The organism is Pseudomonas sp. p50(2008) (assembly GCF_015351605.1).
GTDB lineage: Bacteria > Pseudomonadota > Gammaproteobacteria > Pseudomonadales > Pseudomonadaceae > Aquipseudomonas.
The window spans coordinates 56,512-170,497 of the sequence record NZ_JACMYF010000008.1 but is presented as its reverse complement, the minus strand read 5'-3'; the positions used below and the strand labels follow the sequence as shown (position 1 = coordinate 170,497).

The 113,986-nt window shown below is 58.9% G+C and carries 105 protein-coding genes (2 of these 105 running past the window's edge); 62 read left to right on the top strand and 43 right to left on the bottom strand.

Annotation, left to right across the window (positions count from 1 at the left end; all coding sequences use genetic code 11):
- On the bottom strand, positions 1–488 hold the 5' portion of the coding sequence (locus tag H7698_RS22380; RefSeq protein ID WP_194692849.1) for a hydroxymethylpyrimidine/phosphomethylpyrimidine kinase. 310 nt of this gene lie to the left of the window's left edge; only the first 488 of its 798 coding nucleotides appear in the window; the start codon lies at positions 486–488; its stop codon lies beyond the left edge, outside the window.
- A gap of 435 nt (positions 489–923) precedes the next feature.
- Between H7698_RS22380 and H7698_RS22375 the strand changes: the two genes are divergently transcribed.
- From H7698_RS22375 to H7698_RS22360, 4 genes are all read left to right on the top strand, one after another.
- The gene (locus tag H7698_RS22375) at positions 924–3,299 is read left to right on the top strand and encodes a hybrid sensor histidine kinase/response regulator (RefSeq protein WP_194692848.1); all 2,376 of its coding nucleotides are present in this window, start codon (positions 924–926) and stop codon (positions 3,297–3,299) included.
- Between the two features lie 74 nt (positions 3,300–3,373).
- Positions 3,374–5,023, top strand: coding sequence for an acyl-CoA dehydrogenase family protein (locus H7698_RS22370; RefSeq protein WP_194692847.1), 1,650 nt, complete (start codon positions 3,374–3,376; stop codon positions 5,021–5,023).
- A 173-nt stretch (positions 5,024–5,196) separates the two neighbouring features.
- The gene (amn, locus tag H7698_RS22365; RefSeq protein ID WP_178114332.1) at positions 5,197–6,696 is read left to right on the top strand and encodes an AMP nucleosidase; all 1,500 of its coding nucleotides are present in this window, start codon (positions 5,197–5,199) and stop codon (positions 6,694–6,696) included.
- A 70-nt stretch (positions 6,697–6,766) separates the two neighbouring features.
- Positions 6,767–7,408 carry a pseudouridine synthase gene (locus H7698_RS22360; protein WP_235992918.1) on the top strand — a complete coding sequence of 214 codons (642 nt, stop codon included), beginning with the start codon at positions 6,767–6,769 and terminating at the stop codon, positions 7,406–7,408.
- Here H7698_RS22360 and H7698_RS22355 read toward each other — a convergent pair.
- Together H7698_RS22355 and H7698_RS22350 are read right to left on the bottom strand one after the other, a co-directional pair.
- Positions 7,403–7,612: a DUF2788 domain-containing protein gene (locus tag H7698_RS22355; protein ID WP_026077819.1), complete on the bottom strand. Its 210-nt coding sequence runs from the start codon at positions 7,610–7,612 to the stop codon at positions 7,403–7,405. The genes H7698_RS22360 and H7698_RS22355 overlap by 6 nt on opposite strands.
- A 201-nt stretch (positions 7,613–7,813) precedes the next feature.
- The gene (locus tag H7698_RS22350) at positions 7,814–8,293 is read right to left on the bottom strand and encodes an Lrp/AsnC family transcriptional regulator (RefSeq protein ID WP_007937367.1); all 480 of its coding nucleotides are present in this window, start codon (positions 8,291–8,293) and stop codon (positions 7,814–7,816) included.
- A gap of 436 nt (positions 8,294–8,729) precedes the next feature.
- Here H7698_RS22350 and H7698_RS22345 point away from each other — a divergent pair, with 436 nt between their 5' ends.
- Positions 8,730–9,815 (top strand): DUF6515 family protein, encoded by a 1,086-nt coding sequence (locus tag H7698_RS22345; protein ID WP_194692846.1) that lies wholly within the window; start codon positions 8,730–8,732, stop codon positions 9,813–9,815.
- On the opposite strand, the gene H7698_RS22340 is transcribed toward H7698_RS22345, so the two are convergent.
- Together H7698_RS22340 and H7698_RS22335 are read right to left on the bottom strand one after the other, a co-directional pair.
- Positions 9,797–10,705, bottom strand: a complete 909-nt coding sequence (locus tag H7698_RS22340; protein WP_194692845.1) for a cation diffusion facilitator family transporter — start codon at positions 10,703–10,705, stop codon at positions 9,797–9,799. The two genes, H7698_RS22345 and H7698_RS22340, sit on opposite strands and share 19 nt — an antisense overlap.
- Before the next feature lie 30 nt (positions 10,706–10,735).
- The gene (locus H7698_RS22335) at positions 10,736–11,155 is read right to left on the bottom strand and encodes a polyribonucleotide nucleotidyltransferase (RefSeq protein WP_194692844.1); all 420 of its coding nucleotides are present in this window, start codon (positions 11,153–11,155) and stop codon (positions 10,736–10,738) included.
- Positions 11,156–11,265: 110 nt separating this feature from the next.
- On the opposite strand from H7698_RS22335, the gene hrpB reads away from it, so the two are divergent.
- Positions 11,266–13,785, top strand: coding sequence for an ATP-dependent helicase HrpB (gene hrpB / locus H7698_RS22330; protein ID WP_194692843.1), 2,520 nt, complete (start codon positions 11,266–11,268; stop codon positions 13,783–13,785).
- Between the two features lie 50 nt (positions 13,786–13,835).
- Here hrpB and H7698_RS22325 read toward each other — a convergent pair whose 3' ends face one another.
- Positions 13,836–14,750, bottom strand: coding sequence for a LysR substrate-binding domain-containing protein (locus H7698_RS22325; protein ID WP_194692842.1), 915 nt, complete (start codon positions 14,748–14,750; stop codon positions 13,836–13,838).
- 226 nt (positions 14,751–14,976) lie between these two features.
- On the opposite strand from H7698_RS22325, the gene H7698_RS22320 reads away from it, so the two are divergent.
- The 5 genes from H7698_RS22320 to H7698_RS22300 all read left to right on the top strand — a co-directional run bounded on the left by H7698_RS22320 (position 14,977) and on the right by H7698_RS22300 (position 20,888).
- The gene (locus H7698_RS22320) at positions 14,977–16,467 is read left to right on the top strand and encodes an aldehyde dehydrogenase (RefSeq protein WP_194692841.1); all 1,491 of its coding nucleotides are present in this window, start codon (positions 14,977–14,979) and stop codon (positions 16,465–16,467) included.
- Between the two features lie 34 nt (positions 16,468–16,501).
- Positions 16,502–17,872, top strand: coding sequence for an aspartate aminotransferase family protein (locus H7698_RS22315; protein WP_194692840.1), 1,371 nt, complete (start codon positions 16,502–16,504; stop codon positions 17,870–17,872).
- A 392-nt stretch (positions 17,873–18,264) separates the two neighbouring features.
- Positions 18,265–19,251, top strand: coding sequence for an ABC transporter substrate-binding protein (locus H7698_RS22310; RefSeq protein ID WP_194692839.1), 987 nt, complete (start codon positions 18,265–18,267; stop codon positions 19,249–19,251).
- Between the two features lie 9 nt (positions 19,252–19,260).
- Positions 19,261–20,064 carry an ABC transporter permease gene (locus H7698_RS22305; RefSeq protein WP_162439577.1) on the top strand — a complete coding sequence of 268 codons (804 nt, stop codon included), beginning with the start codon at positions 19,261–19,263 and terminating at the stop codon, positions 20,062–20,064.
- Positions 20,052–20,888: an ABC transporter ATP-binding protein gene (locus H7698_RS22300; protein ID WP_194692838.1), complete on the top strand. Its 837-nt coding sequence runs from the start codon at positions 20,052–20,054 to the stop codon at positions 20,886–20,888. The genes H7698_RS22305 and H7698_RS22300 overlap by 13 nt, the downstream gene beginning before the upstream one ends.
- Positions 20,889–21,026: 138 nt before the next feature.
- Here the strand turns inward: H7698_RS22300 and H7698_RS22295 are convergent, their stop codons facing one another.
- Positions 21,027–22,106, bottom strand: coding sequence for an endonuclease/exonuclease/phosphatase family protein (locus tag H7698_RS22295; protein ID WP_194692837.1), 1,080 nt, complete (start codon positions 22,104–22,106; stop codon positions 21,027–21,029).
- 291 nt (positions 22,107–22,397) lie between these two features.
- Positions 22,398–23,072, bottom strand: coding sequence for a YciC family protein (locus H7698_RS22290; protein WP_194692836.1), 675 nt, complete (start codon positions 23,070–23,072; stop codon positions 22,398–22,400).
- A gap of 177 nt (positions 23,073–23,249) precedes the next feature.
- Between H7698_RS22290 and H7698_RS22285 the strand changes: the two genes are divergently transcribed.
- The 5 genes from H7698_RS22285 to H7698_RS22265 all read left to right on the top strand — a co-directional run bounded on the left by H7698_RS22285 (position 23,250) and on the right by H7698_RS22265 (position 27,742).
- Positions 23,250–24,005 (top strand): DUF2076 domain-containing protein, encoded by a 756-nt coding sequence (locus tag H7698_RS22285; protein ID WP_194692835.1) that lies wholly within the window; start codon positions 23,250–23,252, stop codon positions 24,003–24,005.
- 141 nt (positions 24,006–24,146) lie between these two features.
- Positions 24,147–24,626 (top strand): LabA-like NYN domain-containing protein, encoded by a 480-nt coding sequence (locus tag H7698_RS22280; RefSeq protein WP_054616703.1) that lies wholly within the window; start codon positions 24,147–24,149, stop codon positions 24,624–24,626.
- Positions 24,627–24,648: 22 nt separating this feature from the next.
- Positions 24,649–25,260 (top strand): 3'-5' exonuclease, encoded by a 612-nt coding sequence (locus tag H7698_RS22275; protein WP_194692834.1) that lies wholly within the window; start codon positions 24,649–24,651, stop codon positions 25,258–25,260.
- Positions 25,261–25,428: 168 nt separating this feature from the next.
- Complete coding sequence (gene yedA / locus H7698_RS22270; RefSeq protein WP_162439571.1) at positions 25,429–26,355, top strand: drug/metabolite exporter YedA; 927 nt, start codon at positions 25,429–25,431, stop codon at positions 26,353–26,355.
- Positions 26,356–26,407: 52 nt separating this feature from the next.
- Entirely contained in the window at positions 26,408–27,742 is a 1,335-nt protein-coding gene (locus tag H7698_RS22265; RefSeq protein WP_194692833.1) for a DEAD/DEAH box helicase, read from the top strand.
- A 43-nt stretch (positions 27,743–27,785) separates the two neighbouring features.
- Here the strand turns inward: H7698_RS22265 and H7698_RS22260 are convergent, their stop codons facing one another.
- Both H7698_RS22260 and H7698_RS22255 read right to left on the bottom strand, forming a co-directional pair.
- Positions 27,786–29,042: a TIGR03862 family flavoprotein gene (locus tag H7698_RS22260; protein ID WP_194692921.1), complete on the bottom strand. Its 1,257-nt coding sequence runs from the start codon at positions 29,040–29,042 to the stop codon at positions 27,786–27,788.
- A gap of 281 nt (positions 29,043–29,323) precedes the next feature.
- Complete coding sequence (locus H7698_RS22255; RefSeq protein WP_194692832.1) at positions 29,324–30,244, bottom strand: histone deacetylase family protein; 921 nt, start codon at positions 30,242–30,244, stop codon at positions 29,324–29,326.
- Positions 30,245–30,328: 84 nt separating this feature from the next.
- On the opposite strand from H7698_RS22255, the gene H7698_RS22250 reads away from it, so the two are divergent.
- From H7698_RS22250 to H7698_RS22240, 3 genes are all read left to right on the top strand, one after another.
- On the top strand, positions 30,329–30,898 hold the full coding sequence (locus H7698_RS22250) for a GNAT family N-acetyltransferase (protein WP_194692831.1): 570 nt from the start codon (positions 30,329–30,331) through the stop codon (positions 30,896–30,898).
- 106 nt (positions 30,899–31,004) lie between these two features.
- Positions 31,005–31,874, top strand: a complete 870-nt coding sequence (gene tesB, locus H7698_RS22245) for an acyl-CoA thioesterase II (protein WP_162439566.1) — start codon at positions 31,005–31,007, stop codon at positions 31,872–31,874.
- The gene (locus H7698_RS22240) at positions 31,871–32,464 is read left to right on the top strand and encodes an HAD family hydrolase (protein WP_162439565.1); all 594 of its coding nucleotides are present in this window, start codon (positions 31,871–31,873) and stop codon (positions 32,462–32,464) included. The genes tesB and H7698_RS22240 overlap by 4 nt, the downstream gene beginning before the upstream one ends.
- Before the next feature lie 153 nt (positions 32,465–32,617).
- On the opposite strand, the gene H7698_RS22235 is transcribed toward H7698_RS22240, so the two are convergent.
- The 3 genes from H7698_RS22235 to ypfJ (H7698_RS22225) all read right to left on the bottom strand — a co-directional run bounded on the left by H7698_RS22235 (position 32,618) and on the right by ypfJ (H7698_RS22225) (position 35,464).
- Complete coding sequence (locus H7698_RS22235) at positions 32,618–33,577, bottom strand: alpha/beta hydrolase (protein WP_194692830.1); 960 nt, start codon at positions 33,575–33,577, stop codon at positions 32,618–32,620.
- Positions 33,578–34,471 (bottom strand): KPN_02809 family neutral zinc metallopeptidase, encoded by an 894-nt coding sequence (gene ypfJ / locus H7698_RS22230; protein ID WP_162439563.1) that lies wholly within the window; start codon positions 34,469–34,471, stop codon positions 33,578–33,580. It abuts the gene before it with no gap.
- Between the two features lie 150 nt (positions 34,472–34,621).
- On the bottom strand, positions 34,622–35,464 hold the full coding sequence (gene ypfJ, locus H7698_RS22225) for a KPN_02809 family neutral zinc metallopeptidase (protein ID WP_194692829.1): 843 nt from the start codon (positions 35,462–35,464) through the stop codon (positions 34,622–34,624).
- A 354-nt stretch (positions 35,465–35,818) separates the two neighbouring features.
- Here ypfJ (H7698_RS22225) and H7698_RS22220 point away from each other — a divergent pair, with 354 nt between their 5' ends.
- Positions 35,819–36,595: an IclR family transcriptional regulator gene (locus tag H7698_RS22220; protein ID WP_194692828.1), complete on the top strand. Its 777-nt coding sequence runs from the start codon at positions 35,819–35,821 to the stop codon at positions 36,593–36,595.
- Between the two features lie 162 nt (positions 36,596–36,757).
- Complete coding sequence (locus H7698_RS22215; protein WP_162439560.1) at positions 36,758–37,636, top strand: DMT family transporter; 879 nt, start codon at positions 36,758–36,760, stop codon at positions 37,634–37,636.
- A gap of 45 nt (positions 37,637–37,681) precedes the next feature.
- Here the strand turns inward: H7698_RS22215 and H7698_RS22210 are convergent, their stop codons facing one another.
- Entirely contained in the window at positions 37,682–38,998 is a 1,317-nt protein-coding gene (locus H7698_RS22210) for an MFS transporter (protein WP_442966317.1), read from the bottom strand.
- A 479-nt stretch (positions 38,999–39,477) separates the two neighbouring features.
- Between H7698_RS22210 and quiC the strand changes: the two genes are divergently transcribed.
- Both quiC and H7698_RS22200 read left to right on the top strand, forming a co-directional pair.
- Positions 39,478–41,379, top strand: coding sequence for a 3-dehydroshikimate dehydratase QuiC (gene quiC / locus H7698_RS22205; RefSeq protein ID WP_194692826.1), 1,902 nt, complete (start codon positions 39,478–39,480; stop codon positions 41,377–41,379).
- 102 nt (positions 41,380–41,481) lie between these two features.
- Positions 41,482–42,159 (top strand): TetR/AcrR family transcriptional regulator, encoded by a 678-nt coding sequence (locus tag H7698_RS22200; RefSeq protein ID WP_162439557.1) that lies wholly within the window; start codon positions 41,482–41,484, stop codon positions 42,157–42,159.
- A gap of 57 nt (positions 42,160–42,216) precedes the next feature.
- Here H7698_RS22200 and H7698_RS22195 read toward each other — a convergent pair whose 3' ends face one another.
- The 4 genes from H7698_RS22195 to H7698_RS22180 all read right to left on the bottom strand — a co-directional run bounded on the left by H7698_RS22195 (position 42,217) and on the right by H7698_RS22180 (position 46,118).
- Positions 42,217–43,071 (bottom strand): shikimate dehydrogenase, encoded by an 855-nt coding sequence (locus H7698_RS22195; protein ID WP_194692825.1) that lies wholly within the window; start codon positions 43,069–43,071, stop codon positions 42,217–42,219.
- Between the two features lie 5 nt (positions 43,072–43,076).
- Positions 43,077–43,517 carry a type II 3-dehydroquinate dehydratase gene (gene aroQ / locus H7698_RS22190; RefSeq protein WP_194692824.1) on the bottom strand — a complete coding sequence of 147 codons (441 nt, stop codon included), beginning with the start codon at positions 43,515–43,517 and terminating at the stop codon, positions 43,077–43,079.
- Positions 43,518–43,746: 229 nt separating this feature from the next.
- The gene (gene trmA / locus H7698_RS22185) at positions 43,747–44,826 is read right to left on the bottom strand and encodes a tRNA (uridine(54)-C5)-methyltransferase TrmA (RefSeq protein WP_162439554.1); all 1,080 of its coding nucleotides are present in this window, start codon (positions 44,824–44,826) and stop codon (positions 43,747–43,749) included.
- Positions 44,823–46,118, bottom strand: coding sequence for an NCS2 family permease (locus tag H7698_RS22180; protein ID WP_162439553.1), 1,296 nt, complete (start codon positions 46,116–46,118; stop codon positions 44,823–44,825). Before H7698_RS22180 ends, trmA begins: the two co-directional genes overlap by 4 nt.
- 223 nt (positions 46,119–46,341) lie before the next feature.
- On the opposite strand from H7698_RS22180, the gene H7698_RS22175 reads away from it, so the two are divergent.
- From H7698_RS22175 to H7698_RS22155, 5 genes are all read left to right on the top strand, one after another.
- Positions 46,342–46,788 carry a DUF4879 domain-containing protein gene (locus H7698_RS22175; protein ID WP_162439552.1) on the top strand — a complete coding sequence of 149 codons (447 nt, stop codon included), beginning with the start codon at positions 46,342–46,344 and terminating at the stop codon, positions 46,786–46,788.
- Between the two features lie 67 nt (positions 46,789–46,855).
- Entirely contained in the window at positions 46,856–47,407 is a 552-nt protein-coding gene (locus tag H7698_RS22170; RefSeq protein WP_194692823.1) for a DJ-1 family glyoxalase III, read from the top strand.
- 169 nt (positions 47,408–47,576) lie between these two features.
- Entirely contained in the window at positions 47,577–48,110 is a 534-nt protein-coding gene (locus H7698_RS22165; RefSeq protein WP_194692822.1) for a (2Fe-2S)-binding protein, read from the top strand.
- Complete coding sequence (locus H7698_RS22160) at positions 48,107–49,093, top strand: FAD binding domain-containing protein (protein ID WP_194692821.1); 987 nt, start codon at positions 48,107–48,109, stop codon at positions 49,091–49,093. The genes H7698_RS22165 and H7698_RS22160 overlap by 4 nt, the downstream gene beginning before the upstream one ends.
- Positions 49,093–51,294 (top strand): xanthine dehydrogenase family protein molybdopterin-binding subunit, encoded by a 2,202-nt coding sequence (locus H7698_RS22155; RefSeq protein ID WP_194692820.1) that lies wholly within the window; start codon positions 49,093–49,095, stop codon positions 51,292–51,294. The genes H7698_RS22160 and H7698_RS22155 overlap by 1 nt, the downstream gene beginning before the upstream one ends.
- Here H7698_RS22155 and H7698_RS22150 read toward each other — a convergent pair.
- Positions 51,291–52,529 (bottom strand): MFS transporter, encoded by a 1,239-nt coding sequence (locus H7698_RS22150; protein WP_194692819.1) that lies wholly within the window; start codon positions 52,527–52,529, stop codon positions 51,291–51,293. The genes H7698_RS22155 and H7698_RS22150 overlap by 4 nt on opposite strands.
- 571 nt (positions 52,530–53,100) lie before the next feature.
- Between H7698_RS22150 and H7698_RS22145 the strand changes: the two genes are divergently transcribed.
- From H7698_RS22145 to H7698_RS22135, 3 genes are all read left to right on the top strand, one after another.
- Positions 53,101–54,540 (top strand): cytochrome ubiquinol oxidase subunit I, encoded by a 1,440-nt coding sequence (locus H7698_RS22145; protein WP_194692818.1) that lies wholly within the window; start codon positions 53,101–53,103, stop codon positions 54,538–54,540.
- 3 nt (positions 54,541–54,543) lie between these two features.
- Positions 54,544–55,551, top strand: coding sequence for a cytochrome d ubiquinol oxidase subunit II (cydB, locus tag H7698_RS22140; protein WP_162439545.1), 1,008 nt, complete (start codon positions 54,544–54,546; stop codon positions 55,549–55,551).
- Positions 55,552–55,632: 81 nt separating this feature from the next.
- Entirely contained in the window at positions 55,633–55,800 is a 168-nt protein-coding gene (locus tag H7698_RS22135; protein WP_162439544.1) for a DUF2474 domain-containing protein, read from the top strand.
- Positions 55,801–55,859: 59 nt separating this feature from the next.
- Here the strand turns inward: H7698_RS22135 and H7698_RS22130 are convergent, their stop codons facing one another.
- Both H7698_RS22130 and H7698_RS22125 read right to left on the bottom strand, forming a co-directional pair.
- The gene (locus H7698_RS22130; RefSeq protein ID WP_194692817.1) at positions 55,860–56,984 is read right to left on the bottom strand and encodes a methyltransferase; all 1,125 of its coding nucleotides are present in this window, start codon (positions 56,982–56,984) and stop codon (positions 55,860–55,862) included.
- Positions 56,985–57,141: 157 nt separating this feature from the next.
- Entirely contained in the window at positions 57,142–57,873 is a 732-nt protein-coding gene (locus H7698_RS22125; RefSeq protein ID WP_194692816.1) for an autoinducer binding domain-containing protein, read from the bottom strand.
- A gap of 319 nt (positions 57,874–58,192) precedes the next feature.
- Here H7698_RS22125 and H7698_RS22120 point away from each other — a divergent pair, with 319 nt between their 5' ends.
- Positions 58,193–58,969, top strand: coding sequence for a ferredoxin--NADP reductase (locus H7698_RS22120; protein WP_194692815.1), 777 nt, complete (start codon positions 58,193–58,195; stop codon positions 58,967–58,969).
- Positions 58,970–59,004: 35 nt separating this feature from the next.
- Here H7698_RS22120 and mscL read toward each other — a convergent pair whose 3' ends face one another.
- Positions 59,005–59,430 carry a large-conductance mechanosensitive channel protein MscL gene (gene mscL / locus H7698_RS22115; RefSeq protein ID WP_162439540.1) on the bottom strand — a complete coding sequence of 142 codons (426 nt, stop codon included), beginning with the start codon at positions 59,428–59,430 and terminating at the stop codon, positions 59,005–59,007.
- A gap of 595 nt (positions 59,431–60,025) precedes the next feature.
- Between mscL and radA the strand changes: the two genes are divergently transcribed.
- The gene (gene radA / locus H7698_RS22110; RefSeq protein WP_162439539.1) at positions 60,026–61,393 is read left to right on the top strand and encodes a DNA repair protein RadA; all 1,368 of its coding nucleotides are present in this window, start codon (positions 60,026–60,028) and stop codon (positions 61,391–61,393) included.
- 105 nt (positions 61,394–61,498) lie between these two features.
- Here radA and H7698_RS22105 read toward each other — a convergent pair whose 3' ends face one another.
- Positions 61,499–61,867: a PilZ domain-containing protein gene (locus tag H7698_RS22105; protein WP_194692814.1), complete on the bottom strand. Its 369-nt coding sequence runs from the start codon at positions 61,865–61,867 to the stop codon at positions 61,499–61,501.
- Positions 61,868–62,026: 159 nt separating this feature from the next.
- Between H7698_RS22105 and H7698_RS22100 the strand changes: the two genes are divergently transcribed.
- The 3 genes from H7698_RS22100 to yjiA all read left to right on the top strand — a co-directional run bounded on the left by H7698_RS22100 (position 62,027) and on the right by yjiA (position 65,442).
- The gene (locus H7698_RS22100) at positions 62,027–64,093 is read left to right on the top strand and encodes a carbon starvation CstA family protein (RefSeq protein WP_194692813.1); all 2,067 of its coding nucleotides are present in this window, start codon (positions 62,027–62,029) and stop codon (positions 64,091–64,093) included.
- A gap of 15 nt (positions 64,094–64,108) precedes the next feature.
- Positions 64,109–64,306 (top strand): YbdD/YjiX family protein, encoded by a 198-nt coding sequence (locus tag H7698_RS22095; RefSeq protein ID WP_007895266.1) that lies wholly within the window; start codon positions 64,109–64,111, stop codon positions 64,304–64,306.
- A 161-nt stretch (positions 64,307–64,467) separates the two neighbouring features.
- Positions 64,468–65,442: a GTPase gene (yjiA, locus tag H7698_RS22090; protein WP_162439536.1), complete on the top strand. Its 975-nt coding sequence runs from the start codon at positions 64,468–64,470 to the stop codon at positions 65,440–65,442.
- A gap of 130 nt (positions 65,443–65,572) precedes the next feature.
- Here the strand turns inward: yjiA and H7698_RS22085 are convergent, their stop codons facing one another.
- Genes H7698_RS22085 through H7698_RS22075 form a run of 3 tightly spaced genes read right to left on the bottom strand, consistent with a single transcriptional unit; the run spans position 65,573 to position 68,363 of the window.
- Positions 65,573–66,262, bottom strand: coding sequence for a GntR family transcriptional regulator (locus H7698_RS22085; protein WP_194692812.1), 690 nt, complete (start codon positions 66,260–66,262; stop codon positions 65,573–65,575).
- A 28-nt stretch (positions 66,263–66,290) separates the two neighbouring features.
- Positions 66,291–66,995, bottom strand: a complete 705-nt coding sequence (locus H7698_RS22080; protein WP_194692811.1) for a FadR/GntR family transcriptional regulator — start codon at positions 66,993–66,995, stop codon at positions 66,291–66,293.
- Between the two features lie 54 nt (positions 66,996–67,049).
- Positions 67,050–68,363: a C4-dicarboxylate transporter DctA gene (locus tag H7698_RS22075; protein WP_194692810.1), complete on the bottom strand. Its 1,314-nt coding sequence runs from the start codon at positions 68,361–68,363 to the stop codon at positions 67,050–67,052.
- Between the two features lie 123 nt (positions 68,364–68,486).
- Between H7698_RS22075 and H7698_RS22070 the strand changes: the two genes are divergently transcribed.
- Positions 68,487–68,636: a hypothetical protein gene (locus H7698_RS22070; protein WP_194692925.1), complete on the top strand. Its 150-nt coding sequence runs from the start codon at positions 68,487–68,489 to the stop codon at positions 68,634–68,636.
- An 8-nt stretch (positions 68,637–68,644) separates the two neighbouring features.
- Here H7698_RS22070 and glyA read toward each other — a convergent pair whose 3' ends face one another.
- Entirely contained in the window at positions 68,645–69,898 is a 1,254-nt protein-coding gene (glyA, locus tag H7698_RS22065; protein WP_162437764.1) for a serine hydroxymethyltransferase, read from the bottom strand.
- A gap of 249 nt (positions 69,899–70,147) precedes the next feature.
- Positions 70,148–73,996, bottom strand: coding sequence for a sensor domain-containing protein (locus tag H7698_RS22060; protein ID WP_194692809.1), 3,849 nt, complete (start codon positions 73,994–73,996; stop codon positions 70,148–70,150).
- 285 nt (positions 73,997–74,281) lie between these two features.
- On the opposite strand from H7698_RS22060, the gene ettA reads away from it, so the two are divergent.
- Positions 74,282–75,946 (top strand): energy-dependent translational throttle protein EttA, encoded by a 1,665-nt coding sequence (gene ettA / locus H7698_RS22055; protein ID WP_162437766.1) that lies wholly within the window; start codon positions 74,282–74,284, stop codon positions 75,944–75,946.
- 346 nt (positions 75,947–76,292) lie between these two features.
- Positions 76,293–77,630: an NADP-specific glutamate dehydrogenase gene (gdhA, locus tag H7698_RS22050; RefSeq protein WP_194692808.1), complete on the top strand. Its 1,338-nt coding sequence runs from the start codon at positions 76,293–76,295 to the stop codon at positions 77,628–77,630.
- On the opposite strand, the gene H7698_RS22045 is transcribed toward gdhA, so the two are convergent.
- The 4 genes from H7698_RS22045 to H7698_RS22030 all read right to left on the bottom strand — a co-directional run bounded on the left by H7698_RS22045 (position 77,627) and on the right by H7698_RS22030 (position 81,189).
- A complete protein-coding gene (locus tag H7698_RS22045; RefSeq protein WP_194692807.1) occupies positions 77,627–78,121 on the bottom strand; it encodes a GreA/GreB family elongation factor in 495 nt (164 codons plus the stop codon). The two genes, gdhA and H7698_RS22045, sit on opposite strands and share 4 nt — an antisense overlap.
- A gap of 70 nt (positions 78,122–78,191) precedes the next feature.
- A complete protein-coding gene (locus H7698_RS22040; RefSeq protein WP_162437769.1) occupies positions 78,192–78,548 on the bottom strand; it encodes a hypothetical protein in 357 nt (118 codons plus the stop codon).
- A 193-nt stretch (positions 78,549–78,741) separates the two neighbouring features.
- Complete coding sequence (locus H7698_RS22035) at positions 78,742–80,595, bottom strand: Lnb N-terminal periplasmic domain-containing protein (protein WP_194692806.1); 1,854 nt, start codon at positions 80,593–80,595, stop codon at positions 78,742–78,744.
- Positions 80,596–80,700: 105 nt separating this feature from the next.
- Positions 80,701–81,189, bottom strand: a complete 489-nt coding sequence (locus H7698_RS22030; protein WP_162437771.1) for a DUF3015 domain-containing protein — start codon at positions 81,187–81,189, stop codon at positions 80,701–80,703.
- A gap of 274 nt (positions 81,190–81,463) precedes the next feature.
- Between H7698_RS22030 and H7698_RS22025 the strand changes: the two genes are divergently transcribed.
- Together H7698_RS22025 and H7698_RS22020 are read left to right on the top strand one after the other, a co-directional pair.
- Positions 81,464–83,902 (top strand): Lon protease family protein, encoded by a 2,439-nt coding sequence (locus H7698_RS22025; RefSeq protein ID WP_162437772.1) that lies wholly within the window; start codon positions 81,464–81,466, stop codon positions 83,900–83,902.
- Between the two features lie 290 nt (positions 83,903–84,192).
- Positions 84,193–84,534 carry a PA4575 family protein gene (locus H7698_RS22020; protein WP_162437773.1) on the top strand — a complete coding sequence of 114 codons (342 nt, stop codon included), beginning with the start codon at positions 84,193–84,195 and terminating at the stop codon, positions 84,532–84,534.
- Positions 84,535–84,552: 18 nt separating this feature from the next.
- Here the strand turns inward: H7698_RS22020 and H7698_RS22015 are convergent, their stop codons facing one another.
- Positions 84,553–86,382 (bottom strand): hypothetical protein, encoded by a 1,830-nt coding sequence (locus tag H7698_RS22015; protein WP_194692805.1) that lies wholly within the window; start codon positions 86,380–86,382, stop codon positions 84,553–84,555.
- A gap of 159 nt (positions 86,383–86,541) precedes the next feature.
- On the opposite strand from H7698_RS22015, the gene H7698_RS22010 reads away from it, so the two are divergent.
- From H7698_RS22010 to H7698_RS22000, 3 genes are all read left to right on the top strand, one after another.
- A complete protein-coding gene (locus H7698_RS22010; RefSeq protein ID WP_033054284.1) occupies positions 86,542–87,030 on the top strand; it encodes a TIGR00645 family protein in 489 nt (162 codons plus the stop codon).
- Between the two features lie 204 nt (positions 87,031–87,234).
- A complete protein-coding gene (locus H7698_RS22005; RefSeq protein WP_194692804.1) occupies positions 87,235–87,546 on the top strand; it encodes a DUF6482 family protein in 312 nt (103 codons plus the stop codon).
- 121 nt (positions 87,547–87,667) lie between these two features.
- A complete protein-coding gene (locus H7698_RS22000; protein WP_162437776.1) occupies positions 87,668–88,285 on the top strand; it encodes an FKBP-type peptidyl-prolyl cis-trans isomerase in 618 nt (205 codons plus the stop codon).
- Between the two features lie 118 nt (positions 88,286–88,403).
- Here the strand turns inward: H7698_RS22000 and H7698_RS21995 are convergent, their stop codons facing one another.
- The 3 genes from H7698_RS21995 to H7698_RS21985 form a co-directional block, all read right to left on the bottom strand.
- A complete protein-coding gene (locus H7698_RS21995; protein WP_194692803.1) occupies positions 88,404–88,661 on the bottom strand; it encodes a PA4570 family protein in 258 nt (85 codons plus the stop codon).
- A gap of 208 nt (positions 88,662–88,869) precedes the next feature.
- Positions 88,870–89,211 carry a zinc ribbon domain-containing protein YjdM gene (locus tag H7698_RS21990; RefSeq protein ID WP_162437778.1) on the bottom strand — a complete coding sequence of 114 codons (342 nt, stop codon included), beginning with the start codon at positions 89,209–89,211 and terminating at the stop codon, positions 88,870–88,872.
- Positions 89,212–89,365: 154 nt separating this feature from the next.
- The gene (locus H7698_RS21985) at positions 89,366–90,334 is read right to left on the bottom strand and encodes a polyprenyl synthetase family protein (protein WP_162437779.1); all 969 of its coding nucleotides are present in this window, start codon (positions 90,332–90,334) and stop codon (positions 89,366–89,368) included.
- 240 nt (positions 90,335–90,574) lie between these two features.
- On the opposite strand from H7698_RS21985, the gene rplU reads away from it, so the two are divergent.
- From rplU to H7698_RS21960, 5 genes are all read left to right on the top strand, one after another.
- Positions 90,575–90,889 carry a 50S ribosomal protein L21 gene (gene rplU / locus H7698_RS21980; RefSeq protein WP_003176051.1) on the top strand — a complete coding sequence of 105 codons (315 nt, stop codon included), beginning with the start codon at positions 90,575–90,577 and terminating at the stop codon, positions 90,887–90,889.
- A 34-nt stretch (positions 90,890–90,923) separates the two neighbouring features.
- Positions 90,924–91,181: a 50S ribosomal protein L27 gene (rpmA, locus tag H7698_RS21975; protein ID WP_003176049.1), complete on the top strand. Its 258-nt coding sequence runs from the start codon at positions 90,924–90,926 to the stop codon at positions 91,179–91,181.
- 193 nt (positions 91,182–91,374) lie between these two features.
- A complete protein-coding gene (gene cgtA, locus H7698_RS21970; protein ID WP_162437780.1) occupies positions 91,375–92,598 on the top strand; it encodes an Obg family GTPase CgtA in 1,224 nt (407 codons plus the stop codon).
- Between the two features lie 137 nt (positions 92,599–92,735).
- Positions 92,736–93,854, top strand: a complete 1,119-nt coding sequence (gene proB / locus H7698_RS21965; RefSeq protein WP_162437843.1) for a glutamate 5-kinase — start codon at positions 92,736–92,738, stop codon at positions 93,852–93,854.
- Positions 93,855–93,866: 12 nt separating this feature from the next.
- Positions 93,867–94,331, top strand: a complete 465-nt coding sequence (locus H7698_RS21960; protein ID WP_194692802.1) for a CreA family protein — start codon at positions 93,867–93,869, stop codon at positions 94,329–94,331.
- Positions 94,332–94,516: 185 nt separating this feature from the next.
- Here H7698_RS21960 and rpsT read toward each other — a convergent pair whose 3' ends face one another.
- Positions 94,517–94,795 carry a 30S ribosomal protein S20 gene (gene rpsT / locus H7698_RS21955; protein ID WP_008154937.1) on the bottom strand — a complete coding sequence of 93 codons (279 nt, stop codon included), beginning with the start codon at positions 94,793–94,795 and terminating at the stop codon, positions 94,517–94,519.
- Positions 94,796–95,047: 252 nt separating this feature from the next.
- Between rpsT and murJ the strand changes: the two genes are divergently transcribed.
- Entirely contained in the window at positions 95,048–96,586 is a 1,539-nt protein-coding gene (murJ, locus tag H7698_RS21950) for a murein biosynthesis integral membrane protein MurJ (RefSeq protein WP_162437781.1), read from the top strand.
- A 3-nt stretch (positions 96,587–96,589) separates the two neighbouring features.
- Here the strand turns inward: murJ and H7698_RS21945 are convergent, their stop codons facing one another.
- Positions 96,590–96,808, bottom strand: a complete 219-nt coding sequence (locus H7698_RS21945; protein WP_162437760.1) for a hypothetical protein — start codon at positions 96,806–96,808, stop codon at positions 96,590–96,592.
- On the opposite strand from H7698_RS21945, the gene ribF reads away from it, so the two are divergent.
- The 5 genes from ribF to ispH all read left to right on the top strand — a co-directional run bounded on the left by ribF (position 96,716) and on the right by ispH (position 102,630).
- Entirely contained in the window at positions 96,716–97,666 is a 951-nt protein-coding gene (gene ribF / locus H7698_RS21940) for a bifunctional riboflavin kinase/FAD synthetase (protein ID WP_162437782.1), read from the top strand. The genes H7698_RS21945 and ribF overlap by 93 nt on opposite strands.
- A complete protein-coding gene (gene ileS / locus H7698_RS21935) occupies positions 97,667–100,498 on the top strand; it encodes an isoleucine--tRNA ligase (RefSeq protein ID WP_194692801.1) in 2,832 nt (943 codons plus the stop codon).
- A complete protein-coding gene (gene lspA / locus H7698_RS21930; RefSeq protein WP_194692800.1) occupies positions 100,491–101,003 on the top strand; it encodes a signal peptidase II in 513 nt (170 codons plus the stop codon). Before ileS ends, lspA begins: the two co-directional genes overlap by 8 nt.
- Positions 100,996–101,448 (top strand): FKBP-type peptidyl-prolyl cis-trans isomerase, encoded by a 453-nt coding sequence (gene fkpB, locus H7698_RS21925; protein ID WP_442966316.1) that lies wholly within the window; start codon positions 100,996–100,998, stop codon positions 101,446–101,448. The genes lspA and fkpB overlap by 8 nt, the downstream gene beginning before the upstream one ends.
- Before the next feature lie 234 nt (positions 101,449–101,682).
- Positions 101,683–102,630, top strand: coding sequence for a 4-hydroxy-3-methylbut-2-enyl diphosphate reductase (ispH, locus tag H7698_RS21920; RefSeq protein WP_162437786.1), 948 nt, complete (start codon positions 101,683–101,685; stop codon positions 102,628–102,630).
- Here ispH and H7698_RS21915 read toward each other — a convergent pair.
- Positions 102,607–103,149, bottom strand: coding sequence for a GspH/FimT family pseudopilin (locus H7698_RS21915; RefSeq protein WP_194692799.1), 543 nt, complete (start codon positions 103,147–103,149; stop codon positions 102,607–102,609). The two genes, ispH and H7698_RS21915, sit on opposite strands and share 24 nt — an antisense overlap.
- Before the next feature lie 130 nt (positions 103,150–103,279).
- Here H7698_RS21915 and H7698_RS21910 point away from each other — a divergent pair, with 130 nt between their 5' ends.
- Genes H7698_RS21910 through thiO form a run of 7 tightly spaced genes read left to right on the top strand, consistent with a single transcriptional unit; the run spans position 103,280 to position 110,048 of the window.
- A complete protein-coding gene (locus tag H7698_RS21910; RefSeq protein WP_194692798.1) occupies positions 103,280–103,753 on the top strand; it encodes a GspH/FimT family pseudopilin in 474 nt (157 codons plus the stop codon).
- A complete protein-coding gene (gene pilV / locus H7698_RS21905; protein ID WP_162437789.1) occupies positions 103,750–104,199 on the top strand; it encodes a type IV pilus modification protein PilV in 450 nt (149 codons plus the stop codon). The genes H7698_RS21910 and pilV overlap by 4 nt, the downstream gene beginning before the upstream one ends.
- Positions 104,196–104,909 carry a PilW family protein gene (locus H7698_RS21900; RefSeq protein WP_194692797.1) on the top strand — a complete coding sequence of 238 codons (714 nt, stop codon included), beginning with the start codon at positions 104,196–104,198 and terminating at the stop codon, positions 104,907–104,909. Before pilV ends, H7698_RS21900 begins: the two co-directional genes overlap by 4 nt.
- An 11-nt stretch (positions 104,910–104,920) precedes the next feature.
- The gene (locus H7698_RS21895) at positions 104,921–105,403 is read left to right on the top strand and encodes a pilus assembly PilX family protein (protein ID WP_194692796.1); all 483 of its coding nucleotides are present in this window, start codon (positions 104,921–104,923) and stop codon (positions 105,401–105,403) included.
- Positions 105,390–108,470: a pilus assembly protein gene (locus tag H7698_RS21890; RefSeq protein ID WP_194692795.1), complete on the top strand. Its 3,081-nt coding sequence runs from the start codon at positions 105,390–105,392 to the stop codon at positions 108,468–108,470. Before H7698_RS21895 ends, H7698_RS21890 begins: the two co-directional genes overlap by 14 nt.
- A 14-nt stretch (positions 108,471–108,484) precedes the next feature.
- Positions 108,485–108,892, top strand: a complete 408-nt coding sequence (locus H7698_RS21885) for a type IV pilin protein (RefSeq protein ID WP_162437793.1) — start codon at positions 108,485–108,487, stop codon at positions 108,890–108,892.
- Positions 108,893–108,947: 55 nt separating this feature from the next.
- Positions 108,948–110,048 carry a glycine oxidase ThiO gene (gene thiO, locus H7698_RS21880; protein WP_194692794.1) on the top strand — a complete coding sequence of 367 codons (1,101 nt, stop codon included), beginning with the start codon at positions 108,948–108,950 and terminating at the stop codon, positions 110,046–110,048.
- Positions 110,049–110,140: 92 nt separating this feature from the next.
- Here the strand turns inward: thiO and H7698_RS21875 are convergent, their stop codons facing one another.
- The 4 genes from H7698_RS21875 to H7698_RS21860 form a co-directional block, all read right to left on the bottom strand.
- Positions 110,141–111,481: a sigma-54-dependent transcriptional regulator gene (locus H7698_RS21875; protein WP_162437795.1), complete on the bottom strand. Its 1,341-nt coding sequence runs from the start codon at positions 111,479–111,481 to the stop codon at positions 110,141–110,143.
- Between the two features lie 2 nt (positions 111,482–111,483).
- Entirely contained in the window at positions 111,484–113,073 is a 1,590-nt protein-coding gene (locus tag H7698_RS21870; protein WP_194692919.1) for a sensor histidine kinase, read from the bottom strand.
- Entirely contained in the window at positions 113,063–113,296 is a 234-nt protein-coding gene (locus tag H7698_RS21865) for a PP0621 family protein (protein ID WP_162437797.1), read from the bottom strand. The genes H7698_RS21870 and H7698_RS21865 overlap by 11 nt, the downstream gene beginning before the upstream one ends.
- Before the next feature lie 136 nt (positions 113,297–113,432).
- Positions 113,433–113,986, bottom strand: the 3' portion of a protein-coding gene (locus tag H7698_RS21860) for an outer membrane protein assembly factor BamD (RefSeq protein WP_162437798.1). 469 nt of this gene lie beyond the right edge of the window; 554 of the gene's 1,023 nt are visible here — the last part of the coding sequence; its start codon lies beyond the right edge, outside the window; it ends in the stop codon at positions 113,433–113,435.

Below are 113,986 nucleotides of genomic sequence, written 5' to 3'. Positions count from 1 at the left end.
TCAGCGCACTCGTCTGCAGTGCCTTCCGGCAGTTCGGCGAGGATGCGGGCTTCGGGAAGGTTAGGGGTGGCAATGATTGCCAGCGGCAGCAAGCGCTCGCGCATGGCGTAACCGACTTCATCCTTGCCCAGTCGTCCTCCGCCACCTGCGCGCAGCACCGGGTCACAGACCATCGGCAAATGCGGGTGCGCCTGAAGCAGTTCGACGACGGTGTCGACCATTTCCAGAGAACCGAGCATGCCCAGTTTAACGGCGGCGACTTCGGAATCGTCGAGCACGGCATTGGCCTGGGCCAACACCCACTCGCGGTCGAGGACGCGGAAGTCAGTGACGTTGACCGTGTTTTGCACGGTCAGGGCGGTGACGGCCGGAGCCGCATGACAACCCTGCGCGAGCAAGGCTTCGATATCTGCCTGCAAGCCGGCGCCACCACTGGGGTCGTGGCCGGAGAGACAGAGGACAACGGGGCGAGAGCTGAAGATATTCATGGTGCGCGAGCTTACCACCAGTCGACCCATCAGTCATGAAGGTCCATTTGCTCCAGACGACACCTGCGTCAACCACCGTCCTGGAGCAGCTGGCGAAGCCTGCGTTCGACTGCGTAGCAGTTGCCTATACGTCACCCGCGATCTAACCGAAACACTGTGGAGGGCGGTATTTCGACTGCTGCGTAGTCGAACGCAGGCTTCGCCAGCTGCTACAGGGGGCCAGGGCGTATGGCCTGGCAAACAGGTATTTTTCGATGTTTTTCGCTGAAACGCCCGTGCTAGAGCCGTTGTACGAATTTTTACAATGGTGTTCAAAGGCCATCAACGCCATGCTAGAGTGGATCCAAACCAATAACAGGTAATACCGGTTTTACGTCTACTCAAAAGGAATGAGGGGCTTCCTTGGATAACCGGAGCGGCCACGCTGGGGCTTAAATGCGCTATTTGCTGATGTTGCTGCTTTGCTTGCCCCTTTTGGCGAGCGCAGTCGAGTTCGACGAGTCCACCCAAAGCCTGCCATTGGGTCGCGCCTTGCAAGTGTTCGAAGACCCGAGTGGTCAGGCGACCATTGCCGACGTACGTGCGCAAGCGGCGGCCGGGAACTTCAAACCCCACGATAAAGACACCTTGAACGCCGGTTATTCGCGTTCGGTGTTCTGGCTCAAAATCGACCTGCATTACCGTCCGCATGATCCGGCTGCGCAACGGACCTGGTTACTCGAACTGGCCTATCCACCTCTCGATCACCTTGATCTGTACTTGCCCGATGCTGCCGGCACCTACCAGTTGGCCCGACAGACGGGTGACGCATTACCGTTCGACAGTCGCGAAATTCGCCAGAACAACTATTTGTTTGATCTGAACTTCACCCCGGACCAAGTGCAAACCCTGTACCTGCGTCTGCAAAGTGAAGGCTCCATTCAGGCCCCTGTCACGTTGTGGTCGAGCACTGCGTTCCTCGAAGAACAGCCTTTGCGCCTTTATGTGCTTGGGTTGATCTATGGCGTATTGCTCGGGATGCTGGTCTACAACCTGTTCATCTATCTCAGCGTGCGCGACACCAGCTACCTCTATTACATTTTCTACATCGCCTCGTTCGGCCTGTATCAGCTGTCGGTGAACGGTGCGGCGGTACAGTACTTCTGGCCGAACAACCCCTGGTGGGCCAACGCTTCGACACCGTTCTTCATTGGATGTGCCGGCCTGTTTGGCAGTCAGTTCGCCCGCAGCTTCCTGCAGACGGCGGTGCACAGTCGCTGGCTCGACCGCTTGCTGTTGGCACTGGTGATGTTTGGGGCGGTGGTGGTCGGGCTCTCATTGATGACCAGTTACGCCCTGGCCCTGCGGTTGGCGACGACGCTGGCGCTGACCTTCACCGTGGTGATTTTCGCGGCCGGTATTTTCGCCTGGGTCCGCGGACTGCGCGTCGCGCGTTATTTCATCATCGCCTGGTCGGCTTTTTTGCTCGGGGGCATCATCAACACCTTGATGGTGCTGGGTTACCTGCCGAATGTTTTCCTGACCATGTATTCCAGCCAGATCGGTTCGGCCATCGAAGTGGCGCTGCTGTCCCTGGCCCTGGCTGACCGCATCAATTCCATGCGCGAGCAGCAGGCACAGACCCTGTTCGATGCCGGTCAAAAGCTCGAAGTACTGAACCAGCAACTGGCGCACAGCAACCAGCTCAAGGATGAATTCCTCGCCACCCTGACCCATGAACTGCGCACGCCAATGAATGGTGTCATCGGTTCGCTGGAGTTGATGCAGACCGTCGAGATGGATCAGGAGCTGGCGCAGTATCAGCAGACAGCCGCCGGGTCTGCGCGCGACATGATGCGCATGGTCAACGGCATCCTTACCCTGACTGAATTGCAGGCCGGCAAACTGAAGGCCACTGCGTCGTCATTCAGCCTGCGCAGCGTGGTTGAAGCCCTGCGCGTGCAGTTCGAAGGCAACGCGTTGAGCAAGTCTCTGGATTTCAAAGTGGATATCGCAACCGGATTGCCAGACCGGTTGCACGGCGACAGCGCCAAATTGACCCAATGCCTGGAATGCCTGCTGGACAACGCGATCAAATTCACCCGGATTGGCGGGCTGGCACTGCGAGTGACAGGCAAACCTGCAGAGCCGGGTCGATTGGCGCTCTCGTTCGCCGTGATCGATACCGGCATCGGCTTCACCGATTTGGGCGAAGCAACGATGTACCAGCGGTTTTTCCAGCTCGACGGCTCGATGACGCGCGAACACGGCGGTCTGGGTGTGGGGCTGGCGATTTGTCGGCAACTGGTCGAATTGCTCGGTGGACGGCTCACTCATCGTTCCGAACCAGGGCGCGGAAGTCGCTTCCAGCTCGACGTCGAGTTCGAACTGCCGGAAATAGAGCCGCCAATGCAGGACCGTCATTTCCCACGCCTGCGTTTGCCTCGCGATTGCACGGTGTTGGTGGTGGATGACAACAGCATCAACCAGCTGGTGATGCGCGGCATGTTGCTCAAACTCGGGTTCCAGGTGCGTACCGCCGACAATGAAGCTGCAGCGATCGATTACCTGCAGCGTGAAACTTTTGATGCGGTGCTGCTGGATTGTCAGTTACCTGCCTCTGACGGTATCTCTGTCTGCTGCCAGATTCGGTCCTTGCCAGGCTGTGCGCAATTGCCCGTCTTCATGCTGGCGCTGAGCAATGATCGGGAGCGCTGCCCAGCGGGCGATTTGATCGATTATCTGAGCAAACCGGTGAAATTCGAGGTGTTGCAAGCAGCCCTCTATCGTCGTGTGCTCAGTCCGCAACAAGGCGAAAGCGCCGGCAGTTAGGCGGATATGACACTTTGATCGGCCATGGGGCGGTGCTTAACTAAACCCCTTGGCTGACCCAAAGGAGCCCCGTCATGAACTTGCATCAGTTCGCCGAAACCCACGAAGTCACCAACCAGCCCCCGTCGCTGGACGGTACCAACCTGTACCGCATCGACCTGCCGTTGCAGGAGTGGTCGCGGCGGTTTGGCGCGGGTTGGGCCGAGTCGCGAATTGACGCGTATGGCGCATTGGCCGGCGGGCCGCTGATGGAAGCAGGGTTTCTGGCCAATCAGAACAAACCGGTGTTTGTCAGTCATGACCGTTACGGCCATCGCATCGACCTGGTGGAGTTTCACCCGGCCTATCACGAGTTGATGCGCACAGCAGTCGAACACGGATTGACCTCATTGCCTTGGGCGCATCCTCAGGCCGGTGCCCACGTTGCTCGCGCGTCGATGACCTATCTGCACAGCCAGGCCGAAGCCGGCAGCGGTTGCCCGCTCACCATGACCTTCGCCAGCGTTCCGGCGATGCGTCTGCAGCCGGACCTGGCGGATCAATGGCTGCCTAAAATCCTCGCCACCGAATATGACCCGCGCAACGTCGGCATGGCCCACAAGGCGGGTGTCACCATTGGCATGGCCATGACCGAGAAGCAGGGCGGCACGGATGTTCGGGCGAACACCACCAAGGCTTATCCGGTCGGCGCGAGCGGTCCGGGCCAGGCCTATGAACTGGTGGGGCACAAGTGGTTCTGCTCGGCGCCCATGTGTGATGCATTCCTGACGCTGGCTCAGACCGACAAGGGACTGACCTGCTTTCTGCTGCCACGGCATCGTCCGGACGACACGCGAAACCAGTTCTACATACAGCGCCTGAAGAACAAGCTCGGCAATTGTTCCAACGCGTCCAGCGAAGTGGAGTTTCGGGGGGCGCTGGCCTGGATGGTCGGCGAAGAGGGGCGCGGCGTGCCGACCATTATCGAAATGGTCGCCATGACCCGTTTCGATTGCATGGTCGGTTCCAGCTCATTGATGCGTCAGGCCCTGACCCAGGCCAGCCATCACTGCGCTCACCGCAGTGTCGGTGGCAAACTGCTCAGCGAGCAGCCCTTGATGCAGAACGTCCTGGCCGACCTGGCCCTGGAAAGCGAAGCGGCCCTGGCCTTGAGTCTGCGCATGGGGCGCGCGCTGGACCATCTGGACGACGGTCATGAAGCGAAATTCGCCCGACTGGTGACCGCGGTGGGCAAGTACTGGATCTGCAAACGCGCGCCGGCGATGATCAACGAAGCGGCCGAATGCATGGGCGGCGCGGGTTATGTCGAGGAAAGCATCCTGCCGCGGCTGTACCGTGAGGCGCCCGTGAATTCGACGTGGGAAGGCTCCGGCAACGTGCAATGCCTTGACGTGCTGCGCGCCTTGTCGAAAGAACCGGGCGTGCTTGATGTGCTGTTCAGCGAGTTGGGTGACGGCCATGGCGACAAGCGTCTGACCGCGCACATCAACCAATTGCAGGCGGCGTTCAAGGACACTGGCGACATTCAATACCGTGCGCGGCAGCTCACCGAGGACATTGCGTTGGGGTTGCAGGCCAAGCTGTTGCTGGAGGCCGGCAATGCCGCGGTCAGTGACGCATTCATCGCCAGCCGCCTGGGTTCGGCGGGGCGGGTGTACGGTGCGTTACCGCGGGGTCTGGATGTGGAAGCGATTGTGGCGCGTTCGACTCCGCAAAGGTTCTGACCACCAAAAACCTATTGTAGGAGTGAGCCTGCTCGCGATATCGGTGTGTCAGTCAACACAATTGTTGGCTGACACGCCGCTATCGCGAGCAGGCTCACTCCCACAATGGATCTGCGCTGGACTTGGCATTTGTGTTGAGGCCACTGTTCCCGTGAAGCACCGATACAGGCAAGATGAAGCTCTGCAAGTCAGAACACAGGATGCTGATCGTGACCGAAGCTTTTATTGTCGTTCAAACCGCCGAGCAAGCCGTGGACCGGCTTGCGCTCTTGCACAATCGTGCAACCACCGCGCTGAACCAGGCGCTCAAGCGTTACCTCAAGGATCGTGTTGAGCCGGATGCCGAACAGCGTGCGATGTTTCGTTATCCTGAGCTGCGCCTGACCTATCACTGTCAGGGCGAAGTCCCGCAAACCACTCGCGCCTACGCCAAGGTTCAACTGCCAGGGACCTACAGCGTCACCGTGACTCATCCGGCCGCCTTCCGTAAGTACTTGCTGGAACAACTCGTTCCCCTGATGCACGACTTTACCGTGACCGTGGAAGTCGGCGTCAGTCAGCAGAACATTCCTTATCCGTATGTCGTTGAACAGGGCGATGAGCTGGCCGGCTCCGGTGTGACAGCCGCCGTGCTGGCGCGCGTGTTCCCGAGTACCGACCTGTCCGCCGCTACCGATGGCATTGCCGATGGTTTGTACGATTGGGAAAACACCGATCCGTTGCCCCTGGCGCTGTTCGATGCGGCACGGGTGGATTTCTCCCTGCGTCGCCTGGTGCATTACACCGGCAGCGACTGGCGTCATGTGCAGCCGTGGATTCTGCTGACCAACTACCACCGTTATGTCGACCAGTTCATCGTCCATGGCCTGGAACAGTTGCGCAGTGACCCGCGCTTCGTACGTATGGTCCTGCCGGGCAATGTGATCATCGAAAAGAGCATGGACCACGGCGAAGCCTCGGCGATTGCCGCAGGCGTTGTCTGGCATCGTTACCAGATGCCGGCCTATCACCTGATCGCCAGCGATGGCCATGGCGTGACGCTGGTGAACATCGGCGTCGGCCCGTCCAACGCCAAGAACATCACCGATCACCTGGCCGTACTGCGCCCGCATTGCTGGTTGATGATCGGCCACTGCGGCGGCTTGCGTCAGTCCCAGACCATCGGCGACTACGTCCTGGCTCACGCCTATATGCGCCGCGACGGGATTCTTGACCGGGTCGTGCCGCCCAACATCCCGATTCCCGCCCTCGCCGAAGTGCAGATGGCCCTGCAGCAAGCGGCGGCGAACATCACCGGTGAGAAGGGCGACGAGCTGAAAAAGCGTCTGCGCACCGGCACCGTGTTGACCTACGACGACCGTAACTGGGAACTGCGCTGGGCTCAGGAGCGTCCGCTGATCAACCTGTCTCGCGCCGTGGCGGTGGACATGGAAAGCGGCACCATCGCCGCCCAGGGTTATCGTTTGCGGGTGCCCTATGGCACGTTGCTGTGCGTCTCGGACAAACCGCTGCACAGCGAAATCAAGTTGCCGGGATCGGCCAACGCTTTCTACGAGCGCGCAGTCAGTCAGCACTTGAAGATCGGCATCGAGGCGGTGGATTTGTTGCGCACCGAACTCAACTCGCTGCACTCACGCAAACTGCGCAGCTTCGACGAGCCGCCGTTCCGCTGATTTGCCGATGGTTATTTAACGGTCGGGCTACTAGCATTAGCAGCCCTGACCGTTAGATGTTCATTTCGCCATGCCCCGTCCACCTCGTCCTGTTTCACACCGCCCTGGCGTGAAGCCTGCACCATCCTCCTCAGCCCCTCGCCGGGTTGCCAAAGCGCCGCCTGCCGAGCCGAAACTGATTCTGTTCAACAAACCTTTTGATGTGCTGACGCAATTCAGCGACGCAGAAGGGCGCGCGACGCTCAAGGATTACATCGATGTTCCCGGGATTTATCCGGCAGGACGCCTGGACCGTGACAGTGAAGGCTTGTTGTTGCTGACCAACGACGGACAGCTTCAGGCACGCATCGCCGATCCGAAACACAAACTGGCCAAGACCTACTGGGTGCAAGTGGAAGGCGAGCCGAGCCCCGAGCAGTTGCAGCGTTTACGCGATGGCGTTGAACTGAACGACGGCATGACGTTGCCCGCCGAGGCACGGCTACTTGAAGAGCCAGAATTGTGGCCTCGCAACCCGCCCGTACGCTTTCGTAAAAGCGTGCCGACGAGTTGGCTGGAGTTGGTCATCCGCGAGGGGCGCAACCGCCAGGTGCGGCGCATGACTGCGGCCGTCGGCTTGCCGACATTGCGGCTGGTGCGGGTCAGGATCGGTAACTGGACGATCGAAGGGCTCGATCAGGGCCAGTGGAAGGAAGTGCCCGCGCGCTTATAAGGCGCCGGATTCAATCAGGCCGATCACGACGCTTTTGATGATGAACGCAGCCACGCCCAGGCCCAGCACGAAGAACAGAATCATCGAGCCGAAGCGTCCGGCCTTGGACTTCTTCGCCAGATCCCAAACGATGAAACCCATGAAAATGATCAGGATGGAGACCAGGCCGGTCATCATCCACTCTTCGAATACTGCAGGATCCATCGAACATCTCCAGCGCGGGCGGGGCTAATAAGGGCGGGGGCGAGTATACGCCAGGGGGATTGGCGGAGCATTGTGTGGCGAGGGGATTTATCCCCGTTGGGTTGCGCAGCGACCCCAGGATTGTCTGCCAGCGCTACGCATTGGAACGAAGTGGTGCGGCATTCCGATAAATCCCCTCGCCACAGAAAACACACACACCAATCAGCTGCGCAGATGAGTCAACGGCAACTCAGTGCTGTTCAACACCTGATTCAACACAAAACTCGACCGCACGCTCGTCACGCCTTCAATCCGCGTCAGATGCCCCAGCAGCAATTTCTGATAGTGGTCCATGTCCGGCACAACGACCTTCAGCTGATAGTCGGCATCCATCCCGGTCACCAGACTGCATTCAAGTACCTGGGGCAAGGTGCGAATCGCGGCTTCAAAGTTTTCGAACCGCTCAGGCGTGTGGCGATCCATGCCGATCAGCACGTACGCGGTCAGGCTCAGGCCCAGCATCTTGCGATCCAGCAAAGCGACCTGGCGCGAGATGTAGCCGTCGTCTTCCAGTTGCTTGACCCGACGGGAACAGGGCGAAGGCGACAGGCCGATGCGTTCGGCCAGCTCCTGATTGGAGATGCGCGCGTCACGCTGCAATTCCGCCAAAATGCTCAAGTCGTATCTGTCGAGTTTGCTCATCAGTCAGGCCTTTGTCATAACTATTGCGGCGGATTATCTATCCAGGGTTAAAAATTGCGCAAGTGATGTTTAATTCAGCAATCTTCGCAATCCTCTGCCGGCGTCACGAGCCTATTCTTATCACCAGAATCACTGCTCGGACAAACAGTCCAGTGCGGCTCGCCCAATCAGGTCAGCTGCGGTCGCCACCCCCACAGGGGATGTGCCGGCCCCCGAGCTACACAATGTCCAGAAGACGGCGTGAGGTGAGCCGACGTCAAAAGCGTCGAGCACGGACGAAGTTCTCAAAGGGAGGCCGACGGGTCTCCCTTTTCTTTTGCCCGCTATTTATCGCCAGGCCCTCAATAAATAAGTTGCGTGACTGATAACCTGTCGCAGAACCGGCCTGTGCTTTCCCAGTCTTATGTACAAGCCCTAACTCGCAGTGAGGAAAAGCATGAAGTCGCGCATCTGGCAGTTGGCCGGTGTTGGTTTGCTGTGTATGAGTGTCACTGCGCAATCGCTGGCCGATGACCCGCCAAACCACGGCCCCGATGGCGGGCAACGCGGGGGGGATGGTCGTCAGGGCAACAATCAGGGGCATGGTGGCAACAATAACCAGCAGCGCCCGCAGAACAATCCTCAACAGAATAATCAGCCGCATGGGCAGAACGCTCCGCAGCAGAATCAACCGCGCCCGCAAAACAACGAGATCATTCGTGGCGACAACAGCCGTCAATTCGAACAGAACGGCCAGCATCAGAACGGGCAAAACCGTCCGCAACCCGACTACAACAGCCGGGTTCGATCGCCACCTCCGCCGCCTCAGCTGCCAGCCAATGACCTGCCGATACAGGGCCGGCCCGACAGCGTGCGCCAGACTCAGCAGCCGCAGCGTGGTTACTACCAGGATGTTCCACAGCGCAACAATAACAACCAGCACTGGCAGGCGGGCGGTCCGGGATCACGTCCCGATGACCATCGCTGGCCGGGTCGTCCGGATGGCCACGGCAACGGTTGGGGCCCAGGACCACAGTATCGTCCAGGTCACGTGATCGACCGCTTCCCGGACCGTGATTATCGAGTGCCTTACGGTGGTCGGGATTACTTTTATTCCGGTGGCTACTGGTATCGCCCGCAGGGACCGCGTTATGTGGTGGTGCAGCCACCGCGTGGCATTCGCGTCAGTTACCTGCCCGACTACGCACGGGAAGTGTGGATTGGCGGTTCGTTGCTGTTCCTGGCGGCAGGTTCGTACTACGCCTATCAGGAGAACACTCAGGATTACGTCGTGGTCGAGCCTGCGGGCCAGCCGCTGCCGCAATCGGCCAGCAACAGTTACGACGTGGAAGCGTATCCGGCGAATGGGCAGCCACCAGAAGTGGTCAATCAGGATGGCTACGAGTGTTATCGATTCGCCGTCGAGCAGAGCGGCTTTGATCCCCGGGCCGACACCTATCAGCCAGACCCGTCGGCCGTGCAAGCGTACCGACAGGCCCAGGGCAACTGCCTGAGCAGTCGCGGTTACCGGGTAACGTTCTGAGCCCGGGCGGCCTGTACCACTTCCTGCGGGTCGGCGTGCACCAGCACTTCGGCTTTGGGGTAGACGGCATGAATGGCATCGGCGGCCTGGTCGCTGATGCCGTGGGCGACTGACAGGGTCAGGTCCCCCGGCAACTCCAGGTGCAGTTGCACAAACCACTGGTTGCCGGAGACCCGCGTGCGCAAGTCATGCGCACCCAGAACGCCCGGCACGTTGCAGGCCAGTTCGAGCATGTGCTGGCTGACATCCGCCGGCAGCTCTTCGTCCATCAGCACGGTAAAGCTTTGCCGGGCGATCTGAATCGCGCTCCAGAGTATGTAGACGGCGATGCCCAAGCCAAACCACGCATCCACCTGATGCCAGCCAAATCCTGCCAGTATCAGTGCCACCAGAATGCTGCCGTTGAGCAGCATGTCCGAGCGGTAATGCAGCGAGTCGGCGTGCACGGCATTGGAGCCGGTCGCCTTGACGACCCGGTGCTGAAGAGTCAGTAGCGCCAGGGTCAGCCCCAGAGAGAAGATAATCACTCCGATGCTGATCCAGGGCGCTCCCACCGGCTCCGGATTTTTTAACCGCTCAAACGCCTGCAGGGCGATCAGCACCGCACTGCCGCCAATGAACAGCGCCTGAGCCATGCCCGCCAGTGATTCAGCCTTGCCATGCCCGTAACGGTGATCGTCATCCGCCGGGCGCAGGGCGTAATGGACCGCCAGCAGATTGAGCAACGACGTCACACCGTCGAGTGCCGAGTCGGTCAGGCCGGCGAGCATGCTCACCGAACCACTCAGCCACCAGGCAATCGCTTTGGCGACGATCAGCGTGCACGCCACCGCCACCGAGGCTCGGGTCGCCAGCCGCAACAGGCGGGCGTGTTCTGCGCTGGAGATCATGAGTCCGGCGATTCCTTTCAATACAGGTTCTTAGGCGGTAGGTTGCAGACCGAACATGGCCAGTTGCTGGGTGCTGCCCTTGTGCTGGATCAGGCGTGGATCGTCCAGCGGGAAGCTGCGGCCCAGTTCGGTTTCCAGAATAGTCTGCAATTTGCGGTTATCGACCTTGCCATCAGCGCCGATGGCTTCCTGAAGTTTTTCCGGTGCCACCTGGGCCGTCTTGCCCGGTTCGAAGTAAATCGCGCCGGTGGCGAAGTCGACGGCAAATGCGATCAGCCCGGGAATGACATAGAACAGCAAACCGACGGCATCGAGCACAGCAATGGCCGGGTCGATCTTGCCGTCGATCTGCCCGCGGCGATCGGGGTAGAAGATCGATCCGCACGCGGTGACTTGTGTCAGCAGAGTCGCCACCAAAACACCGCCAATCAGGCGAAAGGGAACACGCATGGGAAACCTCCTTGGGTCATCTGGAAACGAAGCGTCGTCGGTATGAATTAGGACCGTGATAAACGCGATGCAGTTCGCCGTTATACTCGCCGCTCTGTTTTGGAGCCAGCATGATTTCTTTACCGATCGATGATGTTTTACCCGCCCTGCGTGAAGCCCTGGCTACACGCCACGAAGCTGTGCTCGAAGCACCGCCCGGCGCGGGTAAGACGACTCGCGTTCCCTTGGCCTTGCTCAACGAGCCATGGCTGGCCGGGCAGACCATTCTGATGCTTGAACCGCGTCGTCTGGCGGCGCGGGCAGCGGCGGAGCGTCTGGCCAGCGAGCTGGGCGAGAAGGTCGGCGAAACCGTGGGTTATCGTATTCGGCTGGACAGCAAGGTAGGCCCCAACACCCGCATCGAAGTGGTCACCGAAGGCATTCTGACCCGGCGCCTGCAGGACGATCCTGCACTGGAAGGCGTAGGCCTGCTGATCTTCGATGAATTCCACGAACGCAGCCTCGACGCTGATCTGGCATTGGCCCTGAGCCTGAACGGCCGGGAGCTGTTCCGCGATGATCAACCGCTGAAAATCCTGTTGATGTCGGCAACTCTGGAAGGCGAGCGTCTGGCCGGATTGCTCGATGACGCACCGATCCTGCGCAGCGAAGGCCGCATGTACCCGGTGGCGATGCGTTGGGGGCGGCCGTTCCAGCCCGGTGAATTCATCGAGCCGCGGGTGGTGCAAACCATTCTCGAAGCATTGAACGATGAAACCGGCAGTGTGCTGGTGTTCTTGCCGGGGCAGGCGGAAATCCGTCGGGTGCACCAGCAGTTGATCGACGCGCTGGGTGATCACACGCCGGTACTGCTTTGCCCGTTACACGGTGAGCTGGACCTGGCTGCGCAGCGCGCTGCCATTGACCCCGCGCCTGCGGGCAAGCGCAAAGTGGTCCTGGCAACCAACATCGCCGAAACCAGCCTGACCATCGACGGCGTGCGCGTGGTGATCGATGCAGGGCTGGCACGGGTGCCGCGCTTCGATCCCGGCAGCGGCATGACTCGCCTCGATACTCAACGCATCTCCCGCGCCAGTGCCACTCAACGCGCGGGCCGGGCCGGGCGACTGGAGCCGGGTGTGTGTTATCGCCTGTGGTCCCAGGATCAGCACGAACAGCTGGCGGCATACGCCAGCGCGGAAATTCTTTCAGCGGACCTTGCCGGATTGGCCTTGCAACTCGGGCGCTGGGGTGTGGTACCGACGCAACTGGTTTGGCTCGACGTACCGCCAGCTGCAGCCTATGCACAAGCGCAGGACCTGCTCGGCCGCCTGGGTGCCTTGGAGGGTGAGGCGTTGACCCGTCACGGCCAGGCCATGGCCGAGCTGCCGGCGCATCCGCGTATCGCGCATTTGTTATTGCGTGGCCAGGCGCTGGGCTTGGCGGACATGGCGTGCGATGTCGCGGCACTGCTCGGTGAGCGGGACATCTTGCGCGGTGCCGGGGCGGATCTGCACAGTCGGCTGGTGCTGTTGTCCGGCGAAGAACGCGCCGCTCGTGGTGCTCAGGGCGGCGTGCAGCGTGCCCGGCAACTGGCGCGGCAGTATCGCGGTTATCTGCGGGGCAAAGCGTCGGAACCGGTCAGCAATCCGGATCACCCGCGCTGGCTGGGCGCACTGCTGGCGCTGGCCTATCCCGACCGCGTCGCCCAGCAGCGGCGTGCCGGGGGCGCCGAGTATCGTCTGGCCAATGGTCGCGCCGCGTTGTTTGCCGAGGCCGACAGTCTGATGAAGCAACCCTGGCTGGTGATCGCCGACCTCGGCAGTCGACAAGGGCAGCGTGAGGAGCGGATTTATCTGGCGGCGGATTTCGATCCGGCGCTGTTCGATTCCGTGCTGGCCGAACAAGTGCGGGTGGTCGATCAGCTGGATTGGGATGAGCGCGAAGGCGTGCTGCGCGCCGAGCGGCAACGCAAGGTCGGGGAGTTGATCCTCAGCCGTGAACCACTGACCGGTCTGGATGAAACCGCGCGCAGTCAGGCGCTGGTCAATCTGGTGCGACGCAAGGGGCTGGAGCTGTTGCCCTGGACCCCGGAGCTGCGCCAGTGGCAGGCGCGTGTGGCGCTCCTGCGCCAACTGGATCTGGGTAGCAAAGGCGAGAGTGAATGGCCGGATGTCAGCGACGGGGCGTTGAATAAAAACCTCGAACACTGGCTGATGCCGTATCTGGGAAAGGTCTCGCGCCTCAGTCACTTCGCCAATCTGGACCTGTCGAGCATCGTCCATAACCTGCTGCCCTGGCCACTCCCGCAACGGCTGGACGAACTGGCACCCCATCACTTGTCCGTGCCATCGGGCTCGTCGATTCGTCTGGATTACAGCGAGCATCCGCCGATTCTGGCGGTGCGGTTGCAGGAACTGTTTGGCCTGTCCGACACCCCGCGTATCGCCGGTGGTCGCCAAGTAGTGAAGCTGCATTTATTGTCCCCGGCGCGTCGTCCGGTGCAAGTGACCCAGGACCTGGCGAACTTCTGGCGCAGCACGTATGCCGAGGTGAAGAAGGATTTGAAGGGGCGGTATCCGAAGCACTACTGGCCGGATGATCCACTGGTGGCCGAGGCTACTGCGCGGATCAAGCCTCGTAAAACCTGAAGCTTTGATCGTTCCCACGCGGAGCATGGGAACGATCATAAGCACCAGGTTCAGGCGCCGGCCTTCACGGTGAGCTGCTCCCGACAATAATCGGCAAACATCTGCGCCGGCTTGGTCAACTGCCCGCGCTTGAGCCACGCCGCCACCAACCCCGACCCCGTGACATCCTCAACGATGTCCACGCACACCACTTTCTTGCCGTCATACGTGCATTCCGAGTGCGGCCGCGTGACCAGGATCGAGAAACCAAACCCTTGCCCGACCATGCCCCGGACCATCTCGATCGACGGTGAGCTGAACGCGATATGCGGGGTCAGGCCCAACTCTTCAAACAGGCTGACGAAGTAGGTCCGGCTCGGTTGCACGTCCAGCAGAATCATCGGCTCCAGGCACAAATCCCGCAGCGACACTTGCTTGAGCTGGGCGAAGCGATGGTCCGCCGGCAGTAACGCATAGGGTCGTTGCGCCGGCATCAACGGCTCGGTTTCGATGGTGGCGTCCAGATCGTGTTCATACAGGATGGCCAGGTCGAAGGCGCCCGATGTCAGGCCTTGCACCAGCTCTTGTTGCTCACCGTCGCGGATGCGGATCTTCACCCCGGGGTATAGCGCCGAAAACCCGGCGATCAGCTGCGGCAAGTACAACGGCGCGACCGTTTCAAAGCAGCCGATATCGATTTGTCCGGACACCACATCGTTGTCGGCCAGGGCGTTCTGTTCGAACTCCTTGGCCATGCGCAGCAGTTCCTGGGCCTTGCGATAAAAGCGCGCGCCGCTGGGCGTCAGCGACACACCTTGAGCGTGGTGCCGGATCAGCAGTTGCACACCGAAGCTGTCCTCCAGGCCTTTGATTGCCGTGGAGATCGCCGGCTGGGCGATGTACAGCTTGCGCGAAGCCTCGGCGACGCTGCCGCACTCGACGGTGGTGATGAAGTATTTCAGTTGACGCAGGTTGTAGGCAGCCACGGCAAACCTCGGGGTGGATGATGTCGACATCCAAGCAAATTGCGAGCCGCCTGCATCCGTTCTGACGACGGTGTTTTTGTTGCTTGAACAATAACCACAAGCAACCCGGCTGGGGAGAATGACTACCCCGTTTTTTTATCGTCTGCGAAGACATTTTTACTATTTTTGCTGGACTCGTACCTGAGCCAACATCCAGGGCACAAGAAAGCCTTTGGAGCGTCTGAACGTGTTCGAGCTTGCATATTGGCAAAATAAAGCCGCTGCCCTGCGGTTTCCCGATCAGGCCGTCATCGACGGTAAACACGGTACGGCACAGACAGGGCAGACCTTTGCGGCAATCAATCCGGCCACCGGCCAGTGCCTGGCGAACGTGACCGCGTGCGGCGAAGCAGAGGTAGACGCGGCGGTGCGTAATGCACGGCAGGTGTTCGAGGCCGGCACGTGGTCGTGCCGATCACCGGCTGAGCGCAAGCAAGTGCTGCTGCGTTTGGCTGACCTGCTCATGACCTATCGTGAAGAACTGGCACTGCTGGATTCGCTGAACATGGGCAAGCCGGTAATGGATGCCTACAACATTGACGTCCCCGGCGCCGCCGGAGTGTTCCGCTGGTACGCCGAGAGCCTCGACAAACTCTACGATCAGATCGCCCCCAGCGCGCAAAACGTCCTCGCCACGATCACCCGTGAAGCGTTGGGCGTGGTCGCGGCCGTCGTGCCGTGGAACTTCCCGCTGGACATGGCGGCATGGAAACTGGCGCCGGCGCTGGCGGCGGGTAATTCGGTGATCCTCAAACCCGCTGAACAATCACCCTTTTCTGCCCTGCGTCTGGCCGAACTGGCGCTGGAAGCCGGCTTGCCAGCAGGCGTGCTCAACGTGTTGCCCGGGCTTGGCGAGCAGACCGGTAAAGCCCTCGGCTTGCACCCGGACGTCGATTGCCTGGTGTTCACCGGGTCCACGGAAGTCGGCAAATACTTCATGCAGTATTCCGCGCAATCGAACCTGAAACAGGTGTGGCTGGAGTGCGGCGGCAAGAGCGCCAACCTGGTGTTCGCCGATTGCCAGGACCTTGATCTGGCCGCCGAGAAAGCCGCGTTCGGGATCTTCTTCAATCAGGGCGAAGTATGCTCGGCCAACTCGCGGTTGTTAGTCGAGCGCTCGATTCACGACGCCTTTGTCGAGCGCCTCAAAGCCCAGGCTGAACGCTGGCTACCGGGGGATCCACTGGACCCGTCGAGCAGCGCCGGAGCGATCGTCGACAGCCGCCAGACCGCGCGCATCATGACGTTTATCGAACAGGCCGGACGCCAGGGCGCGACGAAGGTGTGTGGCGGTCGCCAGTCGATCTTCAACGGTTCCGACAACTTCATTCAACCGACGATCTTCACCGGTGTGCGCCCGGACATGCCGCTGTTTCGCGATGAAGTGTTCGGCCCGGTGCTGGCGGTGACGGCGTTCGATGACGAGGCACAGGCCTTGCAACTGGCCAACGACAGCGTCTACGGTCTGGCGGCTTCGCTGTGGACCGACGACCTCAACCGCGCCCACCGCGTGGCGCGACAATTGCGAGCGGGCACGGTGTCGGTCAACAGCGTTGATGCGCTGGACGTGACGGTGCCTTTTGGTGGCGGCAAACAGTCGGGATTCGGCCGTGACCTGTCGCTGCACTCATTCGATAAATACACCCAGCTGAAGACCACCTGGTTTCAGCTGCGCTGATAACAGCCGCTCACAACAAAACGGAGAACTGGCGATGACCACACCACGTGAAACCCGCGACTATCAGGCCGCCGACGCTGCGCACCACATCCACGCCTTCGTCGATCAAAAAGCCCTGAACGACGAAGGACCGCGCGTGATGGTCCGCGGTGAGCGTCTGCATCTGTGGGACAACGATGGTCGGCGTTACCTGGATGGCATGTCTGGGTTGTGGTGCACCAATCTCGGTTACGGGCGCAAGGATCTGGCTGCGGCGGCGACCCGGCAGCTTGAGCAATTGCCGTACTACAACATGTTTTTCCACACCACCCACCCGCAGGTGATCGAGCTCTCGGAGCTGCTGTTCAGCCTGTTGCCGGGGCACTACAGCCACGCGATCTACACCAACTCCGGGTCTGAGGCCAACGAGGTGCTGATCCGCACCGTGCGCCGTTACTGGCAGGTGCTCGGCAAACCCGAGAAGAAAATCATGATCGGTCGCTGGAACGGCTACCACGGTTCTACCCTGGCCGCGACGGCGCTGGGCGGGATGAAATTCATGCATGAAATGGGCGGCATGATCCCGGACATCGAACACATCGACGAGCCGTATTTCTTCGCCCATGAGGGCAATCTCACGCCGGCGGAATTCGGCCTGCGAGCGGCGCAGCAACTGGAAGCGAAGATTCTCGAACTGGGAGCGGACAAGGTCGCGGGCTTCATCGCCGAACCGTTCCAGGGAGCGGGCGGCATGATCTTTCCACCGGAAAGTTACTGGCCGGAAATCCAGCGCATCTGCCGCCAATACGACGTGCTGTTGTGTGCTGATGAAGTGATCGGCGGCTTCGGTCGTACCGGCGAATGGTTCGCCCATGAGTACTTCGGTTTTGAACCGGACACCTTGTCCATCGCCAAGGGTTTGACCTCCGGCTACATCCCCATGGGCGGGTTGATCCTGTCGAAGAAAATGGCCCAGGTGCTGGTGGAACAGGGCGGGGTGTTTGCCCACGGCCTGACCTATTCCGGACACCCGGTGGCGGCGGCGGTGGCGATTGCCAATCTCAAGGCATTGCGCGATGAAGGCGTGGTCACGCGCGTCAAGGATGACATCGGCCCGTACCTGCAACAGTGCTTGCGCGAGGTGTTCGGCAATCACCCGTTGGTGGGTGATATTCAAGGCGTGGGCATGGTCGCGGCGTTGCAACTGGCCGAGGACAAGACCAGCCGCAAGCGCTTCGCCAATGAGAACGACATTGCCTGGCGTTGCCGCACGATTGGCTTTGAAGAAGGGGTGATCATTCGCTCGACGTTGGGGCGGATGATCATGGCGCCGGCGTTGATTGCCAGTCGTGAGGAAATTGATGAATTGGTGGGCAAGACCTTGAAAGCGCTCGATCGTACGGCGCAGGAATACGGCCGGCTCTGATCTTTTATCGCTCTTGCGGACCTCAATCGCGGGCAAGCCCGCTCCCACAGATTTGTGTAAGTGCCGGATTTTGAGGCCAACACGCACACTGTGGGAGCGGGCTTGCCCGCGATAGCTATTGGCGATTCACACCCTATCTAATCTTTTGCACCCACCCCGTGCACCCCCTCCAACACCGCCCTTTTACCGGGCACGCTACCCAGTTTTTTCATCACTCCCGGCGACATATTTCCTAATTTTCCTTCTCCCCGCACTGGGCCAACATCGACTTCGCCAGTCAGCCCGATGCTGCCCACCGCAAGGTCCATCAGAGACCCGAGGTGACAGCTGATGTCCAGAGCCGCTGGCCGTACTGCCCATCAAAACTAAATCAACAGCTTTGGGAGTGCTCCATGATCAAGTCCTTGCTTACCCGTCTCGCCCATCCACTGGCGCTCACCGCCATTGCCGCCACGGTCGCCACCAGCGCCCAGGCCGGCACCCTGTCTATCGGTCACACCACCTGGGTGGGCTACGGCACGCTCTACCTGGCCCGGGACCTGGGTTACTTCAAGGAAAACGGCCTGACCGTCGAATTGCCCGTCGTCGAAGAAGCCTCCATGTACATGGCCGCGCAGGCTTCCGGCGAGTTGTCGGGATCGGCGTCGACCATCGACGAAGTGCTGAAATACCGTCCGCAATTTTGCTTCAAGGCCGTGGCTGCACTGGACGACAGCCATGGTGGCGACGGCGTGCTGGTGGGCAAGGACGTCAAGAGTCTGCAGGAGCTCAAAGGCAAAGCGGTGGCAGTGAACGAAGGGTCGACGTCCCAGTTCTGGTTGTCTTATCTGCTGAAGAAACACGGCATGACCATGAGCGACATCACCGTGCAGAACATGACGGCTGACGATGCCGCCACCGCGTTCATCGCCGGGCGCGTGCCGGCTGCCGTGACGTGGGAACCGCATCTGTCGATGGTGCGCAGCAAACAGCAAGGCAAGGTGCTGATCGACAGCAGCAGCACTCCGGGTGTGATCGTCGACGTGGTGGCGCTCAACTGTTCGGTCATCGAGAAGCAGCCGGAAGACGTCAAGGCGCTGGTCGCTGGTTTGTACAAGGCCGTCCAGTACACCAAGGATAATCCGGAAGAAGCCTACAAGATCATGGCCAAGGGCGTCGGTGGTTACCTGGCCGATCCAAAGGAACTGGCCGCCGCCGCGAAAGGCGTGCGGTTCTACGATCAAGCGATGAGCGAGAAACTCCTGGGCGCGCCGGGTGCGCCGGGCGACAGCGAAGCGTTGATCAAACTGGCCAACGAAACCGCCAGTGAATTGCAGGGCAAACCCTACAACGTCAGCAATGACGATCTGATCGACAACCGCTTCGTCACCCCGCTGTAGGAGGTTCGCATGTTCAAGCGCAATTCATGGCTGAGCCGCTGCATCACGCCCAAGACCGGTCTGCCGGTGCAGGTGATCTGGAGCGCCAGTGGGCTGGCCTGGGTGTTGTTGGTGGGCTTGTGGGCCGGCTTGTCTTACGGCGGTGTGGTACCGGGGATGTTCCTGCCGACACCGGGTGCGGTGGTTGAAGCCGCCGTGCGCCTGAGCCGCGACGGCACCCTCGGTCTGCATGTGTGGGCCAGTCTCGAAGTGGTGATGGTCGGGTTTATTATCTCGTCGCTGGTGGCCGTGCCGCTGGGGTTGCTGATGGGCAGCTTCCGCATCGTTCAAGCGTTCCTCGAACCGATGGTCAATTTCATTCGCTACCTGCCGGTGACGTCGTTCGTGCCGCTGTTCATTCTGTGGATCGGCATCGGCCTGGAGCAACGGGTTTCGGTGATCATCTTCGGCGTGTTCTTCCAGCAACTGGTGATGATCGCTGACGTGTCGAAAGGCATCTCCAAGGACCTGATCAACGCGTCCTACACCCTCGGTTCAAATCGCCGCGATGCGGTGCTCCACGTGATCGCGCCAGCGTCGTTGCCCGGTGTCCTCGACACCTTGCGCGTGACCATGGGCTGGGCCTGGACTTACCTGGTGGTCGCCGAGCTGGTGGCGGCGTCCAGTGGCCTGGGTTACCTGAGTCTCAAAGCCATGCGCGGCTTTCAGGTTGACGTGATCTTCCTGGCTATCGCGATCATCGGCCTGCTGGGCCTGTTCACCGATCAACTGTTCCGCTTCCTACGTCTGAGGATCGCCGCATGGGCTCAGTAACCGCAGTCAACCCTCGTTTCGTCACGTCCCAGTCGGCTCCGGTACAGGCCGCGCCACGGTTGCAAGTGGACAAGGTCAGTCTGCGCTACCAGAAGCCCGACGGCGGGATGTTTACCGCGCTGGAGAAGGTGTCGTTCGAGGTGCCCGATCAACAATTCGCGGTGCTGGTCGGGCCGTCAGGCTGTGGCAAGTCGAGCCTGTTGTACCTCACCGCCGGGCTCAACGAACCCACCGAAGGCGAGATCTACGTGGGCGGCCAGCAAGTGCAGGGGCCGGGTGCGGACCGCGGCATGGTGTTCCAGAGCTACACCCTGTTCCCCTGGCTGACCGTGCGCCAGAACGTCGAATTCGGTCTCAAACGGCGTGGTATGGCGACCGCGCAGCGCAAGGAAATCGTCGACTACTACGTCAATGAAGTGGGCCTGACCGGCTTTGCCGACAACTACGCCAAGCAGCTGTCCGGCGGCATGATGCAACGTGTGGCGATTGCTCGGGCGCTGGCCAACGATCCGCAGATTCTGCTGATGGACGAACCTTTCGGCGCCCTTGATAGCCAAACGCGCCTGCAAATGCAGCAGCTGTTATTGCGGGTCTGGGGCAACAGCAAAAAAACCGTGCTGTTCGTGACTCACGATATCGACGAGGCGATTCTGTTGGGGGATCGGGTCTATGTGATGGGCGCGCGGCCGGGGCGCATCAAGCAGATTCTGGATGTACCGATCGAACGCCCACGCCACCTGGACATGGTCATGGAACGCTCGTTTATCGAGATGAAACGCGAGATTTTCGGGTTGCTGCATGATGAGCTGGAGGAGGCGCATTGAACCGAACCGGTTGTGCACAATTCCCCCTGTAGGAGTGAGCCTGCTCGCGATGGCTTTTTTCCAGGCGATGTATAGGGTGCCTGATCCACCGCTATCGCGAGCAGGCTCACTCCTACAGGTTTTGTGTTTAGCCAGAGCTTACGGTGCTGCGGGCAACAGAAACCGCGCAATCACTGGCAAGTGATCGGAAATGCGCAACGTATCGTCCTGCCTCACCATGGCCTCGACCCGTTTGATTCGCGGGCTGTAGAACAGGTAATCAACCGTCCGGTCCGGGCCGTTCAAGCCCGGATCGTTCGGGTAATGCGTCAGCCACAGCGCCCGGTCGGCACCGCTGGCTTCGTTGTTGGTGGGGATCATCGGGTATTTGTCCCACAGCAGATGCAGCGCGCTGTCGGCGGAGTAGGGCGTGCGTTGTTCGTTGGGCAGGCGTTGGAATTGACCCAACGGCAACAGATTGAAATCACCGCCAATCAGCCATGGGGTGCCTCGGCTTTCGTATCGGTCGAGCACCTTGCCCACGGCGGTCACCTGGTCTTGCAGCCTTTCATCCGGTTGGGTGGCGCGGTCCAGATGCGTATTGAGCGCGGCGATCTGGCCGCCATCGCTTAGCGGCAGATACGTGACCAGCAGAGCGTTTTTCGGTTTGAACTGACGGCTGATGAAGTTGGCGGGCTCGATGGGCAATTGCAGGCGTTCGGCGTGTTCGATCTGGTAGCGGCTGAGGGTGGCGAGTTGCCGGCCGACGGCGCCAAAGATGCGGGGCTCGGGAACGAATTCGGCCTTCCAGTCAAATGCGTGGGCGCTGCAGGGGTAAAGGTCGGCGAGCCGTTCCTGGAGCAGTTTGAGCTGGTTCTGGTAGTCGCTGGCTTTGGCCCCGTCATCCAGCTCCTGCAACAGCACAATGTCCGGCTGCTCGTCACGGATCACCCGCGCCACTTCATCGAGGCTGAATGCCATGTCTTCGGGCGTGGGATTTTCGTCATTGCCTTGGGCCAGGTCGTTCCAGAACACATAGCGCTTGCCTGCCAGGTACTGGACGTTCCAGGTCATTATCTTCAGCGCTTGGCCAGGCACCAGCGTGGGGGCCTGTGCGTTGCAACTGACGGGCAACATTTCCTTGGCCTCGGGGCGCCAGGTCAGGTTGTAGATCAGCAGGGCGACCAGGGCGATCGCGATCAGCAGGCCCAGCAAGGTGTAGCGCAGTAGACGGGTCATGACTCGGCTTTTATCGCGTTACAAAAGATGAGCCCGAGCATAACCGAGCGTCGGGCGTAATCCCAAGGATGTCTACGCAAATAGCGTTCCCCCCTGTAGCAGCTAACGAAACCCGTTGTGGCGAGGGGATTTATCCCCGTTGGGTCGCGCAGCGGCCCCAAAATCTTTACGACTGCTGCGCAGCCGAACGGGGCGGTGCGACGTTCGCTAAATCCCCTCGCCACATCTCAATCGGACGCCAGCTGCTCCAGGTGGCGCGGTGTCAGTCAACGCAGAGGGCTGCGGCGTCAGTTACAGCGGCCCATCGGTTTTGGCCGGTTGTTCGCTGATCAACATGAACAAACGGAACAGCACCACGCTGGTGAACAGTTGCAGGAAGCTGTGGGCGCTGTCGATCAGCAGTGAAATGACAGGGTTTTGCGGGTCCGGGTAGATCGTCAGTGTCGCGCCCTTGAGTACCCACAACGGGCCCATCACACACAGGATGCACACCAGGATTCTCAGGAAATGTCCCCGTGTCAGGCGCAGGCTTTCCTTCATGGCGGCAAGCGGGGCCAATCCACGCAGCACCAGCAGGTATTCGCCGAAGGCCAGGGTCACCATCAGCCAGATGCCTGGCAGGAAATACAGCGACAAGCCGAGCAGGATCAGCAGCGTGTTAAGGGCCGTCAGCAGGGCGAAACGCGGCCACAGTGTCGCAGACATTGCCAGCAGGTCACGGGTGCGCGGCGATTCGCCACGACTGCGGGCGTCGAGAAACAGGATCAGTGCGGCGGTGTAGAGCGGGTAGATCAACAAACCGACGATCACGCTGATGCCAGGAAAGCTGTCCGGCTCAGTGGAGTAGTCAACGACTTGTTGCAACAGCGCCTCGAAGATCACCAGCGGCAGGCACAGCCGCACGATCTGGCCCAGATTGCGCTTGAAGAAATACAGAGAGTCACGCAGTACATCGAAGGAATTCATCAGTCGGTATCGCAGGTTGAAAGCAGTGGCTCACTTTAACCGATGATGCGCTGGGGGGCGCAAACGTAAACGTTCGGTAAAGGTCATTGAAACATCCTGTATCAGCCTCCATTACCAGTGAGCAGCTTATCCACAGTGGATGAGACGACGAAATTCCCGGCAATCTACGAGGTCGCCATGAACAGCGAAGAACAAACCCTGATCGATGGACTGTTTTCCCGGCTGCAGCAGGCCGAAACGGATTCAGCCCCGCGTGACGCTCAGGCCGAGGCGCGGATCAAGGAACACCTGACTCGCCAGCCCGCAGCAGGCTATTTCATGACCCAGGCGATTCTGGTGCAAGAGGCAGCCCTCAAGAGCCTCGACCAGCAGAACAAGCAACTCACCCAGCAAGTCCAGCAATTGCAGGCCGAGCTGCAGCAAGCCAAAGCACAGCCCTCAGCACCGGCGAGTGGTGGCTTCCTGTCGAGCATCTTTGGCGGTGGTTCCCGTGATACGCAGCCAGCGCCCACTCAATCGGCACCGGTTTCGAGCAGTGGAGGCTGGCGTGAGCCGGCGCGTCCTTCGTTCAATTCGCAGCCCGCTCAGCAAAACTTCGGTGCTGCACCCCCTCAGCAGAATTACGCCGCGCAGCAGCCGGCGGGTGGCAGTTTTCTTGGCGGCGCCCTGAAAACGGCAGCCGGCGTGGCGGGTGGCGTGATGCTGGCACAAGGCATCAGCAGCCTGTTCAATCACAATAAGCAGCCCGAAGTGGTTGAAGTGATCAAGGAAGAACCGGCTCAGGTCAACGATCAGAGCGGCGGCGACAATGGTTGGGGCGATGACCAGCGTGTCGCTGACAACAGCGCCAGTGATCAGGGCGGTTATGCCGATGCTGATTACAGTGACGACAGTTCGTCATTCTTTGGCGCAGATGACGACTCCTTCGTCTGATTCCGTTGCGGCGAGGGGGCAACCTCCCTCGCCGCATGGCTGATTATTCGCGGAACATTCCTTCGTGCTGGCATACTGGGCTCCCTTTCGGGCCTGGTGCCTGATCCAGCCTGCGCGTCTGCGCGCGAACGAGGATGAACGGTGAAAAAAATCGCAGTGTTCGCCGATGTCCAGAACCTCTATTACACCGTGCGTCAGGCTTATGGTTGCCACTTCAACTACGCCGCGCTGTGGGCTGATATCAGCAAGCAGGGCGAGATTGTCGAGGCCTATGCCTACGCGATCGATCGTGGCGACAGCAAACAGCAGCAGTTCCAGCAGATCCTGCGCAACCTGGGCTTCGTCGTGAAGCTGAAACCCTACATCCAGCGCAGCGACGGCTCGGCCAAGGGTGATTGGGACGTGGGCATCACCCTCGATATCATGGACGCCGCCGATCACGTCGACGAAGTCGTTTTGGCTTCCGGCGACGGTGATTTCGACATGCTGCTCGAGCGCATCATCAGCAAGCATGGCGTGCAAGCCGTGGCTTACGGCGTGCCTGGCCTGACCGCCAACTCGCTGATCCGCGCCGCCAGCCGCTATGTGCCGATCGAAGGCGCATTGCTGCTCAAGAATTGATTTTTACGGAGTTGAAACAGGTTTGGAACGCATAGCAGTCATCGACTTTGAAACCACCGGGATCTCACCGAGCAGCAGTTGCCGGGCCACGGAAATCGCCGTGGTGATCCTTGAACAGGGGCGCATCGTCGAGCGTTACCAGAGCCTGATGAACGCCGGCGTGCGCGTGCCGGGATTCATCGAACAACTCACCGGCATCAGCAACGCCATGTTGCGCACCGCACCCTCGGCCGAGAAAGTGATGAATGAAGTCAACGAGTTCGTTGGCATCACGCCTCTGTTAGCGCACAACGCGGCGTTCGACCAGAAGTTCTGGGATTTCGAGATGGGGCGCATCAAGCGCACCCGCTTGCAGAACTTTGCCTGTTCACTGCTGCTCGCCCGTCGTCTGATGCCCGCGGCGCCGAACCATAAACTCGGCACCCTCACCACCTTCGCGCAACTGCCCCACACGGGGGAGGCTCACCGGGCCATGGCTGATGCCGAAATGGCGGCCAACCTGACGGCGCACCTGGCCCAGGAATTACGGCAGAAGCATGGGCTGCGGGAGTTGTCTCATGATTTGCTGTGCAGTTTGCAGAAAGTGCCGGCGGCGAAGATCAATGAGCATTTGAAGCGGCATCGCGGGTTCTGACGGGAACACCGTAAATATGCTGAACGCTTGATCCCTCGAATTCTCGAACTCCTGACTCCTACACGTATTTTCAAAGTGTACCGGTGCGAAAAACCGGTTTTGTAACTTATTTTTACCCATTGGCCTTTCTAGAATAACCGTTCTTTTGTCTTGCCTTCGAGCTGCCCCATGCCTGGCTTACGTCGCTTCCCTTTACCATTGATCGCCGCCTTTTTCGCGCTGTACGTGATTTGGGGTTCGACCTACCTGGTGATTCGAATCGGCGTGGAATACTGGCCGCCGCTGCTGCTCGCCGGTATTCGCTTCGTGATTGCGGGCACGCTGATGTACGCGTTCCTGCGCTGGCGCGGGGCACCTGCACCGACGTGGGCGCAGTGGAAAGCGGCGGGCATCATCGGAATATTGCTGCTGAGCTGTGGTAACGGTGCGGTCAGTATTGCCGAACATACAGGCGTTGCTTCGGGTGTTGCCGCGTTGGCAGTGGCGACGGTGCCCTTGTTTACCTTGCTCTGCGGATACTTCTGGGGCGCGCGAAATACCCGTCTCGAATGGGCCGGGATTGTGCTCGGGTTGATCGGCATTGGCATGTTGAACCTCGGCTCCAACCTGCAATCGAGCCCGACGGGCGCAGCGTTGCTGGTCTTCGCCGCAGCGGCCTGGGCTTTTGGGTCGGTCTGGAGCAGACACCTGCCGTTGCCTCAGGGCGCGATGGCCAGCGCGGTGGAAATGCTGGTGGGCGGCGTTGTGTTGTTGATCGGCAGCGCCGTGAGCGGCGAACGCCTGGAAAGCCTGCCACCGGTTGAAGGTTGGGTGGCCCTGGCTTATCTGATCTTCTTCGGCTCGATCATCGCGTTCAACGCGTACATGTACCTGTTGAAAAACGTGCGGCCAGCGGCGGCTACAAGCTATGCCTACGTGAACCCGGCGGTCGCGGTATTGCTCGGGATTGTGTTTGTCGGTGAGACCATCGGAATTGAAGAAGCGTTGGCCATGGCCGTGATCATCAGCGCCGTGGTCCTGATCGGGTTGCCGCAGTGGCGACGGGCTCCGGTCAAACCCGCTGCAGCGGTGCCGACAGAATCCCGCGTGAATTAGGGTAAACTGCGCGGCATTGCACAACCGCGCTGAATTTTCCTACGGTAATCCCATGACTTTCGCCACCCTTGGCCTGATCGAACCCTTGCTGCGCTCTCTTGATACGCTCGGCTACCAGACCCCGACGCCGGTTCAGGCGCAAGCCATTCCAGCGGTGCTGGCCGGTCGCGACCTGATGGCCGCCGCCCAGACGGGGACAGGCAAGACCGCCGGTTTCGCGCTGCCACTCCTGCAATTGCTGGCCATGGAAGGGCCGAAAGTGGCGTCAAACTCGGTGCGCGCGCTGATCCTGGTGCCGACTCGTGAATTGGCGGAACAGGTTCACGAAGCCGTGCGTCAGTACGCCGAGAATCTGCCGTTGAGCACTTACGCGGTATACGGCGGCGTCAGCATCAACCCGCAGATGATGAAGCTGCGCAAAGGTGTCGACGTGCTGGTGGCGACCCCGGGTCGTTTGCTCGACCTGTATCGCCAGAAGGCCCTCAAGTTCAATCAGCTGCAAACCCTGATTCTTGACGAAGCTGACCGCATGCTCGATCTGGGTTTTTCGGAAGAGCTGGGGAATATTTACCGCGTGCTGCCGAAACAACGTCAGACGCTGTTGTTTTCCGCGACCTTCTCCGACGCCATCCGTTTGTTGGCCGGGCAAATGCTCAACGACCCTCTGACCATCGAGGTCAGCCCGCGCAACGTTGCCGCCAACACGGTCAAGCAGTGGGTGGTGACGGTCGACAAAAAGCGCAAGCCGGAACTGTTCATCCATTTGCTGCGCAAGGGCAAGTGGAAGCAGGTCCTGGTGTTCGCGAAAACCCGTAACGGCGTGGACGCGCTGGTGGAAAAACTCCAGGGCCTGGGCATCAACGCCGACGGCATCCACGGGGATAAACCACAGGCGACGCGCCAGCGCGCACTGGACCGTTTCAAGGCCAGTGAAGTACAGATCCTGGTGGCCACCGACGTGGCGGCCCGCGGTCTGGATATCGAAGATTTGCCGTTGGTGGTCAACTTCGACCTGCCGATCGTGGCGGAAGACTACATTCACCGCATTGGTCGTACCGGTCGTGCGGGTGCAACCGGGCAGGCGATTTCGCTGGTCTGCGCGGATGAAGTGAATCTGCTGTCGGCCATTGAAACGCTGACGCGTCAGACATTGCCTCGGCAGGTGGAGCACGATTTCGAACCTGAACACCGCGTGCCGGACACTGATGCCAGCGGTCAGGTCGTGAAGAAACCGAAAAAGCCGAAGAAGCCAAAAACCTCCGGCGGCGGCAAGCGCAACCTGGGCAAGTGGGTCGAGAGTGGGGATGCTTCGGCGCCGGAACCTTCGATCAAGCCTGTGCGAAAAGTGCCGGTGTTCAATACCGGGCCGCGTAAGAAGAAGCCTTAATTCGCTGTTTGAGTGATCGTTCCCACGCTCTGCGTGGGAACGATCAAAACGCAGCAGGCTTGCCGCTGCCCTTGAGCCAGTCCACCATCCCCAACCCCGCCGCACGCCCACTGGCGAAACACGCCGTCAGCAGATAGCCCCCGGTCGGCGCCTCCCAATCGAGCATTTCCCCCGCGCAAAACACGCCAGGCACTTGCTTGAGCATCAAGCGTTCATCCATCGCTTCGAACAACACACCACCCGCACTGCTGATGGCCTCGTCCAGTGGGCGGGTTTTCACCAGGGTCAGTGGCAGCGCTTTGATCGCTTTGGCCAGCAGCGCCATATCGGCAAACGTCTCAGTCGGTGTGAGTTCTCGCAACAGCGCCGCTTTTACGCCATCAATCCCGAGCTGACTGTGCAGGTGTTTGGACAGGGAGCGTGAGCCCCGTGGTTTATCCAGTGCAGCCTGGACTTTATCCACAGGCCGGCCCGGCAACAGGTCCAGGTGAAGGGTCGCTGAGCCGTGCTGATTGATGGCTTCACGGGTCGGAGCCGACAGGGCATAGATCAAGCTGCCTTCAATCCCGGTCGCGGTAATCACGCATTCGCCAAGCCGCGGGACGTCGTCATTGAGGCCAATGGCGATATTTTTCAGCGGCGCGCCAGCGAATTTACTGACCATCAAATCACTCCAGGCCTGCACCTCGAAGCCACAATTACTCGGCTGCAGAGGCGCCAGACCGACAGCGCGCTGTTCAAGTGGCAGCATCCACGCACCATCGGAACCCAAGCGCGACCAGCTGCCACCGCCCAGTGCCAGCAAGGTGGCGTCGGGTTTAATGGTTTTTTCGCCTTCGGGGCTGTCGATGCGCAAGCTGCCGCTGTTGTCCCAGCCCAACCAGCGGTGGCGGGTGTGGATAACTACGCCAGCCTCGCGCAAGCGCTTGAGCCAGGCGCGCAGCAGGGGAGCGGCTTTCATGTCGGTAGGAAACACGCGGCCCGAACTGCCGACAAAGGTTTCGATGCCCAGATCATGAATCCACTGGCACAGGGCATCAGCACCGAATGAGCGCAGCAGTGGGGCGATTTGCGGAGCGCGTTCGGCATAACGGGAGAGAAACGCCGGGTAAGCTTCGGAATGGGTGATGTTCATGCCGCCGACCCCGGCCAACAGGAATTTTCGCCCTACCGAAGGCATGCCGTCGTACAGGTCGACCTTGATCCCGGCCTGGCTCAGTACTTCGGCCGCCATCAGCCCAGCGGGGCCGCCGCCGATGATGGCGACATGAGAGGAAGAGGAGGGCGATGGTTTGGTCATGGCGAGCGCTGCGGTGTGGCGGAATAAGGCGCGCATTCTATCAGCACATATTCCCTGTGGGAGCTGGCTTGCCAGCGATAGCAGTCTGCCGGTTATCGAAGATGCTGGATGTGCAACTTTCATCGCTGGCAAGCCAGCTCCCACAGGGAATGGGGTTGTTCTGAAAGCTGATCAAAAAACAACCACTACTTTGCAGGCTATACACATCAAGGCCTGCAGTCCCTTTCACTCAGGTTATCCACAGGCAGCTCCACAGGCATTGTGGGTAAAGCATCCACAGCTCAATGACACCCTGATGACAGCCAGACCCGTTGCGCGCTGTGGTGCAGAATCCCGTGTCGACGCGCCAGGGCCTTGCGGTCTTTGCTGTAGCCGCCGCCGATTACCCCGACCACCGGAATATCCCTGCCGAGGCAATGCCGCATCACGCTTTCGTCCCGTGCGGCGACGCCTTCGTCTGTCAGCTTCAGGTAGCCGAGCGCGTCATCCTTATGCACATCGACGCCGGCGTCGTACAACACCAGGTCGGGTTGGTACAGCGGCAGTAAATAGTTGAGCGCATCGTCGACGACTTTCAGGTAATCAGCGTCGCCCATGCCCATTGGCAAGGGAATGTCCCAGTCGCTTTCAGCTTTGCGTGCAGGAAAGTTCTTCTCGCAGTGCAGGGAAACGGTGACCGCTTCAGGGGTGTTGTGCAGGATCCGCGCCGTCCCGTCGCCCTGATGCACATCGCAATCGAAGATCAACACCCGGTTCACCCGACCGCTTTGTAGTAGGAAATGGCTGATGACGGCCAGGTCATTGAAGATGCAGAAACCGGCAGGGTGATCGTAATGCGCATGGTGTGTGCCGCCCGCCAGGTGGCAGGCCAATCCGTGTTCCAGCGCCTGCTCGGCCGCCAGCAGTGAACCGCCAACCGCCCGTATCGTCCGTCGGGCCAAGGCTTCGCTCCAGGGCAGGCCGAGACGCCGCTGGTCTTCACGGGACAACTCGCCACCCATGTAGCGTTCGATATACGCAGGGTCATGAGCGAGGGCGAGAATCTCTGGCGGGCAGAGTTCCGGACGCAACAGGTCGGCGTCCCGGGTCAACCCGCTGTCTACCAGGTGATCGCGCAGCAGGCGAAATTTATCCATGGGAAAGCGGTGATCCGCCGGGAACTCGGGACTGTAGTCTTCGTGGTAGATCAACGGCAGGGGCATGGCTGATTTATCTTGGACGCGTGTAGGAATGAATGAAGGATCCTACCAGCGATGTAAACTTGAGGCATCGAAAGGGGGAGCACGATGGAGCCGATACTGGAACTCGAGAGCGCACGTCTGCTGTTGCGACAATGGCGCGATGAGGATTTGCCGGGATTTGCGGCGATGTGCGCCGACCCACAAGTGATGCGTTATTTTCCAGCGCCCTTGAGTCGGCTGGAAAGCGCCTCGTTGATCGGTCGCATTCGTGGACATTTTGCCGAGCATGGTTTCGGCCTCTGGGCGCTGCAGCGCAAGGACACGGGTGCTTTTATCGGTTTTACCGGGCTGGGCGTGGTCGGGTTCGACGCGCCTTTCACGCCAGCTATCGAGATCGGCTGGCGCCTGGCGCGTGAACACTGGGGGCTGGGTTATGCCAGTGAAGCGGCCTGGACCGCTCTGCGCTGCGGGTTTGACCGATTGGCACTGAAAGAAGTCGTGGCCTTCACCGCGCAATCCAATCTGCCGTCGGAGAAAGTCATGCAGGCCATCGGCATGCACCATGATTCAGCCGATGACTTTGAGCATCCCAAGCTCGCCGTCGGCCATCCGCTGCGTCACCATATGCTGTACCGCATCACCCGTGAACAATGGCTGCAAACCTTGCATGGCTAAGCCGGCCGGGATGTTTACAATGGCTCCCATAATGGCGCTGGCCAGAAATTGAATCGACCGCCGCAGCCAAGACTGCGCGGCATTGCGTTGTGTTAGGAGAGTCTGAATGAGCCAAGTGTTGGATGATCTGGTCGACCTGCTGACCCTGGAGCCGATCGAGGAAAACCTGTTCCGTGGCCGCAGTCAGGATTTGGGCTTTCGCCAGTTGTTCGGCGGTCAGGTCATCGGTCAGTCGCTGTCGGCGGCCAGTCAGACGGTAGAAGAAGCGCGCCATGTGCATTCGATGCACGGCTATTTTCTGCGTCCGGGGGATTCCGCGCTGCCAGTGGTTTACCAGGTGGACCGGGTGCGTGACGGTGGCAGTTTCAGTACGCGCCGGGTGACGGCGATTCAGAAGGGCAACCCGATTTTCACCTGCAGCGCGTCGTTTCAATATGACGAAGAAGGCTTCCAGCACCAGGCCGAGATGCCGGTCGTGGTCGGCCCGGAAAACTTGCCTTCAGAACTCGAATTGGCCCAGCAGCGTGCGCACCTGATCCCGGAACACATGCGCGAAAAACTGTTGTGCCCCAAGCCCATCGAATTCCGGCCGATTACCGAGAAAGACCCCTACAACCCGACACCGTCGGATCCGATCAAGTACGTCTGGTTTCGCGCCGACGGTGCCTTGGCCGATTCGCCGGCATTGCATAAATACCTGTTGGCCTACGCGTCGGATTTCGGCTTGTTGACCACCTCGATGCAGCCCCATGGCAAATCGGTCTGGCACAAGGACATGCAGGTCGCCAGCCTGGACCACGCGCTGTGGTTCCACGCGGATCTGCGCGCCGATGACTGGTTGCTTTACGCGATGGACAGCCCGTGGGCCGGTAATTCCCGTGGATTTACCCGTGGCAGCGTGTTCAACCGCGCCGGGCAACTGGTGGCGTCGGTCACGCAGGAAGGCCTGATTCGCTACCGCAAGGATTGGGCATGAGTCTGGGCGAGGTGCGGAACTGGGTGTTCGACATGGACGGCACCCTGACCGTGGCCGTGCACGACTTCGCGGCGATTCGTGTGGCGCTGTCGATCCCGGCCGAGGACGACATCCTGACCCACCTTGCCGCGCTGCCGGCTGAGGAAGCGGCCACGAAACATGCGTGGCTGCTGGAGCACGAACGTGATCTGGCGCTAGGTTCAACACCAGCGCCGGGCGCGGTGGAACTGGTGCGTGAACTGGCAGGACGCGGCTACCGTCTGGGTATCCTTACGCGTAACGCGCGGGAACTGGCGCACGTAACGCTGGAGGCCATCGGCCTGGCGGACTGTTTCGCGGTGGAGGATGTGCTGGGGCGCGATGAAGCGCCACCGAAACCTCATCCCGGCGGGTTGCTGAAACTGGCTGAAGCCTGGAACGTGCCGGCCAGCGAGATGGTGATGGTGGGCGATTACCGCTTTGATCTGGATTGCGGCCGGGCTGCGGGGGCGCGGACGGTGTTGGTGAACCTGCCGGACAATCCGTGGCCGGAGTTGACGGACTGGCATGCGGCGGATTGTGTTGAACTCAGGCAGATGCTTTCAGTTTAAGTGATGGGTCGTCGCTGCCACCGCTTTCGCGGGCAAGCCCGCTCCCACATTGACTGGGTCAACCTCAGGTCTGTCATTCAACACAGAACCCTGTGGGAGCTACGGTGCGACGATTCGACCTGCTAGCGATGGCGTCAACCTGGGCGCCATTGTTTATTGACCAAACAACACCTTCAGCCCCTCCGGTGACGTAAACATCCCATCCCCATCATGCCCACCCCCGGGCACCTCGATCAGCTGCTGGTTCAGCCCCTCAGGATGCTCGCGCTTCAAGTACTCGAAATAATTGCGCCCGCGCATCAGCCGATTCGGGCCCTGAGCTTTCGCCTCACACCCCTTGTCCAGCGCCGGATGATTCGGATCAGTGTCCTGCTGGCCCAACAGGTAAACGATGTCTCGTTTGGCGTATTGCTGCGCAAGCGTCGCGGGGGTTTGTGTTTGTGCGTAAGCAGGCAAATCCGCGAGCCCATACTTCCAGCGATTGAAACCCGGGCAGCCCGCGTGGTTGAACGCCACGGGCCGTCGCTCATCGAAATACGCATAGGAAGAAGGATTGGCGATCACGTAACGCACGTGCACGCCGGCCGCTTCCAGGTCCGGTTGATCGCTGCTCAGCAAGGCATACCGTTGCACCACCTGAGCACCGCCGGAGTGCCCGGCAATAATGATTTCCTTCACGTCTGGGAACTGTCGACGGTCGGCAAACCGGCCGATGATTTGGTCGAGCGCTGCGTAGGAACCGAGAGGAAACGGCGCGGTGGATAAACCGCCCGCCATCCACTCATTGCCCTGCCAACGCAACACGGTGTCGGGCAATGGGTGCAGGGCGAGGTCTGTTTCGTTGAGGAACTGGGGGGCGACCACGAGCGTGGTGGACGTTTGTCCGGCCAGTTCGGCTGCGTGTTCGCCGCTCTGGCGATAGGTTTCAGCATTGCGTAACCGACCATGCAGGATGATCAGCACGCGTTCAATCTTCGCGGGCGCCGGGCCAATGCCGACGGCCATCTCACCCTCTTTCAACAACAATCGCCCGGGGCTGATTTCTTTCACGCCATGCTCGGCGGCCAGGGTACTTGCGCAGGTAAACAACAGCATCAACAGCCAATTTTTCATTTACAGATTTTTCGCCGCAAAGGTATCGCACTGGCCAACCTGGCCTTGTGCAAATCCAGTTTTAAACCAGCGCACCCTTTGCGCTGACGTGCCATGGGTAAACGAGTCCGGCACCACGCGACCCTGGCCTTGCTGTTGCAAGCGGTCGTCGCCGATGGCGTTGGCGGCGTTCAAGGCTTCTTCGATATCACCTGGCTCGAGCCAGTTAAGGCGGTTCTGTGCATTGTTCGCCCAGACACCGGCCAGGCAATCGGCCTGAAGCTCCTGACGGACCAATAAGCCGCCGTCACCTTCCATCTGTCGACCTTGCTGGCGCGCAGCCTGAATTTTCGCCGACACCCCGAGCAACGTCTGAACGTGGTGCCCGACTTCGTGAGCGATCACATAAGCCTGAGCAAAGTCGCCGGCTGCGGAAAAGCGTTGGGACATTTCCTGGAAGAAGCTCATGTCCAGGTAAACCTTCTGGTCTGCCGGGCAATAAAACGGGCCGGTCGCCGACGTCGCCAAACCACACGCCGAGTTGACGCGGTTGCTGAACAATACCAGCGTCGGGTTTTTATACTGCCGTCCCGCCTGCTGAAAAATCTGGCCCCACGTATCTTCGGTATCACCCAGAATCGAGCGCACGAACTCGGCACTCTCATCATTGGCCGGTGGCGCCTTGCGCGTCTGGGTGGTCGCCGGTGCCGATTGCTCACTCATCTGCCCGGTCAGTTGCCCGAGTATCTGCAAGGGATCCTGCCCCGTGATCCAGCCGATGCCGACAATCAAGATGATTGCCGTCAGGCTCAAACCTTTGCCGCCACCAAAGCGCATCCCACCGCCACCACCGCCGACATTATCTCCACGGGCATCTACCACGTTGTCGCTGCGTCGGCCTTTTTTCCATAGCATGTGGGAACCCTCTTTCCTTGCGTGATGAAGAAGCGTGGTGATGAGTGTTGCTGGTGAGCAGGTGCCGCGCCAGTCCGGTCGTCTGACAGCCTTATGGCGCGGCGGTTCTGTGCCTGGGGTGATATCAGCGATTTGAGCTGACGAAGGGGATTACAGGGTCTCGGCAGTAAAGGTGTCGCAGGCGTCTATGGCACCCACGGTAAAACCTTGGGTGAACCAGTGCTGGCGCTGCTGCGAGGTGCCGTGGCTGAACGTCTCAGGCAACACGTTGCCTTTACGCAGCGCCTGCAGGTAGTCGTCGCCGAAGGTTGACGCGGCGTTCAGCGCGACGTCGATATCCCCCGGTTCCAGCCACTCGTGCCGTTTTTGTGCATGGTGCGCCCAGACTCCTGCCAGGCAGTCGGCTTGCAGTTCGCCGCGAACCTCGAGGCCGCCGTCACCTATCACGGGCCGGTCTTCGTTGAGGGCTTTCTCCAAGGGCTCGGACAGGCCCAGCTCAAGCTGCACATGATGACCAACCTCGTGAGCGATGATGTAGGCCTGGGCAAAATCGCCCGCCACCGAATAGCGTTCGGCCATAATTCGGAAAAATTCGAGATCGAGGTAAACCTGTTTGTTTGTGGGGCAATAAAACGGGCCGCCCCCGGAACCGACGTAACCGCATCCCGAATTCACGCCGTTGCCGAACAGGGTCAATGTCGGTTCGGGGTAGAGTTTCCCTTTTTGGGCAAAGAGGTCCTTCCAGGTATCTTCGGTATCGCCCAGCACGGCCTGAACGAACGTCAATTGCGGGTCGACGGCGGGTACGGGGAACCTCGAGGTGTTTTGCTCGGATGGCGTTTCTTGTGTTGGACTCAGCGCCGTGTACACGCCGGCGCCTGTGAGTGCGAACGCCAGTCCTGCGCCGAGTACTAACCCTGTAGGTTTACGGGCATCCTTGCCCTCGCGAGTGTCGTTAACGTTGGTGCTGCGTCTTGCCTTGTTCCATAACATGGTTGTGGTCTCTCATGGATTGATGAAGGCGGGTAATCGCCCTGTCCATGAATAACCGCATCGGCCCGGGCGTGCGGGCTGAATGTGTAAGGGGACGAAACACGTTCTCTGTAGGAGCTGGCGAAGCCTGCGTTCGGCGGCGAAGCAGTCGTAAAACCTGACCGCGAAATTTTCCTGAAACACCGCATCGCCTGATTTCACGACGGCTTCGCCGCCGAACGCAGGCTTCGCCAGCTGCTACAAGGTGCTTTTCAGGACTACCAACATTTGGAAGTCAGCGGAAACTGGTTCCAGATTTCGCATTCACCCCATTGTCTTTTAGAATCAGCGAAATCTTTTCGTTGGACCCCCCCCATGGCCGGCAGTCAGATCGAACGAGTTTTCAGCGTCCTGGAGAGCCTCACCAGTGACCCCCGCGGCGTACCCCTGCAGCTGCTCGCGGAGCAATTGGACATCCCGAAAAGTGCGACGCACCGCTTGCTCGCCGAACTGATTCGATTGGGTTACGTCCGGCAAAACCCGGAGAACCTGCGCTATCAGCTGTCGACCAAACTGGTGGCGATGGGGTTTCGTTATCTGTCGAGCAGCGGTGCCGATATCGTCCAGCCTGTGCTCGATCGCCTCGCCCAGGAGACCGGTGAACTGGTGCGCCTGGGCGTGATCGAAGGCGAGCGCCAGACCTGGATTGCCAAAGCCCAGGGCGCTCGGTCCGGGCTGCGCTATGACCCCGACATGGGCCGTGATGCGCCGCTGTTTTACACGGCTTCCGGGCATGCGTGGCTGGCGTGCATGAGCGATGCCGAAGCCTTGTCACTGGTCGAGCGTCAAGGCGCGGAACAACCCAAGGATCTCGGTCCGAACGCACCGCGTTCCAACATTGAACTGCTGGAGCGCTTGCGTCTGGCGCGGGAACAAGGGTATGCGTGGGTCGAGGAAAGCTCGGCCGTGGGCACGTCGGCGATTGCGGCGGTGGTGCGCCATCCCGGTGATGGGCGAGTCATTGGTGTATTGAGCATCGCCGGTCCCAGCGCGCGGATGCCGGGAGCGCGGTTGCATGAATTGGCGCCGGTCTTGCTGAGATTTACAGAGGAGTTGTCGGCGGCGAGTCTGGCCTCCGAGTTGTTTAGCTAGACTGATGCGAGGAAAAACCTGTGCGTTGTTCGCACAGTTTCGTCGTACGTCCATGAAAGAAAATGGAATCAGGTTCTAAATTGTCGAGATGGATCTATCCTGACGATAATCACGAGAGGACGATACGGCGATGTTTTTGATTTCAGGACGTAAGGGATATTCATGACCGTCAGCACACCGCTCTCCGGCGTTAACCATCCCTTGAAAGGGATTTTGCTGATCGTCATCGCCACCTTTCTCTTCTCGAGCCATGACGCCTTGTCGAAGTACCTGTCGGGTTTCTATCCGATCGTCATGGTGGTCTGGGCCCGCTATGTGGTTCATACCTTGTTGATGGCGGGTATTTTCCTGCCGCAATCGGGGTTGCGTGTCCTGCGTACCAAGCGACCGATGCTGCAGCTGGTCAGGGCGTTGTGCCTGCTGGGCACCAGTCTGTTTTTCACCACCGGCTTGCAATACATCCCCTTGGCCGAAGCCACGGCTGTCAACTTTCTCGCCCCGGTGCTGGTGACTGCGCTGTCGGTGCCGTTGTTGAAAGAGCATGTGACCCGTGGCCAATGGATCGCGGTCATCTGCGGGTTCATCGGTGTATTGATCATTGTCCATCCCGGTGGGGAGTTGTTCACGCCGGCGGTGTTGCTGCCTTTGTGTTCGGCGCTGTTCTTCTGCTTCTATCAATTGCTCACGCGCAAGCTCAGTGAAATCGACAGCCCGACGACCAGCAACTTTTTCGCCGGTCTGTGCAACACCTTGGTGATGAGCGCGCTGGTACCGTTTTTCTGGCAGGTGCCCACGTTGTTTCATGGGTGTTTGATGGTGGCGCTCGGGGCCTGCGGGATGACGGCTCACCTGTTGCTGACCCAGGCATTCCGATACGCCGCACCGGCCTTGTTGGCACCTTTCGGCTATTGCCAGATCGTCTTTGCAGGCTTGTTGGGATGGCTGCTGTTTTCTCACACGCCGACCCTGACCACGGTGGTCGGGATCGCGGTGATCTGCTGCAGCGGGTTGGCCGCGGTGTGGCAGCAGCGCAAGCGGTGACGTAGAACAGCGGGCCTGGAATCAGGCCCGCAAGAGGAAGGAATATCAGTCAGTGACAGTCGGAATCTTGCGCGGTGCCATGAAGTACATCCAGATCAGCGCGATGAAGTACATCGCCGGGATCATGGTAAACAGCACGGTGTAGTTGTTGTTCGTCACCGTCAGGATATGGCCCACCAACTGGGTCATGAACATCCCGCCAATGGCTGCGCACATCCCACCAAAGCCGAACACGGTGCTCATCATGTGCTTGGGCGTGTAGTCCATTACCAGGCTCCAGATGTTCGCGGTCCAGGCTTGATGCGCACCGATAGCCAACGAGATCGCGAACACGGCGACCCACAGATTGCTGGACCCCGCCGCCATGATCACGCCGACGATGCAGCAGGCGAACAGGAACATGGACAACAGGCGTGCCTTGATGGAATTCATGCCGCGACCGATCAGGAACGAGGACAGGATCCCGCCACCCACGCTGCCGAAGTCAGCGGTCACGTAGATGATGATCAACGGGATACCCATCTGGGTGACGTTGATTCCCAGGTTGTATTGCTGGTTGAGGAAGGGCGGCAGCCAGTAAAGGTAAAACCAGAACACCGGCGCGGTCATCGAATAAGCGAGGGCAAATGCCCACGTGCCGCGCATACGCAGGATTTTCGAAAAAGGTACGCGGGTTTGTTCCGGCTCGACTTCATTCTGGATGTAGTCGAGTTCCGTTTGTTTAACGCTCGGATGATCTTCCGGGTTGAAATACTTCAAACCCCAGAACAACAGCCAGATCCCGCCCAATGCCGACATGCACAGGAACGCGGCCTGCCATCCCCACACGTGGAGGATCAGCGGCAGCAGCATGGGGGTGAACATCGCGCCGACGTTGGTACCTGCGTTGAAAATGCCCGTGGCCACAGCGCGTTCGCCGGCCGGAAACCACAGCCGCGTGGTTTTGACACAGGCCGGGTAGTTGGCGGCTTCGGTCAGTCCGAGAATGAACCGGCAGACCATGAAGCCGACCGCCGAAGTGGCCAGACCATGAGCGCCGGTGGCCAGGCTCCAGAGCAACACCGCGCAGAAGAACACGCGCTTAACACCGACTTTGTCGATCAATCGACCTTGCAGCACGAAGCCGATGGCGTAACCGACCTGGAACCAGAAATTGATATTGGCGTAATCCATCGCCGTCCAGCTCATTTCCTTGGCCAGGATCGGCTGCATCACGCCCAGTGCGGCACGGTCGATGTAGTTCAGGGTGGTGGCGAAAAACACCAGCGCCAGCATGCCCCAGCGGGTCTTGCCGACCGCCATGGCACCGCGGATCTTGTCGCCGACACCACTGCTGGCAGGGGTCATGGAGGGACGCTCCATGGAAGAGCTCTGAGAAGGAATCATGTAGGCCACCGATTGTTTTTATAGGGTGTGCTGTGTCGTTGGTTACCGAGCCCGGTGGTTCATGACCGGACTCAATGTGCAGTTGATGTTGCGCAGTGGACAAAAAATCGTCAATTCACCAACGGCCATAGTGTTCGATAATCGAACGAAAAACTAACCGGGTAGTACACTTTGAATTGCTGTGTGGAGGTGCTCGGCCAATAATTCACCCAGCGTCAAATCATCACTCGTTGCTCAACGCAACCTCGGTAGCAGCTGGCGAAGCCTGTGGTGAGGGGATTTATCCCCGTCCGACTGCGAAGCAGTCGTAAAAGCTGAATGTAAGGTTTTCCTGATACAGCGCTTCGGCTCATTTCACGACTGCTTCGCAGCCGGACGCAGGCTTCGCCAGCTGCTACAAATGCGGTTACCGCGATGTCGATAACAAGATTGTCTCCACCACCGGGAGTCTGAATATGCAGCGTTCCATTGCCACCGTTTCCTTGAGCGGTACCCTGCCGGAAAAACTCGAAGCCATTGCCGCCGCCGGCTTTGACGGGGTGGAGATTTTCGAAAATGACCTGCTCTACTACGACGGTAGTCCACGGGAAATCAAACAGATGTGCGCCGATCTCGGGATCGCGATCACCCTGTTTCAGCCTTTCCGGGATTTCGAGGGCTGCCGCCGCGATCGCTTGCCACGCAACCTGGAACGGGCCGAACGCAAGTTTGACCTGATGCAGGAACTGGGGACTGACCTCGTGCTGGTGTGCAGCAATGCCTCTGCCGATTCCATCGGTGACGAACAGATTCTGGTCGACGATTTGCGCCTGCTCGCCGAGCACGCCGGGGCGCGTGGCCTGCGTATCGGTTATGAAGCGCTGGCGTGGGGCCGGCATGTCAACACGTGGCAACAGGTGTGGAACATCGTCCGCCAGGCTGATCACCCGAGTCTCGGCGTGCTGCTGGACAGTTTTCACACCCTGTCGCTCAAGGGCGATCCCAGCGCAATCGCCGATATTCCCGGCGACAAGATTTTCTTCGTCCAAATGGCTGACGCTCCGATCCTGGCCATGGACGTGCTGGAGTGGAGCCGGCACTTCCGCTGTTTCCCGGGGCAGGGCGAATTCGATCTGGCCGGTTTCCTCGCACCCATCATCAAGAGCGGTTACACCGGACCGCTGTCGCTGGAGATCTTCAACGATGGCTTCCGCGCCGCACCGCCTCGAGCCAACGCCGCTGACGGGTTGCGTTCGCTGCTGTACCTGGAAGAGAAAACCCGCGAGCGGCTGGCGCAGGAAGCCAAGCCAGCGGTTAATCCCGAGATTCTGTTCGAGACCCCCAAGGCCAGCGAGTACAACGGGATCGAGTTTCTCGAATTCGCGGTGGACGAAAGCCTGGGCGCGAAGCTTTCCAACTGGCTGGAACGCCTCGGGTTCGTCAAGGCGGGGCAACATCGCTCCAAGAGCGTGAGCTTGCTGCGACAGGGTGATATCAACCTGATCCTCAATTGCGAGCCTTACTCCTTCGCCAACAGCTTTTTCGAAGCTCACGGTCCTTCACTGTGCGCCATGGCCGTGCGGGTCAAGGACAGCAGCAGTGCGCTGGCCCGCGCCGTCGCATATAAAGGTCAACCCTATCGCGGGCTGGTGGGCCCGAACGAGCTGGAGCTGGCCGCCGTGCGCGCACCGGATGGCAGCCTGATCTATCTGGTGGATCAGGACGCCGATGTCTACGGGACCGATTTCAATGTGCGCCCCGATGCGGTGGCTCGCGGCGGCCTCAAACGCATCGACCATATGGCCATTGCATTGCCCGCCGACAGCCTCGACAGCTGGGTGCTTTTTTACAAAAGCCTGCTGGACTTCGAAGCCGACGATGAAGTGGTGCTTCCTGACCCGTATGGTCTGGTGAAGAGCCGGGCCCTGCGCAGTCGTGACAGTTCGATCCGCTTGCCGTTGAACATCTCCGAGAACCGTAACACCGCGATTTCACACGCACTGTCGAGCTATCGCGGCTCGGGCGTGCATCACATCGCCTTCGATTGTGACGACATCTTCGCTGAAGTCAGTCGCGCCAAAGAGGCGGGCGTACCGCTGCTGGACATCCCGCTCAATTATTACGATGACCTCGCGGCGCGCTTCGATTTTGACGACGAATTCCTCAGCGAACTGGCTTATTACAATGTGCTTTACGACCGGGATTCCCAGGGCGGCGAGCTGTTTCACGTCTACACCGAGCCGTTCGAAGGGCGTTTCTTCTTTGAAATCATCCAGCGTAAGGACGGCTACGCAGGTTACGGTGCTGCCAACGTAGCGGTACGGCTGGCGGCGATGGCCAAATCACGTAGTGGCGCCGTCCGTCAGGCAAAGTTGTAGGAAATTGGTAAGCGCGAGGTTAAACCGCTACCGCACAGCTTCCTTCGCCGTGCGGCGCGGCTCATAATCGCCAGCCTGTTCAGTGATGGCCGTGAGCCCGCAATGACAATATCTCAAGAACTCTCCGTAGTGCCCGACGAACCAGTGGCGGGGCCGCGCAAGAGTCGCAAGAACAATCCGGAAAAGACCCGCGAGAATATTCTTCAAGAGGCCATTGTCGAGTTCGTCCAGCAGGGGCTTTCCGGCGCTCGCGTCGACGCGATCGCTGACCGGATCCACACCTCGAAGCGCATGATCTATTACTACTTCGGCAGTAAAGAGCAGCTCTATGTCGAGGTTCTGGAAAAGCTGTACGGTGACATCCGCAACACTGAAAACCGTTTGAACCTGTCCGAGCTGGCGCCCGTGGACGCGATTCGCCGCCTGGTGGAATTTACCTTCGATCACCATGACCGCAACGTCGACTTCGTGCGTATCGTCAGCATCGAGAATATCCACAATGCCGAGTACGTGAAGCGTTCAGATGCCATCAAGGCGATGAACAACACCGTTCTCGACGCATTGGGCGTGACCCTGCGACGGGGTGCAGACGAAGGTGTGTTCCGCCCCGGCCTCGATCCGCTGGATGTGCATTTGCTGATGAGCTCGTTCTGCTTCTATCGCGTATCGAACCGCCACACGCTCAGTGAAATGTTCCAGATCGATTTGCCGAACGAGCGCATCAAGCAGCGTCATCGGGAAATGATCTGCGAGTCGGTTTTGCGCTATCTGCAGGCTTGATCTCACCCTTGAGATCGCAGCCTGCAGGCATTGCCGCCGGCTGCGACTTTTTGATCTTTACCCGTTCATGCTTTGAAAATGCGCGAGCATTCGCTGCGCATCCGGCACCACGCCGCTGAACAGCTCAAACGCCTTTACCGCCTGAAACACCGCCATGTTGCCGCCATCCAGCGTCCGGTAGCCCAAGGCGCGGGCGTTGCGCAGCAGTTCGGTTTCCAGCGGAAAGTAGACGATCTCTGCCACCCATAGCTCCTTGCGAAGCAGTTCCACGGGAACAGGCATGCCCGGCAGTTTCTTCATGCCCATGGGCGTGGTATTGACCAGCCCGTTCGCCTGAGCCAGCGCACTCGGCAAATCATGCCCGGCCACCGCACGACGGGCGCCGAAGTGTTGGTTGAGATTCTGCGCCAAGGCTTCCGCGCGGCTGATTTCCACATCGAAAATGCTCAGCCGTTGTACGCCTTCGCTCAATAGCGCATGGGCGACCGCCGCGCCGGCACCCCCCGCGCCCATTTGTACGACGTGTTCAACGGAAACGTCCTGCAAGCCACGCCGAAATCCTTCGGCAAAACCCAGGCAATCGGTGTTGTGGCCGATTCGTTTACCGTCTCTAAGCACCACCGTATTGACCGCCCCAATGCCACGGGCCTCCGGAGACAATTCGTCGAGTAACGGGATAATTGTCTGCTTGCAGGGAAATGTGATGTTGAGGCCGGTGAAGTTCATGCACTCGGCTGCCATCAGCAGCTCGGGCAGGGCAGCGCTATCGAGTTTCAACTGGTCGAGATCGATCAGGCGATAGAGATACCGCATGCCCTGCGCATCGCCTTCATGCTCGTGCAGCGCCGGAGTGCGTGACGCCTGAATGCCAGCGCCGATCAGGCCGGCCAGTACCACGTTGTGCTGGTCCATGCTGCTCACCCCTTCAAACGCAGACTGAAATGCTCCAGCGCCAGGCGATAACCATGGCTGCCAAAACCGGCCATTACCGCTGTCGCCACAGCCGATACGAACGAGTGGTGGCGAAAAGGCTCACGGGCGTGAACGTTGGACAGGTGCACTTCAATAACCGGCAGCTCACTGGCAACCAATGCATCACGAATCGCAACCGAGGTGTGTGTCCAGGCGGCCGGATTGATGACGATGCCGGCGCAACGCTTGCGAGCGGCATGAATCCAGTCGAGCAGCTCGCCTTCATGATTGGTCTGGCGAAATTCCACGGTGAGGCCGAATTCTTCAGCGGTACGTCCACACAGCGCTGAGATATCCGCCAGGGTTTCGTGCCCGTAAGTGGCCGGTTCACGGGTACCAAGCAGGTTCAGGTTCGGGCCGTTCAGCACCAGAACGATAGGGGGCATGGGGTCTCTCCACTTATTATTTTTAGCATTGGCCGATTTTTCAGCCTGTGGAGATAAATTGTACTAGATGGTTAGTTTGGTCAATTGAAGAGGCGGGATCGCAGACGTTTGTGTGCGGTGATCGGACGATTTCAGCGTTGTAGAGAGTTCGCGCAAAGCCGATGTCCCCCACTGAGCACCCACAAAAAAGCCGTCGTGAAGACGGCTTTTCTGTTTATGGCTGCTGCAATCAGCGACGGGTCAGCATCACTCCGGATTCCATGTGATGCGTCCACGGGAACTGGTCGAACATCGCGCAGCGTGTGATGCGGTGCGTGTCGTGCAACTGGGCGATGTTGGCCGCCAGTGTTTCCGGATTACAGGAAATGTAGAGGATGTTGTCGAAGCGCCGGGTCAGTTCGCAGGTGTCCGGGTCCATGCCGGCGCGAGGCGGATCGACGAAGACGCTGCCGAATTCGTAGCGCTTCAGATCGATGCCTTGCAGACGACGGAACGGACGCACTTCGTTCAGCGCTTGGGTCAGTTCTTCGGCGGATAAACGCACCAGGGTGACGTTATCCACAGCGTTTTCGCTGAGGTTGCTCAAGGCCGCATTGACCGAAGCCTTGCTGATTTCGGTGGCCAGCACTTTGCGCACGCGGGTGGCGAGGGGCAGGGTGAAGTTGCCGTTGCCGCAATACAGCTCCAACAAATCATCCGCACGATCGCCCAGTGAGTCGTACGCCCAGTTGAGCATCTTCTGATTCACGGTGCCGTTGGGCTGAGTGAACGCGCCTTCCGGTTGGCGATAGCTGAAGGTGCGACCGCCCACTTCAAGCTTCTCGACCACATAATCGTGACCGATGACTTCGCGTTTGCCCTTGGAGCGACCGATCACGCTGACGTTAAGGTCGGCTGCCAGTTTCGATGCGGCGGTGTGCCAATGTTCGTCGAGGGGGCGGTGATAACACAGGGTGATCATCGCGTCGCCGGCCAGGGTGGTCAGGAACTCCACCTGAAACAGTTTGTGGCTCAGTGCCGCACTGGCCTTCCACGCCGCCTTGAGCTGCGGCATCAACTGGTTGATGCGCAGGCTGGCGATCGGGAACTCTTCGATCAGGATCGGCGTGCGTTTGTCTTCCTGGGAAAACATCGCGTAGTGACGCTCGCCGCCTTCGCGCCACAGGCGAAATTCGGCACGCAGGCGAAAGTTCTTCAAAGGCGAGTCGAACACGGTCGGCTCGGGCGCGTCGAACGGGGCCAGCAGGTCGCGCAGGCGCGTGACCTTTTCTTCGAGCTGAGTGGCGTAAGCCTGGGAATCAAAAGTCATGCGTTGAACCAACCCAACTTGATCACGAACAGAATCGACAGAATCACCAGCGCCGGATTCAACTCACGGGCGCGGCCGGACAGCAGCTTGATCACGGTCCAGGAAATGAAACCGAAGGCGATGCCGTTGGCGATGGAGTACGTGAATGGCATTGCCAGGGCGGTGACAACGACCGGCGCGGCAACGGTGATGTCGTCCCAGTCTATTTCGGCCAGGCCGGATGTCATCAATACCGCGACGAACAGCAGGGCCGGTGCAGTCGCGAACGCCGGAACGCTGGCGGCCAGTGGCGAGAAGAACAGCGCCAGCAGGAACAGGATCGCCACCACCACCGCGGTCAGGCCTGTGCGGCCACCCGCGCTCACGCCGGCTGCGGATTCGATGTAGCTGGTCGTCGTCGATGTACCCAGCAGCGAACCGGCCATGGCCGCCGTGCTGTCGGCGATGAGCGCGCGACCCATTTTCGGCATGTGGCCGTCCTTGCCCATCAGCCCGGCGCGCTTGGCAACGCCAATCAATGTGCCGGAGTTGTCGAACAGATCTACGAACAGGAAGGCAAAAATCACGCTGACCAGACCGATGTCCAGCGCGCCTTTGATATCGAGTTGCAGGAACGTCGGGGCCAGGGACGGCGGCATCGACATCACGCCACCGAACGGGGTAAAGCCCAGCGCAATGGAGGCGATGGTCACCACCAGAATGCCGATCAGCACAGCGCCGCGTATCTTCATGGCTTCGAGGGCCACGATCAGCGCAAAGCCGAGGGTCGCGAGGATCGGAGCCGGTTGCTTCAAGTCGCCGAGGCCGACCATTGTTGCCGGGTTGCTGACCACGATGCCGGCGTTGTGCAGGGCAATCAGTGCCAGGAACAGGCCGATACCGGCCGCAATCGCCGAACGCAGCGGCAGCGGGATACTGTTGATGATCCATTCACGAATGCGGAAGATCGACAGCAGGAAGAACAGCACTGCCGAGATGAACACCGCGCCCAGCGCCACTTGCCAGGTGTGGCCCATGTGCAGGACCACGGTGTAGGTGAAGAAGGCGTTCAGGCCCATGCCCGGTGCCAGCGCGATCGGGTAGTTGGCGATCAGGCCCATGACCGTCGAGCCAATGGCCGCTGCCAGACACGTCGCGACAAACACCGCACCCTTGTCCATGCCGGTCTCGCCGAGGATGCTCGGGTTGACGAACAGAATGTAGGCCATGGCCAAAAAGGTCGTTACGCCCGCAAGAATCTCGGTCCGCACGTTGGTGTTGTGTGCCTTGAGTTGAAACAGCCTTTCCAGCATGTCTGCTCCCCGTGGCGCGCCCGGCGCCGTGAATGTATCGACCTCAACAGCAAAGCACAGACCGCTGCAGGCGCCTGGTAATTTTCTGTGGGTCGGAAAAAGCCGCGCATCATACCAGCAGCGTGGGGCTGTGGCTGCTTATGGCTGCGATCGTCGTCGATGTTTTGCGTTAAAGCCAAGTGAGCCATACTGCGCGCTGAATTTGGGGTGACATGAGGGCTGCATGAAAAAGCATCTGTTTAGAGTGTCTGGAACGGCTTTGGCCGTGTTCCTTGGGGCACAAACGGTGTCGGCGGCATCGGCGCCCCCCTTGAGCCAGGTGAAGGTACTCAAAGTCGAATCGCCGGCCTGCGGCTTTGAAGACATTGCACAGGGGCAGGAACAGACGCGCTGCAATCACAGTGGGCCGAGTATCAAGGTGTATGTGCTGGAAGTCGGCTACGGGCGTACGGCTCAAGTCGGTCTGGATGGTTTCGAAGTGAACGGCACCCGAACCCCCATCTGCGCGTTTGATAACGGCAACCTGACGGAATGCACCGTCGGAAAAAAAACGGTCGGCTATCTGTACGTGTTTGATCTGGCCGGCAAGCAGGAGGGTACTTTCACCTTCAGCAACACCTCGATCAATGCACCGGGCAACACGATGTCGACCCAGCTTTACATCAAGTAACGGCCAGCCAGAACAGGGCTCAAGAAAGCTGACTACGCTTTAGAGATCATTCTGTGGAACACCCCCCATGACCTTTAGAGCCCTGATTACCCTCGCCGAGGGCATCGATGATCTGCAAACCGTGACCCTGGTCGATGTGCTGCGCCGCGCCAAAGTCGAAGTGGTGGTGGCCAGCATCGAGGGACGGCGCATGCTCACCTGTGCGCGCGGCACCCGCTTGACGGCCGATGCCATGCTCGTTGACTTGCTCGCCCAGACGTTTGACCTGATCGCGCTGCCCGGCGGCTCAATCGGGGCGCAGCACCTGGCGGCGCATCAACCGTTGCAACAACTGATCAAGGACCAGGCGTCTGCCGGCCGACTGTTTGCCGGTATTGCCGAGGCCCCTGCGGTGGCATTGCAGGCCTTTGGTGTCCTGCGTCAGCGACGCATGACTTGCCTGCCTTCGGCCAGCCACCAATTGTCAGGCTGCAACTTCGTCGATCAACCGGTAGTGATCGACGGTAATTGCATCACCGCGCAAGGTTCGGGCGCTGCCCTGCCATTTGCCCTGGCGCTTGTGGAACAACTCTGCGGCAAAGCCACGCGTGCATCTGTGGCCGCGGAGTTAGTCATTTAGAACCGATCCTGTGGCGAGGGAGCTTGCTCCCGCTGGCCTGATCAGGCTGTGCAGTCGAGCACGCGCCACAGATCAACTTCCTTGAACGCTCCACACCCCCTGAAGTCGTACCCCTTATGACGGCGGTTTGCCAAAACGCCGCGAACGTACGATCAACCGTGAGGTGTATATGAGCGCGACCACTCCCAACGCAGCGCAGCCGGCCTTTGCCCGATATCCGTTGTGCATCACCCTCAATGGTCAGAGGCGTGAGCTTGAAGTGCTGCCCTGGACCACGCTGCTGGATTTGCTGCGTGAACAGCTGGACCTGATTGGCACGAAAAAGGGCTGCGACCACGGCCAGTGCGGCGCCTGTACGGTGTTGATCAACGGCAAGCGCGTGAATGCCTGCCTGACGCTGGCCGTCATGTGCGACGGTGCCGAACTGACCACCATCGAAGGTTTGGCCGACGGCGATCAACTGCATCCGATGCAGCAGGCCTTCATCAAGCACGACGCTTTCCAGTGCGGTTACTGCACGCCGGGGCAGATCTGCTCTGCCGTGGGAATGGCCAACGAAGGTCGGGCGCAGACCACGGAACAAATCAAGGAACTGATGAGTGGCAATCTCTGCCGCTGTGGCGCGTACAGCAACATTCGCGATGCCATCGAAGAGGCGCTTCCCGCCTGTCGCCAGCAAGACGGGCAAGGAGGTGGCCAATGAATCCCTTTCATTACAGCAAGCCCGATTCGGTGCAGGACGCCGTTCATCTCGCCGGTCCCGCGTCACGGTTCATTGCCGGCGGTACCAATCTGCTGGACTTGATGAAGGAAAACGTCACCCGTCCTGAGCACCTGATCGATATCACCGGGCTGCCCCTGCGAGAGGTCCGCGAAACCGAGACGGGCGGGTTGATGATCGGCGCCCTGGTCAGCAATGCCGACCTGGCCTGGCATCCCCTGATCGAACAGCGTTACCCGCTGTTGTCCCAGGCCATACTGGCGGGCGCCTCGCCGCAGCTGCGCAACATGGCCAGCACGGGCGGCAACCTGTTGCAACGCACGCGCTGCTACTACTTCTACGACGCCAGCGTGCCGTGCAACAAACGCGAACCCGGCAGCGGTTGCCCGGCGAAGGACGGACTGAACCGCATTCATGCCATCTTCGGCGCCAGCGTGCAGTGCGTCGCCACTCATCCTTCGGACATGTGTGTCGCGCTGGCCGCACTGGAGGCGCTGGTCTACCTTCAAGGACGCGCAGGCTCGCGAGTCATCGAGTTCGCCGACTTCCACCGCCTGCCAGGCGAGTCGCCGGAGCGTGACAACCAGTTGGCCGATGACGAGTTGATCACCGCCATCGAGTTGCCAGCGGCCGGTTTTGCCCAGTACAGCCATTACCTGAAGATCCGCGATCGTGCGTCCTATGCCTTTGCACTGGTCTCGGTGGCTGCGGCACTCGATATGACCGGGCCGATCATCCGCGAGGCGCGTCTGGTACTCGGTGGTGTGGCGCACAAACCCTGGCGCGACAAGGCCGTGGAAAGTTTTCTGGTGGGCAAAGCCGTCAGCCGCGAGACCTTCAGCGCCGCCGCCGATGCCTTGCTGCAACACGCAGAACCCCTGGAACACAACGCTTTCAAGGTCAAACTGGCGCGTCGGGCAATCGTCCGCGCCCTGAGCGATGCCGCGCTGGGAGGGCAAGCCTGATGACTACTTTTACTCAACCCATGGGCCAACCGCTGGACCGCGTTGACGGCAAACTCAAAGTCACGGGGCAAGCGCGTTACGCCGGTGAGTATCCAGAGGAAGGCCTGCTGCATGGCAGTGTTGTTTCCAGCCGCATCGCCCGTGGTCGGGTGATCAGCATTGATGCATCGAAAGCATTGGCACTGCCCGGTGTCATCGCGGTGATCGATCATGTGAGCCGGCCGAAGATCGCCAGTTACGACAAGGATTACGACGACGCCGACTCCGCCGAAGGCTCCCCGTTTCGTCCGCTGTACAACGACCGGGTGCTCTACAGTGGCCAGCCACTTGCGCTGGTGGTGGCGGACAACCTTGAACTGGCGCGCCATGCCGGTTCCCTGGTGGTGATCGAATACGAAAGCGAAGCCCATCAGACCGATCTGTTGTCGACGCAGGAAGAAGCGCATCCCGCGCCCGCCGAACTGCCCAAGCCCCGTGGGAATTTTCAGGCCGAGTTCGCCGGTGCGGCTATCAGCCTGGATCTGAATTACAGCACCCCGATTGAACATCACAATCCGATGGAGCCGCACGCCAGCACGGTGCTGTACCAGTCCGATGGCAGCCTGCACATTCATGACAAGACTCAAGGGCCGCAAAACTGTCAGTCCTACGTGCAAAAAGTCTTCGGCCTCGAGAAAGAGCAGGTGAGGATTTTCGCGGCCTATGTCGGCGGTGCGTTCGGCTCGGGCTTGCGCCCTCAATATCAACTGCCACTCGCCGTCATGGCCGCGCTCAAACTGAAGCGCTCGGTGCGCGTGACGTTGACCCGTCAGCAGATGTTCACCTTCGGCTATCGGCCTCGCACGTTGCAACGACTGCAATTGGGCGCGGCAGCCAACGGGCGCTTGCTGGCGGTCGCGCACACTGCGATTGGCCAGACCTCGCGCTTCGAGGACTTTACCGAACATGTCGTGGAGTGGAGCGGCATGCTCTATCACTGTGACAACGTGCAACTGACTTACAAGCTGGTCCCCCTCGACGTGTTCACCCCGCTGGACATGCGAGCCCCCGGGGCCGCGCTCGGACTGATCGGTCTCGAGTGCGCCATGGACGAGCTGGCGTGCGCGCTGGCGATCGACCCGGTGCAGCTGCGTTTGATCAACTATTCGGAACGCAATCAGAACGAAGACAAGCCGTATTCCAGTAAGGAATTACGCGCCTGTTATGCACAGGGTGCCGAGCGTTTTGGTTGGGATGCGCGTAACCCCGAACCACGCAGCATGCGCCATGGCCGCCAATTGGTGGGCTGGGGGATGGCCGGCGGTGTCTGGGAGGCGATGCAGCAGAAAGCCAGTGCCAAGGCCAGCCTGGACCACGCGGGCCATTTGACCGTCAGCAGCGCGACGACGGACATTGGCACCGGAACCTACACCGTGATGACGCAAATTGCCGCGCAAGCGTCAGGCGTTTCGGTGAAGGACGTCACATTTGTCCTCGGCGACTCTTCATTGCCCACAGCACCGCTGCAGGGTGGCTCGTTCACCGTCTCGTCGGTGGGTACTGCCGTGCAACAGTCTTGCGAGGCATTGAAAGAAAAGCTGCTCGCGGTGGCACGGCAGACGCACCCGGCGTTCAGTGCAGTGACGACGGAGCAGGCGGTTTTCGAAGACAGCCAGTTAGTGTTCGGTGAGGCGAAGGTGTCACTGGCTGAGCTGGTCCGGAACAGTGGCGAAGCCACGCTGGAGGTCCAGGTGGATGCCGAGCCGGACAAAAAGCGCGAGGCGTATTCGACGGCGACTCACTCGGCAGTGTTCGTCGAGGTGTTTGTCGATGAGGACCTGGGAACGGTGAAGGTCAAACGCGTGGTCAGCGCCATCGCGGCGGGCAGGGTGGTTAACCCGAAAATGGCGCGCAGCCAGATTCTCGGCGGCGTGGTGTGGGGAATCGGAATGGCGCTGCACGAAGAGACGCAAACCGATCATGCGCTGGGCCGTCACATGAACCACAGCCTGGCCGAGTATCACATCCCGGTGAATGCCGATATCGGTGACATTGATGTGCTGTTCGTCGAAGAACACGACGAGATCGTCAATGCCCTCGGTTCGAAAGGCGTGGGTGAGATCGGCATCGTTGGCGTGGCTGCGGCGGTGGCCAACGCGATCTATCACGCCACCGGCAAGCGGGTGCGGGACTTTCCCGTCACCCTCGACAAACTGCTTTAGACTTTGGCTTCTTCGACAGGCACATACATGCGATCGCGGTTGGCCAGGGTCGGGAACAGTTTGATCCAGACGCCGGTCACCACGAGTGTGCCAATACCGCCCATCACAACGGCCGGTACGGTGCCGAACCAGTGAGCGGTCAGGCCGGATTCAAATTCGCCTAACTGGTTCGAAGCGCCGATGAACAGTCCGTTCACGGCGCTCACCCGGCCACGCATTTCGTCCGGGGTCTCCAGTTGCACGAAGGAGGCGCGAATCACCATGCTGATCATGTCCGCCGCGCCCAGCACCACCAGTACCGCGAGGGAAAACCAGAATGAAGTCGACAGGCCGAACGCGATCGTCGCGACACCGAACACGCCCACGGCAGTGAACATGACTCGCCCGACCTTGCGGTCCACGGAGAACCGTGCGAGCCAAAGCGACATCATCAATGCGCCCACAGCGGGTGCAGAACGCAACAGGCCCAGTCCCCACGGCCCCGTCAGCAGGATGTCTTTGGCGAACACCGGGAGCAACGCCGTTGCGCCCCCCAGTAAAACCGCGAACAGATCCAGAGAAATCGCCCCGAGGATATCCGGGCGACTGCGAATGAAACGGATGCCGGCCAACAGCGAGTCCAGCGTGGCTTTACCCTTGTTCAACGGTGTCTGGCGTGCCGGCAGGTTGAGCATCAGTGCGCAGGCAATGAGGTAGAGAATGACCGTCGGACCATAGACCCAGACGCTGCCGAAGGCGTAGAGCAAACCGCCGAGGGCCGGGGCGACGATGGTGGCCGATTGCTGGGCAGACTGTGCGGCGGCAACCGCCCGGGGAAACAGGGCGCTGGGCACAATGCTGGGCAGCAACGCTTGAGTGGTCGGCATTTCAAAGGAACGCGCGGCCCCCAGCAGGAACGCGAGGATGAAGATCATCTCCCGGGTGACATGATCGGTGGCGCTGCCGATAGCCAGTGACAGGGCGATCAGCGCTTGCAGTGACTGACAGATCGCCGCAACTTTGCGTCGGTCATAACGGTCCGCCACATGACCGGTGTGCAACATGAACAGCACCCTTGGCGCAAATTCCACCAGGCCCACGAGACCGAGATCGAGCACATTTCCGGTCAGTTGATACAGATTCCAGCCGATGGCGACGGTGAGCATCTGAAAGCCGCTGGCCGTGAATACACGGGCCAGCCAGAACGCGATGAAAGGGCGGTGATGACGTAACAGCAGGGGCGCTTGGCTGGGCATCTGAGGCGAATCTTGAGCGGGGTAGTCCCGAGATTATCACCAACCTGTAACTAGAAGTTGCGACCACGGCAAATTTAGTTAGCAAGACACCGATTCCCTGCTCACCCCCTTTCGCCCCGTAGCTACGGGCTAACCCGGTGGCGAGGGGATTTATCCCCGTCCGGCTGCGCAGCAGTCGTAAAACCTGAATGTAAGGTTTTCCTGATACACCGCGTCGGCTGATTTCACGACTGCTGCGCAGCCGGACGGGGTGGTGCGGCATTCCGATAAATCCCCTCACCACAAGTTCACGCACGAATGTGTCACGGCTTATGACCGCAGCCATGAGGCAACCTGTCACGCGGCAAAAGACCACACGGGTCCCCCTCAAAAATGGGACTACTCTTTCAACCATGCTTGATCCAGATCAAAACCTTTTGTGGAAATGATCCGGCGGCCAGATGGCCAGACTCCCTACGCTGTGATGATTGTAAAAAAAGAACGAATTTGAATTCGCCACACTCCATATCCGTGGGGGCAGTGGGTGCAGGCCGCAGGCCTACAGCCGGTATTACCTGACAGAGGAAGACTTATGTTCGGTTTGGAGGCGCTTGATCTCGCCCGAATTCAGTTCGCGTTCACCATCTCATTCCACATTCTGTTCCCGGCCATCACCATTGGCCTGGCGAGTTACCTGGCGGTGCTCGAAGGCCTGTGGCTGAAAACCAATAACGATACCTACCGCGACCTGTACCACTTCTGGTCGAAGATCTTTGCCGTCAACTTCGGCATGGGTGTGGTATCCGGCCTGGTGATGGCTTATCAGTTCGGCACGAACTGGAGCCGTTTCTCGGACTTCGCCGGTGCCGTGACAGGTCCGTTACTCACCTATGAAGTCCTGACTGCATTCTTCCTGGAAGCCGGCTTCCTGGGCGTCATGTTGTTCGGCTGGAACAAGGTCGGGCGCAACCTGCACTTCTTCTCGACGGTGATGGTTGCCATCGGCACCCTGATCTCGACCTTCTGGATTCTCGCCTCCAACAGCTGGATGCAAACCCCGCAAGGTTACGAAATCATCAATGGGCAGGTGATTCCGGTTGACTGGCTGGCGGTGATTTTCAATCCGTCGTTCCCGTACCGCCTGGCGCACATGGCAACCGCTGCGTTCGTCGCGACCGCCTTCTTCGTCGGCTCCTCGGCGGCCTGGCATTTGCTCCGCGGCAAGGACAATCCGGCGATCCGTACCATGCTCTCGATGGCCATGTGGATGGCATTGATCGTTGCGCCGATTCAGGCGGTCATAGGCGACTTCCACGGCCTTAATACGCTCGAACATCAGCCAGCGAAAATCGCTGCAATTGAAGGGCACTGGGAAAACGTCGGTGATGAACCGACCCCGCTGATCCTCTTTGGCTGGCCGGACATGAAGGCCGAAAAAACCAAGTACGCCGTCGAAATTCCGTACCTCGGCAGCCTGATTCTCACGCACTCGCTGGACAAACAGGTCCCGGCGCTGAAGGATTTCCCGCCTGAAGACAGGCCCAATTCGACCATCGTGTTCTGGTCGTTCCGGGTCATGGTTGGCCTGGGTTTCCTGATGATCTTCACCGGTCTGTGGAGCCTGTGGCTGCGCAAGAGCGACAAGCTGTACACCTCGCGTCCGTTCCTTTACCTGGCATTGTGGATGGGGCCTTCGGGACTGATCGCAATCCTCGCCGGGTGGTTCACGACTGAAATCGGTCGCCAGCCCTGGGTGGTTTACGGCTTGATGCGAACGGCGGATGCGTCCTCCAACCATAGTTTCCTGCAGATGAGCATCACCCTGATCATGTTCGTCGTGGTGTATTTCGCGCTGTTCGGTGCCGGCCTGGGCTACATGATGCGTCTGGTGCGCAAAGGACCGAAGATCGACGAAGGCAAGGAAACCAACGATGGCGGTCCTGGCAAGAAACGTACACCCGCCCGTCCGCTGTCCGCAGCGGACGACGATGCTGACGCTGACGCCGACCACAGCCTGACCAAGGAGATTTGAATCATGGGTATTGATCTTCCGCTGATCTGGGCCGTGATCATCATCTTCGGCATCATGATGTACGTGGTCATGGACGGTTTCGACCTGGGTATCGGGATTCTTTTCCCGTTCATCAAGGGCAAGACGGATCGGGACGTGATGATGAACACCGTCGCGCCCGTCTGGGACGGCAACGAAACCTGGCTGGTGCTCGGGGGCGCTGCATTGTTCGGCGCCTTCCCGCTGGCCTATTCGGTCGTGCTGTCGGCGCTGTATCTGCCGCTGATCTTCATGCTGATCGGGCTGATTTTTCGCGGCGTGGCTTTCGAGTTTCGTTTCAAGGCCAAAGACGACAAGCGTCACCTGTGGGACAAAGCGTTCATTGGTGGTTCGGTGGCTGCAACGTTTTTCCAGGGTGTGGCACTGGGCGCATTCATTGATGGGCTACCGGTGGTCAACCGTCAATTCGCCGGTGGTTCGCTGGACTGGCTGACGCCGTTCACTCTGTTCTGTGGTGTTGCTTTGGTGGTGGCGTATGCGCTGCTGGGTTGCACCTGGCTGATCATGAAAACCGAAGGCAAATTGCAGGAACAGATGCACAACCTCGCGCGGCCATTGGCGTTCGTGGTGTTGGCGGTGATCGGTATTGTCAGCCTGTGGACGCCGCTGGCTCATCCTGAGATCGCCTCGCGCTGGTTCACGTTACCGAATCTGTTCTGGTTCCTGCCGGTGCCGATCCTGGTGCTGGTCACCATGTACGGTTTGATCCGGGCCGTGGCGCGCAATGCGAACTACACGCCATTCCTGTTGACCCTGGTACTGATTTTCCTGGGCTACAGCGGTCTGGGCATCAGCCTGTGGCCGAACATCGTGCCGCCGTCGATTTCGATCTGGGACGCCGCCGCACCGCCGCAAAGCCAAGGCTTCATGCTGGTGGGCACACTGTTTATCATCCCATTCATCCTGGGCTACACCTTCTGGAGCTACTACGTGTTCCGCGGCAAGGTCACCCATGAAGATGGCTACCACTAGCGCACGGCCTGTGGGCGCAAAGCTTGCTCGCGATGGCGTCGAGACAGACGCCGTCAACCTTGAAGAGGAGGGTTTAAAGCCATGACTGGTAAGCATTCATTGGAGGAAATTGAAGCCGCAGAGAAAAAGCCTCTGTGGCAGCGACTCGGATGGCTGGCGATGATCTGGGTGGGTAGCGTGGGCGCGCTGTTTATCGTCGCGAGCCTGATGCGCATGTTCATGAACGCAGCAGGGCTGAGCACACATTGAGGTGCTGCAGCCCCTCAATAAAAAACCTCCAGCGTATGGAGGTTTTTTTTGCCTGCGATTTACTTGCGGGCTTTGAGGATCACGAACTTGGGCGTGGCCGCCACTTGCTCGACGCCACGGAACAGCCGCGCCAGTTTGCTGTGATAACCCAGATGACGGTTGCCCACGATGTACAGCGCACCGCCCACCACGAGCGCCTCCCGGGCTTGCTGGAACATGCGCCAGGCGAGGAAATCGCCCACGACTTGCTGTTGGTGGAACGGTGGATTGCACAGCACCACGTCCAGCGATTGTGATTCCTGTTCGGCCAGGCCATCACCGGCCCGCACGATCACATCCCTGTCACCCAGCGCTGCACGACAGTTTTCTGCAGCCGATTGCACCGCCATGAACGACTCGTCGACCAGCGTGTACTGCGCGTCAGGATTTTGCAGGGCGCTGGCAATGGCAAGAACGCCGTTGCCACAGCCCAGATCCGCGACACGAGAGGCGCCCAGGTTTTTTGGCAGATGCGGCAGAAACGCTCGGGTGCCGATATCCAGGCCTTCACGGCAGAACACGTTGGCGTGGTTGAGCAGTTCGATAGCGGGAGTGTCGAGCTGATAACGGGTCGGGTAGGGCGATACCGCTGCGACCCTGGCTTCAGCGGTCGCGATCAGTAGACGTGCCTTCTTGACGGCCAGCGAGGCATGGACCGGGCCGATGTAACGCTCAAGCAGGTCGCCGGCTGCGCGGGGCAGGTGTTTGATCATGGCGGCGGCGACCACTTGTGCGCCCGGTGCCAATTGTCCCTGAAGGCGTATCAGTTGCTCTTCGAGCAAGGCCAGGGTCTTTGGCACCCTGATCAGTACCCGGTCAAACGGCCCGGTGAATGGCTGGTTGGCGGGCACCTTCGGCACAGCATCAAATGCGTGGCTGTTCCGCAGCAGGTTCTTTTCCAGCCCCTGAAACGCCAGGAACGAGTCGCCGCTGCTGGTGACTTGAGTTTTGCCGACCAGGCTTGCGGCCAATGCTCCGAAGCTGTCGTTGAGCACCAGCACCCGGGTTTGCACGGTGGGTTGCTGTTCGGCCAGGTAGTTAAGCAGATACTCGTCTGCAGCATCGAATGCTTGTAGCGGCTCGTTCGGCTGCTCGGGCTGGCGGATCAGATCGAGTTGGGCAAAGGGGGTTTCAAGCAAAGGCATGGGCGAGGGGCTCTTGGTAATCAACGAATTCTCGCCGCCAGGGGCATTGTTGCGGGCGAATCCGGCCGAGTGTACTGCGCTGTAGAGGATTACAGGTCAACACTCGGAAAGGCTGCAAATGGTACGATTTTTTCTATTGAATTACTCGCAGGTTTTGTCAGCGGCCCAAGGTGTTGGTGAGGATTCCGACCTTGGCAGCCGCAATCACTGCTGAAATTTTGTTATTGACGCCGAATTTCATAATTGCGCTTTGCACATGGAAATTGACGGTGCGCGGGGTAACGTTGAGAATTTTGGCGCTTTCTCCCGCCGTCTTGCCCGCCGCTGCCAGCTTCAAGACTTCGATTTCACGTTCCGACAAGTGCGGTACTTCGTGATCGGCGACCTGTTTGGGCAACGTTTCTACGGCCAGCGCGTGCAGATGGCGCCCGATGAACACCGAAAAACCCAGATTATCGTAAAGCTCATATGTCGTGATCGGTTGATGGCTTCGGGCCAGGCTCAAGATGCTGCACAGACCACTTCTTTCATCGTGGAACGATTGAGACCACCCGTACTGCGAACCATGCTGCTCGAGTGCGTCCCAGATCCAGGTGGCTTCGGAAAACAGCTCTTGCGACCAGAGAATCGGAAACATCGATTGATTGCAATGCGCCACTATCGGGTTAAGTGCACCCAGGACTTTTTGCTTATACTTCGCGTTCAATTCGCCTGGGTAGTTGTCGAACTGAATCACGCTGGAAGTCGTTATTTTGTCCAAGTAACCAGTTGAAAAGGCACAAAATTTGAAACCGGTATTCTTGGCAAAAGTCAGCGAAATCTGGTACGCGTTTTGAATGTCCGTCGTAGCAGACAACTGTTTCATTTGTGTTTCTTTCCACTGGTCCATAGTGAAGCTCCAGTTACGGCTGCGGGTACACGAGGGGGTGCTTAGTGGATCCAAGATCCTGCACCCCGAAAAGTGTAGGATATTTCCTTCAGATGGGTAGTTATTATTTGGCTGTTGTTAGTGCTTTAGAAGTGAAGATTCAGTTCTAATACAGTATGGAGTGAGTTTTATTTATTGAATGTCATCTTTAATTTTACTCTGTGATAAGTTTGAACTAGTCGGTTAATACAGGCCGAATAAGTTAAAGTCATTACAAACCGTCGGTGTTTAATTTTTGTGCTTTGCGGGACACTGGGGGACCTGTTGATCGGAGCGCCCCATGACCGCCAGTGCAGAAAAATTCACTCGCCAAACCCTGCTCGACGTCCATTCGTTGACTCCGAGTCTGTTCACATTACGGACTACGAGGGATCCCGGCTTTCGTTTTCGTGCAGGCCAATTCGCTCGGCTGGGGGTCACCAAGGCGGACGGCAGCACCGTATGGCGCGCGTATTCGATGGTTTCGTCACCTCATGACGAGTTTCTCGAATTTTTTTCGATTGTTGTGCCGGGCGGCGAGTTCACCAGTGAGCTGAGTCGGCTTGAAGTTGGCGATACGCTGCTGGTCGACCGCCAAGCCTTCGGTTACCTGACCCTTGATCGGTTCGTTGATGGGCGTGATCTCTGGCTGCTCGCCACCGGCACCGGCCTGGCACCGTTTTTGTCGATCCTGCAGGACTTCGAAGTATGGGAGAAATTCGAGCGCATCATCCTGGTTTACAGCGTGCGCGAAGCCCGGGAGCTGGCTTATCGGGATTTGATTGAGGGGCTTGCTCGGCGTGACTACCTGGTTGAATTCGCTCACAAGCTGCAGTTTGTCCCCACCGTCACCCGCGAGTCGTACCCCGGAGCGTTGAACGGGCGAATCACCACGCTCATCGAGAACGGCGAACTGGAGCGCGCAGCGGGTATGGCGCTTACGCCGGAGCATTCGCGGGTCATGCTTTGCGGCAATCCGCAGATGATCGATGACACCCGAAAGATATTGAAGCTGCGCGACATGAACCTGAGCCTCAGTCGACGGCCCGGACAGGTGGCAGTAGAAACGTACTGGTGAAAAAAAACGGCGCCGGAAAGGCGCCGTTTCTGTTTTCAATCCTGCGTTCCGGGTCGATCGTTCCGGGCTTTGAGCAGATCGCGAATCTCGCCCAGCAGCACTTCTTCCTTGGTCGGAACCGGCGGCAGTGTTGGCGCCGCGGCTTCCTCGCGCTTCAGACGATTGATGGCTTTGACGCCCATGAAGATCGCGAAAGCGACGATGACGAAGTCAATGATGGTCTGGATAAATTTACCGTAAGCCATCACCACCGCAGGGATATCGCCGTTCGCTGCCTTGAGCGTAATCGCCAGATCACTGAAATCCACTCCGCCAATCAGCAAACCGATTGGCGGCATGATGACGTCGCCGACGAACGATGACACGATTTTGCCGAACGCGGCGCCGATAATGATACCGACTGCCATGTCGATCACGTTCCCTTTGACCGCGAAGGCCTTGAACTCACTGATCACGCCCATAGGTTTTTTCCTTGTTACAGATGAGGTTGGTGAAGGCAGTGTAAATCAGCAGAGTGCGTTCTGCCCGAAACAACTGCTTACAGAGCTTGCCTGCTATCGACCGGGTTAGCCGCAAAAAGTTTATAAAAGACCATCACCGCTGTGCGATCTGCGATCGTTTCGCGGAATGATGTGATGCTCGCCTGCGAGGAGTTGGGAGGACTGATGCCATTATTATCCGGCGGAAAAACAGCTGCCGGAAGGAAGTCGAATGGCTTGGATTAAACTCGTACTTTCACAGGGTAAGTTTGATAACGATTAGCAAATGCTTTGATAGTCGGCATGTCAGATGTATATCAATAATGACGATTGGTGGCATTCTAATATCGATGTTAATTGAAGTTGTACAAGGTTGTTTTGTTCGATAAAGAGCTGTACAGGGTTTGTGTATTAATTGTTGAGTACAGTGCCGATCTGTTTATTAGTTTGTACAGGTTTTTCTTAATAGCCACTGCGTGAATAAAACCTCGTCGTTCGATCAGGCAAGTGCTTAAACCCATTGGCAACTGATCCGGCTCAACTGCGCTATCATCGCGTTTTTTTGTCGGGAGTTAAAATGGCCAAGGCCAAGCGCATGTACGGCTGCACCGAGTGCGGCTCGACCTTCCCCAAGTGGGCCGGCCAGTGTGGCGAGTGTGGTGCCTGGAACACCCTGACCGAAACCATGGTCGAGAGTGGCGGCGCCGCGCCTCCCAGCGGTCGCACCGGGTGGACTGGCCAGCAGGCGCAGATCAGGACGTTGGCCGAAGTCAGCGTTGAAGAAATCCCGCGCTTCTCCACGGCCTCCAGCGAACTCGATCGGGTGCTGGGCGGTGGTCTGGTGGACGGCTCGGTGGTGTTGATCGGCGGTGATCCGGGCATCGGCAAATCGACCATTCTGTTGCAAACCTTATGCAACCTCGCCAAAACCATGCCTGCGCTGTACGTGACCGGCGAGGAGTCCCAGCAGCAGGTAGCGATGCGGGCCCGGCGCCTGGGACTGCCTCAGGATCAGCTGCGGGTGATGACTGAAACCTGCATCGAAACAATCATCGCCACGGCGCGGGTCGAAAAGCCCAAAGTCATGGTGATCGACTCCATCCAGACCATCTTCACTGAACAGCTACAATCGGCTCCCGGCGGTGTCTCCCAGGTCCGGGAAAGTGCGGCATTGCTGGTGCGCTATGCCAAGCAGAGTGGCACGGCCATTTTTCTGGTCGGTCATGTCACCAAGGAAGGCGCGCTTGCCGGCCCTCGTGTGCTGGAGCACATGGTGGACACCGTACTGTATTTCGAAGGCGAGTCGGATGGGCGGTTGCGCTTGCTGCGTGCGGTGAAAAACCGTTTTGGGGCGGTTAACGAACTGGGTGTGTTCGGCATGACCGACAAGGGGCTGAAAGAAGTCTCGAACCCTTCGGCGATTTTTCTGACGCGCGCGCAGGAAGAAGTACCTGGCAGTGTGGTCATGGCCACGTGGGAGGGGACCCGGCCGATGCTGGTGGAAGTCCAGGCCCTGGTGGATGACAGTCATCTCGCCAACCCGCGCCGGGTCACGTTGGGGCTGGATCAGAACCGCCTGGCAATGTTGTTGGCGGTGCTGCACCGTCACGGCGGCATTCCGACCCACGATCAGGATGTGTTCCTCAACGTGGTGGGCGGCGTGAAGGTGTTGGAGACTGCTTCCGACCTGGCGCTGATGGCGGCGGTCATGTCCAGTTTGCGTAACCGGCCGTTGCCCCACGATCTGCTGGTGTTCGGTGAAGTGGGCTTGTCAGGTGAAGTTCGGCCGGTACCCAGCGGTCAGGAACGCTTGAAGGAAGCAGCCAAGCACGGGTTCAAACGCGCCATCGTGCCCAAGGGCAATGCGCCGAAGGAAGCGCCGGCCGGATTGCAGATCATTGCCGTGACGCGTCTGGAGCAGGCCCTCGACGCTCTATTTGAGTGAATACAATCTCCCTGTAGGAGCTGCCGCAGGCTGCGATCTTTTGATCTTGATGTTCAGGAACAAGATCAAAAGATCGCAGCCTGCGGCAGCTCCTACAGGAAGCGGTCAAACTTCGATCAGTGCCCCCAACTCCCGCTCCAGCTCCTGCGGATCTCCCAGGTTGAACTCGATCAACCGCCGAAGGCGTTCAATGGATTCAAGGCTGATGTGTCGGCAGACGAAACCAAGCTGACCGTTTTCTTCGTGGGTCAGCTGTACGTCCATGGCGATGTCGATGTCATCGGTCAGATGAATATTCACGAAGAAATCCTTCGCTTGATCCCCAAGCCACGGCTCTGGTCGTTCAATTAACAACCCCTTCAGCGAAAGATCGATCAGCTTCACTGACCAGATCATTTCCCCTTGGCCCAGCTCGGTTTTTGCATCGAACGCGATTCGTTTGAAGCGGCGGCGATCGGCAGCGTGGTCGCTCATGGGGCAATCCTCGAAATGTTCGCTGACTATAGACCCGCATTGTCTTAGGCCGCCAGCACGGACAGGCCTCTAGACCAATGTCGGGGTATGGTCTTTGCCGTCAGGAGAGCTAAACTCGGGGTGGCTGTCTTTCTTGTCCACCCTGGCTGGAATCATAAAATGAAAAATAATAATAGCCTGCTACGCCATCTACCCTGGCTGCTGCTGGCAATCGTAGGAGCGTGCGCCCTGGGCGTAGTGGCATTGCGCCGAGGCGAGGCGATCAACGCCTTGTGGATTGTGGTCGCGGCAGTGGCCATCTATCTGGTCGCGTACCGCTATTACAGTCTGTTCATCGCTAACAATGTGATGCAACTCGACCCGCGACGGGCCACCCCCGCCGTACTCAACAATGATGGTCTGGACTATGTTCCAACCAACAAACACATTCTCTTCGGTCACCACTTCGCTGCCATCGCTGGCGCGGGGCCTCTGGTCGGTCCGGTGTTGGCGGCGCAGATGGGTTACCTGCCCGGCACGCTGTGGCTGATTGCCGGTGTGGTGCTGGCGGGCGCGGTTCAGGACTTCATGATCCTGTTCCTGTCCACTCGTCGCAACGGCCGCTCATTGGGCGACATGGTCCGTGAGGAAATGGGCCGTATCCCTGGCACCATCGCGCTGTTTGGCTGCTTCCTGATCATGATCATCATCCTCGCGGTGCTGGCGTTGATCGTGGTTAAAGCGCTGGCTGAAAGCCCGTGGGGCATTTTCACCGTAATGGCGACCATCCCGATTGCGATGTTCATGGGCATTTACATGCGCTACATCCGTCCGGGCCGCATCGGTGAAATTTCCGTCATTGGCGTGCTGTTGCTGCTGGGCTCGATCTGGCTCGGCGGGCAGATCGCCGCTGATCCGGTGTGGGCCAAAGCCTTCACCTTTACCGGGATCCAGATCACCTGGATGCTGATCGGTTATGGTTTTGTGGCCGCTGTGCTGCCGGTGTGGCTGATCCTGGCGCCCCGTGACTACCTGTCGACCTTCTTGAAAATCGGCACCATCATCGCCCTGGCAATCGGCATCCTGGTGACCATGCCAGACCTGAAAATGCCAGCCCTGACCCAGTTCATCGACGGCACCGGGCCGGTGTGGAAGGGCGGTCTGTTCCCGTTCCTGTTCATCACCATCGCGTGCGGTGCGGTGTCGGGTTTCCATGCGCTGATTTCTTCCGGTACTACGCCGAAACTGTTGGCCAATGAAGGCCATGCCCGTTACATCGGTTACGGCGGCATGCTGATGGAATCCTTCGTGGCCATTATGGCGATGGTCGCCGCTTCGGTGATTGAGCCTGGCGTGTACTTCGCCATGAACAGCCCGGCAGCGATCGTGGGTGGTGATGTGGTGACTGTTGCGCAAACCGTCAGCAGCTGGGGTTTCGCGATCACACCTGAAGCCCTGCAAGCGGTGGCCAAAGACATCGGTGAAACAACGATTCTGGCTCGCGCGGGTGGCGCTCCGACCCTGGCGGTCGGTATCGCACAGATCCTGCACAGTGTCCTGCCGGGTGAAAACACCATGGCGTTCTGGTACCACTTTGCGATCCTGTTCGAAGCGCTGTTCATCCTGACCGCCGTGGACGCCGGCACCCGTGCCGGGCGTTTCATGCTGCAGGATCTGCTGGGCTCTTTCGTGCCGGCGCTCAAGCGCACTGAATCCTGGACCGCCAACCTGATCGCCACCGCCGGTTGCGTGGCGATGTGGGGCTACCTGCTGTATCAAGGCGTGATCGACCCGTTGGGCGGGATCAACACCTTGTGGCCGCTGTTCGGTATCTCCAATCAGATGCTGGCAGGCATCGCGCTGATGCTGGCGACGGTCGTGCTGATCAAAATGAAACGTCAACGCTACATCTGGGTGACCATGCTGCCAGCTGTCTGGCTGCTGATCTGCACCGTGACGGCAGGCTTCATCAAGCTGTTTGACGCCAACCCGGCGATCGGCTTCCTGTCGCTGGCCAAGAAGTACAGCGATGCATTGGCCAACGGTCAGATCCTCGCTCCGGCGAAGGACATCAACCAGATGCAACACGTGATTTACAACGCGTACACCAACGCAACGCTGACGGGGCTGTTCCTGTTTGTGGTGTTCAGCATCCTGTTCTATGCGCTCAAGGTCGGTATTGCTGCCTGGGGTACCAAAGAGCGTACGGATAAAGAAGCGCCATACCAGGCTGTGCCGGATGCGTAATCGAGGATTGCAAACATGTTCAATGACCTGAGTCGCCTCGGTAAATACCTCGGTCAGGCCGCGCGCCTGATGGTCGGCATGCCCGACTACGACAACTATGTCGAGCATATGCAAACCAAACACCCGGACAAACCGGTGATGAGCTACGAGATGTTCTTCCGGGAGCGTCAGGAAGCCCGTTACGGTGGCAAGGGTGGGCCGAAGTGCTGTTGATCCGGTGGTCGGATTAGCAGCAATCTTGTGGGAGCTGGCCGGCTGGCGATGGCGGACTGTCATTCAACAGTGATGTTGAATGTTCAGCCGCCATCGCTGGCAGGCCAGCTCCCACATTTATTTTGTGTTGATACTTCAATTTGTGAGTCAGGAGATCCAGTTTGTCCTCTCCCATTCCAGTAACAATCCTCAGTGGCTTCCTCGGTGCTGGCAAAACCACACTGTTGCGCCACCTGCTCAAAGCAGAACACGGCCTGAAAATCGCCGTGATCGAGAACGAATTCAGCGACGCCGGCATCGACACCCAGCTGTTGGGTGACGAGCCTGTACAAGTGATGACGCTGTCCAACGGCTGTGTCTGTTGCACCATCCACACCGACCTGACCAAGGCGCTTTACCTGTTGCTTGAGCGCCTGGATAGCGGTGAAATTGCCTTCGACCGTCTAGTCATCGAATGCACGGGACTGGCCGATCCGGCGCCCGTTGCGCAAACCTTTTTCATCGATGAAGAATTGCGTGAGCGCTACATCCTCGACGGCATCATCACCTTGGTAGACGCCGCTCATGCCGACACCCATCTGACCCAGACCATCGCCCAGGCACAGATTGGTTTTGCCGACCGTCTGCTGGTGAGCAAGCGTGATCTGGTGGATGAGGCGACTTTCACCGCGCTGAGCGAGCGCCTGACCCGCATCAACCGTCGCGCACCCATTCGAGTGGTCGATCACGGCAACATCGACCTGGCCGAGTTGCTCGACGTCCGTGGCTTCAACCTCAATGCGGATCTGGGCGGCGGCATCAGCTTGCGTCCGGTGGCCAATTCGGCGCCTTCGATCGATCGCATTTCCAGCCTTGTGCTGCGAACTGACAAGCCGCTGGATATCGACAAGCTCAGCGAGTTCATGAACGAACTGCTGGAAGACCATGGCAAGCAACTGCTGCGCTACAAGGGGGTGCTGAACATCGCTGGCGAACCTCGGCGCATGGTGTTCCAGGGCGTGTTGAAGTTGTATGGCTTCGACTGGGATACCGAGTGGGCGGACGATGAACCGCGCGAAAGCGTGATCGTGTTTATTGCCGATGATTTGCCGGAAGAGAGAATCCGGGCGGGGTTTGCGAAGGTGGCGGTGGAGTAGGGGGTGAGAATCTTCATGCGAATGAAGCCCTCATCGCGAGCAGGCTCGCTCCCACATTTGATAGAGGTTGCCTGCTTTAAGTCGAACGACACAAAGCCAGTGTGGGCGCGAGCCTGCTCGCGAAGACTGCTTAACTGGCGACACGATTCTTGCTGGATTCCGATGGCGAGTTCAGTAACATGTTTTCCAGTGAATCCAGATGCCCCGTCAGCAACCTTTCGGCATCAAGCGCATCCCCTCGCTCAATGGCATCCAGCATTTTCCCGTGAACCTGCCAATCGCAATATTTCTCTTCTTGTAACTGAGTCTGTGCAATTGCCAGCGAAGTCAAAGGCACCAGGCTGTCCAAAAACTGCGCTAAAGGAGCATTGCCCGCCATTTCCGCCAACTGCAGGTGAAAGTCCCCGGACAGTCGAATGGCCGGACCCTGCTCGGAGCAACGGCGTTGTTTTTCGACCAAAACGTGCAGGGGTTTCCAGTCTTGTCGGCAACGTCTTTCACAGGCCAGTTGTACCAGTGTGGTTTCCGTCAACCGCCGTGCATGCAGAGTCTGTCGGGTTTGCTCGCGATCCAGCGACGCGACGCGGGGACGATGGTTGGGTTTGAGGACAATGATCTGTTGATGTGAGAGGCGGGTCAGCACTCCACGAATGTCGCTGCGTCGAGCACCAAACATCTGCGCCAGGCTTTCTTCTGTAAAGCGACTCTGCGCGTGAATGCGTTGTTCGAGAATGGCATCGAACAGCCGCGTATAAAGATCGTCCTTCTGCAAAGAAAACGGCAGGGCAGTCAGAGTCTGCGGTGAGGCGAAGCTGTTCATGGCCGGTCTCCGGTGTCTGTAAGGGGGGTCAACTGCCGAGATTGTCGTCCGGGATGTTCAGTTCAACGCCCATCCGCTGACCTTCTCGAAGAATATGTCGACGCATTTCGGCACTCGCCTGAGCGCTATTCTTGCTACGGATCGCACGTACCACTGCTTCGTTTTCTTCAAGGCGTTCAGCCAGGTGTTCGGGGGAATTGCGCAGCACCTCGGCGCTTTGCTTGAGGGCGTTGCTGGTTTGCTGCACCACGCTTTGGAAAATCGGGTTGGACGTCAGCGTGAACAGTTCTTCGTGGAAGGCGATGTAAGCGTTCACGCCGGCCTCGCTGTCGTTGGCCTCCAGTGCTTCGCGCATGTCCATCAAGGTCAGGCGCAGTTGGCCGACTTCCTTGCTGCTGATCGACTGCGCCACCAGGCCGACGATGAACGGCTCGAGGGTGTAGCGCAGTTGCAGCACATCTTCCAGGCTTGCGCCGGCCACCGCGCTGTCATGGCTTTGGCTGTCGGCGAGCGGAGCGTCCAGCACCACCACGCCTTTGCCCGGCATCGAACGCACCAGGCCAAGGGTTTCCAGAACGATCACGGCCTCGCGCAGGCTCGGGCGGCTGATGCCCAGTTGCTCGGCCAGCTCACGTTGCCCGGGCAGCATTTCGCCCTTGCGCCACTGACCACGGACCAGCGCGGCCCGCAGTTTTTCCACTACTGAATTTACGACGGTTGACGAGGTAATCACTGTTCGCTCCATGTCGCGATAAAGGTGCCCGCCCGCGGGGCAGGCACACGTTATTTAGAATTCCTGCTGATGCGCCGGTACCACCGGTTTTCTCGGCTGGAAGGTATAACCCACCTGACCGGAAAGCACCTTGTTTGCGCGCTGGATATCGATGTCTTTTTCCCAGCGTGCAATGGCCACCGTGGCGACGCAGTTGCCGATCAGGTTCGTCAGCGCCCGACCGATGCCCATGAACCAGTCCACCGCGAGTACCAGCACCAGGCCAACCACGGGGATCGCCGGAATTGCAGTCAGCGTCGCCGCCAGAATGACCAGCGCCGAGCCGGGGATGCCGTGTGCGCCTTTGGAGGTAATCAGCGACACCAGCAAAATCGTCAGCAGATCGGTCATGGCCAGCGGCGTTCCGGTGGCATTCGCGATGAAGACGATAGCGAGGGTCAGGTAGATCGAAAAACCGTCAAGGTTGAACGAGTAACCGGTCGGAATCACCAGGCCGACCGTCGAACTGCCGATGCCCAGATGTTCAAGCTTACGCATGATTTGTGGCAGCACGGCGTCGGACGAAGCGGTGCCCATGACGATGGTCAGTTCTTCACGCAGGTACTTGAGCAGTGGCCACATCCGCAGGCCGGACAGGCGCATCACCAGCCCGAGGATCAACGACACAAACGCGACGCACGTCAGGTAAAACAGGCCCACCAGGCTGCCCAGATGTTGCAGCGAATCCAGGCCATATTTGCTGGTGGTAAACGCAATGGCGCCGAACACGCCAATCGGCGCCAGGCGCACGATCATGCCCATGATGCGAAAGATCACGTGGCTCAGTTCATTGATGAGCCGGGAAATACCCGAGGCCGCTTCGCCGACCAGGTTCAGCGCGCTGCCGAACAGCACTGAAAACAGCAACACTTGCAGGATGTTGTTGTCAGCAAAGGCGCCGATGACCGAGGTCGGAATCAGGTCCATCAGGAACTGGGTGGTGGTGTGCATGTGCTGACCACGCTGGGCGATGTCGCCCATGTCGGCAGCAGAGAGCTGGTCCAGGTGAATGTTCGCGCCGCTGCCGATACCGGTGCTGAAGGCGAACACCAGACCGATCACCAGGGCGATGGTGGTCAGCACTTCGAAGTAGATCACCGACTTCAGGCCGATGCGTCCGACTTTTTTCAGATCGCCCGCGCCACTGATGCCGCTGACCACCACGCAGAAAACAATCAGCCCGATGAGCATCTTGATCAGTTTGATGAAGCCATCACCCAGGGGTTTGAGCTGAGCGGAGTATTCGGGAAGGGTCAGCCCGCAGACGATGCCGAGCACCAGTCCGAGAACGACTTGAAGGAAGATTGAACGCGAGCACCATCTGAGCATGGGAGGAATCCTGGTCGGTGTCCTGGCTGCCGTACGCTTGAAGCGCATCAGATACAGGACTTAATTATTGTGGTCTTACCGGTATGTCCAGTGCAGGCGCAGTCTACGCTCGGTTTTTTCGGGATGACAAGTGAAAATCGTAAAATTGGCATGACCGGTCTGACCAGCGGCCAAAGATCAAAAGATAGCAGCCTCTGGCAGCTCCAACACGGCGAGATCGCGGGCGAAAAAAAACCGGCCATCACTGGCCGGTTTTTTATTGCTGCGATTTAACGGTGCAATTAAGCGCCGTATACCGGCAGCTTCTTGCAGATGGCCTTGACCTTCTCACGAACGGCGTCGATCACCGCTTCGTTGTTCAGGTCTGCCAGGATGTCGCAGATCCAGCCGGCCAGTTCCTTGCACTCTGCTTCCTTGAAGCCACGAGTGGTCACAGCCGGAGTGCCGAAGCGCAGGCCGGAGGTGACAAACGGGGAGCGTGGATCGTTTGGCACGGAGTTCTTGTTCACGGTGATGAACGCTTTGCCCAGAGCGGCGTCGGCGTCTTTACCGGAGATTTCCTGCTTGATCAGCGAAAGCAGGAACAGGTGGTTTTCAGTACCGCCGGACACCACGTCGAAACCGCGCTCGATGAACACACCGGCCATGGCCTTGGCGTTCTTCACGACTTGTTGCTGGTAGGTCTTGAACTCAGGCTGCAGTGCTTCCTTGAAGCAGATCGCCTTGGCAGCGATCACGTGCTCCAGCGGGCCACCCTGGGCGCCCGGGAATACGGCGGAGTTCAGCTTCTTCTCGATGTCGGCGTTGGCGCGAGCCAGGATCAGGCCGCCACGTGGACCGCGCAGGGTCTTGTGCGTGGTGGTGGTCACGACGTCAGCGAAAGGCACCGGGTTCGGGTAGACGCCAGCGGCGACCAGACCGGCCACGTGAGCCATATCAACAAAGAGATAAGCGCCGACTTTGTCAGCGATTTCGCGGAAACGAGGGAAGTCCAGAATCTGCGAGTAGGCAGAGAAACCGGCCACGATCATTTTCGGCTTGTGCTCAACCGCCAGGCGCTCGACTTCGTCGTAGTCGATCAGGCCGTTGGCGTCGATGCCGTATTGAACGGCGTTGTACAGCTTGCCCGAAGACGAAACGCTGGCGCCGTGGGTCAGGTGACCGCCGTGTGCCAGGCTCATGCCCAGGATAGTGTCGCCAGCCGACAGCAGAGCCAGGTACACGGCGCTGTTGGCTTGCGAACCGGCGTGCGGCTGAACGTTGGCGTAATCGGCGCCGAACAGCTCTTTGGCGCGATCAATTGCAAGCTGCTCGACCACGTCGACGAACTCGCAACCACCGTAGTAGCGCTTGCCCGGGTAGCCTTCGGCGTACTTGTTGGTCAGTACCGAGCCTTGAGCTTCCATCACCGCTGGGCTGGTGTAGTTTTCCGAAGCGATCAGCTCGATGTGTTCTTCCTGGCGCTGAGCTTCTTGCTCCATGGCGGCAAAAAGGTCGGCGTCGTACTTGGCAATAGTCAAATCACGGCTGAACATGGCGGTCCTCAAGGATCGGGGCAGAAAAGGGGGGCATTCTAACCCAATGGGTTTTAGATGGCATATGAAAGGACATCATGTCGCAGACAAGTGGGCTTCATGACGGGATCAGCGGTGATCGTGCCGGCCTCATCGCGAGCAGGCTCGCTCCCACAGTAGGTTCAGCGGTCAAAAATCTTGTGTAATACCCAACCCCCCCTGTGGGAGCGAGCCTGCTCGCGATGAGGCCAGAAGCATCACTGCAAAGCCTCAATCAAACGCGAAGAGCGCATCAATGCTGAACTGTTCTTCAAACCGTTCAGCCGGCATGGGTCGCCCGAACAGATACCCCTGAACCTCATCGCAACCATGCTCACGCAGGAAATCCAGCTGCTCCTGGGTCTCGACACCTTCAGCGATCACGGCCAGATTGAGGCTGTGCGCCATGGCGATGATTGCCCGGGCAATCTGCGCATCCTGTTCTCCGGAGGGCAAGCCATCGACGAAGGTACGGTCGATTTTCAACACGTCGATAGGGAACTGCTTGAGGTAGTTGAGCGAGGAATAGCCGGTACCGAAGTCATCGACCGCGATGCTCAAGCCGAGATTTTTCAGCCCGTCGAGAATCTGCATCGCCTCGCTGACTTCACGCATCAGAATACTTTCCGTCAGCTCGATCTCCAGGCACGCCGGCGGCAGTCCGATGTCCTTGAGGATATTGGCGATACGCGTACCCAGTTGACCATCGGAGAACTGCCGCGCCGAGATGTTTACCGACACCTTGGGCACCCGAACCTTGGCCTGATGCCAGGTCTTGAGCTGACGGCAGGCTTCGCTGATCACCCAGTCGCCCACATCAACCACCAGGCCGAGCTCTTCGAGCACCGGGATGAAATCCCCCGGCGGCACCAATCCGCGACGTGGGTGGCGCCAGCGCAGCAGCGCTTCGGCACCGGTCAGGCGTTTGCCGTCGCCGCTGAATTGCGGTTGGTAATACAGCACGAATTCGTTCTGTTCGAGGGCGTGACGCAGGTCGCTTTCCAGTTCCAGGCGCTCCAGGGCGCTGGCATTCATGTCGGCCTGATAGAACTGGAAGTTGTTCTTGCCGCGTTCCTTGGCGTGGTACATCGCGGTGTCCGCGTTTTTCATCAACTGACTGAGTTCATTCCCGTCCTGCGGGCTCAGGGCGATGCCGATACTGGCCGTGACGAAGAACTCCCGGCCTTCGAGTACGAACGGTTTCACCAAGCTGGCAAGGATCTGTTCGGCCACATGTATCGCCCGGTTCAGCGCCATTTCACGGTTGGCCCGCGGCTGCAGCAACAGGGTGAATTCATCGCCACCCATGCGCGCCACGGTGTCGTCATCGTCGACGCAACCGAGCAGGCGTGTTGCCATTTCCTTGAGCATGCGATCGCCGGCGGCGTGGCCGAGGGAGTCGTTGATCGGCTTGAAGCGGTCCAGATCGAGAAACATCAGCACCACCCAGGACTTCTGCCGTTCCGCCGATTGCAACGCCGTATGCAGGCGATCCTGGAACAACGTGCGGTTAGGCAGGTGCGTCAGGGCGTCGTAATAGGCCAGGCGGTGAATCCGCTGTTCACTGGCCTTGCGCTCGCTGATGTCGCTGAAGAAACACACGTAGCTGGCCAGATCGCCTTCGTCATCCAGCACGGCGGTAATCCCCACCCAGGCGGGGTAGTGCTCGCCACTGCGGCGCTTGAGCCACACCTCGCCTTCCCACGTACTGTGCTGGTTCAGCTGTTTGAGGACGTAACGCAGATGGGCTTCCTGCTGGTCGTCGACGGTGAGCATGTTCGGCAATTGGTCGAGGACTTGCTCCACCGCGTAACCACTGACGCGGCTGAAGGCTTCGTTGGCCTGGACGATATAGCCGGCCGGGTCGGTAATCAGGATCGCCGACGTCGAGTGCTCGAATACCGTCGCCGCCATGCGCAGGTCTTTCTCGGCCCGGCGCTGCTGGCTGATGTCGCGACCTACGCCAAGCACACCTTCGAAGGCGTCGTGCTCATCCCAGACCAGCACCAGGCGCAGTTCGATTGGAATCTTGCGACCGTCGGCCCGCAGACAGTCGAACAGGTACAACTGGGTCTGCACCTGGTTGCGTAACAGCGCCAGCTGCTCCGGCTTGTCCAGCGCCTTGCTGACCCGATCCATCAGGCTATAAATGCCGGTCAGTTGTTGCGGGTTGGCGATGGTCGATTGCCAGCCGTTCTGGAAAATCGAGTCGACGTCGTAGCCCAGCACGGTGTGCACCGACGGGCTGACGTAATTGAGGGACAGCTTGCTGTCGGTGGAGAAGATCACGTCGCTGATGCTTTCGGCGAGCATCCGGTATCGCTGTTCGCTGTCGCGCAGGGACTCACTGGCTTCGATCTGTTCAGTGATGTCCTTGGCCACGCCGATGATACGGATGACCTGATTGTCCTTGTCCCGCGCGAGTGCTTGCTCGCGAATCTCGAAGCGCCGCCATTTGCCGTCCCGATGACGAAAACGCAGCTGGCACTGCATCAATTGACCGTAACCACCCTGGCGCTGGGTCTGTCGCGAACGGTGATAGAAGTCGGCATCTTCCGGGTGCAGCAGGATTTCCCAGAAGTACTCGCCCATCTGGTGCAGCTCGGTGCGGTTGTAGCCGAGTGTCTGGCCCAAATGGTGGTTGCTGAAAATCATCCGCTGGCTGATGACATCTTGCACATACAGGTGATCCGGCACCGTGCGCACCACGTCGGACCAGAACCCTTCACGCTCCAGCAGTGACAGCTCAATGAGCTTGCGGCTGGTGATGTCGGTAATGCTCAGGATCACCGCTTTGTAGTCGTCCCGATCCTCCGGCAAGCGCAGGACCAACCACAGATGCTGGTCGCGTCCACTGGCGTCCTGGAGCTTGATTTCCAGTTCGAGCTGCTTGTGTCGGTTCAGCACGGCGTCCAGTACCTGGTCGCCGATGGCAGTGCCGTCCAGAGGATTGCCGTCGATCAGCAGGTGCCAGGCTTGCTCGCAGGAATTGACGTTGAGCAATTGCAGGGCGACCTGGTTGACCTCGGTGATGCGCAATTCCTGCAGCAGTTGCTGACGTTGCGATGGCGTATCCAGCCAGGTTTTGAGGTGTTCGCTGCTGTGGATCTTCGCTTTGTCGAAAACGCTGATGAGCCCTGACACATCCAGTACGCACAGCGCGACGCCAGTGCCTTCGAAAATATCCTGATAGCGTCGACGGCCCTCGTGCAATTGGCGCTGACGCCGGCGCATGTTCAGCAGGACGATAAACGGCAGCAGCGAGAAAGCCAGTCCCAGCAGGCATTTGCCGATGAAGGCCGGCAACAGATGCTCAATAACGCGTTGACGGTCGAACAGTCCGCGTAGTTGCCAGTCGCTGCTGCTCAGAGGAACGGTGAGCACGCTGTTGGTTAGATCGTCCGGCGTCAGGGTTCCGGGTTCGGCCATGGGCAAAGCATCATCACGGCTGATGATCTGATGGGTGAGGCGGTTTTCCACCAGCCATAGCGGGCGGATGCCCGCTTCGTGTTGCTTGGTCAGGGAAGAGAAGAAGGTCGGTGTGAGGCGCAGGGCCCAATAACCCCGTGTACTGCCGCTGGCCTGGTGCAGCAACAGATGCACCACCGAACCGTCTTCGGCGTTGCTGAAATAGTGGGCCTGGGCGCGACTGCGCCGGACCAGTTCGCTCAGGTAGTCGGCGTCGTCGCTGCTTTCAGCACTGTCGCTGAGTATTTTTCCGGAGGGGCTTAACAGTGCCAGGCTGCGGACATCGGGCAGTGACTGCTGCACTTTGCGCAGCAGCGCCCGCTGTTCGTCGGCGCTTTGCGGTTGCTCGACGATCGGTAGCAGATTAAGTGCAATCTGCGCGTTAAGTGCCATGTTCAGGCTGACTTGCGACGCCAGGTCGGCGGTGTAGTCGATCGTGTACTGACGCTGGTTTTTCTGGGTTTCGCTCAGTTGATCGAGCAGTTGCCAGAAGAGCAGGGCGAGTAACAGTAATACGAGCGTTGCCAGCGCACCTTTCAACGTGCCGCGCAGGGGCGAGCCGGTCGCAAGAGACGGTGCGCTCGGGGCAGATGAAGGAGGGACGTTAGGCAAACTGAAATCCTGCGGATGGGCTGGACCGGCGCGACGTGCACTATAAGCCGGACGCCCGAAGGGCGGCTAGCATGCCTTGAGTTGTGGCAAAGTGCCAGCCCCGCTCGGCTGGACTGCCTTCCGTCAATCAGGTAGCTTTGCCGGTTACGCGGGAGCGTTCCAGCTCCTAGAATCAGACTTTTTCAGCGCGCACGCATTGATACCCATCAATCGTACGACGCGCACGGTCTGGCCGGGCATCGCCTGCGCTCCAATCATTCATCTGTCACTGACCCAAGGTTCTCCATGGCTCAATACGTCTTCACCATGCATCGGCTGGGCAAAGTTGTTCCGCCGAAGCGGGAAATCCTGAAAAACATTTCACTGTCCTTCTTCCCCGGCGCCAAGATCGGCGTGCTCGGCCTCAACGGTTCGGGTAAGTCCACGCTGTTGAAAATCATGGCGGGCGTCGATACCGAGTTCGAGGGTGAAGCCCGTCCGATGCCGGACCTGAACATCGGCTACTTGCCGCAAGAGCCGATCCTGGACCCGACCAAGACTGTGCGTGAAGTGGTCGAGGAAGCGGTCAGCGTGATCAAGAACGCCCAGGCGCGCCTGGACGAGGTCTACGCGGCCTACGCTGAAGAAGATGCCGACTTCGATAAACTGGCTGCAGAACAGGCCAAGCTCGAAGCCATTTTGCAAGCCAGCGACGGCCATAACCTGGATCGCCAACTGGAAGTCGCTGCCGACGCGCTGCGTCTGCCGGCGTGGGATGCCAAGGTCGAATTCCTGTCCGGCGGTGAAAAGCGTCGTGTGGCCCTGTGCCGTCTGCTGCTGTCCGCCCCCGACATGCTGCTGCTCGACGAACCAACCAACCACCTGGACGCCGACTCCGTCGCCTGGCTGGAGCACTTCCTGCACGACTTCCCGGGCACCGTGGTTGCGATCACGCACGACCGTTACTTCCTGGACAACGTCGCCGGCTGGATTCTCGAGCTCGACCGTGGCGCCGGTATCCCGTACGAGGGCAACTATTCGGGTTGGCTCGAAGCCAAGTCCAATCGTCTGGCGGCCGAGTCCAAGCAGCAGTCGGCCCACGAAAAAGCCATGAAGGAAGAACTGGAGTGGGTGCGCAAAGGCGCCAAGGCCCGCCAGTCCAAATCCAAGGCTCGTCTGCAACGCTTCGAAGAAATGCAATCGCAGGAATTCCAGAAGCGCAGCGAAACCAACGAGATCTACATTCCGGCCGGCCCGCGCCTGGGCGACAAGGTCATCGAGTTCAAGAACGTTTCCAAGGGCTATGGCGATCGCGTACTGATCGACAACCTGTCGTTCTCCATGCCTAAAGGCGCCATCGTTGGTGTAATCGGCGGTAACGGTGCCGGTAAGTCCACGCTGTTCCGCATGCTGATGGGCAAGGAAACACCGGATTCGGGCACCATCGAAGTCGGCGATACCGTGCAACTGGCCTGCGTCGATCAGAGCCGCGAAGACCTGGATGGCAGCAAGACTGTGTTCCAGCAAATCTCCGACGGTTCCGATCAGATCCGTATCGGCAACTACGAAATCCCGTCGCGCACCTACGTGGGTCGCTTCAACTTCAAGGGCGGTGATCAGCAGAAGTTCGTCAAGGACCTGTCCGGTGGTGAGCGTGGTCGCTTGCACCTGGCCCTGACCTTGAAAGAGGGCGGCAACGTCCTGCTGCTCGACGAACCTTCCAACGACCTCGACGTTGAAACCCTGCGTTCCCTGGAAGAAGCCTTGCTCGACTTCCCGGGCGCCGCCATTGTGATCTCTCACGATCGGTGGTTCCTTGACCGCGTCGCGACTCACATTCTGGCGTACGAAGACGACTCGCAAGCCGTGTTCTTCGAAGGCAACTACACCGAATACGAAGCCGATCGCAAAAAGCGCCTCGGCGAAGCAGCGGCCCAGCCGCATCGTGTACGGCACAAGAAACTGGCCTGATATCAGGTGGGTTGCATGAAAAACGGAGTCTTCGGGCTCCGTTTTTTTGTCCGGGTTTTGTCAGCGAGACCAAGGCGTGGCCATCGCGAGCAGGCTCACTCCTGCAATTGGAATGCGTTCCCCTGTAGGAGTGAGCCTGCTCGCGATGGCGGTGCACCTAACGGTGCATCCCCAAATTGATAATCCCCATTCAGGTGCGAAAATCAGTCTAAAAAGCAGCCTGATTTATATCCTGTGCACCATTTAATTTCATAAGTGCGACATTTCGCGCTGTTCCTGTGCGCGAATCGTTTGTTAAAGTCCGGCTCAATCTCCTCCAACGACAACAAATTTGCCGAGACTTTTCATGATCGAATCCGTTGAATCCTTCCTTGCCCGCCTGAAAAAACGTGACCCTGACCAGCCTGAATTCCACCAGGCCGTCGAAGAGGTCCTGCGCAGCTTGTGGCCTTTTCTCGAAGCCAATCCGCACTACCTGAACTCAGGCATTCTGGAGCGCATCTGCGAGCCGGAGCGGGCGGTGGTGTTTCGGGTTTCCTGGGTCGACGATCACGGCAAGGTGCAGGTCAATCGCGGATTCCGCATCCAGATGAACAGCGCCATCGGCCCATACAAGGGCGGTTTGCGTTTCCATCCTTCGGTAAACCTCGGCATGCTGAAATTCCTCGCGTTTGAGCAGACGTTCAAAAACTCGCTGACGTCGCTGCCCATGGGCGGCGGTAAAGGTGGCTCGGACTTCGATCCCAAAGGCAAAAGCGACGCCGAAGTCATGCGCTTCTGCCAGGCCTTCATGAGCGAGCTGTATCGGCACATCGGTGCAGACGTTGACGTGCCCGCCGGAGATATTGGCGTGGGTGCTCGCGAGATCGGTTTCCTGTTCGGCCAGTACAAGCGCCTGAGCAACCAGTTCACCAGCGTCCTGACCGGCAAGGGCCCAAGTTACGGCGGCAGTCTGATCCGTCCCGAAGCCACGGGTTTCGGTTGCGTGTACTTCGCCGAGGAAATGCTCAAGCGCACCGGCGAGAAAGTCGAAGGCAAGCGCGTGGCGATCTCGGGCTCTGGCAACGTCGCGCAATACGCAGCGCGCAAAGTCATGGACCTGGGCGGCAAGGTGATTTCGCTGTCGGATTCAGAAGGCACGCTGTACTGCGAAGCGGGTTTGACCGAAGAGCAATGGCTGGCGGTGCTGGAACTGAAAAACGTCCAGCGTGGCCGGATCAGCGAGTTGGCCGCGCGCTTTGGCCTGGAGTTCCGCGCCGGTCAATGCCCGTGGGACCTGGCGTGCGACATCGCATTGCCTTGCGCGACGCAGAACGAACTCGACGCCGACGCCGCTCGCACGCTGTTGCGCAATGGCTGCATCTGCGTGGCCGAGGGCGCGAACATGCCGACCACCCTGGAAGCCGTGGACCTGTTCATCGAGGCGGGTATTTTGTTCGCGCCGGGCAAGGCGTCGAACGCGGGAGGCGTTGCGGTGAGCGGGTTGGAGATGTCGCAGAACGCCATGCGCCTGTTGTGGACCGGCGGTGAAGTCGACAGCAAACTCCACGCGATCATGCAGTCGATTCATCACGCGTGCGTGCATTACGGCGAAGAGAACGGACGAATCAACTACGTCAAAGGCGCGAACATCGCCGGCTTCGTCAAAGTGGCTGACGCCATGCTCGCTCAAGGCGTGGTTTAAGCCGGTTCGATGCGCACGACCTCGATCATCTGATCACCGGCGGGGCGTTGCCACAGCACCTCGTCGCCGAGTTGCGCCCCGAGCAACGCACGGCCCAGCGGTGATCCCCAGTTGATCAGGCCTGCCGACGCATCGGCCTGATCCTCGCCCACCAGTTGCACCGTTTGTTCGGTGCTCTGTTCATCAGCGAAGGTCACACGGCTGCCGATCTGCACTTTTTGCGTCGAGCTCGCGGGCGTTACGACCTGAGCGCTGTGCAGGCGCTGGTTGAAATACCGTAAATCCCGTTCCAGGTCGGCTTGACGCTGTTTGTCCGCCTGTTCTCCTTTGGCCGATTGCTCGCTCAGTTGCAGTTGCAGCTCGGCGACTTTCGCCTGCAATTGGTTCAGCCCCGTGGGCGTCACGTAATTGGGCTGCTCGCTCACCTGTCGTTCGACCGGCTGATCAGCTTGCGCTGCGGCGTTATCTTCATTGACGAAGGCGCGACTCATGGTTTTCTCCCGTTATTGGGTTTGGGCCATGTTCGCAGGCATTTAGTTTCGGCGGATACCTGTCAGCGACTCATTGCGAGCGATAGGCGCGCGCGGCGTCCTGGTCTTTTTGCTGTTGCCAGGCTTTGTCGCGGTCATCCCAATGGTGGCTGCGATAGTCATCGCGATCCTTGTTCTCAAGCATGGCCTGGCACTGGCGAAAGCCATCACTCCAGCCCTCGGCGTATTGCTTGTCCTTGAGATAGCGCGGGACGTTCTTGCGAAACTCACCGGTGATGGCGCCGCCCGCTTGTCGACCACTGCTGCAACCGTCATCGAACCCATCGGCGAATGCCGGTGGATACCCCTTGGCGATCAGATCTTCGTGGGTTGTCTGGCAACCCGCACTCAACAGCAAAACCCCCAGCACAGCCATGCAACGCCACATCTCGTACTCCCGGGCCGTTTAACGGCCTATGGGAGAAGTCTAGGTGTGGATTCGTGAGCCGGATGTGAAAGAAAGATCAAAATACTGCAGCCCTGTAGGCGCAAAGCTTGCTCGCGATGGCATCAGCGCGGTCGTGCACGCACATTGAGGTGATGCGATCGCGAACAAGCTTTGCTCCTACAGGTTGAGGGGATCAATAGTGATACCACTTCACCTCAAGCATGACCTCGGTCTCAGGCGTCGCCACATGGCTGAATTCACGCTGCGCACTCAGGCGCAATCCAAGGTTGCGCGACAATTCCCACTGCTGATTCAAGCTCAAGCTGCGGCGCACTTCGCCGTTGGTGAAGTAATCCCCCTTGGCCTCCAGGCTGAGGTTGCCCAGCGGATTTTTCCACAGCACGCCGGTGTTGAAACCTGACGCTGGTGAAACAAATTCGGCGAAGTCATTGTTGTGTTCGACCCGCACAGTGCCCAGGGCAAAACCCAGCACATCTTCACCGAGCTGCCAGGTACCACCGCCGCCGCCGTTGACGTGGCTGACCAGCGTTTCATCGTCATGCTTGCCCGGTACACGCTCCAGTCCGCCAGTGACTTGCCATGAGAGCGGTTGCAGCAACTCGTTGCGCGGCGTCAGGGAGCGGATGGTCGCCAGATCAAGCTGCTGAAACTGCCAGCGATTGCCTTCGTACTGGCGCAGTTTCATCTGCAGGATTTCGATCTGCGCGCCCAGCGGGAAGCTTTCAGCATTGTCGTTGAGGTCGTGATAGGCCATGCGCAAGCCGTACTCGGCAAACGCCTCGTCGCCCCGGGTGCCGAGGCCGGCCTGCCAGGTGCGCGATTCATGACCGTCTTCGGGCAAGCCCGGGCGTGGAATATCGAGATCCGGCGCGGGGTTCTGGTTGATCGCCCGAAGCAGTTCGAAGCTGCGCTGAGCCCGCTCAGGATCGCGCTCCTGGCCGTTGGCGCGGTAGCGTTCCAAACGGTAAGAAGCGTCGATGATCAGCGCCTGACGGTCGCGTGGTTGCGCCTTGAACGCTGGGTCTTGCAATTGTTTCTGATCGGCGCTGACCTTCAGTACCCATTGCTGCTCTTCATCGGTCAACGGCTCGGCACGGCTCAACAGTTCGCGTTCGCGGGACGGACGATACTCGATGGACTCCACCAGGCCGGCTTCTTTCACGGCTTTGACGGTGTCGGTCGGAATGGCGGTCAGCGGGAACTGTTCGGTCAGGCGCAAGCTTGGACGTGCGACCTGGAGCAATTCCAGCAGGCGATAGGAGCAGTTTTCGTCGAAGAAGAAATAGTCGAACTGGATCTGTTTCAATTCCCAGACATGCTCGACCATGCGCGCGGTTTCTGCCTGTGTCAGGTTCAGCCGGTATTCCCACAGATCGCGGTTTTCGAGGCTGCGGTACTCCGAGAGTTTTTCCTGATACGGCACCAGCGCAAACAGCCCTGGGTAGCCCCCCATCAAGCCTTTCCAGGCATAGAGAATGCTGTTGTCCGAGCCTTCGATGTAGGCGCCGAAGTTGATCGCGTAGCTGAGTAGCGACGTCTTGTCGCTCTGAACATCGGCCTGGTCGATACGCAGCAGGGTGTGGCCGAACATCGACGACGGGCTATTGAGGTAGGCCGCAGGGAAGATCATCACGGCACTGTGGGGCGAGACGTCCTTGAACCACTGCTTGAATTCAGCGCATTCGAGCGTCGGCAGATCGGTCAGGTTGAGCTGTGACTTCAGCCAGCGGGTGCGGGACGGATACACACACTGGGCGTGTTTTTCTCCCGCACTGGCCGGCGCGTACAGCGCTTGCACGGTGGCTGCGAGTTCGCGGTCCGGGTGTTCATTGCCGTCAGGGGCGATAAAGAATTTCTTGTCACTGACGTAACTGCGCCAGCCACCGAGCTTGGCGGTTTCGTAGTGGCCCAGGGAAATCCAGAAAGGGTCGTTGGCCAGTTGCTGCAAACGTTGAGGGTCGATGTGTGGCGCGGCGGACAGCGGGGCGCAGACACAGAGCGCCAGCCAGGCAAGGCGTTTGAGCATAGTGGGCAACTTAGAGTTCGAGAATAAAGACCCAAAAGTGCGGGCCAAAAAGAGCCAGGTTCAAAAAATAAAACCCGCTCCTCGAAAGGAACGGGTCGGTCGAGCTTAAGCTTGAGTTGCGTACTTGGCCAGACGAGGATCGGATTTCAGGATGGCCAGGGTGTTGGTATGCACGTCTTCAGCGGTTACGTCAGCCTTGCTGAAAATTTGCTGGAAGTGCTCGTGAGTCACAGCAGCGAAGTGCGCACGGTCTTCCGGCGCCACGCCCAGTACCACGGCATAGGTAGTCAGCGCTTCGCCGTTACCTTTGGCCATGTCTTCGGACAGCTCGTTCATCATGCCATTCATGGCAAACCAGGATTTGCCGCCATAGGTCAGCGACGCGTTGGTCGAGCAACCGTTGGTGCCGGATGTCATACCAAACGTAGCGTTACCGGAAGTGCCGTTGGTGGTGGATGCCAGGAAGTGAGCCGGAGTGCCACGCTGACCTTCGAACAGCATGTTGCCCCAACCGCAATCCGGGCCGCCTGGCGCCTGAGCCATGGCGTTGATGGATACAGCGGTGAAGAGAGTACCGAGAAGAATCCGTTTCATAGCTTTGTTCTCTTTATGTGCATACCAATGGACAGGGTCTGGCCCGATCTGGCGCCAGTGGGCCGGTTATTGTTCCAGCCGCGCAATTTGGAGTTTAGGCACGTTCCAAGGGTTCCGTGATTTTTTGCAAAACATTTGATCTAAACGCTGTTTTTCACCCGGCCCGCCTGGAGATGGCGGGTTGTCTATGCTTTGCCTATAGGCGCGCCTTGCAAGTGGGGTATGGGCAGCGCCAGAATGCCGCTATCTGCCCCGCCTGATGTAAGGAAGCCCGATGCCTGATCCTGTTGCTGCCAGCTTGCGTCTAGCGCCTGAAGCGCTAACCCGTCCGTTTTCCGCTGAACAGTTCAGCTTCTCTACCACCAATGATCTGGAGCCCTTTCGCGGTGTGCTCGGCCAGGAACGTGCGGTCGAAGCCTTGCAGTTCGGCGTGGCCATGCCACGCCCCGGTTACAACGTTTTTGTCATGGGTGAGCCCGGCACTGGCCGGTTCTCGTTCGTCAAACGCTATCTGAAAGCCGAAGGCAAGCGCCTGCAGACCCCGGCGGACTGGGTCTACGTCAATAATTTCGACGAACCGCGCGAGCCCCGAGCGCTGGAATTGCCATCGGGTACTGCCGGTGCGTTTATCGGCGACATCAACGGTTTGATCGACAACTTGCTGGCGACATTCCCGGCGGTGTTCGAACACCCGTCCTACCAGCAAAAGAAAAGTGCCATCGACCGCGCCTTCAACCAGCGCTATGACAAGGCACTGGACATCATCGAACGTCTGGCGCTGGAGAAGGACGTCGCGCTCTACCGCGATGCCAGCAATATTGCGTTCACGCCGATGGCTGAAGGCAAGGCACTGGATGAAGCGGAATTTGCGCAACTGCCCGAGGCGGATCGTGAACGCTTCCACGACGACATCTCTGGACTGGAAGAGCGGCTGAACGAAGAGCTCGCCAGCCTGCCGCAATGGAAGCGCGAGTCGAGCAATCAACTGCGTCAGCTCAACGAAGAAACTATCACGCTGGCCTTGCAGCCTTTGCTGTCTCCGTTGTCGGAGAAATACGCAGAGAACGCGGCCGTGTGCGGCTATCTGCAAGCAATGCAGGTGTACCTGCTCAAGACCGTGGTCGAGCAACTGGTGGACGACAGCAAAGTCGACGCCGTAGCCCGCAAGATGCTGGAAGAGCAATACGCTCCGAGCCTGGTCGTGGGGCATTCGTCCAGTGGCGGTGCGCCGGTGGTGTTCGAGCCGCACCCGACATACGAAAACCTGTTCGGCCGCATCGAATACAGCACCGATCAAGGGGCGCTCTACACGACGTATCGCCAGCTGCGACCGGGTGCGTTGCATCGGGCCAATGGTGGTTTCCTGATACTTGAAGCGGAAAAGATGCTCAGCGAGCCGTTCGTGTGGGATGCGCTCAAGCGTGCCTTGCAATCGCGCAAGCTGAAGATGGAGTCGCCGCTGGGTGAGCTGGGCCGTCTGGCCACGGTAACGCTGAACCCGCAACACATTCCGTTGCAGGTCAAAGTCGTCATCATTGGCGCTCGCCAGTTGTATTACACGCTGCAGGACCTTGATCCGGACTTCCAGGAGATGTTCCGCGTTCTGGTGGATTTCGATGAAGACATCCCGATGGTCGACGAGAGCCTGGAACAGTTCGCCCAGTTGCTGAAAACCCGAACATCGGAGGAGGGCATGGCGCCGCTGACCGCTGATGCGGTGGCACGTCTGGCGACCTACAGTGCGCGTCTGGCTGAGCATCAGGGGCGTCTTTCGGCGCGTATAGGCGATCTGTTCCAGTTGGTCAGCGAAGCGGATTTCATTCGTCACCTGGCGGCGGATGAGATGACTGATGCCGGACATATCGAACGTGCGCTCAAGGCCAAGGCGACCCGCACCGGGCGAGTTTCGGCGCGGATTCTCGATGACATGCTGGCCGGGATCATCCTGATCGACACCGATGGCGCGGCCGTGGGCAAATGTAACGGGCTGACCGTATTGGAAGTCGGTGACTCGGCATTCGGTGTGCCGGCGCGGATTTCCGCCACCGTGTATCCGGGTGGCAGCGGTATCGTCGACATCGAGCGCGAGGTCAACCTGGGCCAACCGATCCACTCCAAAGGCGTGATGATCCTCACGGGTTACCTGGGCAGTCGTTATGCACAGGAATTCCCGCTGGCGATTTCCGCGAGTATCGCGCTGGAGCAATCCTACGGTTACGTGGATGGCGACAGTGCATCGCTGGGCGAGGCATGCACACTGATTTCGGCCTTGTCGAAAACGCCGCTCAAGCAGTGTTTTGCGATTACCGGGTCGATCAACCAGTTCGGTGAAGTGCAGGCGGTGGGCGGGGTCAACGAGAAAATCGAAGGCTTCTTCCGGCTCTGTGAAGCGCGCGGCTTGACCGGTGAGCAAGGCGCGATTATTCCCCAGGCGAACGTTGCGACCCTGATGCTCGACGAGAAGGTGCTGGCCGCGGTGCGTGCCGGGCAGTTCCATGTGTACGCGGTACGGCAGGCCGATGAGGCCTTGAGCCTGTTGGTGGGCGAGCCGGCGGGTGCACCTGATGAGAACGGCGAGTTCCCTGAGGGCAGTGTCAACGCGCGGGTCGTGGAGCGCTTGCGCGTGATTGCGGAAATGATCAGTGAAGAAGATCTGAAGGAAGCAGAAAAAGAAGCGGCGCTGGAGGCACTGGTAGAGGCCAAGCCTGCGTAACCCATAACCCCTGTATGAGCAAAGCTTACTCGCGATGAGGGATTAACGTTCAACATCAGGTTGAATGAAAGTCCGCAATCGCGAGCAAGCTCGGCTCCAACAGAAAGCCGTAAAGTGACATCAAACTGACGTCAAACTTCACACAATGACCGCTCGGCGCCTTCTGGTCTCAGTTGGCATGCTAGCCATACTTTTCTTCTATTCTCAGCTCAAGGATATCGACAGTAATCACTGGATCGAGACAGCCTTCTCGTGGGGGCTGAATACCGGATCTACCGAGGGTCGCCGCCATGTCGCGCAACCTCTGCCTCACCCGTCAATGCCTGGGCCTTGTGACCCGGATCGAATGTGCCATCCGCCCGCTGGCGGGGGATACGGGCATGTGGACATTACTTTTTGCCGCTGGAATGGCCGGCGAACAACCTTCAGCCATCAAAGCCCAAGGGCCGTTTCATGGGCCTTTCGTGGCCGAATCGATCCTCGACACCATCGTTGAAAGCCTGACGCTACATGGTTACGAGCTGGCCGATGACCCGCAAATCTGGTGCCTGCATCTGCAGGCCCAGCTGCGGGAAATCAATGGCGGTCGCAACCGCAATCCCGGTGGTTTCGAGTTCCGGCCTGATCATTGAATCCGGTCATTGGGATAGCTATTGAGCAAGGCTGGACGTATCAGCCTTGTCGAGCTTGACCTCGAAACCGTATTGCACGGTGGTGAGATCGGTTCGTTGATAGGTTTCCAGTCGGGTGGGGCGCCCGTAAAAATAATGCACGCCTACCAATGCCGGGCCTTCCGCGCTCGCATCATGGCTGACTGAAAGAATTTCCTTCAAATAATTGCCGCTGTCGTCCCTGGCGAAGAAACGCCAGTCCTGGGCGGGATAAGTCTTGAGATCGACCACCAGAGCGTTGCCTTTGAGCTCAAGGCCTTTGGGCAGTTGATGGGACTCCAGGGTTTTCTGCTCCACGGTGGCCAGGAATAGCGGCATCGAGCCCACGACGTACGCGGGCGTCTCGGGAAACAGATTCAGGTCGTAGGTGATGGTGCCGCGCAACGGATCGACCTGGTAAGCCTCAGGAGGCAGTTCGATCGGCTCATCGCGTTTGCCTTGACCGTCTTCGGTAAAAAAGCTGACAGGGCTGTCACCGGGATTGAAAGAGTTGCCGAGCAGTTCGTCATTGAAGCTTTTGGCATGATCGAACTCGATGCGCGCCGCACTTGGGTCTTCGACCGACTGACGGATGCTGACACCTTTTTTCAACTGGTCTTCTTTTAGCGTCGCGCCTTTTAACCAGGTCGGCGCCTGGTCGTCATAGACCACCACGGGGAGATTTAACGTCTGGATGGTTTTTTCCGTGGTGTGTGAATCGAACCGACGAACTGGCAGGTTCAGGTCCTTGCGGGTGACCGTGGCAGCCGAGAAGTCCAGTACGTTGACTTCGAGGGTGTCGATCGGTCCGTTGAAATACACCTTGGAGTAGTGGTGGGTTTGTTGTTTTTCAAAGGCGCGTTGTTCTTCATCGAGCTGCTTTTCGAACGCCTCGCTCCACTCCTTCTGCTGTTGCATGCGTGCCAGTTGTTTTTGATAGAAAGCGATCTGCTCGGCGGTTTCGTTTATCGACCCTGAGCGCGAGAGAAATTGCCCGGTGGTGTCCTTCGCCTGAACGACCAGCGGATTAAGTGGTGTTTCGCTCACCTCGGGCGCTAATGGCGCGCTGTTGTTGAATTCGATCTCTGCATAGTTGTTTTCAAGTTTCAGCAACTTGACGCTGAGGTTGTCATTGGTGCGTGTCTGGCCGACGTCTTTTTTCGTCAGGTCAAAGCTGTACAGCCGGCGTGGCGCAATCACTTCAACTTTGCCTTGGAGGCTCACCGGTTGCGGCTGATTTTTGTTTTCGACGTCGAGGCCATCGATGAAGGGGTAGGTCACCGTCAGATCATCGGGATTGGTCAGGTTGGAGCTTGAGGGGCTCAACTGGATGCCGGGGTCGGTTTCCGACCACTCAGGCTGAAATGGAATCACGCGCTTATTGCTCAGGGTTACCGATTGCCATTCCAGGCCGTGAGGGAAGAGAAACGCGTCGGGGATATTGAAACTGAACGGGAACACCGGCTGCAGATCGGTCAGGTAGTCGGAGCTGGAATCCTTGTGCAGCACAAACAGGCCGGAGATGTAGGTGTCGACCAGCGCCTGAGGGGTGGGGTAGTGCTTGAGCACGGCCAGTGCATCGTCGCTGTATCCGGTTTCCACAGGTTTGCTGTCAAGCTTGAGTTGCGCCCGTTCGAGCAACAGCAGCGAGCCGCCGAGTTCGGCCACGGCGCCCTTGAGCTTCGGATCCTGGATGGCATCCAGTGATTTTTCGAATTGCGCAGTCTTTTCTTCGAGGCTGATCTCGCGTTTCTCATCGCTGGGCGAGCAACCACTCATCAGCAGGGCGAGGCAAATGCCGGCACTCGTTAAAGGTAATCGCACATCCATTTTCCAGTCTTCCTGTCCGTTGCAGCTGGGCTGTCAATAGTTTGGACACTAGCAGAAAAACCTTGTGACAAACGCGCAGGTTGCGGATTCCGGACGGTTTCTGGGTGTAACGAGCGGCTGTTATACTCGCGGCCATTTCCAGCCCTTGTGTGAGATTCAATGGAACGCTTTATCGAAAATGCAATGTACGCCTCCCGCTGGTTGCTGGCGCCGATCTACTTCGGCCTGTCGCTCGGCCTGCTGGCGTTAGCGCTGAAATTCTTCCAGGAAGTGTTTCACGTCATCCCTAACGTGTTCTCCATGGCGGAATCGGATCTGATTCTGGTGCTGTTGTCGCTGATCGACATGGCGTTGGTGGGTGGTTTGCTGGTGATGGTGATGATTTCCGGTTACGAGAACTTCGTCTCCCAGCTGGACATTGATGACGACAAGGAAAAGCTCAACTGGTTGGGCACCATGGACTCGTCTTCCCTGAAGATGAAAGTTGCGGCGTCTATCGTGGCGATTTCGTCCATTCACCTGCTGCGGATTTTCATGGACGCCAAGAACGTCGATCCCGAGCATTTGAAGTGGTACGTGATCATTCACATGACCTTCGTCATTTCGGCGTTTGCCATGGGTTATCTGGATAAGCTGACCAAGCACTGACGCACCCCGTTCTGCAGGAGCAAAGCTTGCTCGCGATCAGGGTCAATTCGGTTTCACTTCAAACCGCAGGGATGCCATCGCGATCAAGCTTTGGTCCACAGACAAGTGTGAAACTGACAAGCGGTGTGGTTTATGGCTTGTACTTTGATGCGGCGAGGCATATGCCTGTAAGGGTCCTGGTTCGCCACTGTCTGAGGTGCGTTCATGAACCTGCAAGAGCTGAATGCCTTTGCCATCGCCGGTAAGGTCGATGAGCTGAACCTGATATCGCTGGAAGGCGGTATTTATCTGTTGGAGGCGCGCATGCACGGTGCCGCCTACCCCTTGAGCGATGCCAGCGGTGGCATGTTCCACTTGCGCTCAGTGGAACACGCGCGTGAAGTGTTGCACGCTTTTCCAGCCTTGCCTTTCAACCTTGTGCACACCTCGGTGCATGACGAGATGTGCGGGCTGGGTGCCAGTGCCGAGGAGAGCCTGAAGGTGCCGATCGCCTTTCGTTCTGCATGGCACAACTGACGCCTCTCATCAACGCAATGGCATCTGTGCTAGTCTGCTGGCCCTTTTGGTTCCGGGCGCTCCGGGATGCGCTGTGCAAGCACGGCATGTTCCTGGGCCGTCCGCACAGCGGAGCAGTGTCATGTCCGAAGTAAATCTGTCCACCGACGAAACTCGCGTCAGCTACGGTATCGGCCGCCAGTTGGGCGACCAACTGCGCGACAACCCGCCACCGGGCGTTAGCCTGGACGCGATCCTGGCGGGTCTGACCGACGCCTTCGCCGGCAAGGAAAGCCGCGTAGGTCAGGAAGAGATGTCCGCGAGCTTCAAAGTCATTCGTGAAGTCATGCAAGCCGAAGCAGCAGCCAAAGCTGAAGCAGCGGCGGGTGAAGGCCTGGCATTCCTGGCTGATAACGCCAAGCGTGACGGCATTACCACCCTGGCTTCCGGCCTGCAATTTGAAGTGCTGACCCAAGGTGATGGCGCCAAGCCAACCCGTGAAGATCAAGTGCGCACCCACTATCACGGCACTCTGATCGACGGCACTGTGTTCGACAGCTCCTACGAGCGCGGTCAGCCTGCTGAATTCCCGGTGGGCGGCGTTATCCCGGGTTGGACCGAGGCGCTGCAACTGATGAACGCCGGTAGCAAATGGCGTCTGTACGTGCCGAGCGAGCTGGCTTACGGCGCTCAAGGCGTTGGCAGCATTCCGCCGCACAGCGTACTGGTGTTTGACGTCGAGCTGCTCGACGTTCTGTAAAGCTTTTGCTTCTGTGGGAGTAAGGCTTGCCCGCGATGGTATCACTACGGTTTCGATCCGGAACCGAGTCGACTGCATCGCGAGCAGGCTTTGCTCCCACAGCAGTTTGCAGTGACTGTCACAGTTCGAGCTTGTGATGCAGTTCATTTGCCGGGCGCAACGCTCGGGCATAACAGAATAGAAACAGGTTACGCACCAATTCCTTGAGCACCATCGGCTCGCTGGAACTCAAGCCGATGACGTCCAGGTCACCCTGATCCTGCAGCTCGTTCAAGGCTTCCTCTTCAAGTACGGCACACACTTCCCCGGTCTCCCGATGCAGGATCCGCAGGTATGGGTGTGGACGGTCCAGCCAGGCATCGATCAAATAAGTCATGGTTCTCATCTCCATTGATTGGGGTTCAATGAGAATAATTCTTATTCATCAAATAGCAAGGATCTATTGGTGGTTTGCTTTTTTTTCCGGGTAAAGATTGCGTAAGGTCAAAACGACTGGCGTTTTGCTATTGCACGGGAAGAGGCGGAAAGGCTGGGGGAGGGATGAAGCACCATCCCACGCGGGCGCGGGATGGTATGGAGCAGATTCAGACTTTTCTGACGAACTCGGATTTGAGTTTCATCGGGCCAATGCCGTCGATTTTGCAGTCGATATCATGGTCGCCATCGCACAGGCGGATGTTCTTGACCTTGGTGCCCACCTTGACGACCAGAGATGTCCCCTTGACCTTGAGGTCCTTGATGACGGTGATGGTGTCACCGTCTTGCAGGACATTGCCGACCGAATCTTTCTTCACGGCGTCATCGGACGCTGCTTCAGCTTCGCCACTGGCGGACCATTCATGGGCGCACTCAGGGCAGATCAGCTGCTGGCCGTCTTCATAGGTGTATTCGGAATTGCATTTTGGGCAGGGTGGCAACGTGCTCACTAAAGCTCCTTGAATTCAGGACCGCTAAAAAGCGCACATTATATAGGGTTTTAGCCGAGGAGGGCGCGGATAGCAAAAGATCGCCGCTCCCGACGGCTCTCACAGGTGAACACAAAACCCTGTAGGAGCTGCCGGAGGCTGCGATCTTTTGAGCTTAGTGCGTGCGGGCGACCGCAAACTCACTCAGTTCGACCAGAGCATCGCGGTATTCGCTGGCGGGCAGCGCGTCCAGGCATTTGATTGCGCGGGCCACGTATTCACGCGCCAGCTTGGCGGTGTACTCAAGCGAGCCTGAAGCTTCGACAGCTTCGCGGATACTTTCCAGGTCTTCGATACCGCCTTTCTGGATCGCCTTGCGCACCAGTGCCGCCTGTTCCGGCGTGCCTTCGCGCATGGTGTAGATCAGTGGCAGGGTCGGCTTGCCTTCGGCCAGATCGTCACCGACGTTCTTGCCCAGGGTTTCCGCGTCGCCCTTGTAGTCGAGGAGGTCGTCAACCAGCTGGAAAGCTACCCCGAGATGGTCGCCAAAGGTGCGCAACGCCTCGCTCTGTTCCGGCGTCGCACCGGCCAGGGCCGCGGCGCTGTGGGTGGACGCTTCGAAGAGCATGGCGGTCTTGCCGCGGATGACTTCCATGTAGGTTTCTTCGGTGGTGCTCGCGTCACGCACCTTCGACAGCTGCAGCACTTCGCCTTCGGCGATGATGCGGGTCGCTTGCGAAAGGATCTTCATCACTGGCATGGAGCCCAGTTCGACCATCATTTCAAAGGAGCGCGAATACAGGAAGTCGCCGACCAGCACGCTTGGGGCGTTACCCCACATGGCGTTGGCGGTCGAGCGGCCACGGCGCATGCCGGACATGTCGACGACGTCGTCATGCAGCAGGGTGGCGGTGTGCAGGAATTCGATGGTCGCGGCCAGCAGGCGCATGTCATCGCCTTCACGGCCCAGTGCCTTGCCGCAGAGCAACACTAATAAAGGACGCAGGCGTTTGCCGCCAGCCGAGGTGATGTAATCGCCGATTTTCGAAACCAGCGGCACTCGGGAAGTCAGCTGCTTCTTGATGATGCCGTCGACGGCGCTAAAATCGTCCGCCACCGCGCGGTAGAAAGCTTGGGGTTGCATCAGCGACAGTTGCTCCAGAAGGGTTGCGCGGCATGCTAGGACCCACGTCGGCGGGTGTCAAGGCGCGATGGACGGCCCCTTGCATCGCCTCAGCAGCTTGCGTACAATCGCGCACCCTGAACTTCCTGGGCAGCACCTGCCTTACGCAATTGCAATCGGGCCTTCCAGCCCAATGCAGCCATGCCAGCCAATACCTCTTCTTATAAAGAGCTGGGTGAGCAGGATTATCGGAGAAATACCATGTCTTATGCAGTAATCGTTACTGGTGGCAAGCAGTACAAAGTTGCTCCAGGTGAATACCTGAAGATCGAAAAACTGGAAATCGCTACCGGCGAATCAGTTACTTTTGATCGCGTTCTGTTGGTTGCCAATGGCGACGACGTGAATATCGGCGCTCCAGTTGTTGCTGGCGCTACCGTTGTGGCTGAAGTGATCTCCCAAGGTCGTCACGATAAAGTCCGCATCATCAAGTTCCGTCGTCGTAAGCACCACATGAAGCGTATGGGCCACCGCCAGTGGTACACCGAGATCAAAATCACCGGTATTCAGGCTTAATTTCAGCCTAATTCCTCACTAGGAGAATTGACTCATGGCACACAAAAAAGCTGGTGGTAGTACCCGTAACGGTCGCGACTCAGAAGCCAAACGCCTTGGCGTTAAGATGTATGGCGGCCAGAAAATCATTCCGGGCAACATCATCGTGCGTCAGCGCGGCACCCAATTCCACGCCGGTTACGGTGTTGGCATGGGTAAGGATCACACCCTCTTCGCGAAAATCGAAGGCGTGATCAAGTTCGAAGTAAAGGGCGCGTTCAACCGCCGTTACGTGAGCGTTGTCGCAGCTTAATTGCGCGATCGCTGGAAAAGCCCTGTCTCGCGACGGGGCTTTTTCGTTTGTGGGGTGAGTCTCTTGCAAAGCTGTTTGTAATGGGCTCCAGCGCTGGATTTGCGGTCGTTGATTGAGGTCGCTGCGCTCATTTTTGCAAGAGTCTTATGTCTAGATTTTCTCGGCTCGTCCGTATGACGAGAGGCGTTTTGTTATGAAGTTTGTTGATGAAGTATCGATTCGAGTAAAAGCCGGTGACGGCGGCAACGGTTGCATGAGCTTCCGTCGCGAAAAATTCATTGAAAACGGCGGCCCTAACGGCGGTGATGGTGGTGATGGCGGCTCGGTCTACATGCTCGCCGACGAAAACCTCAACACCCTGGTGGACTACCGTTACACCCGGCACTTTGATGCCGAGCGTGGTTCCAACGGCGGCAGCACCGACTGCACCGGCAAGAAGGGTGAAGAGCTGGTACTGCGGGTTCCTGTCGGTACTACTGTCATCGACTCGGCCACTCAGGAAGTGATCGGCGACCTGACCAAGGCAGGTCAGAAACTGCTGGTAGCTCATGGTGGCTGGCACGGTCTGGGCAACACTCGTTTCAAATCCAGTACCAACCGCGCTCCGCGTCAAACCACTCCGGGTAAGCCGGGTGAGGCGCGTGATCTGAAGCTGGAAATGAAGGTCCTGGCGGACGTTGGTCTGCTGGGTTTGCCGAATGCTGGCAAAAGTACTTTCATTCGTTCGGTCTCGGCCGCCAAGCCGAAGGTCGCCGACTACCCGTTCACCACGTTGGTGCCGAACCTGGGTGTGGTCAGCGTCGATCGCTGGAAAAGTTTCGTGGTCGCGGATATTCCAGGCCTGATTGAAGGCGCTTCAGATGGAGCAGGCCTGGGGATTCGCTTCCTCAAGCACTTGTCGCGTACCCGCCTGCTGTTGCATCTCGTAGATATGGCGCCGCTGGACGATGCAAGCGCGCCGGATGCTGCGGAAGTGATCGTCAGCGAGCTGACCAAATTCAGCCCGTCCCTGGCTGAGCGTGATCGTTGGTTGGTGCTGAACAAGTGCGACCAGATCCTTGAAGAAGAGCACGATGCTCGCGTCAAGGAGATCGTTGATCGTCTGGAGTGGACCGGTCCTGTTTATGTGATCTCGGCCATCTCCAAGCTCGGTACCGAGCGTCTGTGCCACGACATCATGCGTTACATGGAAGACCGTGCCGATCGCCTGGCGAACGACCCGGCTTACAAGGAAGAATTGGCCGAACTCGATCAGCGTATCGAAGACGAAGCCCGTGCGCAGCTGCAAGCCCTGGATGATCAGCGTGCTCTGCGTCGCAGCGGCGTGAAGTCGGTCCATGACATCGGCGACGATGACTGGGATGAAGAAGATGTGGATGACGAAGACGGTCCGGAAATCATTTACGTGCGTGACTGATTCGTTGCGATAAACTTAAGCGCCGCTCACCAGAGCGGCGTTTTAGTATCTGGAAATCGATCATGGGTCACGAATAACCACGATTAACGTCACGGGCAGCGCTGGGTCGCGCTGTCCTCAAGCTAAGGTTGAAGATGATGCGGAGCAAGGTGACAGGTGCGCAGCGTTGGGTCGTGAAGATCGGCAGCGCTTTGCTGACGGCGGACGGCAAAGGCCTGGATCGCGCGGCAATGAGTGTCTGGGTTGAGCAGATGGTGGCCTTGCATGAGGCGGGTGTCGAGCTGGTGCTGGTGTCCTCCGGGGCGGTGGCGGCCGGCATGAGCCGTCTGGGCTGGAGCGTGCGACCCAGCGCGATGCACGAGCTTCAGGCTGCTGCCGCAATCGGCCAGATGGGCCTGGTGCAGGCGTGGGAGTCGAGCTTTGCCGAACATGGCCGGCACACTGCGCAGATCCTCCTGACGCACGACGACTTGTCCGATCGCAAGCGCTACCTGAATGCCCGCAGTACCTTGCGTGCACTGGTTGAGCTGAAAGTGATTCCGGTCATCAACGAGAACGACACCGTCGTCACCGATGAAATCCGCTTTGGCGACAATGACACGCTTGCGGCGCTGGTGGCCAACCTGGTTGAGGCTGATCTGCTGGTGATCCTCACCGATCGCGACGGCATGTTCGACGCCGATCCGCGTAACAATCCCGATGCCAACCTGATTTACGAAGCCCGCGCCGATGATCCGGCGCTGGATGCGGTGGCGGGTGGTACGGGTGGTGCGTTGGGGCGTGGTGGTATGCAGACCAAATTGCGTGCTGCGCGTCTGGCGGCTCGTTCGGGTGCTCACACCATCATTGTGGGTGGGCGCCTGGAGCGCGTGCTGGATCGCCTGAAAGCGGGCGAGCGCATCGGCACCTTGCTGTCGCCTGAGCGCGGCATGCTGGCGGCGCGCAAGCAGTGGTTGGCCGGCCATCTGCAAACCCGCGGCACGCTGGTGCTGGATGCGGGGGCGGTAACGGCGTTGTCCAAGGGCAACAAGAGTTTGCTGCCGGTGGGCGTCAAGCTGGTTCAAGGCAGCTTCCGTCGTGGCGAGATGGTGGTGTGCGTGGCTCCGGATGGTCGTGAAATCGCCCGAGGCCTGGCGAACTACAGCGCGCTCGAAGCACAAAAAATCATTGGTCAGTCGTCTGAGGCGATTGTCGGTCTGTTGGGTTATATGGCGGAGCCTGAACTGGTTCACCGCGATAACCTGATTCTGGTCTGAAGGAATACCTGAATGCGCGTGGCAAAAGGATTGTTGGGTCTGCTGTTGGTGATGCCGTTGCTGGCTTCAGCTGAAGAGATTGGTCAGGTATCGACAGTGTTCAAGTTTGTCGGGCCGAATGACCGTATCGTTGTCGAGGCGTTTGATGATCCTAAGGTTGAGGGCGTGACTTGTTACCTGTCGCGTGCCAAGACCGGAGGAGTGAAGGGTGGTTTGGGGTTGGCAGAAGATCGCGCTGAGGCGTCCATTGCCTGTCGTCAGGTCGGCCCTATCAGCTTCAAGGGGGAGCTCAAGGACGGGGACGAGGTGTTCAAGGAGCGCACGTCGCTAGTGTTCAAGACCATGCAGGTGGTGCGGTTCCTCGATAAGAAGCGCAATACGCTGGTGTACCTGGTCTACAGCGATCGCTTGATCGAAGGCAGTCCACAGAATGCGGTAACGGCTATTCCGATCCTGCCGTGGGCGCACGTCCAGTAATCTGACGAAGATCCAAATTGTAGGAGTGAGCCTGCTCGCGATAGCGGTGGAACAGTCGACATCAGTGTTGAATGTTGCCCCGCTATCGCGAGCAGGCTCACTCCTACATTTTTTTGTGCGGTGTCTGCCAAATCGCAGGCAATAAAAAACCGACCCTGAGGTCGGTTTTTTAACAAGCTTATCGCTTATGCGGCTACAGCAAGGTTCAGAGCCTTGACGTGACCGTTCAGGCGGCTCTTATGGCGAGCAGCCTTGTTCTTGTGGATGATGCCTTTATCGGCCATACGGTCGATAACTGGCACGGCCAGAACGTAAGCAGCTTGAGCTTTTTCAGCGTCTTTTGCGTCAATGGCTTTAACTACATTCTTGATGTAGGTACGAACCATGGAACGCAGGCTGGCGTTGTGGCTGCGACGCTTCTCAGCCTGTTTTGCACGTTTTTTGGCGGAAGGTGTGTTGGCCACCGTCGAGCTCCTCGAAAGACTTTTTAGGAAATAGCAAACAAAATAGGCCGCGAATCATGCCGATGAGTTGTTGTCTTGTCAAGGGCGGTTGAGACGTTCCGCTAAGTGGTAGGTATAAAGAGGCGGGATATTTATTTCCGGCGCTTGACCTGTAAACTCGCGAGCTTTGGCTCTGTGCTGCTGCGGCGCGGAGTATCGCATAAGTAGGCGCTTTGTTCGCCTGCTGTTTATCGACAGGCACAAACTCTTTCAATGAATCTGCTCAAATCGTTGGCCGCCGTCAGCTCTATCACGATGCTTTCCAGGATTCTGGGGTTCGTTCGTGACACGCTCATCGCACGTACTTTTGGCGCAGGGATGGCGACAGACGCCTTCTTTATTGCCTTCAAATTGCCCAATCTGTTGCGGCGTATCTTCGCCGAGGGGGCATTTTCCCAGGCATTCGTGCCAATTCTCGCGGAATACAAAAGCCAGCAGGGTGAAGAAGCGACGCGAACGTTTATTGCTTACGTCTCCGGCCTGCTGACGCTGGTGCTCGCACTGGTCACTGCGTTGGGCATGATCGCCGCGCCGTGGGTTATCTGGGCGACGGCGCCAGGGTTCACCACTACGCCGGAAAAATTCGAGCTCACATCCAGCCTTTTGCGAGTGACCTTTCCTTACATATTGCTCATCTCCCTGTCATCACTGGCCGGGGCGATCCTCAATACCTACAACCGCTTCTCGGTGCCGGCCTTCGTGCCGACACTGCTCAACGTCAGCATGATTATTTTTGCGGTGTTCCTGACGCCGTACTTCGATCCGCCGGTCATGGCGCTCGGATGGGCAGTTCTGGTGGGTGGTCTGGCGCAGTTGCTATATCAGCTGCCGCACCTGAAAAAGATCGGCATGCTCGTGCTGCCGCGCCTGAATCTGCGCGACACCGGTGTGTGGCGGGTGATGAAACAGATGCTCCCGGCCATTCTCGGCGTGTCCGTGAGCCAGATTTCGCTGATCATCAACACGATCTTCGCCTCGTTCCTGGTCGCAGGCTCCGTTTCCTGGATGTATTACGCCGACCGCCTCATGGAATTGCCATCCGGTGTGTTGGGCGTGGCGTTAGGAACGATTCTGTTGCCAACCCTGGCCAAGACCTATGCCAGCAAGGATCGTCACGAGTATTCGCGGATTCTCGATTGGGGTCTGCGCCTGTGTTTCGTGCTGGTGCTGCCATGCTCGCTGGCGCTGGGTATTCTCGCCGAACCGCTGACGGTCTCGTTGTTCCAGTACGGCGAGTTCAGCGCTTTTGATGCGTCCATGACTCAACGGGCCTTGATTGCGTATTCCGTCGGTTTGCTCGGAATCATCGTGATTAAAGTGTTGGCGCCGGGCTTTTACGCACAACAAAACATCCGGACACCGGTAAAAATCGCGATTTTTACCCTCGTCGTGACGCAGTTGTTCAATCTGGTGCTGATCGGGCCGCTCGCACATGCCGGTCTGGCGTTGGCAATCAGCGCGGGGGCCTGTATCAATGCCGGGCTGCTTTTTTATCAGCTGCGTAAGCAACAGATGTATCAGCCTCAGCCCGGCTGGGGGAAGTTCGGTCTCAAGCTGGTGATCGCCGTGCTGGTGATGTCCGGTGTTTTACTGGCAGGGATGCATTTCATGCCGGCCTGGGCCGAGGGTCACATGCTGGAAAGGTTCCTGCGTCTGGGGGCTTTGGTCGCTGCTGGCGTGATCGCCTATTTCGGTATGCTGTTTTTGATGGGCTTTCGTTTACGCGACTTCAATCGCAAGGCGTTGAGTTGAACGTCACGACGCGATAAACACGGGCGAGTCGGTGTTTTTGTCGGCTCGATCACTTTGGGTTACGGTGTTGCCTGTCGTCGGCCGCCGGGTGTGGTTATAATCGACCACTTTATGAGCAAGAAGCGCGTTATGCAGCTGGTTCGAGGCCTCCACAATCTGCGCCCCCAGCATCGGGGCTGTGTCGCCACTATTGGCAACTTTGACGGTGTTCACCGTGGCCACCAGGCAATCCTGGCGAGGCTCCGTGAGCGTGCGCTCGAGTTGGGCGTGCCCAGCTGCGTGGTCATTTTCGAGCCGCAACCGCGAGAGTTTTTCGCTCCGGACACGGCGCCAGCCCGTCTGGCCCGGCTGCGAGACAAACTGCAGCTGCTGGCCGACGAAGGCGTAGACCGCGTTTTGTGCCTGGCCTTCAACCAACGACTGAGCAAGCTCAGCGCCAGCGAATTCGTCGATACTATTCTGGTGGATGGCCTGGGCGTTCAGCACCTGGAGGTCGGTGACGACTTCCGTTTCGGCTGTGACCGGGTGGGGGACTTCGATTTCCTGCAACAGGCCGGCGTCATGCAGGGCTTTACCGTAGAAGCGGCGCAAACCGTGGAACTGGACGGTATTCGCGTCAGCAGTACGCAGGTTCGCAATGCCTTGGCCGCAGCTGATTTTGTCTTGGCCGAGCGTCTGCTGGGTCGTCCCTACAGGATTGCCGGCCGGGTATTGCATGGTCAGAAGCTGGCGCGCCAACTGGGTACGCCCACGGCCAACATCCAGCTCAAGCGTCGTCGGGTTCCACTGACCGGTGTTTATCTGGTCAATGTCGATATCGACGGCAAGACCTGGCCTGGTGTCGCCAACATTGGCGTGCGGCCAACGGTTCAGGGCGATGGCAAGGCTCACCTCGAAGTACATCTTTTAGATTTTGCCGGCGATCTGTATGACCGGCGTTTGACGGTGGTTTTCCACCACAAGCTGCGTGAAGAGCAGCGTTTCGCCTCTCTGGAGGCGCTTAAGACGGCGATCAATGCGGATGTCGCCGCCGCCCGTGCCCTGTCGCACCTAGCGCCAATCGCTAATGAAGAGCCTTAAATGACCGACTATAAAGCCACGCTAAACCTTCCGGACACCGCCTTCCCAATGAAGGCCGGCCTGCCTCAGCGCGAACCGCAGATTCTGCAGCGCTGGGACAGCATTGGCCTGTACGGTAAGTTGCGCGAAATTGGCAAGGATCGTCCGAAGTTCGTGCTTCACGACGGTCCTCCGTACGCCAACGGCACGATTCACATCGGTCACGCACTGAACAAGATTCTCAAGGACATGATCATCCGCTCGAAAACCCTGTCGGGTTTCGACGCGCCTTATGTTCCGGGATGGGACTGCCACGGCCTGCCGATCGAGCACAAAGTCGAAGTGACCCACGGCAAGAACCTGGGTGCGGATAAAACCCGCGAACTTTGCCGTGCCTACGCCACCGAGCAGATCGAAGGTCAGAAATCCGAATTCATCCGTCTCGGCGTGTTGGGCGACTTTGCCAATCCGTACAAGACCATGGACTTCAAAAACGAGGCGGGTGAAATCCGTGCCCTGGCGGAAATCGTCAAGGGCGGCTTCGTGTTCAAGGGCTTGAAGCCGGTGAACTGGTGCTTCGACTGCGGCTCGGCTCTTGCCGAAGCTGAAGTCGAGTACGAGAACAAGAAGTCTGCGACCATCGACGTGGCCTTCCCGATTGCCGACGAGGCCCAACTGGCTGCGGCTTTCGGTCTGTCGTCGCTGACCAAGCCCGCTTCGATCGTGATCTGGACCACCACGCCGTGGACCATCCCCGCCAACCAGGCGCTGAACGTACACCCGGAATTCAATTACGCCCTGGTCGACGTCGGCGACAAGCTGCTGGTGCTGGCTGAAGAGCTGGTCGAGTCTTGCCTGGCCCGTTACAGCCTGGAAGGTTCGGTCATCGCGACCACGACCGGTAAAGAGCTGGAACTGATCAACTTCCGTCATCCGTTCTACGATCGCCTGTCGCCCGTATATCTGGCCGACTACGTTGAGCTGGGCGCTGGCACTGGCGTGGTTCACTCCGCCCCGGCTTACGGCGTGGACGACTTCGTGACTTGCAAGAAATACGGCATGGTCAACGATGACATCCTCAATCTGGTGCAGAGCAACGGCGTCTACGTTCCGTCGCTGGAGTTTTTCGGCGGCCAGTTCATCTGGAAAGCCAACCCGGCCATCGTCGATAAGCTGACCGAGGTCGGTGCGCTGCTGCACACCACCATCATCGAACACAGCTACATGCACTGCTGGCGTCACAAGACTCCGCTGATCTATCGCGCCACCGCGCAATGGTTCATTGGCATGGACAAAGAGCCTGCAACTGGCGAAACACTGCGCAAGCGGGCAATCAAAGCGATCGAAGAGACCAAGTTTGTGCCGGCCTGGGGCCAGGCGCGCCTGCACTCGATGATCGCCAACCGTCCTGACTGGTGCATTTCCCGTCAACGCAACTGGGGCGTGCCGATTCCGTTTTTCCTGAACAAGGAAAGCGGCGAGCTGCACCCACGTACCGTTGAACTGATGGAAGAAGTCGCCAAGCGCGTAGAAGTCGAAGGCATCGAAGCCTGGTTCAAGATGGACGCTGCCGAACTGCTCGGTGACGAAGCGCCGCAGTACGACAAGATCAGTGACACCCTCGATGTCTGGTTCGATTCAGGCACCACGCATTGGCACGTCCTGCGCGGTTCACATCCGATGGGCCACGAAACCGGCCCGCGTGCCGACCTGTACCTCGAAGGCTCCGACCAGCACCGCGGGTGGTTCCACTCCTCGCTGCTGACCGGTTGTGCAATCGACAATCACGCGCCATACCGCGAACTGCTGACTCACGGCTTCACTGTCGACGAGTCCGGCCGCAAAATGTCCAAGTCTCTGGGTAACGTGATCGCGCCGCAAAAGGTCAACGACACCCTGGGCGCCGACATCATGCGTCTGTGGGTGGCTTCCACCGATTACTCGGGTGAAATGGCGGTCTCCGAGCAGATTCTGCAGCGCAGCGCGGACGCTTACCGGCGTATCCGTAACACCGCTCGCTTCCTGCTTTCCAACCTGACCGGTTTCAACCCGGCCACCGATATCCTGCCGGCCGAAGAAATGCTGGCACTGGATCGTTGGGCCGTGGACCGTACCTTGCTGCTGCAGCGCGAGCTGCAAGAGCACTACGGCGAATACCGCTTCTGGAACGTCTACTCCAAGATCCATAACTTCTGCGTGCAGGAGCTGGGCGGTTTCTACCTCGACATCATCAAGGACCGTCAGTACACCACTGGCGCCAACAGCAAGGCTCGCCGTTCAGCGCAAACCGCGCTGTACCACATCTCCGAAGCGCTGGTGCGCTGGATCGCGCCGATCCTGGCGTTCACCGCTGATGAACTGTGGGAATACCTGCCGGGCGAGCGTAACGAATCGGTGATGCTCAACACCTGGTACGAAGGCCTGACCGAGTTGCCGGAAAATGTTGAATTGGGCCGCGCCTACTGGGAGCGGATCATGGCGGTGAAGGTAGCGGTCAACAAGGAAATGGAAATCCAGCGCGCGGCCAAGGCTGTCGGTGGCAACCTGCAAGCCGAAGTCACGCTGTTTGCCGAAGAGGCGTTGAGCGCCGACCTGGCCAAGCTGAGCAACGAACTGCGCTTTGTGCTGATCACCTCGACCGCCAGCGTTGCACCTTTCGTGCAGGCACCGGCCGACGCAGTGGTCACCGAAGTCAGCGGTCTGAAGCTTAAAGTGGTCAAGTCGAGCTTCGCCAAGTGCGCCCGTTGCTGGCACTGCCGTGAAGACGTTGGCGTGAACCCGGAGCATCCGGAAATCTGCGGTCGTTGTGTCGACAACATCAGCGGCGCTGGCGAGGTTCGCCACTATGCCTAATGCCGTTGGTCGTTTCGGACGACTGAGCTGGCTCTGGTTGAGCTTGCTGGTTCTGGTCATTGACCAGGCCAGCAAGTTCTACTTCGAAGGCTCGCTGAGCATGTACCAGCAAATCGTGGTGATCCCCGATTACTTCAGCTGGACCCTGGCTTACAACACGGGCGCTGCGTTCAGCTTCCTGGCCGACAGCTCCGGCTGGCAGCGCTGGCTGTTTGCGTTGATCGCGATTGTGGTCAGTGCCGTGCTGGTGGTCTGGCTCAAGCGGCTGGGGCGCAACGAAACCTGGCTGGCGGTTGCGCTGGCCCTGGTGCTCGGTGGCGCGCTGGGCAATCTGTATGACCGCATTGCCTTGGGCCATGTGATCGATTTCATCCTGGTGCATTGGCAGAACCGCTGGTATTTCCCGGCGTTCAACTTTGCCGACAGTGCTATTACTGTCGGTGCCGTGATGCTTGCACTGGATATGTTCAAAAGTAAAAAGACCGGAGAAGCCGTTCATGACTGAACACGTATTGGCTGAGCAACGCATCCGCCAGAACACGGAAGTCACCTTGCACTTCGCACTGCGCCTGGAGAACGGCGACACTGTCGACAGCACCTTCGACAAAGCCCCGGCGACCTTCAAGGTCGGTGATGGCAACCTGTTGCCAGGGTTCGAAGCAGCACTGTTTGGCTTCAAGGTGGGCGACAAGCGTACGCTGGCGATTGCGCCGGAAAACGCGTTTGGCCAGCCCAACCCGCAGAATGTGCAGATCATCCCGCGCTCGCAGTTCCAGGGCATGGACCTGTCTCCGGGCTTGTTGGTGATCTTCAACGATGCGGCGAATACCGAGTTGCCGGGCGTGGTGAAAGAGTTCGATGATGAGCAGGTGACCATCGACTTCAATCATCCGTTGGCTGGCAAGACATTGACGTTTGACGTTGAGATCATCAGCGTCACATCGCTGTAAATTGTGGTAACAAGCCTTTGTGGCGAGGGGATTTATCCCCGTTCGATAGCGAAGCAATCGTAAATAAGGCACCCCGTTCTCATTCAAGACCGTGGTGGTTGGGTTTAGGGTCGCTTCGCACCCTAACGGGGCGGTGCGACGTTTCGCTAAATCCGCTCGCCACAGCAGGCTTGTTCCCACAGTAGATTTTTCACTGTTTTCGCTATTTCTTGCGCGCAAGACACGAGGCACAGCATGCAAATCAAACTCGCCAATCCCCGTGGCTTCTGCGCCGGTGTGGACCGGGCGATCGAAATCGTCAACCGCGCCCTGGAAGTTTTCGGGCCGCCGATCTATGTGCGCCACGAAGTGGTGCATAACAAATTCGTCGTTGAAGACCTGCGGGCTCGCGGGGCGATCTTCGTCGAAGAACTGGATCAGGTGCCGGATGACGTCATCGTGATCTTCAGTGCCCACGGCGTCTCCCAGGCAGTCCGTACCGAAGCCGCTGGCCGCGGCCTGAAGGTGTTCGACGCAACGTGCCCGCTGGTGACCAAGGTGCACATCGAAGTCGCGCGCTACAGCCGTGACGGGCGCGAATGCATCCTCATCGGCCACGCCGGTCACCCGGAAGTCGAAGGCACCATGGGTCAGTACGATGGCAGCAATGGTGGTGCGATCTACCTGGTCGAAGACGAAAAAGATGTCGCCGCGCTGCAAGTGAGCAATCCTGAAAGGCTCGCGTTCGTGACCCAGACCACGCTCTCCATGGACGATACCAGTCGTGTCATTGACGCTCTGCGTGCGCGTTTCCCGGCGATCGGTGGTCCACGCAAGGACGACATCTGCTACGCCACGCAAAACCGGCAGGACGCGGTCAAGCAATTGGCTGATGAATGTGACGTGGTGTTGGTAGTCGGCAGCCCTAACAGCTCCAACTCCAATCGCCTGCGTGAACTGGCTGAACGCATGGCGACTCCGGCCTACTTGATCGACGGCGCCGAAGACCTGCAAAAGAGCTGGTTCGACGGTGTCGAGCGGATCGGCATTACTGCCGGCGCCTCCGCACCGGAAGTACTGGTGCGTGGTGTGATCCAGCAGTTGCAGGCGTGGGGTGCTACCGGTGCCGATGAATTGGCCGGGCGCGAGGAAAACATCACGTTCTCCATGCCCAAGGAATTACGCGTCCGCTCCCTTCTCTGAGTCTTCTCCTCCCACGCATAACGCCTGTGCAGTTTTATCACTGCGCAGGCTGACGCGGCCGTTGGAAGCCAGCACCACCTGGTGTTGGCTTACCGGCTCGCTGATTGCACACACATGTAATGTTCCATTTTGAAATCCTCTACTTGCTGGTCTGCCAAGACCGGTGAATCGTATGGATGTCGTAACATGCGTGTTGCCGACAATCGGCACGCCAATGCCACTTTGACGCTCGATCAACACCGGATTGTCGCTGTCCTCATACCCCTTGCCGCTGACATCCACAATGATTCGCCACCCCTGGCTCCAATCGCCATTGATGCCGTGAATCATCACTGTCTGATTGCGCGTGATCGCCTCGCTTCGCGCGCTGCGTACACCGGCGACCAAACTCTTCGCCGCTTCTTCGCGTTGGTTCGATTCGGTAAGTGCTGCGAACGCCGGACTGACCAGCGACAGAACAATCCCGGCAATCGTCAGTCCCATAAGCAGTTCGATCAGGCTGAAACCTTGCTGGCGCATGACATCTCCCTCCCTGGAGTGTGGTGACACGCACATTCGAGCGCGACTAATGGCAAAACAACCCTACATCTGCCGGCTGAATGCTCTAGCGTGTAACAGCAGGTATAGCCGACGGCAACGGAGGGCATCGATGGATCATCGTACAAAAGGTTTCACGCTGATCGAGTTGTTGGTCGCGCTCGCCATCTTTCTGATCCTGATCACGCTGGCGGTACCGGCGTTCACCAGTTCGGTTCAAGGGACCAAGGCTGATACCGAGATCGGTGACCTGCGACGCGCTTTGAATTTCGCGCGACTGGAGGCGATCGACCGGGGCATCACCACACGGGTTCGTCCGACGGCGGGTGGTAGTGTCTGGACCGGTGAATTGACGGTGTACGACGGTATTGGCACGCCCGCCAATGTATTGCGGGTTGTTCCCGCAATGAGCAGCGGCGCGACTCTGACGCTACCCTCAGGAGTGACCGCCATCGATTTCAACAACCTGGGCGGGTTGTCGGCACCTTCCACTGCGGTGGCGATCAGCTATGCGCTGGGCGCGCAAAGCAGGACACTGAATGTGTGTTTGAACGGACGAATCATATTGAGCGGAAATTGCGGATGAGGGGATGGAGCAAACGCGCACAGGAAGGCACGACGCTGATTGAAGTCCTGGTTGCGATGTTGATTCTGGCTGTGGGCCTGTTGGGGGCGGCGGCCATTCAACTCAATGCGTTGAAGTACACCGACAGCTCGCGGATGACCAGTCAGGCCAGTTTTATTGCCTACGACATGATGGATCGAATTCGCGCCAACTCGGCAGCCGATTACACGGTCACGCCACCCACCTCGGCCAACCTGAGCGTCGCCCGGGATCAGGATCTTTACGATTTCACCACCAACATCGCCAGCGCCCTTGGCGCCACCGCCACAGGCAGCGTCGCCCTTAATCAGCGGGTATACACCATCACAATTACCTGGGATGACTCCCGCGCCGCCAACACCGCCAATGCCCGTCGCAGTTTTGTATTGACCAGTCGTGCAACCGTCGACCCGGTGTCTACACCATGACCCGGCGCGACAGCGGTTTCGGCCTGGTCGAACTATTGATCGCCACGGCGTTGAGCCTGATCGTGGTGCTGGGCGTCGCGCAGATTTTTATCGCTGCCAAAAATACCTATGTCACCCAGAACAGCGCGGCCAACATGCAGGAAGATGCGCGCTTCGTGCTGAGCAAGATGATTCAAGAGATTCGCATGGTGGGCATGTTCGGTTGTCTGGGGACTATTACCGAGGCAGTTCCGGGCAGCGACTTCAACACCCATCAAATCACGCCCATCAGTTGGGACAACGCCAACCTTAAACTCACGCTCGTGACCGCTGATGTTGGGGGGAGCGGGGGGACGCCGACCTGGACTGTGATTTCCGACTGCCGAAGTACCGCGACGGCCTACCCCCAGACCAGGGCTCCTGCCTCAGGGCAGCTGGCGTTTCCGATTCGACGATTGATCTATAGCCTGAAAAACAGCCAGCTGACGATGGGGGCGGGAATTGGTTCGCCGACTCAGTATGTGCTCGTGGATAACGTCAGCGCGTTCAATGTGAGCTTTGGCCTCGCCAGTTCTGCCACGGACGCTGCTGCCTCCAGTTACAGCAGTAATCCTTCAGACCCCGCGCGAATCCGCAGCGTGCGACTGACGTTGACGCTCACGGACCCCGACAAGCGGGTACGCGATCAAACCTTCAACGTGGTTGCCGCCTTGCGCAACCGCTTGCCATGAGAGGAGGGCCGATGAGTTTTTCTGCAGTCACCCCTCACTCCCAGCGCGGCATGGCGCTACTGATAAGCCTGGTGTTCCTGTTGTTGTTAACACTGATCGGTATTTCCTCGATGCAGAACGCCACCCTGCAGGAAAAAATGGCGACCAGCGTGTCCTTGCGCAATCAATCGTTCCAGAATGCCGAAGCGGCATTGCGCATCGGCGAAAGTGCCGTGCAGCTGGACACTTATTCATTGGCGGTTTGCAGTGGAACCGTCCCATGCGCACCACCCGCGGAGTCATCAACCATTAACGGCGCCGGGTTCAATGCGACCTCCGGTGTCACCTGGGTCGCGGCCGGCAGCGGCTTCTATGGCGTACAGAACCTTGGCACCACCTTGAATGCCGTGAATGTACCGAGCAATACATCGGCGACGTTGTACCGGGTCACGGCAGTGGCCGTGGTGGGCAACAACGTTCGCAGTGTGGTGGAGAGCATCTATGCGAAGTACTGAGAGGCGCGCCGGGTGGTGGCAAATACTGTGCGGCGCGCTGCTGGGTTTGTATCTCTCGGCACCGGCCTATGCGTTTACGCCTTCCGACTCACCGTTGTTGAGTGCGGCGGCCGTGGCGCCGAATGTGATGCTGCTGATCGACGACTCAGGCAGCATGAACAACATCATTTACGCTGCTGCCTTCGACCCGACGGCGAACTGGACACCGGCCCGCGAGTGCAACGTATTCCTGGGTTTATGCTTGAGTTCGTCCGCGATTACGGGGGATTCGATCTTTCTCTCGAGCCTGGCCACGTCAGGCTGTTCAAGCGGCTATAACGCTTTTTATAACAACTCACTGGCGCCCCTGTGCATCAAGTTGCCTGACCCGGCGGGGAACGGCGATACACGGTATTCGGGGGACTACATTTCCTACGTGGTCGGTTTGGCGAATGGGCAGAGAACCGACTTTTCAACCGCCAGTTCCCCCATTCCCACCGACTCGCGCATCAGTGTTGCGCGAAATGTATCAACCGCTTTGGTCAGGGCGAATCGTACGCTGCGCATCGGGCTTGCCACCTTCAATGCGGTCAACAGCAACAACCGCGGCAATGGTGGTTACATCGCCGTCCCCATCGACGATCTGACGACAGATGCAAAATTCAAGACGCTGACCGACTCAATCGCGGCCTTGGGTGCCGTGGCGAACACGCCACTGGCAGAAACCTACTACGAAGTCACCCGTTACATGCGCGGTTTGGCTCCGTACTACAACACCACGCCCAGCCTGTACACGAGCCCGATCCAGTATCGCTGCCAGAAAAACTATGGGGTGGTGATCACCGATGGATTGCCAACCTACGACCGCACTTTTCCCACAAATGACCCTCAAGCCATTGCCCAAGGCGGCCCCCGACTGCCGAACTGGGACGGCATCAACAACGATGGCGATAACCCGCTGGGCGGCGACGACGAAGGTGATTCGCTGTTTCTGGATGACATCGCCAAGTTTGCCTTCGACATCGACATGCGCTCGACCGGTGTCGATCTGGCGAAAAAAAGCTGGGACGCGACGGACTTTCCCAAGCAGAACATGAACACCTACACCGTGGGCTTCACCACCGCCAATCAGATGCTGGAGGATGCCGCGAAGTACGGTCAGGGCAAGTATTACCTGGCAACCGACAGTACTGGCCTGACCACCGCGCTGTCATCGGCGTTGAGCGACATTACCTCCAAGGCGGGTTCAGGGGGCAGCGGCACCACCAGCAGCGCGATCGTCGGGTCGGGTTCCTCGTACTACCAGACCAGCTACGACCCCAAAGACTGGCGCGGCACAATCAAAGCGTTCGGCTTCACTTCTGCAGGCGCGGTGGATACATCTTCGGTGCTCTGGACCACGGACAAGGCCATTGTCCCCGGCGCAACGGCACCCACTTACCAGTCCTGGAACTCCCTTAACAATACGCCCGTGACATTGGCGTTCACGAATTTCTCTCCCGCTCAGCAAACAGTCCTCAACCAGGGACTGCCCACCAACATAGGCGGCGGCGATCTGGTGGAGTGGAGCAAGGGGACGAACAAAGCAGGGTTGAGGGTACGAAGCGTTTTGCTCGGCGACGTCATCAATTCGCCACTGATACTCGCTTCGCCCTCGGAGAAAACCGCCTCGGATTTATCGGGTAATTCGAGCTACACCACCTATCTGGCCAAGAAGGCCCAGAATATGACTACCAGTCTGGTGGTGAACGGCAACGATGGTTTTGTCAGCGTCATCAATGCAAACAATGGCGCCCGACGTTATGCCTACATGCCCTCCAGTGTGTTGCCATCGCTGCGTAACATTGCCGATGTCGCTTACATCAATGGCGTCAGCCACAAATTCCTGGTGGACGGTCAGGTAGGTGTGTTCGACGCCCAACTCGACAGTGACTGGAAAACCCTGGCGCTGGGCGGAACAGGTGCCGGTGGCCGGACGTATTACGCGTTGCAGTTGTTTGATGCTTCGCCCAACAACCAGCCCAAGGCTTTGTGGGAGATCAGCGCGCCGGCCACGGCAAGCCCGTCGAATGCTTTCAACGATCTGGGTTACGCCTACGCCCGTCCCGAGGTAGCACGCCTTGATGATGGTCGCTGGGCGGCGTTTATCTCAAACGGTTATGGCAGCAATTCGGGTGTGGCGGCGTTGTACGTCGTCGATATCCGCAACGGCTCGCTGATCAGGAAGATCGTGGTCGACAGTACCGAAACCACGAACGGCCTGTCCTCGGTGAAGCTCAAGGTCAACTCCCAGAACGTGGTGCAGGCGGCTTATGGTGGCGACCTGAAAGGACGGCTGTGGAAGTTTGATTTGAGCAGTACAAGTCCCGATGCATGGGGCGTGGCGTTCTCCGGTAAACCGTTATTTACCACCGCCGGGGGCGCCACCCAACCGATCACTGCACAGCCGTTGCTCGCGGACAATTCCCAGGGCGGCAAAGTGGTATTTTTCGGCACCGGAAAATTCAACGAAACCGCCGATAAGACCAATAAGGACCTGCAGGCGTTTTATGCGGTGTGGGACGCAGATGGCGGCTCCGGGCAGATCACCACCGCGAGCCTGCAAGCTCAATCTGTCACGGGTGTGTTCTCGGGAAGTTCGGGACAGTTCATCACCACAAGCCAGAACGACGTGACCTATCCGGCGGAGAAGGGCTGGTATTTGCCGTTGGTCTATAACAGTGCCCTGACCGGTGAACGGGTGATCAATCAGGCCGCTTTGGTGTTGGGGCGGATCGTCTTTACCACGGCCAGTGTCGACACCACCGACCCTTGCGCCAGTTTTGGCACGGGCAAACTGGTCGAACTCGATGCGTTCAGCGGTAAGATGCTCAACTACGCGGTACTCGACACCAACGGTGACGGGTTGGTTGACGGCACGGACACGATTTCCAGCGGCGTGATCTTCACGGGCGGAATGCCGGTGCTCAACGCCATCGTCAACGGTGGCGCCCGCAAGATCGTGAACGACTCCAGCGGAACGCCAACGACGCTGGTGGAAAAGGCCGGCGGCGGCAGCCGTCGCATCATGTGGCGACAAATACAGTAAGTGAGAGTTGAGGCATGCGCAGATCCAACCGAGGTTTTACCCTGATCGAAATCATGATCGTGATTGCGATCATCGGGATCGTCATCACCATTGGCTACCCGAGCCTGACTGAATACGTGAAAAAGGGGCGCCGAACTGAAGTGGCGGGGTTGCTTTCGGAGCAGGCGCAGATACTCGAGCGGTTCTACTCGAATTCGAAAACCAGTGTCTACACCGGTGCCACCGGGCTGAGCGCCGGCAATGACTTCTACACCATCACTCCGACGCTGACCGATCAGACCTTCCTGCTAACGGCTGTGCGCAAGGCTGGCACCGCCATGGCGGGTGACAAGTGCGGGGACTTCACCATCACTAATACCGGCATCAGGAGCATGGTGAACGCGACAGCCGGACTGACCACCAAGGACTGCTGGGGTCGCTGAATTACGTTTTGGGCGCTCTTTGCGCCCTCTGTCTATCTAACGGTTGGATCAGAACATGACCAGGCAACAGCAAGTAGTGATTGTCGGCGGCGGTGTGATTGGCTTGCTGACAGCGTTCAATCTCGCGTCCGAAGTGCAAAGCGTGGTGCTGCTGGATCGCTCGAATGTTGGCCAGGAGTCCTCCTGGGCGGGCGGCGGGATTGTGTCGCCGCTCTATCCATGGCGATACAGCCCGGCCGTCACCGCGCTGGCGCACTGGTCACAGGATTTCTATCCACAGCTGGGTAAGCGATTGCATGCTGCGACCGGCGTCGATCCCGAAGTGCATGTCACCGGGCTGTATTGGCTGGATCTGGACGATGAAGCGCAAGCGCTGGCCTGGGCGCTGCGGGAAAACCGTCCGTTGCGTGCCGTGGATATCTCGGCGGCTCATGACGCGGTGCCGGTGCTGGGTGCCGGTTTTTCGCGAGCGATCTACATGGCTGATGTCGCCAACGTACGTAATCCGCGGCTGGTGAAGTCCCTGAAGGCGGCGTTACTGGCACTGCCGAACGTCACGATTCACGAGCAGTGCGAGGTCGACGGGTTTATCCGCGAAGGTGATCAAGTGGTGGGTGTGCAAACGTCCACGGGTGCCATTCGTGCCGACCAGGTTGTGCTGACCGCAGGTGCGTGGAGTGGGGACTTGCTGAAAAGCCTGGGTCTGGATTTGCCGGTTGAACCGGTGAAAGGGCAGATGATTCTTTACAAGTGCGCAGCGGATTTCCTGCCGAGCATGGTGCTGGCCAAAGGGCGCTATGCAATTCCACGGCGCGACGGGCACATCTTGATTGGCAGTACGCTGGAACACGAAGGCTACGACAAGACGCCGACCGAAGTGGCTCTGGAGAGCCTGAAGGCTTCGGCGGTGGAATTGATTCCGGCGTTGGCGGATGCCGAGGTGGTAGGGCATTGGGCCGGGTTGCGTCCGGGGTCGCCGGAGGGGATTCCCTATATCGGCCCGGTGCCTGGATTTGAAGGGCTCTGGCTCAATTGCGGGCATTATCGAAACGGGTTGGTGTTGGCGCCTGCGTCGTGCCAGTTGTTTGCGGATGTGATGCTTGGGCGTGAGCCGATTATTGATCCTGCGCCTTATGCGCCGACAGGCCGGTTTTAACAGAAAAGCAAAAGATCGCAGCCTGCGGCAGCTCCTACAGAGGAATGCACTCTCCAGTAGGAGTTGCCGAAGGCTGCGATCTTTTTTTGGCGTTAATCCAATCCCAGTTTCTTGAGCCGATAACGCATCGACCTGAATGAAAGATTCAACCGCTGAGCCGCTGCGGTGCGGTTCCAGCGGGTTTCCTCCAGAGCCTGGAGAATCAGTTTTCGTTCAACGTTTTCCAGATAATCTTCCAGGTTGTCGATCTGTGTCAGGTCTGGCACATCTCCCTCTGCGTTGCAGTTGCCATCAACCAGCCGCAGGTCGCTCGCCTCAATCTGCTTGTTCTCACACAACGTATGAGCGCGCTCAAGGACGTTTTCCAGTTCCCGTACGTTGCCAGGGAAACGATAGCTTTTCAGCGCATCCAGAGCCTGGGGGTGAAGTTTTGTGACGGGTTCGCCGCTGTCCGCTGCCAGACGCTTGAGTACATGGCTGGCGAGCAGTTCGATGTCGTCGCGACGTTCCCGCAAGGACGGAACCCGCAGTTCGATCACGTTGAGCCGATAGTACAAATCCTGACGAAAGCGTTCAGCGGCGACTTCAGCGTCGAGGTCTTTATGCGTGGCGCAGAGAATGCGGACATCAACGACGGTTTCCTGTTGACCGCCGACACTGCGCACGGCTTTTTCCTGAATGGCGCGCAGCAGTTTGACTTGCATCGCCAAAGGCAAGTCAGCCACTTCGTCGAGGAACAAAGTGCCGCCATGAGCGGCCTGGAACAGCCCTGGCTTGTCCTCGACGGCGCCGCTGAAGCTGCCTTTGCGGTGCCCAAAAAACTCGCTTTCCATCAACTCCGATGGAATCGCGCCGCAGTTCACCGGGATAAACGGTTGAGTGGTACGCGGGCCCTGTTCATGGATCAGGCGTGCGACCAGTTCCTTGCCACTTCCTGATTCGCCGCTGATGTAGACCGGCGCCTGGCTGCGAGCCAGTTTGTCGATGTGTTTACGCAGGTTGCGCATGGGCAATGAATCACCCAGCAGCCGACGTTCGATTGACGTGCTGGCGCCACCGGGCACAGGCAGGCGCAGTGCGCTGCTCACCAGCTCCCGCAAGCGGGTCAGGTCGACCGGTTTGGTCAGAAAGTCGAACGCGCCAGCCTTGAGGGCGTTGATCGCCGTTTCCAGGTTGCCGTAGGCCGTGATCATCGCCACTGGTACTTGCGGGTAGCGCTGCTGGATGAACTGCACCAGTTCGAGTCCGGTACCGTCAGGCAGGCGCATGTCGGTCAGGCACAGATCAAACTTCTCCCGAGCCAACAGCGCCTGGGCTTCGCCGAGGTCGCGAGCGCTGAACGTATCGAGCTTCATTCGGCCGAGCGTGATTTCGAGGAGTTCGCGTATGTCGGGTTCGTCATCGACGATCAGGATTTTTTGCAGTGGGCTCATGTTCAACTTTGTTTCCGTCCGTGAGCAAAGGTGATGCGAAAGCAGCCGCCGCCTTGGCGTGGTTGGAAGTCTAGGCGGGCTTGATTGCTTTCGCACAACTCACGGGACAGATAAAGCCCAAGACCTGTGCCTTGGTTGCTGGTGGTAAAGAATGGTTCGAACAAATGGGCTTGGGATTGCGCAGTCACACCAGAGCCGTCGTCCCGCACTTCGAGCATTGGCAGCTGGCTTTGCGGGTCTACGAACAATGCCAGCCAGACCTGTGCCTGATCATGGATCTGGGCGCTGTGGCGCCAGGCGTTGCGTAACAGATTGTCGAGAATTTGGGTCAGTTGGTTCGGGTCCATCAGGGTCTTGAGGTCTCCCGGACCGATGTTCAGATGAATCTTCTGCTTCTCGGTAGCGCTTTCGCGGACGTCACTGACGAACTGTTCCAGCCACGGCTTCAAATCAAGTCGTTGCGGTAAGGTTTGCTGGCGCCGAGACAGTTGTAGAACGTTTTCGATAACCCGATTCATCCGCTGGGAATGGTCTTGAATGATCTGGGTCAGACGCCGATCCGCGCTGTTCAGTTCCTCGGATTCCTGTAATAGCTGGGCGGCATGACTAATGGCGCCCAGTGGATTACGGATTTCGTGGGAAATGCTGGCGGTCAGTCGACCCAAGGCGACGAGTTTGAGCTGCTGAGCCTGTTGGGCAATCTGGGCCAGGTCTTCAAGAAAAATGAGTGTCCGCTGGCTTGGACTGTTATCCAGCGCAATGAAGCTCGGTTGCAGCTCCAGTCCGTTACTGACGACTTTCAGGCTTTGGGGGCGCAGCGTCGGGTTGTTTTGCCACAGTTGCAGGCGTTCGACGAGGAGGGGGAAGACGTCTTCGATCAGAAGGCCTTCAAGTGTTTCCCGGCCTAGCAAGGTCAGCGCGCTGATGTTCGCCAGTTGAATGCGCTGCACGTCGTCAAGGACGAGGATGCCGGTTCGCATGCGTTGCAGGATCAGTGCATTGAGGGCTTCAAGGCCGACGACTTCGTTCGCCCGCTGATGGGCCAGGCTTTCACTGACTTCCAGACGTCGGATAAGGCCTTGCACCAGCAATGCCACTGCAAAGCACAGGGCGCCGACCGTACCGACCTGTAAATAATCGTTAGGGCTGGCGGGGCGACTGAAGCTCAGCAGGAAACTCGAGCTTACGATGCCAATCGCGCCGATGGCGGCGATCAACAGTCCGATGCGTCGGCGCAACAAGGTGTTGCTGATGGCGACCGAGACGATCAGTAGATTACCGATCGCGCTGGCGACGCCGCCGGCAGCATAGAACAGCCCGCACAGCAACACGACGTCGACCAGCGCCAGGGTGAACAGCTGGGCTGGACGGCGGGTGTTCTCGAGGAACACCACCAACAGAATATTCAGCACCAGGTACAGCCAGCTGCCGTTGCTCAGCAGGTCGCCATTGGCACGTGAAAGCAACTGACCGTCCATGTTGCTGGAGATCAGCAGCACCAGAATGATGCCAACGCTTAAACGGTAGAGATGATAGAGGCGCAGCAGTCGCTGGGCTTGTTTGTTGCCGGGACTGGACGTCTCAGCGATCACTGGTGCCCGGGCCTTGCTCAAGGTGAGCCTGGCTGCAATACCACTGCTGCTGAAGGTTCAGCGCTCGGTCACGGGGCAGGTGCACGCCGCAGTGAGCGCAGCGCACCATGGGTGCCGCTTCCAGCTCGGCAGATGACTTTGGCGCGGAAGCCTGTCCCTTGAACTTGCGCCAGAACCATATGGCGGCGGCAATCAGGGCGATCCAGAACAGTAAACGAAGCATGGTCAGCTGCTATTTGATTGATGATTCGGCAGTTTAGCCAAGGACGGGGCAGGCGCACAGCGGATTAACTCGCCGTAATCATCAGGCAATAAAAAGGGAGACTCTGGAGTCTCCCTTTTCGCGCAACGTTGAAGCGTTAGTCGAACACGCCAAACGTCATGTAGCTGAACCAGGAACGGTCGTCATTATTGCCTTCGGACTCTTGTTCCTCTTCTTCGATTACGTCGCCGTTTTCATCGCGCGGCTTGAGATCGTTAGGGATCGCGTCCTTGGCATCCTGGAATTGCTTCTGCACGTCCTGATTGGCGCGAGTTTCACCCGGCGGCAGTGGCGGACGGGATTCGATCAGGCCCAATGTGGCCTTGCTCAACCACGAACGGTTGTCGGCTTCGGCAACCGAAGGCTTGAACTGACCGTCTTCCAGGCTTGGATGGTTCGGGTAGTTGAGCTTCAGGGTTTCGAGACTGGTGCTGGCCAGTTCGTCCAGGTGCAGACGCTGGTAGGCCTCGACCATCACCGCCAGACCGTCGCCAACCGACGGGGTTTCCTGGAAGTTTTCCACTACATAACGGCCACGGTTCGCAGCGGCAACGTAGGCCTGACGAGTCAGGTAATAGTCGGCGACGTGGATCTCATAGGCCGCCAACAGGTTGCGCAGGTAAATCATGCGCTGCTTGGCGTCAGGCGAGT

Bases quoted from the DNA above. Each gene is read 5' to 3' on its own strand.
- H7698_RS22375 (WP_194692848.1), top strand. From the start codon at position 924: ATGCGCTATTTGCTGATGTTGCTGCTTTGCTTGCCCCTTTTGGCGAGC.
- H7698_RS22370 (WP_194692847.1), top strand. From the start codon at position 3,374: ATGAACTTGCATCAGTTCGCCGAAACCCACGAAGTCACCAACCAGCCC.
- amn (WP_178114332.1), top strand. From the start codon at position 5,197: ATGAAGCTCTGCAAGTCAGAACACAGGATGCTGATCGTGACCGAAGCT.
- H7698_RS22360 (WP_235992918.1), top strand. From the start codon at position 6,767: ATGCCCCGTCCACCTCGTCCTGTTTCACACCGCCCTGGCGTGAAGCCT.
- H7698_RS22355 (WP_026077819.1), bottom strand. From the start codon at position 7,612: ATGGATCCTGCAGTATTCGAAGAGTGGATGATGACCGGCCTGGTCTCC.
- H7698_RS22350 (WP_007937367.1), bottom strand. From the start codon at position 8,293: ATGAGCAAACTCGACAGATACGACTTGAGCATTTTGGCGGAATTGCAG.
- H7698_RS22345 (WP_194692846.1), top strand. From the start codon at position 8,730: ATGAAGTCGCGCATCTGGCAGTTGGCCGGTGTTGGTTTGCTGTGTATG.
- H7698_RS22340 (WP_194692845.1), bottom strand. From the start codon at position 10,705: ATGATCTCCAGCGCAGAACACGCCCGCCTGTTGCGGCTGGCGACCCGA.
- H7698_RS22335 (WP_194692844.1), bottom strand. From the start codon at position 11,155: ATGCGTGTTCCCTTTCGCCTGATTGGCGGTGTTTTGGTGGCGACTCTG.
- hrpB (WP_194692843.1), top strand. From the start codon at position 11,266: ATGATTTCTTTACCGATCGATGATGTTTTACCCGCCCTGCGTGAAGCC.
- H7698_RS22315 (WP_194692840.1), top strand. From the start codon at position 16,502: ATGACCACACCACGTGAAACCCGCGACTATCAGGCCGCCGACGCTGCG.
- H7698_RS22310 (WP_194692839.1), top strand. From the start codon at position 18,265: ATGATCAAGTCCTTGCTTACCCGTCTCGCCCATCCACTGGCGCTCACC.
- H7698_RS22305 (WP_162439577.1), top strand. From the start codon at position 19,261: ATGTTCAAGCGCAATTCATGGCTGAGCCGCTGCATCACGCCCAAGACC.
- H7698_RS22300 (WP_194692838.1), top strand. From the start codon at position 20,052: ATGGGCTCAGTAACCGCAGTCAACCCTCGTTTCGTCACGTCCCAGTCG.
- H7698_RS22295 (WP_194692837.1), bottom strand. From the start codon at position 22,106: ATGACCCGTCTACTGCGCTACACCTTGCTGGGCCTGCTGATCGCGATC.
- H7698_RS22290 (WP_194692836.1), bottom strand. From the start codon at position 23,072: ATGAATTCCTTCGATGTACTGCGTGACTCTCTGTATTTCTTCAAGCGC.
- H7698_RS22285 (WP_194692835.1), top strand. From the start codon at position 23,250: ATGAACAGCGAAGAACAAACCCTGATCGATGGACTGTTTTCCCGGCTG.
- yedA (WP_162439571.1), top strand. From the start codon at position 25,429: ATGCCTGGCTTACGTCGCTTCCCTTTACCATTGATCGCCGCCTTTTTC.
- H7698_RS22265 (WP_194692833.1), top strand. From the start codon at position 26,408: ATGACTTTCGCCACCCTTGGCCTGATCGAACCCTTGCTGCGCTCTCTT.
- H7698_RS22260 (WP_194692921.1), bottom strand. From the start codon at position 29,042: ATGACCAAACCATCGCCCTCCTCTTCCTCTCATGTCGCCATCATCGGC.
- H7698_RS22255 (WP_194692832.1), bottom strand. From the start codon at position 30,244: ATGCCCCTGCCGTTGATCTACCACGAAGACTACAGTCCCGAGTTCCCG.
- H7698_RS22250 (WP_194692831.1), top strand. From the start codon at position 30,329: ATGGAGCCGATACTGGAACTCGAGAGCGCACGTCTGCTGTTGCGACAA.
- tesB (WP_162439566.1), top strand. From the start codon at position 31,005: ATGAGCCAAGTGTTGGATGATCTGGTCGACCTGCTGACCCTGGAGCCG.
- H7698_RS22240 (WP_162439565.1), top strand. From the start codon at position 31,871: ATGAGTCTGGGCGAGGTGCGGAACTGGGTGTTCGACATGGACGGCACC.
- H7698_RS22235 (WP_194692830.1), bottom strand. From the start codon at position 33,577: ATGAAAAATTGGCTGTTGATGCTGTTGTTTACCTGCGCAAGTACCCTG.
- ypfJ (WP_162439563.1), bottom strand. From the start codon at position 34,471: ATGCTATGGAAAAAAGGCCGACGCAGCGACAACGTGGTAGATGCCCGT.
- ypfJ (WP_194692829.1), bottom strand. From the start codon at position 35,464: ATGTTATGGAACAAGGCAAGACGCAGCACCAACGTTAACGACACTCGC.
- H7698_RS22220 (WP_194692828.1), top strand. From the start codon at position 35,819: ATGGCCGGCAGTCAGATCGAACGAGTTTTCAGCGTCCTGGAGAGCCTC.
- H7698_RS22215 (WP_162439560.1), top strand. From the start codon at position 36,758: ATGACCGTCAGCACACCGCTCTCCGGCGTTAACCATCCCTTGAAAGGG.
- H7698_RS22210 (WP_442966317.1), bottom strand. From the start codon at position 38,998: ATGGAGCGTCCCTCCATGACCCCTGCCAGCAGTGGTGTCGGCGACAAG.
- quiC (WP_194692826.1), top strand. From the start codon at position 39,478: ATGCAGCGTTCCATTGCCACCGTTTCCTTGAGCGGTACCCTGCCGGAA.
- H7698_RS22200 (WP_162439557.1), top strand. From the start codon at position 41,482: ATGACAATATCTCAAGAACTCTCCGTAGTGCCCGACGAACCAGTGGCG.
- H7698_RS22195 (WP_194692825.1), bottom strand. From the start codon at position 43,071: ATGGACCAGCACAACGTGGTACTGGCCGGCCTGATCGGCGCTGGCATT.
- aroQ (WP_194692824.1), bottom strand. From the start codon at position 43,517: ATGCCCCCTATCGTTCTGGTGCTGAACGGCCCGAACCTGAACCTGCTT.
- trmA (WP_162439554.1), bottom strand. From the start codon at position 44,826: ATGACTTTTGATTCCCAGGCTTACGCCACTCAGCTCGAAGAAAAGGTC.
- H7698_RS22180 (WP_162439553.1), bottom strand. From the start codon at position 46,118: ATGCTGGAAAGGCTGTTTCAACTCAAGGCACACAACACCAACGTGCGG.
- H7698_RS22175 (WP_162439552.1), top strand. From the start codon at position 46,342: ATGAAAAAGCATCTGTTTAGAGTGTCTGGAACGGCTTTGGCCGTGTTC.
- H7698_RS22170 (WP_194692823.1), top strand. From the start codon at position 46,856: ATGACCTTTAGAGCCCTGATTACCCTCGCCGAGGGCATCGATGATCTG.
- H7698_RS22165 (WP_194692822.1), top strand. From the start codon at position 47,577: ATGAGCGCGACCACTCCCAACGCAGCGCAGCCGGCCTTTGCCCGATAT.
- H7698_RS22160 (WP_194692821.1), top strand. From the start codon at position 48,107: ATGAATCCCTTTCATTACAGCAAGCCCGATTCGGTGCAGGACGCCGTT.
- H7698_RS22155 (WP_194692820.1), top strand. From the start codon at position 49,093: ATGACTACTTTTACTCAACCCATGGGCCAACCGCTGGACCGCGTTGAC.
- H7698_RS22150 (WP_194692819.1), bottom strand. From the start codon at position 52,529: ATGCCCAGCCAAGCGCCCCTGCTGTTACGTCATCACCGCCCTTTCATC.
- H7698_RS22145 (WP_194692818.1), top strand. From the start codon at position 53,101: ATGTTCGGTTTGGAGGCGCTTGATCTCGCCCGAATTCAGTTCGCGTTC.
- cydB (WP_162439545.1), top strand. From the start codon at position 54,544: ATGGGTATTGATCTTCCGCTGATCTGGGCCGTGATCATCATCTTCGGC.
- H7698_RS22135 (WP_162439544.1), top strand. From the start codon at position 55,633: ATGACTGGTAAGCATTCATTGGAGGAAATTGAAGCCGCAGAGAAAAAG.
- H7698_RS22130 (WP_194692817.1), bottom strand. From the start codon at position 56,984: ATGCCTTTGCTTGAAACCCCCTTTGCCCAACTCGATCTGATCCGCCAG.
- H7698_RS22125 (WP_194692816.1), bottom strand. From the start codon at position 57,873: ATGGACCAGTGGAAAGAAACACAAATGAAACAGTTGTCTGCTACGACG.
- H7698_RS22120 (WP_194692815.1), top strand. From the start codon at position 58,193: ATGACCGCCAGTGCAGAAAAATTCACTCGCCAAACCCTGCTCGACGTC.
- mscL (WP_162439540.1), bottom strand. From the start codon at position 59,430: ATGGGCGTGATCAGTGAGTTCAAGGCCTTCGCGGTCAAAGGGAACGTG.
- radA (WP_162439539.1), top strand. From the start codon at position 60,026: ATGGCCAAGGCCAAGCGCATGTACGGCTGCACCGAGTGCGGCTCGACC.
- H7698_RS22105 (WP_194692814.1), bottom strand. From the start codon at position 61,867: ATGAGCGACCACGCTGCCGATCGCCGCCGCTTCAAACGAATCGCGTTC.
- H7698_RS22100 (WP_194692813.1), top strand. From the start codon at position 62,027: ATGAAAAATAATAATAGCCTGCTACGCCATCTACCCTGGCTGCTGCTG.
- H7698_RS22095 (WP_007895266.1), top strand. From the start codon at position 64,109: ATGTTCAATGACCTGAGTCGCCTCGGTAAATACCTCGGTCAGGCCGCG.
- H7698_RS22085 (WP_194692812.1), bottom strand. From the start codon at position 66,262: ATGAACAGCTTCGCCTCACCGCAGACTCTGACTGCCCTGCCGTTTTCT.
- H7698_RS22075 (WP_194692810.1), bottom strand. From the start codon at position 68,363: ATGCTCAGATGGTGCTCGCGTTCAATCTTCCTTCAAGTCGTTCTCGGA.
- H7698_RS22070 (WP_194692925.1), top strand. From the start codon at position 68,487: ATGACAAGTGAAAATCGTAAAATTGGCATGACCGGTCTGACCAGCGGC.
- glyA (WP_162437764.1), bottom strand. From the start codon at position 69,898: ATGTTCAGCCGTGATTTGACTATTGCCAAGTACGACGCCGACCTTTTT.
- ettA (WP_162437766.1), top strand. From the start codon at position 74,282: ATGGCTCAATACGTCTTCACCATGCATCGGCTGGGCAAAGTTGTTCCG.
- gdhA (WP_194692808.1), top strand. From the start codon at position 76,293: ATGATCGAATCCGTTGAATCCTTCCTTGCCCGCCTGAAAAAACGTGAC.
- H7698_RS22045 (WP_194692807.1), bottom strand. From the start codon at position 78,121: ATGAGTCGCGCCTTCGTCAATGAAGATAACGCCGCAGCGCAAGCTGAT.
- H7698_RS22040 (WP_162437769.1), bottom strand. From the start codon at position 78,548: ATGTGGCGTTGCATGGCTGTGCTGGGGGTTTTGCTGTTGAGTGCGGGT.
- H7698_RS22035 (WP_194692806.1), bottom strand. From the start codon at position 80,595: ATGCTCAAACGCCTTGCCTGGCTGGCGCTCTGTGTCTGCGCCCCGCTG.
- H7698_RS22030 (WP_162437771.1), bottom strand. From the start codon at position 81,189: ATGAAACGGATTCTTCTCGGTACTCTCTTCACCGCTGTATCCATCAAC.
- H7698_RS22025 (WP_162437772.1), top strand. From the start codon at position 81,464: ATGCCTGATCCTGTTGCTGCCAGCTTGCGTCTAGCGCCTGAAGCGCTA.
- H7698_RS22020 (WP_162437773.1), top strand. From the start codon at position 84,193: ATGTCGCGCAACCTCTGCCTCACCCGTCAATGCCTGGGCCTTGTGACC.
- H7698_RS22015 (WP_194692805.1), bottom strand. From the start codon at position 86,382: ATGGATGTGCGATTACCTTTAACGAGTGCCGGCATTTGCCTCGCCCTG.
- H7698_RS22010 (WP_033054284.1), top strand. From the start codon at position 86,542: ATGGAACGCTTTATCGAAAATGCAATGTACGCCTCCCGCTGGTTGCTG.
- H7698_RS22005 (WP_194692804.1), top strand. From the start codon at position 87,235: ATGAACCTGCAAGAGCTGAATGCCTTTGCCATCGCCGGTAAGGTCGAT.
- H7698_RS22000 (WP_162437776.1), top strand. From the start codon at position 87,668: ATGTCCGAAGTAAATCTGTCCACCGACGAAACTCGCGTCAGCTACGGT.
- H7698_RS21995 (WP_194692803.1), bottom strand. From the start codon at position 88,661: ATGACTTATTTGATCGATGCCTGGCTGGACCGTCCACACCCATACCTG.
- H7698_RS21985 (WP_162437779.1), bottom strand. From the start codon at position 90,334: ATGCAACCCCAAGCTTTCTACCGCGCGGTGGCGGACGATTTTAGCGCC.
- rplU (WP_003176051.1), top strand. From the start codon at position 90,575: ATGTCTTATGCAGTAATCGTTACTGGTGGCAAGCAGTACAAAGTTGCT.
- rpmA (WP_003176049.1), top strand. From the start codon at position 90,924: ATGGCACACAAAAAAGCTGGTGGTAGTACCCGTAACGGTCGCGACTCA.
- cgtA (WP_162437780.1), top strand. From the start codon at position 91,375: ATGAAGTTTGTTGATGAAGTATCGATTCGAGTAAAAGCCGGTGACGGC.
- proB (WP_162437843.1), top strand. From the start codon at position 92,736: ATGCGGAGCAAGGTGACAGGTGCGCAGCGTTGGGTCGTGAAGATCGGC.
- H7698_RS21960 (WP_194692802.1), top strand. From the start codon at position 93,867: ATGCGCGTGGCAAAAGGATTGTTGGGTCTGCTGTTGGTGATGCCGTTG.
- murJ (WP_162437781.1), top strand. From the start codon at position 95,048: ATGAATCTGCTCAAATCGTTGGCCGCCGTCAGCTCTATCACGATGCTT.
- ribF (WP_162437782.1), top strand. From the start codon at position 96,716: ATGCAGCTGGTTCGAGGCCTCCACAATCTGCGCCCCCAGCATCGGGGC.
- ileS (WP_194692801.1), top strand. From the start codon at position 97,667: ATGACCGACTATAAAGCCACGCTAAACCTTCCGGACACCGCCTTCCCA.
- lspA (WP_194692800.1), top strand. From the start codon at position 100,491: ATGCCTAATGCCGTTGGTCGTTTCGGACGACTGAGCTGGCTCTGGTTG.
- fkpB (WP_442966316.1), top strand. From the start codon at position 100,996: ATGACTGAACACGTATTGGCTGAGCAACGCATCCGCCAGAACACGGAA.
- ispH (WP_162437786.1), top strand. From the start codon at position 101,683: ATGCAAATCAAACTCGCCAATCCCCGTGGCTTCTGCGCCGGTGTGGAC.
- H7698_RS21915 (WP_194692799.1), bottom strand. From the start codon at position 103,149: ATGCGCCAGCAAGGTTTCAGCCTGATCGAACTGCTTATGGGACTGACG.
- H7698_RS21910 (WP_194692798.1), top strand. From the start codon at position 103,280: ATGGATCATCGTACAAAAGGTTTCACGCTGATCGAGTTGTTGGTCGCG.
- pilV (WP_162437789.1), top strand. From the start codon at position 103,750: ATGAGGGGATGGAGCAAACGCGCACAGGAAGGCACGACGCTGATTGAA.
- H7698_RS21900 (WP_194692797.1), top strand. From the start codon at position 104,196: ATGACCCGGCGCGACAGCGGTTTCGGCCTGGTCGAACTATTGATCGCC.
- H7698_RS21895 (WP_194692796.1), top strand. From the start codon at position 104,921: ATGAGTTTTTCTGCAGTCACCCCTCACTCCCAGCGCGGCATGGCGCTA.
- H7698_RS21890 (WP_194692795.1), top strand. From the start codon at position 105,390: ATGCGAAGTACTGAGAGGCGCGCCGGGTGGTGGCAAATACTGTGCGGC.
- H7698_RS21885 (WP_162437793.1), top strand. From the start codon at position 108,485: ATGCGCAGATCCAACCGAGGTTTTACCCTGATCGAAATCATGATCGTG.
- thiO (WP_194692794.1), top strand. From the start codon at position 108,948: ATGACCAGGCAACAGCAAGTAGTGATTGTCGGCGGCGGTGTGATTGGC.
- H7698_RS21875 (WP_162437795.1), bottom strand. From the start codon at position 111,481: ATGAGCCCACTGCAAAAAATCCTGATCGTCGATGACGAACCCGACATA.
- H7698_RS21865 (WP_162437797.1), bottom strand. From the start codon at position 113,296: ATGCTTCGTTTACTGTTCTGGATCGCCCTGATTGCCGCCGCCATATGG.